Below are 113,662 nucleotides of genomic sequence, written 5' to 3' on the forward strand. Positions count from 1 at the left end.
CTGAGCCCTCTGGTGCACTGAGCCCTCGACGCGCGACGGGCGCGGCTGCCAGGCTGACGGGATGACCTCTCAGCCCTCCGCGCTCCGCCCCTTCGGCCCCTCCGGCGCCCTGGTGACCCGGCTCACCCTCGGCACCTCCTGGAACCCCGATCGCGTCGGCTCGCTCGACACGGTGCCCGCGCTCGAGCGCGTGCTCGACTCCGGCGCCGGCCGCCCCGTCTCGGTGATCGACACCTCCAACGAGTACGCGCTCGGGCACAGCGAGCGGCTGATCGGCGAGGCGCTGCGGGCGCGCGGCGGGGTCCCGGAGGGGATCACCGTCGTCACGAAGCTCGACCGCGACCCGGAGACCGGCAGCTACTCGGCCGAGCGGATGCGCCGCAGCCTCGACGAGAGCCGCGAGCGCCTGGGCATGGACGTGCTGCCGCTGCTCTACCTGCACGACCCGGAGCGCATCTCCTACGACGAGGCCTTCGCCGAGGACGGCCCGGTGCGCGCGCTCGTCGCGATGAAGGAGGCGGGCGCCGCGCTCTCGATCGGCATCTCGGGCGGGCCGGCGCCGATGCTGCGGCACTACGTCGACACCGGGCTCTTCGACGCCGTGATCACGCACAACCGGTTCACGCTGGTCGACCGCTCCTCCGAGGAGCTGATCGACGCCTCCGTCGCGCGCGGCGTCGTCGTGGTCAACGCGGCCGTCTACGGCGGCGGGGCGCTCGCGCGCTGGCCCGAGCCGGTCCGCAGCTACGCGTACGCGCCGGCGCCGCAGGAGATCGTCGACGCGGTCGCCGCGATGGGCGAGGCCTGCGAGCGGGCGGGCGTGCCGCTCGCCGCCGCCGCCCTGCAGTTCTCGACCCGGGACCCGCGCGTGACGACGACGGTGGTCGGCGCGACGAGCGCCGAGCACTACGACGCGTTCGTCGCGGACGACGCGCTCGACATCCCGGACGCGCTGTTCGAGGAGCTGGAGTCGCTCGCGCCGCCGAGCTCGGTCTGGCAGGAGGCGCCCGGGGCGACCTGGCCGCGCTGAGCGACGGCGTGGGGCGTCCCTCGGAGGGCCGCGCCGGGCGTCGGCGGAGCGGCGGCGTCGCGTCAGGGGGACGGCCGCCGCGCGACAGCGGGCATACCCGGGCCGCTCCGTCGGTTGGCCCTGAGATGACCGACGCACCTCGCACCACCACCGACTCCCCCGCCCTCTTCCAGCCGCTGACCCTCCGCTCCCGCACGGCGCGCAACCGCGTCTGGGCCGCGCCGATGTGCCAGTACTCGGTGGAGGCGCAGGACGGCGTGCCGACTCCGTGGCACCTCGTGCACCTCGGCTCGCTCGCGCGCGGCGGGGCGGGCGTCGTGATCGTCGAGGCGACCGGCGTCGTCCCGGAGGGACGGATCAGCCCCTGGGACACCGGCCTCTGGAACGACGCGCAGCAGGCGGCCTGGGCGCCGATCGTCGACTTCGTGCACGGGCAGGGCGCCCTCTCCGGCATCCAGCTCGCGCACGCGGGCCGCAAGGCGTCGACCTACCGCAAGTGGAGCGGGCACGGCTCCGTCCCCGTCGACGAGGGCGGCTGGGAGGCGGTCGCGCCCTCCGCCGTCGCGTTCGAGGGCTACGCGGTGCCGCGGGCGCTCGACGTCGAGGAGCTCCCGGGCCTCGTCGAGGCGTTCCGCGCCTCCGCCCGCCGTGCCGTGGACGCGGGCTTCGACGTGATCGAGCTGCACGCGGCGCACGGCTACCTGCTGCACCAGTTCCTCTCGCCGCTCTCGAACCACCGCGAGGACGCCTACGGCGGATCGCTGGAGAACCGCGCGCGGCTCCTGCTCGAGGTCGTCCGCGCGGTGCGGGCCGAGATCGGCGAGCTGCCGCTGCTGGTGCGCTTCTCCGCCACCGACTGGGCCGAGGGCGGCTGGACGCTCGAGGAGACGATCCGGGTCTCGGAGTGGGCGCGCGACGAGGGCGTCGACCTCTTCGACGTCTCGACCGGAGGGCTCGTGAAGGGGACCGACATCCCGGTGGCGCCGCTCTACCAGGTGCCGTTCGCGCGCGAGGTGGGCCGGGCGACCGGCGCTCCCGTCGGGGCGGTCGGGCTGATCACGACGGCGGAGCAGGCCGAGGGCGTGGTGGCCGGCGGCGACGCGGACGTGGTGCTGCTGGCGCGCGAGCTGCTGCGCGACCCGCACGCTCCGTCGCGGATGGCGCGCGAGCTCGGCGCTCCGCTCGGGCTGGTGCCGCCGCAGTACGCCCGGGCCTGGCGCTGAGACGACGAAGGGCCGGGGGCGTCGCCGCCTCCGGCCCTTCAGCTCGTTCTGCTACTTCTCGTCCGCCTCGCCCTCGGAGTCGCTCGGGGCGTCCTCCTCGGGGTTGAAGTGCGAGTCGCCCGAGACGCCCAGGGCGATCCCGTCCTCGGAGTCGGGGATGGTGCCCTCGGTGCCGAGGCCGCCCTCCTCAGGAGTGCCGGTGTCCGGGGTGCTGTCGTCCGACATCGGGCTCAGGCCTCGACGTCGCCGCGCCAGGCGCCGTCCGGCGAGCCCTTGGACTCGATGTACTCCTTGAAGTTCTTGAGGTCCTTCTTGACCGCGTGGCTGCCGGCGCCGACGAGCGAGCCGACGGTCTCGAGGAAGCCCTCGGGCTCCCAGTCGAGCTGCACGGTGACGCGGGTCTCGGTGTCCGAGAGCTTGTGGAAGGTGACGACGCCGGCGTGGTCGGTCTCGCCGCCGGTGCTGTTCCAGGCGACGCGCTCGTCGGGGTGCTGCTCGGTGATGTTGGCCTCGAACTCGCGCTCGACGGGGCCGACCTTCACCTTCCAGACGGTGAGGACGTCGGTGACCTGCTGGATGGACTCGACCTCGTCGAGGAACTTGGGGAACTCCTCGAACTGCGTCCACTGGTTGTACGCGACGGACACGGGGACGTTGACGTCGACGGTCTCGATGATCTGCGACACGGTAGTGCTCCTTGATGTCTCACTCGGTGTGCGGCAGGCCGCTGCTGCGGTCGCCTCCCTCGACGGTAGAGGCGAGCCGCCTGGGAGTTCACGTGGTTGCGGCTGGACGCAGACGTGGTACAACCCGGGAGCGGGTGGATCTCGATACGCCCTCTGCGAGGGCTACTCGATCAGCATGAGGCGCGGGCCGCTCCGTTCCATGCTGGTCGAGCAGCCGCGGAGCGGCGTATCGAGACCCGCGGGTCAGTCGTCGGTGCCGGCGTAGCGGTAGGCGGTGAACGTCGGGGTGCCGGTCGTCGCGTAGAGGCCGAGGACGCGGCCGGTGAAGGACGTGGCGGTCTCGGCGGTGAAGGAGCGGCCGTCGATGCGGGCGAGGGTGCGGGAGACGCCGCCCGCCTCCGCGCGGAGGACGAGGAAGTCGCTCGTCATCTGGCCGGGGCCGAAGCCGACGCCGCCGTCGCGCTCGGACTCCAGCATCAGCGTCACCGGGCCCTCCGGCAGCTCGGCGGTCCACTCCTGCTCGAAGGAGGGGATCACCGCGCGGGCGGTGACCCGCGTGCCGGAGCCCGTCGACTCCGCCTCGACCGACGCGAAGGTCGTCTCGTCGTAGCGGACGGCGAGCCCGCCGGCGCCGGCCGACACGTCGGCGACGACCGAGGCCTGCATGGTCTGGGTGAGCTGGCGGCGGCCGACGAAGGTGGGCTGCGGGTGGCCCAGGGTGCGCCCCTCCCCCGGCAGCGACAGCCGGCCGTCCGCCACGGTGGCGAGCGCGGTCGGGAGGCGGCGGACGCCGATCCAGCCCGCGTCGAGCGGTCCGGAGAAGTCGACGTCGTCGCGCAGCGGACCGCGCGGCGAGAGCGCGACGGGCTCGGCGACCGGCCAGCCGTCCACCCAGGTCACCCGCGTGACGAAGGTCTCGCGGCCGAGCGCCGAGAAGGCGCGGGTCGCTCCGCGCGGGCGGACGCCGAGCAGCACGATCAGCGTCGAGCCGTCGGGGCCCTCCACCAGGTCGCCGTGGCCGGTGTTCTGCACCGGTCGGGTGGTGCCGCGGGCGGTGAGGAACGGGTTGCCGGGCGCGGTCTCGAACGGGCCGGTCGGCGCGTCGCTCCGGGCGATCGAGACGCCGTGGCCGCGCTCCGTGCCGCCCTCGGCGATGAGGAGGTACCAGACGTCCCGGCCGTCGACCGAGCGCCGGTACAGGTGCGGCGCCTCCGGGAAGCCGCCGCCGGTGCCCGACCACAGCGAGCGCGGCTCCTCCAGGATGCGGCCGGCCGCGAGGTCGACCCGCACCTGCTGGATGCCGAGGTGCGCGCCGGCCTCCTCGCCGCTCAGGATCAGGCCGGAGTAGGTGACGTACGCGGTGCCGTCCTCGTCCCAGGCGAGGTCCGGGTCGATGCCCTGGAGGGGGCCGCCGTCGGCGTCGGTCAGGACGGTGCCGTCGCTCCACTCGCCGGCCGGGTCCGCCGCGGTGAAGACGACGGTGCCGACTCCCGCGGGGACCGAGACGATCACGTGGAAGAGGCCGTCGTGGTGGCGGATGGTCGGCGCCCAGACGCCGAGGCCGGTGGGCACCTCCTCCACACCGATCTGCTCGGCGCGGGTCGCGACGTTGCCGACGCGCTCCCAGGTCTCGAAGTCGGTGCTGCGGTACACGGGGATGCCGGGCAGGTACTCGAACGTCGAGGTGACCAGGTAGTAGACGCCGTCGGCGCGGACGACGCTGGGGTCGGGGTTGAAGCCGGGGATCAGCGGGTTCGGGAACGGGGCGCCGACCCCGCCCTGCGCGACTCCGCCCGGCACGACGCCGCCGCTCATGCGCTCAGCTCCAGCTCGGTTACCAGCGGGACGTCCTCGAGCGAGGTGCCGAGGCGGATCGTGAACGCTCCGGCCTCGTACTCCCACCCGTCGTTCCAGGTGGCGAGCAGTCGCGTCGGGACGGTCACGGCGATCTGCGCGCTCGCGCCCGCCTCCAGCGTCGCGCTCTCGAAGCCGACCAGCCAGCGCACCGGGCGCTCGACGGCGGAGTCGCGGCGCTCGGCGTAGGCCTGAAGCACCACCTTGCCGGCGCGCTCGCCGGTGTTGACGACGTCGACGAGGAGCGCGACGTCCTCGCCGCCGCGCACGGGCTCGGGCGTCGAGACCGAGACGAGCTCGAACGAGGTGTAGCCGAGGCCGTGGCCGAAGACGTAGGCCGGCTCGACCTCGCTGCGCAGCCAGGCCCGGTAGCCGATGTGGATGCCCTCGTCGTAGTGCAGCTCGCCGTCGGTCGGCAGCGTGGACAGGACGGGGACGTCCTCGATCGCGACCGGCCAGGTGGTGGGCAGGCGTCCGCCGGGCTCGACCCGGCCGAGCAGGACGTCGGCGACCGCGTCGCCCATCTCCTGCCCGCCGAAGTAGCCGACCAGCACGGCCGCCACCTCGTCGCGCCACGGCAGCAGCACGGGAGCGCCGGCGTTGACGACCACGACGGTGCGCGGGTTGACCGCGGCCACGGCGCGCACGAGCGCGTCCTGCTGGCCGGGCAGGTCGAGCGAGCTGCGGTCGTAGCCCTCGGACTCGACCGCGGAGTTGGTGCCGACGACCACGAGGGCGACGTCGGCGTCGCGGGCGAGCGCCACCGCCTCCGCGATCAGCTCGTCGGCGGGGGTGGCGTCGGGCTCGAGGCCGTAGGTGAAGCCGAGCGCGCCCTCGAGGTCGCCCTCGGCGTGCACGATGTCGTACTCGATCCGGATGTCGACGGGAGTGCCGGCGGTGAAGGTCAGCGGCGCGGAGACCGACGGCGGGGCGAGCAGCGCGGCACCGAGGTCCGAGCCGACGGCGGCGAGGGTCTCCTCGAGGAAGAGCGCGCCGTCGACGTAGACGCGGGCGGTGCCGGCGACGGCGAAGCCCAGGCGGACGGTCGCGTCGGCGGCGGGGGTGAGGATCGTCGAGAACTCGACGCGGGCCGACGCGGCGATCGGGGCGGTGCCGCCGAACCAGACCAGCGAGGTGGCGCGGCGGTCCTCGACGAACAGCTCCGCGCCGTCCTCGGCGAGGAAGCGGACGCGCTGGCCGGGCTCGCCGGTGACCGGGTTGGTGATCGTCTCGAGGACGAGCGGGGCGACGCCGTCCTGCACCACCGCGCCGAGGGCGTAGTCGACGCGGGCGTGCGGCAGGGCGGCGCGGACGCCGTCGAGCGGAGTGACGACCTTCTCGGGCAGGACCGTCGCGGATCCGCCGCCCTGCGTGCGCGCCTCGCGGGCGTTGTGGCCGATGACGGCGACGGAGGTGAGCGCCGAGGCGTCCCAGGGCAGCTCGCCCTCGTTGCGCAGCAGGACGCTGCCGGCGGCGGCGGCCTCGCGGGCGAAGCCGCGGCCGTCCTCGACGAGGACCGGCTCGGCGACGGCGGGCGCGAAGCCCTCGAGTGCGCCGACGCGGGCCGCGAGGCGGAGGATGCGGCGGACCTTGCGGTCGACGACGGACTCCTCGATCGAGCCGTCGCGGACGGCGGCGACGAGCGCGGCGCCCCACGGGCCGTCGGGGCCGGGCATCACGAGGTCCTGCGCCGCGCGGGCGCTGTCGACGGTGCGGACCGCGGTCCAGTCGCTGATGACGACGCCGTCGAAGCCCCACTCGCTGTTCAGCGGGTTCTCCAGCAGGTCGCTCTCGGTGGCGGTGGTGCCGTTGATCGAGTTGTAGGAGCTCATCACGAGCCAAGCGCGGGTCTCGACGATCGCGCGCTCGAAGGCGAGCAGGTAGAGCTCGCGGAGCGCGCGGTCGCCGACGCGGACGTCGACGGTGAAGCGGTCGGTCTCGGAGTCGTTGGCGATGTAGTGCTTGGGAGTGGCGCCGACGCCGTTCTCCTGCACGCCGGCCACGTAGGCGGCGGCGAGATCGGCGGTGAGCACCGGGTCCTCGCTGAAGCCCTCGAAGTGGCGGCCGCCGAGCGGGGAGCGGTGCAGGTTGATGGTCGGGCCGAGGACGACGTCGACGTCCTTGCGGCGCGCCTCGACCGCGGCGGCGGCGCCGTAGCGGCGGGCGATCGAGCGGTCCCAGGAGGAGGACAGCGCGGTGGCGGAGGGCAGGTTGAGCGAGGGCGAGCGCTCGTCCCAGACCTCGCCGCGGACGCCCGACGGGCCGTCGGAGACGAGCATGCGGCGCAGGCCGATCCTCTCGATCGGCCAGGTGGTCCAGAAGTCGCGGCCGGTGAGCAGCTGCACCTTCTCCTCGAGGTCGAGGCGCCCGATCAGCTCGGTGAGCAGGGCGTCGGCGTCGGGTCCCTCGGCCGGGATGCGGGGAGCAGTGGAGGTGTCGGTCACGGTGACTCTTTCTCTCTCGGGAGGCGACGTCGTCGTCCCTCAAAACCTAGCAGTAGTGGGTTTCTGACGGTGCACCCCGCCCGGCCCCCTCCGCGAGATGCCACTTATGACGCGATCGCGCGGCGTGTCGCGCTCATAAGTGGCATCTCGCGGAGAGGGGAGGGACGCGCGCGCGTCCGGGGGGCGGGCGTCAGGGGTGGGCGGCCACGAAGGCGCGGCGCTCCTCGCGGCGGGTGGCCTGGCGGACCGGGTCGGCGACCGGGGCGGCCAGGAAGAGGCGCTGGGTGTAGGCGTGCTCCGGGCGGGAGGTGACCTGGTCGCCGTCGCCCCACTCCACGATCTCGCCGTGGTACATCACGGCGACGCGGTGCGAGAGGTGCCGCACGACGGCGAGGTCGTGCGAGACGAAGAGGTACGCGACTCCGGTGCGCTCCTGGATCTCGGTGAAGAGGTCGAGGACGCGCGCCTGGGTGGAGAGGTCCAGCGCCGAGACGGGCTCGTCGCAGACGATCAGCCGCGGCTCGAGGGCGAGCGCCCGGGCGATCGCGATCCGCTGGCGCTGACCGCCGGAGAACTCGCGCGGCAGGCGGTCGGCCGCGGACTGCGGCAGCCCGACCTGGTCGAGCAGCTCGCGCACCCGCTGGGAGGCGACCTTGGCGTCGACCTTCCGCACGGTGAGCGGCTCGACCAGGATCTGCTCGATCGTCAGCGACGGGTTGAGCGAGGTGTACGGGTCCTGGAAGACGACCTGGATCTCGGAGGAGAGTCCGCGGCGCTGCCGCCGGTCGAGGTGCGCGATGTCGCGCCCGTTGTAGAGGATCTCGCCGCCGGTGACCGGGGCGAGCCCCAGCACCGCGCGGCCGAGCGTGGTCTTGCCCGAGCCGGACTCGCCGACCAGGCCGACGGTCTCGCCGGGGCGGATGTCGAGCGAGACGCCCTTGAGCGCCTGGAACGGCTTCGCGCGGAAGCCCTTGCCCGGGTACTCGACGACGACGTCCTTGACGTCCAGCAGCAGCTCGGACGGTGCGGCGGGTGCGGCGCTCATCGGCTCGACTCCTTCACGGCGGTGGTGGCGACGAGCGGTCCGCGGGCGGGCCCCTCCTCGAGGATCGCGTCGAACAGGGCGCGGGTGTAGGGGTGACGGGGGTCGGCGAAGATCGAGCGCACGGGCCCGGTCTCGACGATCCGGCCGTCGCGCATGACCGAGACGCGGTCGCACAGGTCGGCGACGACGCCGAAGTTGTGCGTGACGAGGATCATGCCCATGTTCAGCTCCGACTGCAGCTCGCGGAGCAGGTCGAGCACCTCAGCCTGCACCGTGACGTCGAGCGCGGTGGTCGGCTCGTCGGCGATCAGCAGGTCGGGGTCGCAGGAGACGGCGCCGGCGATCAGCACGCGCTGGGCCATGCCGCCGGAGACCTCGTGCGGGTAGGCGTCGAACGTGCGCTGCGGGTTCGGGATGCCGACCCGGGCGAGCAGGCCGAGCGCCCGCTCCTTCGCCGCCGCCTTCGAGAGGCCGAGGCAGATCCGCATCGGCTGCACGAGCTGCGTGCCGATGGTGAAGGAGGGGTCGAGGTTCGACATCGGCTCCTGCGGGATGTATGCGATGCGCTTGCCGCGGAGCTTGGTCATCTCCTTCTCCGACAGGTGCGCGAGGTCCTTGCCGTCGAAGACGATCGAGCCGCCGGTGATCCGGCCGCCCTCGGGCAGCAGGCGCAGCACCGACCAGGCGGTCTGCGTCTTGCCCGAGCCGGACTCGCCGATCAGGCCGTGGATCTCACCGCGGCGGACCGCGAGCGAGACGTCGTGCACGACCGTCTTGACCGAGCCGTCGTTCTGGCCGTAGCCGACCGAGAGGTTCGTGACGCGGAGGATCTCTTCTGAGCTCTTCGCGCCGGCCTCCTCCTCGTGCACGACGGTCTTCGGCGCCGCGGCGTCCTCGTCGAGCATCGTCTGGATGCCGATCGTGGACAGGCTGGTCGGCACCGTCGCGGGCGCCGAGGCCGACTTGCGCTTCTTCGAGCGCTTGGCTCCGGAGGCGCTGCGCTCGAGCTCGTCGCGCATCGCGTTGCCCAGCAGGGTCAGCGCGATGGAGGTGAGCGCGATCGCGAGGCTCGGCCAGAGCATCAGGATCGGGGCGTTGAAGACGTTGGAGAAGCCGTCGTTGAGCATCGAGCCCCAGGTCGGGATCGACAGGTCGCCGAGGCCGAGGAACTCGAGTCCCGCCTGGATGGCGATCGCGATGCCGGCGACCAGCGAGGCCTGGATGATGACGGGAGCGCGGACGACGGTGAGGATGTGCCGGGCGATGATCCGGCCGTTGCTGAGTCCGGAGACCCGGGCCGCGTCGACGAAGAGCTCGCCGCGCACCGCGGTGACGGAGGCGTAGACCAGCCGGTGGAAGGCCGGCGAGAGCAGGACGCCGAAGATGGCCATCGAGAGCCACATCGACGGGCCGATGACGGCGCGGGCCGCCAGCAGGACGACGAAGCCGGGCAGCGCCATCACGAGGCCGGAGGTCCAGGCCGAGACGGAGTCGAACCAGCCGCCGAAGTAGCCGGCCAGCAGTCCGCTGGTGACGCCGATGACGACGGCGACCGCGAGCGCGACCAGGGCGCCGGCGAGGCTGAACTGGGTGCCGAAGAGCAGGCGCGAGAGGACGTCGCGGCCGGCGCTGTCGGCGCCGAGCAGGTGCGCGGCGCCGGGCTCGGCGAGCACGTCCTGCAGCGAGGCGCGGTTGGGGTCGGCCGGGGCGAGCAGCGGCGCGAAGATCCCGGAGAGGACGACGATCGCGAGGAAGACGAGCGAGACGAGCCCGACCGGGTTGTGCAGCAGGCGGCGGAAGAGGTGCGTGCGGGCGGCGCGCTCCTCCACTCCGACCGACGGGGTGCTGGCGGGCAGCGGAGTCGTGGCGGTCATGAGAGTCGCACCTTCGGGTTGAGCCAGCCCTGGAGCAGGTCGATGAGCAGGTTGACGATGACGACGATGATCGCGGTGATCAGCACGAGGCCCATCACCAGCGGGATGTCGCCCTGGGTGGTCGCGGTGACCGCGACCTGGCCGAGGCCGGGGATCGCGAAGATCTGCTCGACGATGACGGCGCCGCCGAGGAGGCCGATGAACTGCACGGCGAGGACGGCGAGCGCGGGGCCGCCGGCGTTCCGCAGCACGTGCTGGAAGACGATCCGGTTGGCGGGCAGGCCGCGCGAGCGCAGGGTCCGCACGTAGTCCTGGCGGAGCGCGTCGATGACGGAGCCGCGGACCTGCTGGGCGACGCCGGCGATGCCGCCGATCGCGAGGGCGATGATCGGCAGGGTGACCGTGGCGATCCAGCCCGAGAACGAGTCGGTGAGGTTGACGTAGCCGGTGGGCTTGAACCAGCGGAGGTTGATCGCGAAGACGGTGACGAGGCCCAGCGCGATCAGGAAGCCGGGGATCGCGAAGCCGAGGATCGACACCAGCTGCACGAGCTTGTCGGCCCAGCCGCGGCGGACCGCGGCCCAGACACCGAGCACGACCGCGACGATCGCGGAGATGATCGTGGCGCCGATGACCAGGGAGAGCGTGACGGTGACGCGGGTGGAGATGGCGGTGGTGACCGCCTGCCCGGTGAACCAGGAGCTGCCGAGGTCGCCGGTGACCGCGTGGCCGAGCCAGCCGAGGTACTGCGACCAGATCGGCTGGTCGAGGCCGAGCTGCGCGGCGCGCTGGGCGACCGCCTCCGGCGTCGCGTTCTGCCCGAGGATGCGGCGGGCGATGTCGCCGCCGCCGAGATAGAGGAGTGCGTAGGCGACGACGGAGATCAGCACCACGAGGATGATCCCCGAGACGACGCGTCGCAGGATGAACCTGGTCATCAGTGGTCCTTCGAACGGAGGAGGGCGCGGGCCTGATCAGCGGATCGGGCGGCGCGAAGAGAGGGAGCGGGCGGGTCGACCGGAGCCGACCCGCCCGCTGATCCGGATCAGGCCGGGGTGATGTTCCAGAGGTACGGGTAGGCGTTGCCCGTCTGGGTCTCGACCTTGGTGTTCGCGTCGGTCACGAAGCTCGACTGCTGGCGGTACCAGGGGGCGAACCAGGCGTTCTCGACCGTGTAGGCGTTGACGGCCTGGACGGCGGCGGCGTAGCCGGACTCGTCCGCGGTGCGGACGGCCTCGATCAGCGTCTCGAGCTCGGGGTCGGCGTTCTTGAAGGGGTTGAAGATCGCGTTGGGGCTGAGCTCGAAGTTGATCAGGGCCCAGTCGGGGTCCTGCTGCAGCGTGAGCCAGGTGGCGGCGTACTTCGGGGCGAGGACGTCGGCGATGAAGTTGTTGCCGGCGTCGGTGTAGGTGACGGTGATGCCGACCTCGGAGAGCTGCTGCTGGATCAGCGTGAAGGTCGAGGAGCCGACGAGCGAGCTCGAGGGCATGTTCAGCTCGAAGCCGTCCGGGTAGCCGGCCTCGGCGAGGAGCTCCTTGGCCTTCTCGGGGTCGTAGGGGTAGTCGTCGTCGAGCGACTCGTCGTAGCCCTCGGAGGAGGTCGGGAAGATCTGCGTGGTCGGGGTGCCGTAGCCCTGGCCGATGGCCTTCAGCAGCGACTCCTTGTCGAACGCGTAGTTGATGGCCTGGCGGACGCGGACGTCCTTCAGAGCCGGCGCGATGGTGCCGTCGCGGTCGAGCAGCAGCAGACCGGTCCAGTTGAGCTCGAAGGCGTTGACGGTGAAGCCCGACGCCTCGATCTCCTTGAGGTCGTTGTTGTCGACCGTGTTCGCCGCGTTGACCTGACCGCCCTTGATCGCGTTCACCAGAGCGGTGGAGTCGCTGTAGACGTTGATGTTCAGGTTGTCGTAGTGGACCGAGTCCTCGTCCCAGTAGCCGTCGCGCTTGGTGAAGGCGTAGGAGGTGCCGATGACGGTCTTCGACGCGTCGAGCTCGTAGGGGCCGGAGCCGACCGGGACGGTCTGGATGTCGGCGGACTCGAAGGCGGAGGGCGCCTCGACGAGGCCGGCGTTCTGGGTCAGGTAGAAGAGGAACGTCGGGTTGGCCTGCTTGAGGGTCACCGTGACGGTCGAGGCGTCGGTCGCGACGGCGTCGGCGAGGTCGGCCATCTTGTTCGTGTCGGGCGAGTTGCCGTCGCGGAAGCGGATCAGGTTCTGCGCGACGGCGTCGGCGTCGAGCGTCGATCCGTCGGAGAAGGTCACACCGTCGCGGATCTTCAGGGTGAGGACCGTGTTGTCCTCGTTGTAGGTCCACTCCGAGGCGAGGCCCTCGGTGATGGTGCCGTCGGGCTCGGCCCGCAGCACGCTGTCGTAGACGGCCTGCATGTACGGCGACTCGTTGGCCCAGTACGAGTCCGCCGCGGCGAACGTCGACAGGGTCTGGATCGCACCCAGCGTGAGCGTCTCGCTCGAGCCGCCGGAGGCGCCTCCGCCGGAGTCGGCCGCGCAGCTGGTCAGGCCGACCATCGTGGTGACGGCGATCGCAGCGGCCGCCAGCCTCTTCCATCGGAACATCTTCGGTCTCCAGGTTCTCCCGGTTCTCCCATGAACCGGTGCCGAGGAAGCTAACACGAAAAACAGATGACCCCTAGGTTTTGGGAAGAAAAACTTCGGCCCGTTAGGTTTTCGTGATTCTCGTGACCGTTCACATCCCGCGAGGCGCTTGGAACTGCACGCTGACGGGGAGCTTTCCGAAAGCCGACTCGGCACCAGGTTTTTGACTCGGAAACCTCTAGCGGCTAGGTTTCTCGCACCGGAGGCTCCGTGCCCCCTCGCAACGATGCGCCTGGAGGCACTTCATGGCACTCCCCACCTCTCCCCCGCGGCGACCGCGCGGGCAGTACGCCAAGACCGCCGCCCGGCGCGCCGAGATCGTGGCCGCGGGCCTGGAGGTCTTCTCCGCGAGCGGCTACCACGCCGCGTCACTGCGCGAGATCGCCGAGAAGGTCGGGCTCAGCCAGGCCGGCGTGCTGCACCACTTCGCCAACAAGTGGGAGCTGCTCTCGGCGGTGCTCACCCTCCGCGACGACCACTCGATCGTCCGGGTACCCAGCGGCGACGCCGTGCCCGGCATCGACACGGTCCGCGCGCTGATCGACCTGGTCGCCTACAACACCGAGATCCCCGGCCTCGTCGAGCTGCAGTGCGTGCTCTCGGCGGAGGCGACCCACGCCGACCACCCGGCGCACGAGTACTTCGCGAACCGCTACCGCTTCATCGTCGACCTGTTCACCGGCGCGTTCGGCGACATGCTGACCCGCGGGCAGCTGGTGCCGGGCGTGGATCCGCGCAGCGCCGCGATCCGCGTCATCGCGACCATGGACGGGCTGCAGGTGCAGTGGCTCCTCCAGCGCGACGCCCTCGACATGCAGGCCGAATTCCGGCGCACCGTGCAGACCCTGACCACCGTGGAGGTGTGACCGTGGGCTTCTCCCGCGAATCGACCCTGGCCGCCGTCCTCGACCACGGGGAGGCGGGCGACGTCGTGCGCCGCTTCGTCCCGGGCGTCGTCAACTCGCCGCTGCTGGTGCAGCTGCGCTCCGCCCCCGTCGGACTCGTCGTGGGGATGGATCCGCTGCTGAAGGCGGACCCCGAGCGCGAGGCCTCGTTCTGGGCGGCGCTCGACGCTGTCGACGACTCCGGAGTCGCGGCGCCGCGGCCGGAGCGGGTGGCCGTGCTGCCGCGCGCGGACTACGAGGGCGAGGACGTCGCTGTCGCGTCGGCCGTTGTGCGACCTGTCGCGGTGGGGACCGTGTGGGCGCCCGCCGAGGTCGTCGTCGACGGGCCGGCGCACGGCAACCCGTTCGTCGACGTCGAGTTCTCGGCGGAGTTCTCGCTCGGCGACGAGACGGTGCGGGCCGGCGGGTTCTACGACGGCGACGGGGTGTACCGGGTGCGGTTCCTGCCTCCTGCCACCGGCGTCTGGAGCGTGACCACCGCGTCCACCGCGCGCTCGCTCGACGGGCTCACCGCCTCCATCACCGTCGAGGCCGCCCTGCCCGGCGCGCACGGGCCGGTGCGGGTCGCCGACACCTTCCACTTCGCGCACGAGGACGGCACCCGGCACCTGCCGCTCGGCACGACCGCGTACGCCTGGACGCACCAGAGCGAGGCGCTGCAGGAGGCGACCCTCGCGACGCTCGCGGACGCGCCGTTCACCAAGGTGCGGCACTGCGTCTTCCCGAAGGCCTACCTGTACAACACGAACGAGCCGGAGCTGTACCCGTTCGAGCGCGACGGCGACGGCTGGGACTTCGACCGCCCGGTGCCCGCGTTCTTCCGCCGGCTGGAGGAGCGGGTCGCGGATCTCGACATGCTCGGCATCCAGGCCGACGTGATCCTCTTCCACGCCTACGACCGCTGGGGCTTCTCGGACATGGGCCGCGCGGCCGACGACCTCGTCACGCGCTACGTGGTCCGGCGCCTGGCCGCCTCGCCGAACGTCTGGTGGTCGCTCGCCAACGAGTACGACCTGCTCTGGTCGAAGAGCGTCGACGACTGGGAGCGCCTCGCCGCGCTCGTCGTCGCCGAGGACCCGGTGGGCCACCTGCTCTCCATCCACAACTGCTTCGGCTTCTACGACTACTCCCGGCCCTGGATCACGCATGCATCCGTGCAGCGGATCGACGTGTACCGGACCGCCGAGAACACCGACGCCTGGCGCGAGCAGTGGGGCAAGCCGGTCGTGATCGACGAGTGCGCCTACGAGGGCGACATCGACCAGGGCTGGGGCAACATCACCGGCGAGGAGATGGTCCGGCGGTTCTGGGAGGGGGCGGTCCGCGGCGGCTACGTCGGCCACGGCGAGACGTACCTCAACGACCGCGAGGAGCTCTGGTGGTCGAAGGGCGGCGAGCTCGTCGGCGACAGTCCGGCGCGCATCGCCTTCCTGCGGCGGATCACCGCCGAGATGCCGGACGGACGGATCGACCCGCTGCCCTCGGACTGGGACGCGCCCTGGGGCGGGGGCGGCGGCGTGCAGCTCGTGTACTTCGGCTTCAACCGGCCGCGGTTCCGGCAGATCGTGCGCGACCCCTCCGACTCCTGGATCGTCGACGTGATCGACACCTGGGGGATGACCGTCTCGCGGGTGCCCGGGGTGTTCTCCGGGTCGTTCCGGGTGGAGCTGCCGGCGCGGCAGTTCATGGCCGTGCGGCTGACGAAGGTCGTGTCGTGAGCGGAGTGCCGCCGCGGGTGCGGGTGATCTCGGACAACGACTACTCCGGCGACCCGGACGGGCTGGTGCAGCTCGCGCAGCACGCGCTGTCGGAGTCGGTCGAGCTGGCGCTCGTCGTCGGCTCGCGGCTGCGGCCGGGCGACCCGTTCGATCCCTCCGACCGGACCGCTGACAACGCGGCGGCGGCGGCGCGCGAGGTGCTCGCGCTCTGCGGGCGCCCGGACGTGCCGGTGGTGGCGGGGGCGAACACTCCTGATGCTCATGTCTCGGACGCGGCGCGCGCGATCGTGGCGGAGGCTCTGCGGGACGACCCGCGGCCGCTGTACCTCTGCGCCGGCGCCGGGCTGACCGAGGTGGCGGCGGCCCTGCGCCTCGAGCCGTCGATCGCCGCCAGGATGACGCTGGTCTGGATCGGCGGACCGGAGCACCCGGGCCTGGCCGTCCCGCCGCCCGGCGCGATGCCGATCGAGTACAACCTGCTGATCGACGTGCCCGCCGCCGCCGAGGTGTTCGCGTCCGCGCTGCCGATCGAGCAGTTCCCGCGCGACGCCTACCGGCAGCCGCTCGCCTCCGTCGCCGAGCTCCGCGTGCGGATGCGCACCGCCGGCGAGCTCGGCCGGCACCTCTTCGACGCCCTCGACGGCGTCTTCCGGATGGGCGCCGCGCACGGCCTCAGCTTCGGCGAGACCTACGCCCTCGGCGACAGCCCGCTCGTCCTCGCGACCGCCCTGCTCTCCGCCTTCGAGCCCGACGCCTCCTCCAGCCGCACGGCGCGCGTCCCCCGCCCCTCGATCACCCCCGACGGCCAGTACGGCCCCCGCGCCGGCACCGGCCCGGACCTGCGCGTCTACACCCACCTCGACACCCGCCTCCTCCTCGAGGACCTCTACGCGAAGCTCGCCCTCCGCGCCGCGGACGCCTGACCGCGGGCGCGCGCTGCCGCCCGCGCAGCCGCGCCCCCACGCTGGTCGAAGTGCCGCGCAGCGGCACCCCCATGCTGGTCGAGTAGCCGCGCAGCGGCACCCCATGCTGGTCGAGTAGCCGCGCAGCGGCGTATCGAGACCCACGCCCGCCAGAACGCCGGCCTCACGCCCCCGCCCGTGCCACGGCGGATCTCGATACGCCCTCTCCGAGGGCTACTCGATCAACAAGAATCGTCGCCGGGCAGACCGAAGGGCGACGCGGGCGCGCTGGTCGAAGTGCCGCGCAGCGGCACCCCCGTGCTGATGGAAGAGCCGCGCAGCGCCACCCCATGCTGGTCGAGTAGCCGCGCAGCGGCGTATCGAGACCGACGTGTCCGAGCACCGGCCGCACGTCTCAGGCTGGATCCGGCGCGCGGTTCGCCACTTTCTGCCGTTCTGACCCCGCGGGATCAGCAGAAAGTGCCGAACGCGACGAGCGGCGCCCGCGATCCGGCGCGAACGGTCCTCCACCGGCGCGGGGGACGACCGTTCGTGACGGGTGGGCGGGGGCAGCGCGGCCTCAGTGCTGCGGGTCGCCGCCGAGCTGGCCGATGGGGGGCAGCGGGCCGCCGTCGTCGGCGCCGGTGCGTCGCCAGCGGGCGACGGCGTTGCCGAGGTGGTAGATCACGAGGGCCGCGGCCGCGCCGAGGACGATGCCGCCGAGCTCGAAGCCGCCGGAGCTGAAGGAGAAGCCGGCGATCGCGATGACGAGGGAGACGGCGGCCGTGTACTGGTTGACCGGGCGGGAGAAGTCGACGCGGTTGTCGATCCAGATCTTGATGCCGATCACGCCGATGAGGCCGTAGAGCGCGGTGGTCGCGCCGCCGAGGACGCCCGCGGGGATCGAGTTGAAGACCGCGCCGACCTTGGGCGAGAGGCTGAGCAGCACGGCGGTGACGCCGGCGACCCAGTACGCGGCGGTCGAGTAGACGCGGGTCGCGGCCATCACGCCGATGTTCTCGCCGTAGGTGGTGGTGCCCGAGCCGCCGAACGCGCCGGAGACGGTGGTGGCGATGCCGTCCGCGATCAGGGCGCGGCCGGTGTGCTGGTTGACCGAGGAGTCGGTCATCGTCGCGACGCCGCGGACGTGGCCGACGTTCTCGGCGATGAGCACGAGCACGACGGGCAGGAACATCGCGATGCCGGACCACGTCGATCCGGACGCGAAGTCGGGGAAGCTGAACGGCGGCAGGCCGACCCAGGCGGCGTCGGCGACGGCGGAGTAGTCGATCTCGTTGCGGATCAGCGCGACGACGTAGCCGATCACGACGCCGACGAAGATCGAGACGCGGCCGAGGAAGCCGCGGAAGAAGACGCTGCCGAGGATGATCGCGGCGAGCGTGACCGTCGCGGTGACCGGCGCCTGCTGGAAGCTCGACCAGGCGGTCGGGGCGAGGTTGAAGCCGATCAGCGCCACGATCGCGCCGGAGACGACCGGGGGCATCAGGCGGTCGATCCAGCCGAGGCCGGCGAACTGCACGACGAAGCCGACGAGCGCGAGCAGCACGCCCACGGCGACGACTCCGGCGAGCGCCGATCCCGTGCCGCCGACCGCCGTCGCCGCGGTGACCGGGGCGATGAAGGCGAAGCTCGAGCCGAGGTAGCTGGGCAGCTTGTTGCGGGTGATCAGGAGGAACAGCAGCGTGCCGACGCCGGAGAAGAGCAGGGTCGTCGCGACGGGGAAGCCGGTGAGCACGGGCACGAGGAAGGTCGCGCCGAACATGGCGACGACGTGCTGGATGCCGATCGCGACGGTCGCGGGCCAGTTGAGCCGCTCGGCGGGGCCGACGACGGCTCCGGGCGCGACGGTGCGGCCGTCGCCGTGCAGGGACCAGATGGGCATGGGGCTCCTCGGCGGGAAGGGGGATGGGGGCGCTTCAGAGTAGCGAGGCGGTGGGGCGGGCGACGGCGGCGGTCCGGCGGACCTTTGGCACGCGGAATCGGCTCCGGCACGCGGGAAGCCGCCGGAACCACGAGCCGGAGCTCGAATCACGAGCCAGAGGTACGCGGGGCGACCGGTGGCGCAGCTCCGGCACGCGGAATCGGCTTCGGCACGCGGGAATCCAGAAGAACCGCGAGCCGAAGCCGGAACCGCGAGCCGGAGGTTCGCGGCGCGGGCGGAGGCGCAGCTCCGGCACGTGGAAACGGCTCCGGCACGCCGGGATCCGGCAGAACGACGTGCCGGAGCCGGAATCGCGAGCCGGAGGTGCTCCGAGCAGGCGGCGCCGGCGCTCCCCGTGACGCAGCCGGGAGCCGGGTCGGCGCGCCGGTGAAAGAACGGCGGGCGTGCCGGACAGGAGGGAGCATGAGGCACATGCCAGCTCCCCTCGCGGGTCCCGACCGCTTCGCCGCGCTCGCCGGCGTGGTCGCCGACCCCGTCCGCCGCTACCTCTGGCGCCGCACCGACGAGGCCACGGCCGACGACGTGCTCGCCGCCACCCTCGCCGTGCTCTGGCGCCGCGTCGCCGACGTGCCGGAGGACGATCCGATCGCCTGGTCGATCGGCGTCGCCCGACTGCAGCTGCAGAACGCGCGCCGGATGCAGCGGCGCCAGGTCCTGCTCACCCACCGGATCGCCGTCGTCGACCCGCCGCAGGAGGTGCGCGACCCGGACGGGCCGTCCGCCACCGACGACGCCGTGCGCTTCGTGCTCTCGCGGCTGCGCGAGTCCGACGCCGAGCTGCTGCGCCTGTGGTCGTGGGAGGAGCTCGACGCCCGCGGGATCGGCGAGGTCCTCGGGATCACGCCGAACGCCGCGTCGATCCGGCTGCACCGCGCCCGCCAGCGCTTCGCGGAGCTCTACGAGAGCCGCGCCGCCCAGGACCCGACGACCTCAGAAGGAGGAGCACGATGACCGCGATCGAGGACTCGGAGCTGCGCCGGCTGGTGCGCTCGACCGACCCGGCGGAGGGGCTCGCCCCGCTCACCCGCGCGCAGCTCGCCGAGCACCGGGACCGGGCGATGGGCGGGCAGGCGACGGGCAGCCAGGGCACCGACCCCCACGACTCCGACCCCGCCGCCGTCCGCCGCCGCCGCTCCCCCTGGCTGATCGTCGGGGTCGGCGCGCTCGCGGTCGGCGCCGCCGCGTCGCTCCTGCTCCCCTTCGCCCTCGGCGTCACGACCGGCGGCTCCGCCTCCGCGCTGCGGCTGCCCGCGACCGGCGGGCCGATGGACATGTGCGCCCCGGTCACCGCCGAGGCGCTCGCTCCGTCGCAGCTCGCCTTCCGCGCCGAGGTCGCCTCGATCGACGACGGCACCGTCACCCTGCGCGTGATCGACCGCTTCGCCGGCGACGTCGGCGACGCGGTGACGGTGACACAGGCGGCGGAGTCCGCCGTCGACGGCGCCCCGATCGTCTTCGAGCGCGGCATCGACTACCTGATCGCCGCCGACGGCGACACGATCCTCACCTGCGGGCTGAGCGCGGCCGACTCCCCCGAGCTGACGAGCCTGTACCGGGAGGCGTTCGCGCAGCGGTAGTCGCCGGCCTCAGGCGGTACGCGGCGGCCTCAGGCGAACAGCCCGAGCACCCACCCGAGCACGAGCGGGCCGAACGCCACGGCGAGCACCCCGAGCCCCAGCACGAAGCCGACGAGGCTCACGCGGGCGCCGCGGAGCGTCTCGTCCGCGCGCAGCCCGTTCCGGGCGCCGAGCGCCAGCACGATCGCCACGACGGCGAGCGCCGAGGCGAGCAGCGGGACGCCGACCAGCAGCGCGCCGAGCACCGCGACGCCCGCGCTCGCGAGCGCCCGGGAGTCGACGGGGCGCGGAGTCGTGCGGGTCTGCTCGGTCATGCTCCGAGCCTCGCACAGGGCGGCGAACCGGGGCGAGCCACCCGCCCGGTCGCACGCGCACCCCCTCGGTGGCAAGGGGCTCTGCAAACGCCAGGAGCGCGGCGGAGGGTGGGAACACCGACGATCCTTCTGGAGGCAATGGTGTACTTCCACGTTCAACGACTCATCAACGACATCGAGCAGGACGAGCCGGATCCGGCCGCCGCGAACGCGCTGCAGGAGGGCCTCGGCGGGCAGTTCGGCGAGATGCGCACGATGATGCAGTACCTCTTCCAGGCGATGAACTTCCGCGGCGCCGACGCGAAGCCGTACCGCGACCTGATCCAGGGCATCGGCACCGAGGAGATCGGCCACGTCGAGCTGATCGGCACGACCATCTCGCGCCTGCTCGACGGCTCGCCGCGCTACCAGGGCAAGCCGACCGACCCGCTGGACACCCCCGGTGCCGGCGGAGCGACCCCGCTGAACATCGCGCTCGACACGGGCAACATCCACCACTACCTGGTCGGAGCGCAGGGCGCACTGCCCGTCGACTCGGTCGGCAATCCGTGGAGCGGCAGCTACGTCTACAACTCGGGCAATCTCGTGCTCGACCTGCTCTACAACCTCATGCTCGAGTCGACCGGGCGGCTGCAGAAGTGCCGCATCTACGAGATGACGCAGAACAAGACCGCGCGCTCGACGGTCGCCTACCTGATCGTCCGCGACCAGGCGCACGAGAACGGCTACGCGAAGGCGCTGGAGACCCTCGGGATCGACTGGAAGAAGACTCTGCCGATCCCGAAGACCAACGCCGAGAAGTTCCCCGAGGTGAAGAAGCTGGTCGACCTCGGCCTGCAGAGCAAGCAGTTCACCTTCGACCTCGAGGGCGCGTCCGAGGCGGGCAAGATCTTCCGCGGAGCCTCCCCCTCGAACGACGGCACCGACCTCTCGGCCAACGAGCAGGCCCCCGAGGGCGTGCCGTCGACGATCGCGCCGGAGCGCTTCGAGGAGTTCTCCCCGGGCCTGGACCCCGAGCTGCTGAAGCTCATCCAGACCACCGCCGAGATGGAGCTGGACGAGATCACCTCGTTCTACGGCCCCACCGCGAAGTAGCACGACCCCTCCGGTCCCGCGCGGTCGCTTCCGCGCGGGACCGGTCCGTTCCCAGGAGACAGGCCGATGCCGACCTTCCGGTTCCTCGAACCCCACCGCGTCGCGGGCGTCCCGCTGCGCGAGCTCGGCGACGGACTCGCGCTGATCGGCGCCGGCGACGTCCTGATCCGCAGCGTCACTCTCGCGCACCGCGAGATCTCCCCCGGCGCGCTCTTCGCCGCGCTGCCCGGCCGGCGCCGCCACGGGGCGGACTTCGCCGACGAGGCCGCCGCGGCCGGAGCGGTCGCCGTCCTCACCGACGAGGCCGGGCTCGCGGCCGCGCGGGCGAGCGGCCTGCCGGTGCTGGTGTCCGCGGATCCCCGGGCCGCCCTCGGCGCGATCGCCGCCCGCGTCTACGGCACCGACCGCGACCGTCCGCAGCTGCTCGGCGTCACCGGCACCAACGGCAAGACCAGCACCGTGCACCTGCTCGACGCGGTGTTGCGCCGGCTCGGCGTGCCCTCCGGCCTCAGCTCGACCGCGGACCGCCGCAGTCGCGACACCGTCGTCGCCAGCCGCCTGACCTCGCCCGAGGCGCCCGAGCTGCACGCGCTCCTCGCCCGGATGCGCGAGGACGGCGTCGAGTCCGCCGCGATCGAGGTCAGCGCGCAGGCGCTCATCCGCTCGCGCGTCGACGGCCTCGTCTTCGACGTCGCCGGCTTCACCAACCTCAGCCACGACCACCTCGACGACTTCGGCGACCTCGGCAGCTACCTCCGGGCGAAGCAGCGGCTCTTCCGCCCCGACCGCAGCCGGCGCGGCGTCGTCGTCGTCGACACTACGGAGGGGCGGACGGTCGCCGCGGAGGCGGAGGTCCCGGTCGTCACCGTCGGCTCCACCACCGAGGCGGACTGGCACGTGGACGTCCTCGCGCTGAGCGCCGACGCGACCCGGTTCCGCCTGACCGCGCCCGACGGCTGGACCCTGACCACCTCCGTCCCGCTGATCGGCCGGCACATGGCCTCGAACGCGGCGCTGGCCCTGGTGATGCTTGTCCAGGCGGGGCACGACCGCGACGCGCTCGCCCGTGCCGTCGCCGGCGGCATCGACGTCGCCGTCCCCGGCCGCACCCTGCTCGTCTCCGGCGAGGCCGGCCCGCGGCTCTACGTCGACTTCTCGCACACCCCCGACTCCGTCGCCCGCACCGTCGACGCCCTTCGCGAGGTCACGCCGGGCCGGGTGCTGGTGATCCTCGGCGCAGACGGCGACCGCGACCCGAGCAAGCGCGCGCCGATGGGCCGCGCCGCCGCCGAGCGCGCCGACCTGCTGATCGTCACCGACCACCACCCGCGCTTCGAGGACCCGGCGCGGATCCGCCGCGCGCTGCTCGACGGCGCCCGCGACGGCCGCTGCGAGGTGCAGGAGATCGCCGAGCCCGCGCAGGCCGTGCGCGCCGCCGTCGGCCGGGCCGGGGCGGACGACTCGATCCTCTGGGTCGGCCCGGGCGACACCGACTACCGCGTGGTGCTGGACCAGGACCTGCCGTACTCGCCGCGCGCCGATGCGGCGCTCGCCTTGGCGGAGGCGGGCTGGGCGGTCTGAGCCGCCGGCTCCCGCGGCCCCGTGCTTGACTGGCCGGGTCGTCGCGACCGGAGGGGGTGCAGGTGTTCTCCTCCCTCCCCGTGCGCAGGGTGCAGAAGCACCCCTCCGCGCTGGAGTCCGTCGTCTGGCCCGCGACCCTGCCGCCGGTGCGCCAGGTGCTCGACGAGGGCTGGGACCTCGGCCCCGTCTCGGTGATCACCGGTGAGAACGGCTCCGGCAAGTCGACGCTGCTCGAGGCGATCGCGCTCTCCTACGGGCTGAACGCCGAGGGCGGCTCGACCGGCGCGATGCACTCGACCCGCGTCTCGGAGTCCGACCTCTCCCAGCAGCTGCAGCTGGTGCGCGGGGCCGGCGCCTCGAAGCGCGGCTTCTTCCTCCGCGCGGAGACGATGCACGGCTTCTTCACCTACCTCGAGGACATCGGCCTCGGCGATGCGGACTACCACGAGCGGTCCCACGGCGAGTCGTTCCTCGACATCGTCGTGAACCGCTCCCGGATCCGCGGGCTGTGGCTGCTCGACGAGCCGGAGTCGGCGCTCTCGGTCTCGGGCTGCCTCGCACTGATCGGCCAGCTGCGGTCGCTGGTGGCAGGCGGCTCGCAGGTGATCCTCTCGACGCACTCGCCGGTGCTGGCGGCGCTGCCGGGCGCGGACCTCTACGAGCTCGGCGAGTGGGGCCTTCGCCGCGCGGAGTACGACGATCTGGACCTCGTGCGCACCTGGCGCGGCTTCCTCGGCGACCCGCAGCGCTACCTCCGGCACCTGGACTGACCGGGGCCGCGCACAACATCAGCTGAGAAGGGTGGGCCTCCTCTGTGAGGGGAGGGACCCCCTTCTCAGCTGATGTCGTGCGCGGCTCACCGGCAGGCCGGCGCCGTCAGGCCGTTGAAGGCGAAGCTCTCGCCGGGATGGGCGGGCCGGATCGACGCGCGCAGGTGCTCGAAGGCGGCCTGCGTCGTCGCGCCCGCTCCGGGCGTCGCCGCGCACTGCAGCGACGACGAGGCGAAGGAGTCGACGACGGGCCCGGAGCCGTCGGCCGCCTCCGCCGCGATCTCGGCGCCGATCGCGTAGCCGCTCCCCCGGCCGGTCAGCGCCGTCATCGTGCCGAGCACGCGCGGCCAGAGGACGGAGTCGCGGAGCGAGCGCGGGGCGGACACCCCCGGCGACCCCGTCAGCTCGACGTTCAGCACCGCGCCGTTCAGGTGCACCGTCGACTGCCGGACCCCCGAGAAGGAGCCGTCGATCTCGCGGGCGAGGCGCACGATCTCGTCGGCCGGGCGCTCCTCCTGCACACGGATCGAGGCGGCGCCGCGCGACTCGGTCGCGGGCTGCTCGATCGTCCAGTCGAGGTCGCCCTCCGTGAGGGCGGAGCGCTGCTCGAGGAGGAGATCGAGCGCGTCGAGTGCGGTCGCCGCACTGGTCGGGGCGAGGACGATCGCGAGGACGGGGTAGCTCTCGACCGTCCGCACCGAGAGGCTCCCGTCGATGCCGCGGCGCAGGGCGTCCCAGGCCTCGACCGGTGCCGTGCGCTCCCGCGGATCCGCGATCGACAGGACGTCGTCGCCGACCCGCAGCACCAGCTCGCTCGAGCGCCGCCCCGCCGGAGCCGCGCCGAGCGCCGCGTCGATCGCCTCGGACGCCGTGGCGGCGACGGCGACGAGGCGCTCCGCCGGGCAGTCCTCCCGGGCGGTGACCTCGACGTCGAAGACCGCCTGCTCTCCGCGCACGAGGAGCGGCGCCGGCCGCCAGTCCGCCCTCGCGCTCTCGACGCAGTCGTCGGCCGACAGCGCCAGCTCGAGTCCCTCCGCCGGCCCCGTGCCCGTCGCGACGACCGCGATCGTCAGAAGTACCGCCGCGCCCGTGAGCGCTCGTCCCCGTCGTCCCACGCCGTTCCCCCGCCTTCGCTTGCTGCCCTGCGATGACGGTGACAGTATCGAACTTCGATAGGAAACGCACGTTCTTCGATATGCTCGCCTCTCGACACGCACCCCTCACGACCCAGGAGCCCCGCATGCCCCGACCCGTCCTCCTCGCGCTCCGCACCCTCCTGCTGGTGCTGCTGCTCGGCTGCGTGCTCGTGCAGCTCGCCGTCGGCCCGGTCGCCCGCGAGGCGCTCGACGGCGGGCCGGTCGACGCGGTGCTCGTCGCCGTCGTGGTCGCCGGGCTGCTCTGCGTCGAGGCCGTGCTGATCGCGGTCTGGCGGCTGCTCAGCCTGGTCCGCGACGACACGCTCTTCGCGGGCGACCACCGCTCCGACCTCTGGGTCGACCTCGCCATCGGCGCCTTCGTCGCCGGCGCGGTGCTGGCCGTCGTCGGCGCCGTCGCCTCGCTCGCCGCGGCACCCGCGCCCCTGCCGGCCCTCGCCTTCGGGCTCGTCGCCGTGGCGAGCGCGACGACCGCGCTGATCGTCGTCGTGATGCGACGCCTCCTGCACCTCGCGGTGGAGCAGCGCAGCGAGCTCGCCGAGGTCGTCTGATGGCGATCGTCCTGCACCTCGACGTCGAGCTCGCCAAGCGCAAGATGTCGGTCACCGATCTGGCCGCCGCGGTCGGCATCACCACCGCGAACATCTCGATCCTCAAGAACGGCCGCGCCAAGGCCGTCCGCTTCTCCACCCTCGACGCGATCTGCGCGGTCCTCGACTGCCAGCCCGGCGACATCCTCAGCCGGGTCCCCGATGAGGAGGGGAGCAGCACCGCGCTCGTCGGTGACGCCTCCCGCTGAGAGCGCTCCCTCGACGCCCCTCGAAGGGGGACACCGGGCGCGCTCGATCGTCTCCGCGCCGAAACAGGCGTGCAACATCCGGCTCCGAGACTGGGGAGGCTCCAAGCCCCCTCCCACTCGATCCGAAGGTTGTCGCTTGTCCACCACCCCCTCGTTCCGGAGGGTCGTCCGACTCTCCGCCGCCACCGCCCTGTGCACCGGACTCGCACTCGGCACCGCCCTCGCCGCCCCCGCGGCGCTCGGCGCGACCACTCCCCCCGTCGACGCGGCCGCCCCCGCGGTCGTCGACCTCAGCATCACCGACGCCCTGGCGCTCCTGCAGTCCGGCGCGACGACGTCCGTCGCCCTGACCCAGCGCTACCTCGACCGCATCGCGGCCTACGACGACCCCTACGGCGACCAGCCCGGACTCGCGGCGGTCATCCTGGCCAACCCGGACGCGCTCGCCACCGCGGCCGAGCTCGACGCCGAGCGCGCGGCCGGCACGATCCGCGGACCGCTGCACGGCATCCCGATCCTGGTGAAGGACAACTACGCCACGTTCGACATGCCCACCACCGCGGGCAGCGCCTCCCTGCACACGTACCAGACGAAGCTCGACTCGACGGCCGTGCAGCGCCTGCGCGACGCCGGCGCGATCATCCTCGCGAAGACCAACATGGCCGAATTCGCCTGGCACGGCACCTACACGCTCAGCTCCGAGCGCGGCCGCACGAACAACCCCTACAACCAGGCGAACAGCGCCAGCGGTTCGAGCGGAGGCACCGGCGCGGCCGTCGCCGCCGGCTACGCCCCCGCGGGCCTCGGCACCGACACCTGCGGCTCGATCGTCGGGCCGAGCGCGCACCAGAGCCTCGTCGGCTACCGGCCGACGATGGGCCTGACCAGCGTCACGGGCATCGTCCCGCTGTCGCCGCGCCAGGACGTCTCGGGACCGATGACGACGACCGTCACCGACGCGGCGCTGCTGATGGAGGTGCTCGCGGGCTACGACCCGACCGACCCGCTGACCGTCATCGCGGATCAGCAGGACAGCTCCGACTACGTCGAGGGGCTCAGCGACACCGCGCTCGAGGGCAAGCGCATCGGCTACGTGCGCTGGGACTACGAGGAGGACCCGGCCCGCCCGGGCCTCGCCGAGACCACCGGGCTCGTCGACCAGGCGGTCCTCGACCTCGCCGCCCAGGGCGCCGAGATCGTGCCGGTGCCGACCTTCACCCGCGAGTTCGTGGCGAACACGCTCGTCAGCGGCGGCTACCTCGACCTGCGCCCCGGCATCGACGCGTTCTTCGCGGACACCGAGGCGACCTGGCCCGAGGGCCTCGCGGGTCTCACGGAGCCGGCCGACGCGCTGACCTTCTCGGACGTCATGGCGGACGGGAAGACCTCGCTGCTGCCCGACGACGTCGCGTTCTTCAACAGCAACGCGGACATCCCGAACCCCGCGTACGACGCGGCGATCGCGGCTCAGGACGCGGGCAAGCTGGCGATGGACCAGTTCTTCATCGACAACGACCTCGACGCCCTGGCGATGCCGACCAGCGCGACGGCGGCGACCCCCGACTGGGCGGGCACGACGTTCTGCGACGTCGGCGCGAACACCGGCGTCCCGACGGTCTCGCTGCCGGCCGGCTTCACCTCGACCGGAACCGCCGCCGGCCTCGAGCTGGCCGCCCCGCGCAGCCAGGACGCGGCACTGCTCGCGATGTCGTACGACTACGAGCAGGCCACGCTGAACCGCGTCGCCCCGGCGTCGACCCCGGAGCTGGCCGCCGCGCCGACCCCGGAGCCGACGGCCTCGCCGACCGCGCCGCCGGTCGAGCCGACGGCGGAGCCCACCGCGGCGCCGACGGCGGAGCCGACCGTGGCGCCCACCGTCGCGCCGACCGCTGAGCCGACCGCGACCGCCGGTCCCGTCGCTCCGGCGCCGACCGCGACGCCGAAGCCCACGGCGAAGCCCGGTGCCGCGCTCGCGCACACCGGCGCCGAGGGCACGACCGGCCTGGCCGCGCTGGCCTTCGCCCTGATCGCCGGCGGCGCAGGTGCACTCGCGCTGACCGCGACGCGCAGGCGCACCGCCCAGAAGTAACCACCGCACGGGAGGCGGGGTCGGCGGAGTTCCGCCGGCCCCGCTTCCGCGTGCCCCGCCGCGAACTTCTGCGGCCCAGTCGGCTCGGGCGCCCGCCCCATGCTGATCGAGTAGCCCGCGCAGCGGGCGTATCGAGATCCGCCACCGCCAGAAGTCGAGTCTGCAGACCCGCCCTGATGACAACGCCGGGTCTCGATACGCCCCTCCGGGGCTACTCGACCAGCATGATCTGCGGGCGTCCCTTCGGCATGCAAGCCGGCTGCGGCCCAGCCGGCTCGCCCGGCGCCGCCCATGCTGATCGAGTAGCCCGCGCAGCGGGCGTATCGAGATCCACCACCGCCGGACGTCGAGTCAGCAGACCCGCCCTCTCAGGCGGCCACCGCGACCGGCTGGATCCGCGCCCGCGGCGCCCAGCCGACGGCGATCGCCGCGACGGCGAGCGAGAGCTGCCCCACCCACGGCAGCACCGCGGACACGACCGACGCATCGCCCCCGCTGGTCGCGAACGAGTCGGCGATGGACATCCCGATGCCGAAGCCCGTGAAGAAGCGGAAGAAGATCGCCGCGCCGACCAACGACAGCATCACGATCACGAGCCGCCGCGGAGTGAGGGCGTCGCCCGCGCGGTGCACGGCGAGCGCCGCCACGAACAGCGCGGGCACCGTCCAGAAGGCCGCCCAGATCGCGGTCGCGACGAGCGTGCCCGTGATCGAGAACCCGTCGCGCTCGGCCAGCAGCCGGTAGATCGTGGCGAGATCGGTGCCCGGCACTTTGGTGAGCGGATTCCAGACCAGCAGGTCGATCCCGCCGACCACGACCACAGCGACGACCAGCGCCGCCCCGCCCAGCGCGATCGGCGCCCGCCGCGCCCGCGACGCGGTCCGGTGCTCCCACGCGATCGGCCGCGTCCCGCCGATCACCGCGACACCGGTCGCCAGCCCCGCGCTCGACACCAGGAAGCCCAGGAGCGGCAGCCACCACGGCGCCCCCGGCACCAGCACGCCGCCCGCCACCATCGCCGGCCCCGCGATCGCCGCGAGCAGCGACACCCGCGCCGTCCTCGTCTCGGCGGCGCGCGCGGCCCCCGCCATGTGCGCGGCGCCGACCAGCCCGACGACGAGCGCCAGCCCGATCAGGACCCGACCCGTCGCCTGCATCACTGTGAGCACCCCCGCGGAGACCCCCTCCGGCACCACTCCTCCGCCGGTCAGGTACCCGCCGATCAGGATCACCGCAGCAGCCGTCAGCAGCCCGAGCCCGCGCCGAGCCAGCCGACGCGGCCGGAGGAACCGCGGCTCCCCCGAGTGCACCGGCAGCCCGCGGTCGAGGGTCGCGCTGAGCACGAGCGCGCCGAGCACGACGTCGCGGCGCCGCAGCCCCGCCTCATCCGCGCCCGCGACGTCGGCCCGCCACTCCTCGAGGTAGCGCTCGCGGGCGAGCGGCGGGAGCAGAAGGGCCAGGAGTCGCAGCAGCAGGTCGATCACGCGCGGGCCTCCGCTCCGGAGAGCCGGACCGGCCGGGCCGCGGCGGCCTCGAACCGCGCGACCGCGGTCGCCGCCGCCTGCGCGCCCTCGCTCGTCAGCTCGTAGAGTCGGCGCCGCGGACCGCTGCGCTCGGTGTCCGCCTCCCACGCCGACGACACCCAGCCGGCCCCCTCGAGCCGCTCCAGGATCGGGTACACACTGCCCGCCGGTCGCCCGGTGCCCTTGATGACGAGCATCCCCCAGGTCGGCCCGGAGGCGTCGAGGAGCGCGCGGAGCACGTCCGCGGTCGCGGCGGTCATGCGGCTGAGCGGAGTCATGCGCCGAGGCTACCTATGTAGAGATAGGACGGTCAACCGCGCTGCTGCGATACTCGCGGCATGACCGCCTACAACCCCGCCGTGTATCCCGAGCCCACTCCCGGCACCGGCCCGCAGTCCCTGAAGACCGGGAACGGCCTCGGCCTCGCCTCGCTGATCATCGGCATCGTCGCGCTCGTCGGCGCCGTCATCCCGATCGTCAACTACGTCTCCGGCTTCGTCGCCTTCGTCGGCCTGGTGCTCGGCGTGATCGCGCTGTTCCTCAAGGGCAGGAAGAAGGGGACGGCCATCGCCGGCGTGATCCTCAACGCCCTGGCGATCGTGCTCGCGATCATCCTGGCGATCGTCTACACCGCCGGCTTCGCGAGCGGCATCTCGAACGCCATCGCGACGGCGCAGGCCTCGGCGACGTCCGGCACTCCCCAGGCCCTGGTGTACGAGGTGACCGGCGCCGGCACGGACACGTCGATCGTCTACTCCACCCTCGACGGCGCGAACTCCGGCGTCGAGCAGGCCGCTGCCCAGCCCCTCCCCTTCACCAAGGAGCTGCAGGTCGACAGCACCGCCTTCCAGGCGTTCTCCGTGACCGCGACGAACGGCGCCGACGACGAGGGCGACATCACCTGCCGCATCACCCTCGACGGCGAGGTCCTCGCCGAGGAGACCGGCACCGGCGCCTTCGCCTCGGCCGTTTGCATCGCGACCCCGCAGTAGCCGTGTCGTTCGAGCCACTTGACCCGCCCTCCGCCGCGGCGGATCTGCGGGGCGACGAGGCGTTCGTCGGGATCGACGCGCACGTCCTCGACTTCTGGCGCTTCGCGATGAGCGATCTGCGGATGAACAACACCCGCGGCTACCTGGCGGAGTTCCTGGTCGCGAGAGCCCTGGGCCTCCAGGACGTCCACCGGGTGGAGTGGGAGGCGTACGACCTGCTCTTCGAGGACATCTCCGTCGAGGTGAAGTCGTCCGCGCTCCTGCAGGCCTGGCCGCAGGAGCGGCACAGCCGGTTGTCGTTCAGCGGGCTGCGCACCGGACCGCGGGGCTCCCGAACTCTGAATGCGGACGTGTACGTGTTCTGCACGCAGACGTCCCTCCGGCATTCGGAGTACGACCCGCTCGACCTCGCGCAGTGGACCTTCCACGTCGTCTCTCGGAAGGCGCTCGACGCTGCCGCCGGCGACTCGATCGGTCTCGCGGGAGTAGAGAGGGTGTCGCACGGCGCGACGCCCTGGGCCGGGCTCGCCGATGCCGTCCGCGAGGCTCACCGAGGATCCCCGGAGCGCTGACCCGGACCCCGTCTTCGGGGCGAGCCGACAGCATCGCCCCGCACCGAGGACCGGCTACGCCCTAGCCTCCGAGCATGGAAGAACTCTTCGCCGCCGTGCTCGGCGCCGTCGTCGGCGCCGGAGCGACCCTCTACGTCGAGTCCCGCCGGCAGTCCTCCGCCGAGAAGAAGGCGGAGTGGAACGCCCTCGACCTGCTGCTGCTCGACCTCGGGCGGCGACGGGTCTTCCTCGTCCCAGGACGGACACTCGTCCCGGGCACCGACACGTCGCCCGGCTCGGACTTCGACCGGATGAAGCGCTCCGTCCTGTCGATGCGGACGCAGATCGCCGAGGTCATGCGGTCGCTGCGCCCGAAGTCCCCTGCCCGCGGACCCGTGCGCGCGATGTACCGCGCGTGCAACAGCTTCCTCGAGTCGGCGGAGCGCTCGCCCGACCGGCACTGGATCGCGGCGGACGACCTGCGCCTCGCACTGGGTGAACAGGCGGAGATCATCGCCGCCTCGTCGAAGGGGAACGTCGAGCTGGTGCTGCCGGGATCCGAGGCGCTCTGAGCGGGCTCGGTGCCGGTCCTTCCGGGCGCTCCGAGCAGAAGTGCTCCCCCGCAGCCAGGACGGGCGGCGCTGTCTGCCAGCATGAAGACCTGCACTCGACGAGGGGGACATCTGTGGGGATCGTGAAGTGGCTTCTGAGCTTGCTGGAGACAGTGCCGACGCCCGAGAAGCCGGCGGGTACGACCGGCGCAAGGGTCCCCGCCTTCGCCGTCATCGACGTCGAGACGACAGGCCTCTCCCCTCGGCAGGACCGCATCCTCGAACTGGCGATCGTCCGCACCGATGCGGCGGGAGTCGTGGTCGACGAGTGGGTCTCCCGCTTCGATCCCGAAGGACCGGTCGGCGCCACTCACATCCACGGCATCCGGGCGTCGGACGTCGCCGGCGCACCGCTCTTCCGCGACCTCGCCCCGACCATCGCCGCCGCACTCGGCGGAGTCACGATCGTCGCGCACAACGCGAAGTTCGACACGGCCTTCCTCCACGAGGAGTTCCAGGCGGCGGGATGGGCGGTTCCCCGACTGTCGACCTTCTGCACCATGGACGGAAGTCACCACTACCTCCCGGACCTTCAGCGCCGACGTCTCGCCGACTGCTGCTGGGGTGCCGGCGTCGAGCTGGTCGACGCCCACTCCGCGCTCGGTGACGCACGCGCCACGGCCGCACTGCTCCGCAGCTACCTCACCGCCGATCGTCGACGCCCGCATCCGACTCTGGCCGCACTTCCGCGCACACCGCTCTGGCCGAGCGCGCCCTCTCGAGCCGCGGTCTCGCGGCGCCGCGACGCCGGAGCACGGCGGAGCGCTCCCGTCCGCATCACGCCGAAGCGCCCGGAGCAGCAGCCCCTCGTGCAGCAGCTGACGAATGTCGGCCTTCTCGAGCTCATCGACGAGGGCGCGCCGGTCGGAACGATCGCCTACCTCGAGCTGCTGCTCGACTGCCTCACAGACGGCGACCTCTCGGTGTCGGAGGCGTCCGCCCTCGATGAGCTGACCCGGACGTTCGGCCTCTCCGCCGCGGACGTCGCCTCCGCCCACGCGGCGTTCCTGCAGGCGCTCGCGCACCGAGCACTCGACGACGGCCGGGTGTCGCAGTCGGAACGGCAGCAGCTTCTGGCCCTCGCCGCCCTGCTGTCCGTCCCGGCGAACTCGGTCAAGACCCTCATCGAGCGCGCGGACGCCGCCCGGATCACCCGGCTGAGCGCCGGGCTCGGGCCCCTCCCCCGCATCTGGGCGCACGGCGCTCCCCTCCATGTCGGCGACCGCGTCGCCTTCACCGGTTGCGACGAGCGTCAGCGCGAGAAGCTGGAACGACGCGCCGAGCAGCTCGGGGTCCGGGTGCTGGGGAACGTCTCCCGCCTGACCGCCGTCCTCGTGGCAGACGGCTCCTTCTCGGGCGGCAAGTACGAGCGTGCCCTCGAGTACGGCACTCGAATCGTCCACCCGGACACCTTCGAGATCCTCCTCAAGCACCTCCAGCCGGCACGCTCGTCCGCCGAGCCGGAGACGCGCGCGACGCCTGCCGCGCCGCGCTCCCGACCTTCCGAAGTGGTCGTCGCTCTGCCGTCCGAGGCACGCTCGACGGCGTCCCCCTCCGAGATCCGCAGCTGGGCGCTGGCGAACGGCCACGACGTCGGCGTTCGCGGGCGGCTTCCGAAGGACGTAATCGCGGCGTTTGAGGTGGCGCGCCCGAGGGCATAGGCCCCACAGGATTCACCATCGACGCGACGGCGGGATTCGAACCCGCGTCAGCGGTGTTGCAGACCGCTCCCTGGCCTCTCGGGCACGCCGCGATGGCGGCGGGAGCCGGTGTTCACGCACCGGATCCCGCGTGCATCCAGGGTGCTGCCCGGACGCTCGCGAGCGAAGTCCACTACCCCCGATGACGGGGTGTTTCGCCGTGTGACCCGGTGAGCTGCACGCTCGCACGTGGACGAGGGCCTAGTCTCCGAGCGTGAGCGAACGGCCCGAAGCGGCGACCAGGACCGGGACATCAGGACGCCCCCGGCGCCGCGCCCTCGTGATCGGCGGCGTACTCGCCGTCCTGATCGCGATCCCCGCCGGGCTCGCGGCGCTCGCGCTCAGCGACTGGGGCGACCCGACGGCCGGCACGGTGCCGCCGGAGGGGGACGGCCGGGTGCTGGTCGCCCGGCTGCTGCCCGCGCTCGACGACGACGCGGCGATCGCCGAACTCGTCCCCGCCGACACCGCGGAGCAGCGGGCGACGATCACGCGGTTCTGCTCAGACCTGGTCGGGACCGATCCGGTCGTGACGATCTACGACGCGATCGTGCCGACGCCGTTCAGCGTCTCCCTGCACACGGTGCCGGAGCCGGGAGTCGTCCCGCACCAGTGCGCGCTCGGGTTCAGCTGGGTGAAGGACGAGGGCTGGCACGTCGGCGCGGAGGCGAGCCGCCTGGACTGACCCCGCGCCGACGCGGAGTGCTACTTGCGGAACATCCGGGCGGTCGTCTCGAAGAGGCCGGCGACCGGGCGCTGCTGCTCGCCCTGCTGGGCGCCGAGGATGATGATGACGGCGGTCAGCACGGGGATCGCCCACTGGGTGACCTTCTGGACGCGGAGCGCGGTGGTCAAATCGTCGGAGTTGCTCGAGGACGCCTCGGTGACGCCCTTCGCGCCCTCGTCGGCGTGCTTGGCCTGGGTCGCGCCGGCGATCGCGGCGGTGACGGAGGCGGCGCCCGCGAGACCGGTGACGATCGTCTTCACGACCGTGTTGGTGCGGCTCTCCTGCTGGTTCGCCAGGCGGGTCTTGTTGGCGAGGATCAGGCCGATGCCGCCGACGCCGTGGGCGGCGATCGCCGCGAGCTGCACGGGGGTCCAGCGGGCCCAGCCGTTCGCGGCGAGGCGCAGGCGCTCGGACGGGTCGGAGGAGGTGGACGCGGCGCCGTTCAGGCCGACGGCGCCCATCAGGGAACCGCCGAACCAGGCGGCGGCGCCGAGGTCGTGGAGGCTGCGGACGAGCGTGTTGCGTGAGGGCATGGAGGCCTCTTCCTGTGCGGGTCGTCTGAGGGTGGCTGGCTCCTGACGGTACGCGCGTGCCCGCGAAACGAACGGGGCTTGACCTCTCGCCCGCGGAGCGCTCGAGTGGAGCGGTACCGACCCGAGGAGCGAGCACGATGAGCGACGACACGACCGACGACGAGAAGCGCGGCATCCGCGACGACTTCCACGACGCCGTGAACATGACGGCGAAGGAGATCGAGGCGTGGCTCGAGAAGGACGAGTCGAAGGAGGTCGGTCAGAAGCCGGCCAGCGGCGGCGAGTCCGTCGGCCACCACAGCGGGCGCCGGATCATCGACATCCTCGGCACCAAGCAGGCCGACCTCAGCGAGGACGACTACGCGCACATGAAGAAGGTCACCGGCTACGTCGCCCGCCACTCGAAGCAGCGCCCCTCCGGCGACGTCACCGAGACGAAGTGGCGCTACTCGCTGATGAACTGGGGCAACGACCCGCTGAAGGGGTGAGCCGGGCCTCGCTGCCGAGGCGTCCCCGAACGGTCGAGACGTCCCTGTACAGCGGGACGCCTCGACGGGAGCGGGACGCCTCGACGACCGACGCGCCTGCGGCGGGGGATCTCGATACGCGCGCTGCGCGCGCTACTCGATCAGCATGATGGGGGCGCCCGCCGAGCATGCTGGTCGAGCAGCCGCCGCAGGCGACACCATGCTGGTCGAGCAGCCGCCGGAGGCGACACCATGCTGGTCGAGCAGCCGCCGGAGGCGGCGTATCGAGACCCACCCCCGTCAGCACCGCCGCCGCAGGCGTCCGCCCAGCGGCCCCGCCGTCAGTCGACCGCGCAGCTCGCGTCGATCGGGCCGATCACGCCGTCGGTCACCGGGACGATGCCGCAGTTCGGGAAGCCCGCGCGTGGCCGGTGCGCGGGGTCGATGGCGCGCAGGAGGCTGCCGAGCACCGTGCCGTGAGTGACGACCAGCACGTCGCCGTGCTCGGCGGCCGGCAGGATCAGCGCGAGCGCCGCCTCCACCCGCTCCCGCACCGAGGCGGCCGTGTCCGCGCGGCCGGAGGGGTCGTGCCGGTGGATCGCGTCGATGACGCTGTCCAGGCCCGCGTCGGTCATCCGCGGCCAGTCCGCCGAGGCCGGCACGTACGAGTAGCCGTGGTCCGCGAACACCGGCTCCCAGAGCGACGCGTTCGGCTGCCCCTCGAAGCCGCCGAAGTGCCATTCCCGCAGCGTCGACGTCGGCACCGGCTCGATCGACGGATGCCCCACGAGCGCCGCCGCGGCCGTGGTCCGCGTCCGGGTGAGGTCGCTCAGGAACGCCGCGACCAGCGGCACCCCGCGCATCCGCTCGCCGAGGGCCGCGATCTGCCGCTCGCCCCGCGCGGTCAGCGGCGAGTCGCACCAGCCCTGCAGCTGGCCGTTGACGTTGAACAGCGTCTGGGCGTGCCGGACGAAGTGGACGGTGCCGCGTGTCATGGTGCTCTCTCCGTAGTGATGGGTGGGACGGGAACGCGCCCTACTCTGGCGCCGCCCGCGCGATGTGCAGCGCCAGGAACGCCACCTCCTCGTTCGGCAGCTCCGCACCGTACTCCGCCCGCACGAACGCGCGGACCCGCTCCGCCGTCGCCACCGCCCGCGGATACCGCGTGCTGAGACTCGTGAAGAGGAAGTCGTCCGAGCTGACCAGCAGCCCGCCCGAGAAGAACCGCTCGGCGAAGTACTGCAGGTGGGCCACGAAGCGCGCCGAGCGCAGGTCCTCGCGGTCCAGCGCCGCCCCGCTCGTGTGCTGGATGATCGCGGTCACCGAGCGGATCAGCTGCACGATCCGCAGCGAGTCGATGCCGACCTTGCCCAGCTCCGCGTTGGCGAGGTGGAAGGCCACGTTCGCCGCCTCGTCGTCCGGCACGTCCACTCCGAGCCGCGAGCGCATCGCCGCGACCGCCCGCTCCCCTACCGCGTACTGCACCGGGTAGACCGAGCGCATCTCCCAGGCCAGCCGGTTGGCGACCGCGAGCCCGCGCCGCTGCCGCTCCACCGCGAAGTGCAGGTGGTCGGTCAGCGCGAGGTACACGTGCGGATCGAGCTTCAGACCCTGCTCCTCCGCATCGGCGACGACCGCTCGGGTCAGCTCGACGAACTCCGGCGGGATCTGCGCCAGCAGCTCGACGAGGTTCCGCTGGTCGGCGTCGTCGAGCGCGACGAACACCTGGTCCACCGCGGACGCCTCGATCACCTCGCCCGCCTTGGCGCCGAAGCCGATCCCCTTGCCGAGCAGCACCCGCTCGGCGCCGCGCTCGTCGACGACGAGCACGACGCTCGAGTTGAGCACCTTCTTGATGGTCTGCATGCGTGTCTCCGTCGACGGCGTCTGCGCGGCCCGGCGGGCGGGTGGTGCGGCGAGGGTCATCCCAGGTCGGCGCCGTTGGACGCGATGACCCGCTGGTACCAGTAGAAGGAGTCCTTCCGGTACCGATTCGTGCTGCCGTGGCCGAGGTCGTCCATGTCGACGTAGACGAACCCGTAGCGCTTCGAGATCTGCGAGCTGGAGGCGCTGATCAGGTCGATCGGCGCCCAGCTCACGTAGCCGAGGAGCTCCACACCCTCGTCCACCGCCTGGATCATCTGCTCGAAGTGCGCGCGGAAGTAGTCGATCCGGTAGGGGTCATGGATGCGGGGATCCTCCCCTTCATTCTGCGGGGCGACCAGCTCGTCCCGCATCCCGAGCCCGTTCTCGACGATGAACAGCGGCTTGCCGTAGCGGTCGTAGAGGTCGATCAGCGAGATCCGCAGGCCGACCGGGTCGATCTGCCAGCCCCACTCGCTCGACTCGAGGAACGGGTTCTTCACGCCGAGCACGGTGTTACCGGGGGTGCGCTCGGCATCCGGGCGCACCGACTCCGTCATCGACATGTAGTAGCTGAACGAGATGAAGTCGACGGGGTGCTCGCGCAGCAGCTCGGCGTCCCCCTCCGCGAACGGGATCTCGACGCCGCGCGCCGCGAGCGCGCGCAGGGCGAGGCGCGGGTAGGCGCCGCCGGCCTGGACGTCGGTGCAGAGGTAGAGCATCCGCTCCTTGGCCTGGGTGGCCGCGACGTCGTCGGGGTGGCAGGTGTTCGGGTAGGTCGTCAGCATCGTGAGCATGCAGCCCATCCGCGCCTCGGGCCAGAGCTCGTGCAGGATGCGGGTGACCGACGCCGACGCGACGAACTGGTGGTGCAGCGCCGTGTAGCAGGCCTGCTCGACACTCCCCTCGACGGTCTCCTCGATGATGCCGCCCGAGGTGAACGGGTGGCGGATGATCCCGTCGATCTCGTTGAACGACAGCCACATGTCGACGAGGTGGCCGAAGCGCTCGAAGCAGGTGCGGGCGAAGCGCTCGAACAGCTCGATCGTCCGGCGCTCGACCCAGGCGTTGTGCTTGAGCGCCAGGGCGAGCGGCGGGTCGTAGTGCGAGAGGGTGACCAGCGGCTCGATGCCCAGGCGCCGCATCTCGGTGAAGAGCGCGAGGTAGTAGGCGACGCCCTCCTCGAGCGGCTCCGCCTCCTCCCCCGTCGGGTAGAGCCGGGTCCAGGCGATCGAGACGCGGAGGGTCGTGAAGCCCATCTCCGCGAAGAGCGCCAGGTCACCGGGGTAGCGGTGGTAGAAGTCGATGCCGCGGCGCTTGGGGTAGTACTCGGTGTCGTCGTCCGCCATCGCCGCGGTGATGCTCGCCACCGTGTTCTGATGGTGGATCGCGTACTCCTTGGGGTCGGCCTTCGGCTTGTAGGAGGCGACGTCACTGACGGCCGGCCCGCGCCCGCCCTCGCGCCATGCGCCCTCGACCTGGTTGGCGGCGAGTGCGCCGCCCCAACGGAATCCCTCAGGCAGCGCCATCGGCGAGCTCCTTCTCTTTCTGGGTGACGGTGATGATCGCATCCCCCGCCGACACGCGGTCAGCGGCCTCGATGAGCACGGTGTACTCGGCCGAGTTGGTGATCAGCACCGGGGTGGTGGTGTCGTAGCCGGCGGCGGTGATGGCCACGAGGTCGGCGGTGAGCAGCAGCTGCCCGGCCTCGACGCGCTCGTCGACGGCGACGTGCACGTCGAAGGGGGCGCCGTCGAGCTGGACGGTGTCGAGTCCGACGTGGATGAGGGCCTCGACCCCGTCGTCGCGGCGCAGGCCGATGGCGTGCTTGGAGCTGAGGACGGCGATGACCGTGCCGGCGAACGGCGAGCGGACGACGCCGTCGGTGGGGCGGATGGCGATGCCCTCGCCGAGGACGCCGGCGGAGAAGACGGGGTCGTTCACCTCGCTGAGCGGGATCACGTCGCCGCTGAGCGGGGCGGTCAGGGCAGTCGCGTCGTCGGCGTCCTTCGCGACCACGTCGCCGAGGGCCTGGACACTGGCGGAGGCGTCGTCGCGCCAGATGATGAAGGAGACGACGAACGAGACGGCGACCGAGATCAGCAGGCCGATGACCGCGTTGAGCAGGTTCCACGGGTTCAGCCCGTCGATGAACATCGAGATGCTCGCGACGCCCGGGCTGACCAGCGCGAACGCGGCGACCTGGGTGGCGCCGATGTAGGCGCCGCCGACGACGCTGCCCGAGATCACGGAGATCAGCGCGCGCTTGTTCTGCAGGGTGACGCCGTAGAGGGCGGGCTCGGTGATGCCGAAGAGGGCGGAGAGTCCGCCGGAGAAGGCGGTCGCGCGCAGCGCCGCACTCTTGGTGCGCAGGGCGATCGCGAGGCTGGAGCCGGCCTCGGCGGCGTTGTGGGCGAGGGAGGAGGCGAGGTAGAAGGTGTCCTTGCCCGCGCTGGCCATCGTCGCGATGGTCGGCGGGATGAAGGCCTTGTGCATGCCGACCGAGATGATCAGCGGCAGCACGCCGGCGAGGAGGGCGACGGCCACCCAGCCGAGCGCACCGTAGAGGCCGATCAGGGCGCCGGTGAGCATCGAGCCGAGCCAGTAGCCGAGCGGTCCGAGCAGGAAGATCGTGGCCGGCGCGACGATGATGAGGCACATCAGCGGCACGTAGAAGGTGCGGATCGGACCCCAGGAGTGCTTCGTGAAGAAGCGCTCGACGACCGAGAGCAGGAGGACCGCGAGGATCGCCGGGAACACCTGCGCGTTGTAGGCGATCACCGGGACCGGGATGCCGAAGAGGGCGACGCCGCCCTCCTGGTTGAGCAGCGTGGTGAAGGCCGGGAAGACGAGCACCCCGACGAGTCCGAGCGCGAGCGGCCGGTTGACGTCGAGCTTCTTGGCGCTCGTGTACGCGACGAGGAGCGGCAGGAAGCCGAACACCGCGTCCGGGATGGCGGACAGCAGCTTGAAGTTGTCACTCGCGGGGTCGAGCCAGCCCACCGCGGAGGCGAGGACGAGGAACGACTTGAAGATGCCGGCGCCGGCGATGGCCGGGATGATCGGCGTGAAGACGCTGACGACGAAGTCCATGACCGTCGCGCCGAGGCGCTTGAGCGACCGCGGCTGCTTCGCCTTCGGGGCCGTGGCCTCGGTGCCGCCGCGCAGCTTCTCGACCGCCGCGTACATCTCGGCGACGCCGTTGCCGACGATGACCTGCGTCTGCGGGCCCATGACGACGCCGATCACGCCGGGCACCGCCTTGAGGGCGTCGACATCGGCCTTCTGGTCGTCCGCGAGCGCGAAGCGCAGGCGAGTCGAGCAGTGCTGCAGCTTCGAGACGTTGCCGGCGCCGCCGACGTGCTCGAGGATCGCCTTCGCGCTGTCCTGGGTACTCATCGGTACTCCTTCGGGTGTGTGGGGGACGCGCGCTTCCCTGCGCTGTGCTGCGTCGCGTTCTTGCTGCTTCCGTCGCTGTCCCCGCACCGTCATCGGCGCGTCAGGAGGCGTCCGGGCACAAAAAAAGGACCCGACGACGCTTCGTACGCGTTTCGTCGGATCCTGCCTGCACGACCAGTCACATGTCCGAGAGCGAACGTAACACGGGGGTGGCGGGGGCGTCAAAGACGGGGCGGAGGCGCGGCTTGCTCAGCGGCCCGGCCTCGAAACCAAGGCTGAGCGCCTGGAGGGCTGCACACTCAGGCGAAGAGCGCCCCTCAGCCTTGGTTGTGAGGGTGCCCCATGATGGAGTCGTGGATGTCCTCGACGTTGTTGCTGCCGTCATCGAGAGCGACGGCCGCATCCTGGCCTGCCGCCGCCGACCGGAGAAGGACGCCGGCGGCAAATGGGAGTTCCCGGGCGGCAAGGTCGAGGCCGGCGAGACCCACGAACAGGCGCTCGCGCGCGAAATCCGCGAGGAGCTCGGCGTCGACATCGAAGTGGGCGAGCTTTTGACGGTCGACGACACCGCAGGCTCTACGCGCGTGATCAGGCTGTCGTGCTTTTGGGCGACGCTCTCCTCGGAGACTCCCACGTCTAGCACCGACCATGACTCGATGCTGTGGGTCACGCGTGCTGACCTCACTCCGCTGGAATGGGCACCCGCCGATCTACCCGCCGTCGCCCTCCTGACGGCTTAGGGATCGACGAGGTCGAAGCCGTCGTCCGTGCGGATCGCGGTGATGATCCCGAGCCTCCCAATCAGTTCGAGGAGATCTGACTCGGGACGACCCGGCAGCAGGATGACGGGAACAGCTGCCCAGCCGAGGCCATTGGCGACGTGGGCGTAATCAAGAACCTGGCCGATTGCAGTGCGCACATAGGCGCGAGCAGTCGACTTCTTGGCCTCGACGATCCAGCCGCTGGACTTCACGTAGAGATCAGGCTCAATCCGGGTGGAGCCGACGGGAAGGGTGAGCCGACTCGGCGGAGTTCCATTCTCCGCCAGCCACTCACCGAAGGCCGCCTGCAGTTCGAATTCCACGCGGGAAACCACCCGCTCCTCGAGCGGGCTCAGGTCCGCACCCGCGATCACAACATCGGACGATTCCGGTGCAGACCACTCGGAGATTTCCGCTGACGCCACCGGACGTCCGCCATAGGCGGGGAGTGTCGAGACGTCGGCGCTAATCGGAACGAGGGTGAAGATGATGCCCTGCCGAAGCGTCCCCTCGGTGTCGGGGATGGTTTCGAAGCGGTAGGTCGGAGTCCCCGTCGTGAAGGCTCCAATGTAGGTCACGCTCGTTCCCTGCACCGTGAAAAGCCGGATCACGCGGTTCTGCACCGCGGCGTTGCGAAGAGCAAGGTTCCCGCGAAGAAAGACCTGATCACCGATCTGGCCCTCGCCCGTGTACGAGTAGGAACCGTCCTCGCGCAGGCCCTCGAAGCGGTCGTAACCGTAGCGGGCACCCTTCCCCGGATCGGTGAAAATGAGGATCTCACCGAGTGATTTCGGCGTGGAGATGCCGCCCTGCTGCTGACCGCCGTACGCAGCATGAACCGATCTCCGACGCACCTGATCGCCGGGAACGAGAGTGAAGCGCGTTCCTGTTGCACGCCGGGAGATTCGGGCACGGACCAGGTCGGCCTGCTCGTCGGTGAGAGCCCATCGGGTGATGTTGGGATCAAGATTTCCGAAGTCTTCTCGGAGAACTGAGCGAATGCGCTTTTGAGAAACTCCCAGCTCGAGGGAAAGATCAGCGGGAGTGAGATCGGGCATAGCCCGAGAGTAGAAACACCGAGGAGAAGAGCTAGCGAGAGACGCTCGTGTCTGCGATTGAGCCTTGCTCTGCTCTTCATTTCGCCATCGAAAGTCATCGTTAATAGACGCGGCCCGGTCGGGTATGCCCGGCCGTAGTCACCGGCAGGGCGCAGAGCAGCACTCACCTTCTGCAGTCAGCGCCCAGCGGTGATCACGATCCCTGAGGCGATCAGAAAAGTCACGACGGTGACCGCCGTGCCGGTCACCGGGATCCACCAGATGCGGCGGGACCTGTCGGGGCGAAGGAGTGCGACGAGCGTCGCGAGCGCGGACAGGCCCACTGCTCCGGGGACGATCCACATCGTCTCGCCAAGGACCGAGACGCCGTCCAGGCGGTTGTTCACGCGGTTCGCATCGAAGGTCAGGTTCTCGATCAGGACGAGGACGAAGAGGATCGCGCCGAGCACGAGCAAGAACACGAGCAGAAGGATCGCGGTGACGCGGTCCTCGCCGGCCGACAGCCGGCGGGCGGGGCGCCTACGGGTAGCCGGCCGGTCGAACGGGTCCGCGTCGTCCCAGTCCGCGTCCGAGTCGAAGGCCATAGTGCCGCTCAGGCTAGCCGAGCACGGCGCGCAGGCTCCGCGGGCGGCACAACCCCGGCGCGCATCAACACCCGACCAGCACCGCCTCCGCCGCCGCCCGGTCCTCCGCCCCGATCGCCAGCCCGTACGCCCCCAGCACCCCCACGAATTGCTCCACGTAGCCGCAGCGCAGCTCGGGGGCCGGCGGCAGCCACTCCCCCGGGCCGGCGTCGCTCTTGGACTGGTTCGTGTCGTCCGAGGCGGCGACGAGGTTCGCCGGGTCGTTCGCGAACAGCAGGCGCTGCTCGTCCGTTCATGCCCACGCGCCGTGGTGCCAGGCCCAGCCGAGGGCGACGACGTGGTCGATCTGCACCAGCCGCGACGTGTCGCTCCCGGAGACGAACGACACCGCGGTGCCGTCGTACGGGTCGACCAGGGTTCCGGAGAGGACTTTGCAGTCGCGGGTGCTGCAGGCTTGCAGTCCGATTGAACAGGGCTCTCGCTAACGAGTGCTGGCGGAGCGGGATCTCGATACGCCCGCTGCGCGGGCTACTCGATCAGCATAATTCTCCCGATAGGCGGGCTGGTCGACCGATGGGGAGTCCGCTTCGCGGGCTTCGATCCGCCGCCCATCCATGGACGAGCCTGCCCGATTCGCGGCGTCTTGGGTCTCTCGCGATGTCGGAGGTCCCTGGTACTCAATGACTCAAGAAGTTCCATCTGTTCTAGCGAAGGAGACATCATGCGAGTGAACGCGTACTACTCCATCAATCCGAACGACCCGGACGTGCACCACGTGCACTCCGACTGCCCATCCGGCCAGCAGATCCCTCCCGCGAACAAGCGTCAGGGGACCAACGGCTATCGACAGTGCCTGACCTGCGCCTCGATGTAGGTCAGGCATCAGCTAGCTGAAGAGAAGCTCGTCCTCGCGACCCGTCGGCTTCAACGACGTATCGCGAGGACGAGCACTCACCGACTACACCCCCGAGTCGCCGTCAGCCGGGACGACGGGCGCCGAGGCCCGCACCGCCCCGTCCCACAGCCGGATCGCCGCGCGCGGCACCGGCCCGACGACGTCCACCCGCCACACCAGATCCACCGGCGACCCCGTCGACGCCTCGAACGGCACCACGTGGATGGGCGCCGACGGGTCGAACCGCAGCCGCTCCTGCAGCCGCGACGGCGCGACGAGGAAGCTCGTCACGCGCTCGTGGTAGCGCTCGCCGACCTGCAGCTCGGTCAGCACCGTGGCGCTCACCGGGGTCATCGGGTCGGCGCGGGTCAGCGAGTCGAGCAGGAAGTCGTCCCACGGGACGTCGAGCTCGACGCCCTCGAAGTCCTCGGGGCGGCGCAGCGCGTTCAGCGGGTTCGTGCCCATCGGGCGGACCCGCGGGCGGGCGATCGCCTCCTCGTCGCGCTGCACGGAGGCGACGATGTCGGCCAGGCGCGGGGCGGCGATCCGGGTGAGCAGCGACTCGTCGTCGAGGGCGCGCAGCAGCATCCGCCGGGTGTGGTTCGACGAGTGCGGGAGGTCCTCGTCCAGCGCCGACAGGCCGAAGCCCTGGCCGGCTCCGTAGTCCGCGGCCATCTCCTGCACGAGCGCCTCGAAGGCCTCGTGCCGCCAGCCGCGGCGGACGAGCTTGGACGTCATCGCGGCGCGCATGCGGGCCACCGCCGCGGTCTCCTCGCCACTGACGGTCGCGAGGCGCACAGCGAACGGCATGGCGCCGCGCTCCACGTCGAAGGTCTCGTGCTGCAGCCAGACGGGCGGCACGTGCCACGGACGGTGCACGGCCTTGGACAGCAGCACCAGCCACTCGACGGCCTGGCGGTGCACCGAGCGCAGGCGTGCGGCCTCCTCGCGGGCGCGGCGGGCACTGCGGCCGTAGTGCGCGAGTCGGGTGCGCTCGAGCTGGATCCGCCGCTCGAAGCGCGACCAGCCGGCGTGGTACCGGACGAGCGAGATCAGCGTGATCAGCACCCCGGCACCGGCCAGGCCGACCAGCACCCACAAGAGCACAGAGGTGATCAGCCCGGGATCGAAGGTGCCCGCGGGCTGCCGCGAGGCGTAGTCGTTGACGAACCAGATGCCGACGCCGACCACGATCGCGAGCGCCAGCACGGTGACCCAGCCGACGAGCAGCGTGCGGTGGAACTCGCGGCGCAGGCCCAGCAGCTCGCCGGGGCGCTGCGGACGGATCGCGTCGATCTCGCCCTTGAGGTACGCGACCTCGTCCTCGGCACGGCGGCGCTCGGCGCCGATCCGGTCGAGGAAGCGCCAGACGAACGAGGAGCTCTGCCGGCCGGCCCACAGGTCGTACTCGCCGAGCGCCTGCAGGCGGCCGGAGCGGCGCGCCTCGGCGTCGTAGGCGGACACGGGCGGCTTCACGGGCTCGGGAGCCTCCTCCGCGGGGACCTCGATCTGCACGACGGCGCGCGGCTCGGCGGCCTCGCCCTCGACGAGCGTCTCCTGCGCGGGCGGCGCGAACGCGGCGGGGTCGGACGGCTGGTCCGACGGCTCCGGAGCGACCGGCGCCTCAGCCGAAGAGACCTCGGGCACCTGCGCAGCAGCAGCCGCCGCCTCCGACGCCGACACCCAGTTCTGTAGCCTCTCCCGCGGATCCGCGAGCGCCAGCGCATACCAGTCCACCCGCTCCGGGAACCCCGGCGGCACGTCGTACCCCGACGACACCCACGGATCGTCCGGCAGCGCGAGCACGTCGCCCACCCGGCCGAAGACCGGCACGGCCCCCTCGACGGGCGCGAAGCCCGCGTCGCGGAGGTCGGCGCTGCCGTCGAGCGCGCCGAAGACCAGCTCGCGCAGGCCCGCCCAGAGCTGCGGCGTGGTGCGGACGTGCGCCATCGCGGCGGGCGCGTCGGCCTCGGCGCGGGCGCGGCCCTCGTCCTCGCGGAGGTGCTCGAGGTCGGCGACCAGGAGCCGGTCGCGGACGTCCAGCACCTCGTCGTAGTCGGCCCCGACCACGGCCGAGCCCTGCGAGGTGTGCAGGGCGCGAGTCACCGAGCGGTTCGCGCTCGAGGTGATCCAGAGCACGGCCCAGCGCGGGATCTGCACGAGCTTCCCGGCCGAGAAGGCGAAGAAGCGGCCGATCTGCGCCCAGAAGCCGATCCGCTCGGGCTCCGGCACGTCGAGCGAGCCGGCGGAGTCGTAGGTGAGCGCGCCGCCGTCCAGGCGCAGCGCGCCGGCGACCATGCTGTCGACGTAGCCGGCGATCTGGCCGTCGTCGATGTAGGCGGTGCCGGGCGGCGGCGGGCTGACGCTGGGGTCGATCAGCAGCGAGTCCGGGCGGGCGGCGTTCTCGAGCACCCCGGCGGCGACGCGGCGGCCGAGCGACTCGGTCAGCACCGCGTTGAGGAACACCCGCGAGATCCAGACGGAGTCGCCGCCGTCGGACTCGCGGCTCATCAGCTCGACGCTGCCGTCGGTGACGCCGTTCCACAGCCCCGCGACGCTCGCCAGGTGGGTGAGCGTGAAGCCGGTGAAGCGCTCGTCGTCGCGGACGAAGGCGTCGCCGGACCACGGGCTCGAGCGGTCCTCGGGCGAGGCGATGACGACGAAGCCGTGCTCGTGCGCCTCCACCCGCTCGCGCAGCTGGAACGCGGTCGGCGCGCAGATCAGCGTGACCCGGCGGAGCTCCGTGGTCTGGTCGGCGAGGGTCGCGGACGGGTTCGGCAGCGGCATCGAGGTGCGGACCCAGCGGCTGACGAGATCGGCGACCGCGTCCTGCGCCTCGTCGGTCTCGCGCTCGGGCAGGGCCGAGCGGAGGGTGACCAGGCGGACGAGGGCGAGCGGCTCCTCCGCGAGCGCCTCGAACAGATCGACGGCGATCGCGACCGACTCGAGGTCGGCGCCCACGCCGAGCACCACGGCCTCGATCTGCGGCGGCGCGTAGGGCGAGGTCTTGACGTGCTCGGGCAGCACCCAGAGGGCCTGGCCGAGCAGGCCGGTCTTCGTCCACTGCGCCGCCAGCTCGAGCAGGGTCTCGCCCTGCGCGCCGCTGGGCAGCAGGACGATCGCCGCCTTGCCGTCGGGCCAGAAGCCGGCGTGCCCGTAGCCGTCCGGGCGGATCTCCGGGGGCACGCTCAGACTCCGGAGTCTCGCGGACCGGTCGAGACGACCGACGACACCAGCCCCAGCAGCGCCTCGCGGAACTGCTCGCGCATCTCCCAGGTGACCGGGTAGTCGTAGACCGAGACCATGTCGTCCTGCTGCACGATGTCGCTGTCGAAGCGGGCGAGCTCGGCGGTGAGGTAGGCCTGCACGGCGGAGCGGCGCGACGCGAGGTCGCCGTCCGCACTGCCGGCGCGGGACGACTCCGGCACCGGAGCACCGGTCGGCAGCGCGCCGGTCTGCAGCCACTCGGCCAGCTCGGTCTCCTCGCCGCGGCTGCCGCCGAGCGAGGTGAGCACGCGGTAGGCGGCGAGCGGCGCCAGCGTCCCGTCGACGTTGCAGAGCGCCATCGCGATGGCGAGCGACTGCAGCACGACGCCGGGGAAGTCGGCGGGCCGGGCGTTGCGCTCGCTCAGCAGCGGGTGCGGGAAGTCCGCCAGCGCGCGGGTCGACGGGTCCCAGACGGAGAGCTTGGGGCCCTTCTCGCCCTGCGAGGCATCGACGGCGAGGCGGCCGAGAGCCTTGGCGACGTACCAGCCGCGGATCATCGACTCGATCGCGCGCGGGTCCGCGGGGATGCTCTCGCCGAGCAGGCGGGCGCGCTTGAACTTCCAGAACGCCTCGCGGCTGTCCTGGGTGTTCGACTGCGCGAGCCAGCCGCGGGCGATCGGCTCCATCACGGAGTCCATCACGATGGGCTCGTAGGGGAAGCCGGACATCGCGAAGACCTCGATGCCGTCGACCTTCTGGTCCTGGAACCACGACTCGCTGGTCGCGTCGTCCCAGACGCCCATCTGGCCGAGCACGCCCTTGGTCACCTCGTACATCTCGGTGCCGGCGCGGAACGGGATCGAGCTGAAGACCAGCGAGGTGTCCTCGTTGATCGCCTTGCCGTGCACCGCGCGCAGCAGCGCCGGATTGAGCTTGACCAGCGGCTCGCTCGCGCCGAGGGCGGCCTGGAGCTGCTCGCGGTAGCGGTCGCGGCGGGCGGCGAAGACGTCGGGCGGCAGCACCTCGGAGTCGAAGAAGCCGAGCAGGTCCTCGCCGATGTAGGCGGCGAACGGGGTGCCGTCGCGCTTCATCCAGGCGCGGGCGCGGCCGACGTAGACCTCGGGGTCGGTCGCGAGCTCGAAGGAGGCGCGCTGGGCCGGGTTGGCGACGGCCGGGTCCGCGGTCACGGTCGGCTTCCAGGTGCGCGGGTTGCCGACGAGCGACCAGGCGCCCGCGTCCGACTCGCTGTCCGGGCTGACGCCGACGAGCTGGTCGGCGAGCACGCGGAGGACGGCGTCCTGGTACTTGGCGTCGCCGTCGACGGAGGCGCGCACCAGCTTCTGGAACTCGGCCGGGTACTTCTCCGGCTCGACGAGCATCCGCTCGTTGGGCGCGGGCGAGTACTTGCGCGGGACGGTCTCGTCGACGCGGCGGGGCCAGAACTCGTAGGCGTTCTCGCGGTCGTCGCTGGTCTTCCTCGAGTGCACGCGCTGCAGCAGCGCGGTGCGGGAGCCGTCGAGGTAGTCGGCGAGCGGGCCGAGGAAGGTCTCGCGCAGCTCGGCGAGCAGCGCCCAGGCGGAGTCGCGCAGCGCCGCCTCGGAGGACCACTCGAGCGCCTGGCCGAGCCGCTGGATCGCGAACTGCACCGCCTCCTGGTCCGGGCGGATCGACTGCTGGTTGGCCGAGGTGCGCAGCTCGTCCGAGACGAGCGAGCTGAGGGTGCCCACCCACTCCTCGTGCTGGCGGGCCTCGACGCGCAGCGCGTCGACGGTGCCCTTGAGGCCGCGCTCGAGGCGGCGGAGCATCGCGGTGACGACGGGCAGCCCGTCCTGGGCGACGTAGCGCGAGACGGTCTCGAGGATGTGACCGGGCATCGTGCGCGTCCACTCGTCGAGGCGGCGCTGGCGCGCCTCGCGGTCGCGCTGCAGCAGCCGCGGGCTGTGCCGGGTGAACTCGTTGACGAGCCGGTCGGTCCAGGTGGTGATGTCGGTGCCGCCCTGGCGGTCGAGCGACTCGGGGCGGGCCAGCTCGTCGTCGGCGCCGCGCTGCAGCTCGGCCTTGATCAGGTCGAGGGTGCTCTGATCGCGCAGCGCGTCGGTGACGTCGTTGTGCTCGGCGGTCTCCTCGTTCAGGCGCAGCTCGCGGAGGAAGCGCTGGTACTCGCTGTCCGCCGACTTCTCGATGTACTCGCGCTCGGTCATCCGCTCGAACTGCGGGTCCTCCTCGGCGTGCGCGAAGAGCATCCGGTCGATCGCGGAGCGGGCGAAGCGCTCGGCGGAGTACTCCAGGAAGCGCTCGCGGCCGAGGGTGACCCGGCCGAAGCCGATCGAGGAGAACGGCGGCGAGTGGTGCGCCGGGCTCATCAGGCCGGAGTTGTCGGGCAGCACGTTGGCGGCCGAGCGGGCCTGCCAGTTGCCGGACGAGTAGGCGATCATGTCGTCCTGCACGCGCTCGTCGATCATCCACGCGGTGAGGCTGGTGGCGACGGCGTCGTAGACGGCGTTCTGGTCCTCGAAGGTGACCTTGCTGTTGCTGCGGCCGACGATGAACGGGTACGCGGCGCCGACGCGGTCCATCGCGGCGCCGTAGGAGGGCGCGACGCCCTTGGTGCGCAGCAGCTCGAGGGTCGCGGGCGAGGGGGTGTCGGTCCAGAAGCCGTTCATCGTCTCGGAGATCGCGGCGAGCGCGTTGCCGGGCATGCCGGCGGTGACCGAGAGCTGATCGAAGACGTCGGGCGCGTAGAGCATGCTGAAGAACTGGTTCGACCACGGGTACTGCTTCGCGGTCGACTTGATGATCTCGATGATGTCGAGGAACTGGCCGGCTCCCGAGCCGCCGGCGACCGACGAGATCACGATGACGATCGGGCTGCCGTCTCCGCCGTCGACGCGGGCACGCAGGCGCTGGCCGAGGGTCTGCAGCTCGGCGAGCGACTCGGCGTCGTTCATCCTGCCGATCGCCAGACGCGCGGCCTGGGCGATCTCCTTGGTGGCGGCGAGCGCGACGGCGCGGCCGACGGCGCGGTACTGGCCGGCGCCCTTGGTCACGTCGACCTTGACCAGGCGCGGGTCGGGCAGCTGGCGCTCGATGTCGTGGCGCATCGCGTTGTTGGTCGCGTGGGCGCTCGTGATCGAGCCGTGCACGATGTCGAAGGTCGCCGCGGTGCTGACCAGGCCGCGGTAGTCCTGCCGGGGCAGGAACGGCGCCTGGTACTCCATGCCGTCCTGGACGGTGGGGGTGTCGAAGTGCAGGAAGCGCCAGGCGGCGGGGATGCCGCCCTCCCAGCCGAGCTGCTGGAGCTTGAGCTCGAGCTGGTACTTGATGCCGCGGAGGGTCTTGCCGCCGGAGCCGCCGACTCCGATCAGGAGGAAGGGTCTGAGCATGAGGTCCTGCTTTCGTCTGGTCGCGCGGTGTTCCTGCGGTAGCGCGGTGTGTCGTGTGTCGTCGTGCGGGCGGTGCCGGGAGTCGGAGCGCCGTCAGCGACTGCGGGGCGGAGGGGTGCGGGGGCCGGCCCGGCCGGGCGGCGGGGGTGGCGGGGTGGAGCCGCCGGGCCGCGGGGGCGGCGGTCCGCCGGGGCGGCCGGGCGCGCCCTGCGTCCGGGGCGGCGGGCCGCCGGGGCGCGGGGGCGAGGAGGGGCGGGGCGGAGTCGCGGTGGGCGTTCCGCTCTGGGCGCTCCGCGGCGGGACGGAGGAGCGGGCCTCGGCGGCCGCGGGCGGGGCGGCGGGCACGGGCTGCTGCGGCTCCCGGCGCTCGGGGCGCTTCGCCGCACGCTCGCGCCGGAGCACGTCGACCGTCTTCCAGGCGGGCTCGCCGGAGTCGCGGAGCAGGTCCTCGAGGCGTCGCTCGTACTGGCCCTCGTCGTCGCGGTCGACGCGGTGGTAGAGCACCGCCGTGGCGCGGACGGGCTCGTCGCCGCGGGGGCGCTCGAGCTCCTGCTCCGAGACCACGATGGCCCAGAAGACGTCGAGCGGGAGGGCGGAGAACTCGACGCCGCCGTTGCCGAGCGGGCGCCCCGCGGAGGTGCCGCGGGTGCCGGTGCGGGAGGCGACGATCTCGCCGCCGGCGGGCGGCCCGACGCGGTAGCTCGGCGCCTTGAGCGGCCACCACGGCACGTGCGCGCGGAGCCGGCCGAGCTCGGGGTCGGGCAGCTCGCGCACGCCCGTCTCGCTGCGGAGGTAGCGGAAGCGCTCGTCGAGGCGGCCGTGGGTCAGCGCGGAGCGGACGCCCTCGGGCGTGATCTCGACGGGGATCGTTCCGCGCTGGAACGAGCCGTTCATCGCGATCTTCGCCTTCGCCCGGTTGAAGAGGTACAGGCCGAGCAGCGGCAGGAGCACGCCGAGCAGCAGGAGGACGAGCGCGACCAGGCCGATCGCCGCGGCGTTGACCGGGAAGGTGGACGGGAAGGACAGCGCGACGGTCTGCGGGGCGCTGCTGCCGCCCGCGGTGCGCACGTCGAGCGGGAGGGTCGCGGCGACCGACGAGTCGGCGGCGACCGGGTTCTCGGCCGAGACGGTCACGGTGCGCGCGGCGCCCTGCGCGACGTCGAGGCAGGCGCCCGGCGCGAGGGCGGTGCCCGACTCGTCGGTGAAGCTCCACTGCCAGGCGTCGGCGCGGTCGGCGTTGTCGCTGGTGACGGTCGGCGCGGCGGAGAGGCAGACCTGGCCGTCGCCGCCCGCGGTCGGCCCCTGGATCGCGAGAGTGCCCTCCGCGCGGCCGTCGGCGCCGGTCAGCTCGCTGAGCACGAGCGGCGAGGCGACGCTCGGGAAGGCGGCGGGCAGCACGGTCGTGATCCGCTGCTGCGTGGTGACCGGGGCGAGCTCGATCGCGTGCTCGGCGGTGGTCAGCGGGTCGAGCGAGGCGGTGACGAGCAGCTCGGAGGCGGTGACGTCGGAGGGCAGCGGGATCGTGATGACGCCGGAGGCCGCGTCGATCGCGGCGCCCGGCAGGTCGGCGGTCGCGCCGTCGGCGGCGCTGGTCGCGGTGAAGTCCGCCTGCCCGAAGACGGAGAGGTCGACCGGCTGGCCGTCCGGGTCCTGGACGCGGGCGGTGAGGGTCGCGGAGAGCGTGCCGTCCTCGCCGCGCTGCACCTGGTTGGCGTCGTCGAAGACGATCCGCAGGTCGCTGAACGCGAAGACCTCGGTGGTGCCGGGCGAGGTCAGCGTCCACTGCCCCTGCAGCTCCGGCCGGTCGACGGTGATCTCGAGCCGCGAGACGCCGGACGACTGCGTGACGGTGACCTCGGGGGCGGTCGCGGAGGCGGAGAGGGTGCCGAGGCCGGAGGAGGCGGGCGCCTGCAGCGTCCAGCCGTCCTTCACCACGGCCTGGATCCGCGCGACACCCGGGTCGATCCAGAAGGAGCCGTTCGCGTCGAGCGCCTCGGACGCGCCGCCGGCGATGCGCGCGCCGAGCTGGAGGAAGACGGAGGCGAGCGCGTCCGGGTCGGAGGCGTCGACGACGGCGCCGCGGACGGAGCCCTCGGGCGCGACGGCCGGCCCGCAGGTCGCGGTGCCGCCGCCATAGGCGCCGCTGCCCTCGACCAGCGGCCACATCACGCGGGCCTCCTCGCGCTGCTCGCCGTCGGCCAGGAGCGTGCCGAGGACGACGACGCCGGCCTGACGGAGCGCCGCGAGCAAGCCGTTGCCCTCGGGCTCGTCGCCGTCGGGGTCGATCCGGACGCCGCAGAGCGCGTTGGTCGCGTCGGCGGTGGCCTGCGCGGAGCCGAGATCGATCTCGCCGTCGGTCAGCCAGATCACCAGCTGGCAGGCGGAGCCGGCGCTCGGCTGGCTCTGCAGCGCGGTCTGCACGCCCTGCAGTCCGGCCAGCCAGTTGGTGCCGCCGCCGGGGGTCTTGTCGCGGATGACGCCGGCGAGCGCCTCCGGGCTCTCCTGCGACCACGGCCGCCAGTCGACGGCCGGCTCGAAGGCGCGGCTGAAGAAGGCGGCGCCCCAGTTGACCGTGAGCGAGTCGCGCAGGCCGCCGAGCTCCTGCAGGCTGCCCGCGAGGATGCCGGCCCGCGCGACGTCCGGGTCGGAGCCGCGGCCGTCGTCGCCGCCGGTGTTGAGGGAGCCGGAGCTGTCGACGAGGTAGTAGACGTTGAGGACGTCGGAGGAGGAGAGGCAGGTGCGCAGGTCCTCGATAGCGCCGCGGCCGATGTCGGTGAGCGAGGCGGTGCTGGCGGCGGTGCCCGTGGTCGCCGCGCGCGCCGGCTGCGCCGCCGCCCCGAGTCCGAGGACGAGCAGGAGCGCGGTGACCGCGATCGCGAGGGCGCGGCGGATCACGTGCCCAGCCACTCGGAGATCGGGACGCTGATGTTGAGGACGTGCCAGGCGCCGAGCACGAGCGCCGCGGCCGACAGCCAGTAGAGGGCGCGGGTGAAGCGGGCGTCGGGCACGAAGCGGCGGGCGTCGCGGAGGGAGTGCGCGCGCTGGGAGGAGAGGTCCCAGCCGGTTGCGAGGAAGACGAGCAGCGGCGTCAGGACGTAGCCGGCGACGCTCAGCCAGACGGCGCTGCCGCGCACCAGCGGGAGCGGCAGACCGAGCACGCGGACGGGCGCGGAGGCGACGGAGGCGGCCACGACGGCCAGCGCGAGGCTCACCACGAGCCCCGCGGCACCCCCTGCGAGAGGCAGGATGCTGGCGGTTCGTCGGGCCGCGGGGGCTCGGTCACGCACGGTCGACACCGCTCCACCCTCCGCTGTCGCAGCTGAACGCTCCCTGTTGGGGGCGGTCCTCCAGTATGCGGACCCCGCCACGAGCCGCCAAACCCCGCAACGGGGCCCGCGGGTCTCGATACGCCGCTCCGCGGCTACTCGACCACCATGGCTTGCCCGCTCATCGAGCAGCGCGTGAAGCGCTCCCTCCATGCTGATCGAGTAGCGCGCCGCGCGCGCGTATCGAGATCCACCCCGCCCGCACCCCCGGCCGCACGCCCCCGCCCGGATGGTTGACTGGCCCCATGGAGATCGTTCTCGGAGTCGTCGGCCTGCTCGGCGGCCTCATCGTCGCGGCTGCCGCCGTGGTCGCCGTCGTCATCGGGCAGCGCCGCGCAAAGCCGGCCTCGCTGGTCGACATCGACGTGCGCCTCTCGCACGCGGGCGACGACTGGTGGCGGGTCACCGCGACGGTCCGCAACCTCGGCCGCACCGACCTCCCGCCGACGACCTTCGTCGCCGACCGCCCGATCTCCTTCGTCCTCGCCGGCTCCTCCTCCGCCGAGTGGTACGGCGCCCCGCCGCAGACCCCCGAGTGGTCGATCGACCCGTCCGGCTCCCTGCTGCTCGCGCCGCTCCTCCTCTCCCGCGGCGTCCCCGTCAGCGCGACGGCCGTCGTCCGCGGCCGGCCGGAGGTGCGCATCGACGCCCCGCTGCGCTACATCCCGGTCCGCGAGAACGTGGTCGAGACGACGGGGGCAACGCCCGCGTGGGGCGAGCCCGCCGCCGCCTCCGCCACCCCTTTTCCCGCGTCCCCCGCCCCGCCCGCTCCGCAGCGCCTCGTCGACGCCCCCCTCGAGCCGCGCCCGGAGCGCGAGAGCGTGCTCCGCGGCGGCTTCGGCATGTGGTCGGCGATGGCGGCGGGAGGGCTCGGCGCCGTCTTCATCGGCGTCGGGATCGCTCTGTCGCTGGCCGGCCTGAACTCGACGCCCCTCGGCTCCTCCGGCGTCGTCCTGATCGGCGCCGGCCTGACCGGCCTCGTCGGCACCCTCGTCATCCGTCTGCTCCGCCGCTGGCTCGAGCCGCCGGCCCTCTGGCGCACCCCGCGGCAGCGCCTGCGCCGCCCCGGCACGATCATCGTGCTCGTCCTCGCCTACGCCGGCCTCGCGCTGTTCTGCCTCGAGTTCCTGGTCGAGGACGTCAGCGGCGACACCACCTGGGTCGCGGGAGTCGCCGTGCTGCTGCTCCTCGCCGCGCTGCTGGGCACGGGCCTCGTCGGCTTCCTCCGCCTGGTCGTGCTGCTCGGCGTGCGGCGCGCCTCGCGGGGCGCGACGGCCTGACCGCCGCCCGCACCGAGCAGGGGTCTAGGCGCGCGGCGGGGCCGTCGACTCGCGGACGACGAGGCTGGTGGCCAGCTCGATGCGGTGCGAGAGGGGCGGGATGCCGTCGTGCATCCGGACGAGGGTCTCGAGGCCCAGACGGCCGAGGTCGTGCATGGGCGTGTGCACGGTCGAGAGCAGCACGGCGGTCGGCAGCGCGGCGAAGGTGTCGTCGTAGCCCATCACGCTCAGGTCCTCGGGGACGCGCAGGCCGGCCGCGATCGCGGCGCGGATCGTCTGCAGGCCGTCGATGTCGTTCGTGGCGACGACGGCCGTCGGCGGATCGTTCAGAGCCAAGAGCTCCGGCACCACGTGCTCGGCGGATCCCATCCCCCGCTCGGAGACGAGGGCCGGGTCCTCCGGCAGGCCGGCCGCGGCGAGCGCCTCTCGGTAGCCGCCGTAGCGGGCACGCAGCCCCGGGTTACCGGCGTCGCCGCCGACGAAGGCGATCCTCCGGTGGCCGAGCGAGACGAGGTGCTCGGTGGACTGCTGCCCGCCCACCCAGTGGTTCGAGCCGACGCTGACCACGGACGGGTCGAGCGGATTCGGTGCGTCGACCGCGACGAGCGGCAGCCCTGCCTCCGCGGCAGCGGCCACGATCTCGGCGTCGATGGCGGTGGTCACAGCGAGGATCCCGAGGTGCCCCTTCGCCGCGACCGAGCGGACGAACGCTGCGTCGAAGCGCAACGTCTCGTCGGCGGAGCCGCTCGGCGCGAGGACGCCGGTCGTGACGTCGACGCGCTCGCTCTGCGCACCTCCGACCACTCCCTCGAGGACGCGCAGCGAGTAGACGCTGAGCAGGGTGTCGAAGACGACGGTGACGCCGCCGCCGACCCGGGGCGCCCGGGTGCTCGGGCTGTAGCCGAGCTCGCGGAGGGACTGCTCGACCCGCGCGCGCGTCGCCGCCGACGCGCCGGGCCGCCCGTTGAGCACCTTCGACGCGGTCGCCTTCGAGACGCCCGCATGCGCCGCGACGACGTCCAGCGTGACGCGCGTGTCCGGCGTGCGGGCCACAGGCCCTCCTCTCAACGGTGCCCCGACCCTACCGAAACCGTTTCCTCCCCGCCCCCTGACCTGGTGCGCGCCCCGTAGCGCGCCGCGAGATGCCACTTATGTACACGACACGCCGTAAGAAGCGTGCACAAGTGGCATCTCGCGGGGGGGAGGGAGGACTCGGGGCGTCATATCGATTCGACCGGCAGGGGCCCCGCTGGTTGGATACCGAGTATGAGTAGGCATGTCGTCGTCGTCGGGGCCGGTCTCTTCGGGGCCGCCACTGCGCTGCACCTCGCGCGCGGAGGCGCCCGGGTCACGCTGGTCGAGTCGGGGGACGCGGCGCGCGGCACCACGGCGGCCGGCGCCGGCTTCGTCGGCCTGTGGGCCGCGGGCTACGCCTGGTACTGGAACGAGTCGGAGCGCGACCTCGAGCAGTACGGCCTCGACTTCTACCGCGCCCTCGCCGTCGATCCCGACCGCGGCGGCGTCGACATCCTCCTCCGCGAGACCGGCAGCGCCTGGCTCGCCGTCACCGAGGAGGGCGTCCGCGACCACCTCGGCCCGCTCGTCGAGCACCCGCTGCGCCCGGAGGGCTCCCGCGAGCTCTCGCCGCAGGAGGCCGCCGAGCTCGTCCCCGGCCTCGACGCGAACGCGGTCACCGGCGGCTTCTTCCAGCCCGACGGCATCCAGATCAGCGCCCCCGACGCCGGGCTCGCCCTGGTCGCCGCGGCCCGCGCGGCCGGAGTCGAGATCGTCGAGCACGCGCCCGTCACCGAGGTCCTCGCGACCGACGGCCGCGCGAGCGGCGTCCGCACCGCCGACGGCCGCACCTTCTCCGGCGACAGCGTCGTGCTCGCCGCGGGCTCCTGGACGAACGAGCTGCTCGCCCCGCTCGGCCGCGGCCTCCCGCTGGCCCGCGTCGTCGCGAGCCGCCTCACCACCGCGCCCTTCGGCCTCCCGCACCTGCCGACGCTGATGCTGCCCGAGCTCGGCGGCCTCTGGGTCCGCGAGCACCTCGGCGGCCTCACCTACGGCAACGGCGTCGGCTACCAGCCGCTCGGCGAGTCCGCCGCCGACCGCCGCCCGCAGCGCACCGACCTGATCGAGGCGATGGACGCGCACCTCGCTCCGCTGATCGCCCGCCTGATCCCCGCCTCCGCCGACGCGCTGCGCGAGACCGAGTGGACGCAGGGCGTCGTCTCCTACACCGCCGACCGCCGCTTCCTGGCCGGCCCCGTCCCCGAGCTGCCCGGGCTGTTCGTCGCCGCGGGCGACAACGAGTCCGGAGTGACGCACGGGCCCGGTCTCGGCCGTCTCGTCGCCGAGCTGGTCCTCCACGGCACCACGACCCTCGGCGACGCCGAGCTCTACGCCCCGGCCCGCTTCGCCGCTCAGCAGTTCCCCGACGAGGCCGCCGTGCGCGCGGCGATGCCGGCCCGGCGCCTGGTCGACGCGGTGACCGCCCGATGACAGGCCGCGACGTCGTCGTCGTCGGCGCGGGCCTCGTCGGCGCCGCCGCCGCGCGCTCCCTCGCCGAGCGCGGCGACCGGGTCCTGCTGTTCGAGCGCTTCGAGCGCGGCCACGACCGCGGCTCCTCGCACGGCGAGACCCGCATCTTCCGCCGCGGCTACGCGGAGGACGACTACCGAGCGCTGACCGGACGGGCGGCCGCCGAGTGGGCGCGGCTCGAGCGGGAGTCGGGCCGGAGCCTCTTCACCGCGACCGGAGCGATCGACCACGGCGACGCCTCCGCGCTGCTCGCGATCGAGGAGGCCTTCGCCCGCGACGGCATCCCCTGCGAGCGCCTCGACGCGGCCGAGGCCTCCGCACGCTGGCCCGGCCTGCGCTTCGAGACCGACGTGCTGCTGCATCCCGAGGGCGGCCGGCTCGACGCGGCCGCCGCGATCGAGGCGCTGCTCGCCTCCGCGGAGTCGCACGGCGTCGTCGTCCGGGCGAGCACCGGCGTCCGGGCGATCGAGGAGCGCGAGGGCGGCGTCCGCGTCGTCACCGACGAGGGTCCGCTGCTCGCCGACGCGGTCGTCGTCGCCGGCGGCTCCTGGACGCCGGGACTCGTCGGCGGGCTGGTCGCCGCGGCCGGCCGCTCCCTCCCTCCGCTGCGAATCACGCAGGAGCAGCCCGCGCACTTCACGACCGATCTGCCGCTCGACGCCTGGCCGAGCTTCGTGCACCACCGCGGCGACGAGCCGACGATCTACGGCCTGGCGACCCCGGGCGTCGGCGTGAAGGTCGGCGAGCACGGCACCGGCCGCGTCGTCGATCCGGACCACCGCGACTTCCGCGCCGAACCCGAGCGGCTCGCCCGGCTCGTCGAGTACGTCGCCGACTGGCTGCCCGGCGTCGACGCGGCGAGCGCCGACCCGATCTCCTGCCTCTACGACATCACGCCGACGGAGGACTTCGTGCTCGACCGCGTCAGCCGCGTCACCCTCGCGACCGGATTCTCCGGCCACGGCTTCAAGTTCGGGCCCGTGCTCGGCGAGCTGCTGGCCGACCTGGTCGACGGCGCCGATGCGCTCGACCGCTTCCGGCTCGCGACTCTCTAGATCTCCACCACTCCCCCGCACCACGGACGAAAGCAGCAGCATGCAGACACTCCGCGCCCTCGGCGCCCTCGCCGCCCTCGGCACCGCCGTCGCCCTCGCCGGCTGCACGGCCCCCGGCAGCTCGAGCGACTCCGCCTCGGGCGAGCGCCTCGTCATCGGCACGACCGACTCGATCGTCTCGCTCGACCCGGCCGGCGCCTGGGACCGCGGCAGCTTCACGCCGCAGAACCAGATCTACCAGCACCTCCTGAGCTACGCGGACGGCTCCACCACGCCGGTCCCCGAGGCCGCCGAGGAGTGCGGCTTCGACGACGCGACGACCTACCGCTGCTCGATCGCGCCCGGCCTGACCTTCTCGAACGGCGACGAGCTGACCGCGTCGGACGTCGTCTTCTCGTTCCAGCGCGTCGTCGACATCGCCGCGGACAACGGCCCCTCGCCGCTGCTCGCGAACATGGAGTCGGTCGCGCAGGACGGCGACGACGTCGTCTTCACCCTCGCGGTGCCGAACGACCAGACCTGGCCCTACGTGCTCTCGAGCATGGCCGGGCCGATCGTGGACGAGGAGGTCTTCCCCGCCGACGCGCTGCTCGACGACGCCGACGTGATCGGCTCCGGGCCGTACTCGGTGCAGAACTACGAGGCCGGCGGGCTGCTGCAGCTCGCGGCGAACGAGTCGACCTCGAGCCCCGCGCCGAAGACCGCCGACGTCGTGCTGCGGCCGTACACCTCGTCGACGAACCTGCGCCTCGACGTGGAGAACGGCGCCGTGGACGTGGCCTACCGCTCGCTCACGGCGACCGACGTCGAGGACCTGCGCGGCAACTCCGACCTGCAGGTCGTCGACGGCCCCGGCGGCTCGGTGCGCTTCCTCACCTTCAACGTGAACACCCAGCCCGGCGGCACGCCCGAGCAGAAGCTCGCGATCCGCCAGGCCGTCGCCTCGCTGGTCGACCGCGACGAGCTGTCGGAGCAGGTCTACCGCGGCACCTACACGCCCGCCTACTCCGTGGTGCTCGACGGGCAGACCGGCGCGACGCAGGCCTTCGCCGACGCGTACGGCACGACCCCCGACGCGGACGCCGCCGCCGCGATCCTCAGCGCCGCCGGCGTCTCGACCCCGGTGACCCTGCCGCTGCAGTACACCTCCGACCACTACGGCCCCGACTCCGACCAGGAGTACGCGCTGATCAAGTCGCAGCTGGAGTCGTCGGGCCTGTTCACCGTCGACCTGCAGTCGACCGAGTGGACCAGCTACGTGAAGCAGCTCTCGCCGGACGCAGGCTACCCGGCCTACCAGCTCGGCTTCTTCCCGGACTACCCGGACCCGGACAACTTCCTCCGCTCGGCCTACTCGACCACCGGTGCCTCCGTCGCGAACGGCTACTCGAACCCGGCCGTCGACGCGCTGATCGACACCGAGGCGACCGCGACCGACCCCGCCGCTCGCGCCACCGCGATCGAGGCCATCCAGGCGCAGACCGCCGCGGACGCCCCGATCGTCCCGCTGCTCCAGGGCCGCGAGACCGTCGTCGCCGCCTCGGGCGTCACCGGCATCGAGGACACCCTCGACGCGACCTACCTCTTCCGCTTCGGAGCCCTCGCGAAGTAGCAGCGGAGCGACCGCTGCATGCTGGTCGAGTGGCCGCGCAGAGGCGTATCGAGACCCACCCTCCGGCAGACGGTGGATCTCGATACGCGCCCTCCGGGCGCTACTCGATCAGCATGGTCCGGCGTCAGCGGTCGACGAGCTCGGCCTCGGACCGGCCGTCGGGGGCGTCCTGGCCGTCGGGCGCTGCGGGCCGCCTCCGGCGATGCTGCGCCGCCGCGACCGCGAGCACCACGAGCAGCCCGAGCGCCGCGGTCATCACCGGCCCTGCCGCCTGGGACAGCGCCGCCCGCCAGACGATCTCGATCGGCGCGGTCAGCGAGTCGCCCTGCCACTGGTTCGGCAGCACGAGGATGATCGCCGGGATCGCGAGCAGCGCGGCCCAGAGGACCAGATCGAGGACGACCGCCCCGATCCACCAGGCGCGACCCGGCGTCATGCGCGCGACCGCCGGACGGCCTGCACGACGACGGCGGCGGCGAGGGAGGTGAAGCCCACGGTCAGCAGCGGTGTGGCGCTGAACTGCAGCAGCAGCCGGACGTACTGCTCGTACTCCAGCCGCTCGTAGACGGTGCTCGTCGTGTAGATGGCGAGCGTCGACCACCACAGCGCGGCCAGCCCGAGCGGGATGAGCACGACGCCGGCGATCGCGAGCGTCAGCGGGACCCGGCGGCCCAGAGGACGCACCGCCGTCGGCGCCTCGGGCTGCGGCGTCTCCGCGACGTCCTGATCCTCGGCGGCCTCGACAGCGGCGGGCTCCGGTACGGAGGAGAGGGCGGCGAGCGGCGACTCCGGCTCGGCCGCCTCCACGCGCGGGCTCGGATCCACGTGCGGCACTCGTGCGCCCGCACGCCGCGGACGCCGGTACGCGTCCTCCTCGCGGCGGCGCACCTCCGGCGCCGGCCCCTGGTACCCGCGCTGATAGGCGGCGTGGAACCGCGGATCCGTTCTGCTGCTGTCGACCATGACCGCCCCCGCCTCGTGCGCTCGGAGTCCCATCCTGTCGCACGGCCGCCTGTGGAGGGGACCGCATCGTCAGGAGGGTCCGCGACCGCCTCCCGCGGGCAGCAGCTCGACGAGCACACCCTCGCCGAGCTCGACGTCCTCCTCCGCGTCACCGTCGACATCCTCGGCGATGGCACCCCGGCCGGCGCGCAGGAGCCCGATCGCGAGGGCCGTCGCTGTCATGGCGAAGGCCGCTGTGCCGAGTGCCGGCGCACCGGGCCAGAGCAGAGTGGACACGATCGCGGCCAGCGGAACCTGGTCGCCCTCGGTGTAGCTCCAGTTGTCGGGTTGCACGGCCGAGACCCAGCAGGCCCCGAGCGCCAGCGCCCAGAGCAGGGCGGTGTAGCCCAGGAGCAGGGGCCACCAGCCACCGCGGCCGCTCATGAGCGTGCCGCCCGCAGCGCGATCGCCGCGCCGATCGAGAGCAGCCCGATGGTGATGGCAGGGCCGGCCAGGTAGTTGGTGATCGCGCCGACGAACTGATCGAACTCGTTCGGCTGGACTCCGATGCTCCCGTAGATCGACGACGTGGCGGACCAGATCAGACCCACTCCGGAGACCAGGAAGAGCACGCCCAGCACAGCGAGCGCGAGCGGGATCCGGCGATCGAGCGCGGACGGCCTTCGCGGCGATGCCGGACCGGACTCCGTCGCGACGTCGTCGATCGGCACCTGCTCGCCGTCCCCCACGACCGCAGCGGAGGTACTCGGCAGCGGCGGGGCGGCCGACGGAAGGACGGGCTCTGGACGCAGCGCGGAACTCGGTCGCCGCACTCGAAGCGGTCGAGCGTCCTCCACGGTCGTCGAGCGGCGCCGGCCCTCGGTCGTATCGCCTCCGCGCGGCCGGCGGAACCGCTCCTCCGCCGGCACCACGGAGGCGCTCGGCGCCCCCTGCCCCTGATACCCCCGCTGATAGGCGGGATGGAACCGCGGATCCGTCCGGGTGCTGTCGGTCATGAAGTCCCCCACTCCGTGCGCGAGCCCCCATCCTGTCGCAGACCCGCGACGAACGGCGAGCGCGGCGCTCAGCGCGCGGAGGCGACGCTCGCGCGGCTCGGCAGGCTCACGCAGCCAGCGCCGACGAGCAGCAGGGCGGTCATCACCGCGGTCAGCGCGCCCCAGCCGCCCGCCTCGACGACGAAGCCGAGCAGCCAGCCGCCGACGCCCGAGCCCAGGTAGAAGGCGATCGTGTAGACGGCGCCGGCGTGGCCGCGGAGGGCGGGGGCCGCTCGCGCGCCGGTCCAGGCCGCGCCGGTGGCGTGCACGGCGAAGAAGCCGGCCGAGAAGAGGACGAGCCCGACGACGACGACCACGATCAGCTCGGAGAGCATCACGAGCAGCCCGACGATCATCGCAGCGACGCCGATCCGCATCACGACCCGCGGGCCCAGGCGCGGCGCCCAGACACCGGCGAGCCGGGAGGTCGCGGTCCCGGCGAGATAGGTGAGGAAGAGCAGCGAGACGAGCGCCGGCGGCAGCGCGAACGGCGCGGCCTCGAGCCGGAACGCCAGGTAGTTGTACACCGCGACGAACACGCCGACGACGAAGAACGTCTGCGCGGCGACCGCGAGCAGGACCGGGTCGCGGAGCACCTGCGCGATCTTCCCGCGCCAGCCGCCCTCGCTCCGCGGCGCCCGCACGACACCGCCGCGGGGAGCGAGCAGGACGAACGCGACGGCCGCGAGGGCGCAGACGATCGTGACGGCGAGCAGCGCGCCCCGCCAGCCGACCACGGCGGCGAGCGGACCGGCGAGAAGCCGTCCGGCGGCTCCGCCCAGCGTCGTCCCGGAGACGTAGGCCGCCGCGGCGGCGGTCGCGCCCGCCCCGCCGACCCGGTCGTGGATCGCCGCCACGGCGAGCGCCGGCACCGCGCCGAGCGCCGCGCCGCTGAGGAAGCGCAGCACGAGCAGCACCTCGAAGGACGGTGCAACGCAGGCGAGCAGGGCGAGCACCACGGAGGAGAGCACCGCGATCCGCATGGACTCCAGCCGTCCGATCCGCTCGGCGATCGACGCCCAGGGCAGCACCATGAGCGCGAGCCCGACGGTCGCCGCCGAGACGGTCAGCGCGGCGTCCGAGGCGGAGATCCCCCACTCGCGGGAGAACTGCGGCAGCACGCCCTGCACGGCGTAGAGCTCGGCGAAGGTCGCGAGCCCGGCGGCGAGGAGGGCGATCGTCAGCCGGCGCTGGGAGACGGGAGGAGCGTCGACGGCGGGGCGGACGCTGGTGCTCATCCTCCGAGGCTAGAACCGCGGCGAACGCATGACCAATGCCTGTCGCGTGCCGACCTATACGCTGCAGACATGGATGAGCCCGCGATCCTCCGGCTGCTGCCGACGCTCGTCGCCGTCGCGCAGACCGGGAGCGTCACCGCCGCGGCCGCCGAGCTCGGCGTGCCGCAGCCCACCGCGAGCCGCTCGCTCGCGCGCCTGTCGGAGCTGGTCGGCGCTCCCCTGGTCCGCCGCGAGGGCCGAGGCGTCGTGCTCACCGAGGCCGGCCGGCGGCTCGCGGACGTCGCGCAGGACGGCCTCGCGCTGATCCGCGCGGGCCTGACCGAGGTGCAGCAGGCCCGCGACCTCGAGGACGGCCGCATCGCGATCGCCTTCCAGACCCTGCTCGGCGAGACCTTCGTGCCCGACGTGATCCGGCGCTTCCGCCGCCGCTGGCCGCGCGTCGGCTTCGGCCTCCGCCACGGCTCGCGCGCGCTGTGCCTGCGGGCGGTCGCCGACGGCGAGTCGGAGCTGGCGATCGTCGCCGACCCGCCGGAGCTGCCGGGCACCACCACGACCACGCTCTACACGGAGCCGCTGCTCGCCGTCGTCGACGACCGGCACCCGCTCGCCTCCCGCCGCTCCGTGACGGTGGCGGAGCTGCGCGGCCTCGACCTGATCATGCTCTCGCCCGGCTACGGCCTGCACGAGTCGGCCCGGCGACTGCTGTCCTTCGAGGGGCACGATCCCGAGCCGGCTTTCGAGGTCGGCGACTACCGTGCGGCGCGCGGACTGGCCGCGGCGGGCCTCGGTCTGACGATCCTGCCGCCGAGCCCGTCGTCGATCGAGGACGGCGTGCGCGAGATCCCGATCGACGACCCGCGGGCCGTCCGCGAGATCGGCGTGCTCGTGCGCGACACCGGGAATCCGGTGGTGCCGGAGTTCGTCGAGGCCCTGCGCGCAGCGGCCGGTGTGCGCGCCCGGGTGCGCTGACGCGCGAGGACTCTTCTGTCAAGCACAGGCACACGCGGCTCCTGTGCAGGATGCTCGGAGAGGATCCACTTCCCCCCCCCTCACCGCGCACCACCAGCAGCCAGGACGGTCCCGGTCATGATCCTTCTCCGCACCCACTCCAACCGCTGGATCGCCCGCGCCCGCCGCACCGGTGTCGTCCACGGCCTGATCACCTTCGCCGACGACCTGCCGCAGCCCGTCTTCCGCACCCTGCGCCTGGACGCCGCGACCGGCGAGCGCGTCCTGCTGCGCGACACCGACACCCTCGAGGTCGCCTTCGCCGTGCTGATCGCAGCGGTCGAGCGCGTACGCCTGGCGGAGGTCGCGGCACCGGTGCGGGACGACGCGGACTCCGAGGCTATGGCCCCTCTGGCGCCGGTCGCGGTCCTCGCCGAGCCGGACTCCTTCGAGCCGGACGAGCCCACCGACCCGCTGGAGGACGCCGTCGCAGCGTGACGCGCGACGCGTTGAGGACCACCCAGCAAACAGTCAGATATAACCTTCTGAACAGAATCGTTCAAACGGTTATATCCTGCCTTCATGACCCGAGTCGACGCTGCGATACCGCTCCAGGAGCTGCTCTCGGACGCAGGAGCAGCAGCGCGCATCCTCAGCCCGCGCGACGTGCAGATCACCCCTCCCTCCGGAGCGCGGATCGATGTGCGCCTCGTCTTCCTGTCCCGTCCTCCCACCGCGCGCGAAATGCGCCAGCAGGTGGGGGCGGCGGCTGCAGGAACGACAATCGGATTCGTGACCCCCCGGATCAACAGCATCAGCCGACGTGTCGCGCTCGCCGATCCTCGAGTGGCGCTCTTCGGCACCACCGATGGAGTCGTCATCCTTCGCGGAGAAGAACTCACCCCGGCAGCGGACGATCGGCAGCCGAACAGCGGGCACCGGCGCGTGTCCTCCGCGCTCTTCGCGCTCCAGCGAGTCCTGACGAGGACGCCCGAACCTCGGTTCCAGGCAGACCTGGCGCGCGAGTGCGGCGTCTCGCAGGTGACCGTCTCGAATCTGCTCGCAGCCGACTCGGGCCTGGCGGAGAAGACCACCCGTGGATGGATCGCGCGCGACCCCCGCTCACTCCTCGAGCGGTTCCTCACGGACTATCCGGGCGCAGGCGGCCTCTCGCAGCTCTGGTACTCGAGCCGGCCGGTGATCGAACAGGCTGAACGCGCTTGGAAGTCGGGCCCGAGGGCACTGCTCTCCGGCGACAGCGCCGCCGACGCGATCGCCCCCTGGAGGATCCCGACGTCCGCCGTCCTCTACGCGGAGAGCAGCCTCCCGCTGGAGTCGTCGGGCTTCGCGGAGACGGATTCCCCTGAGGCCACGCTGCGGGTCGTCGTTCCGGCGGACCGGACTCTCTGGGCGACGGCGACCGCGTGGTATCCGACCGGGAGGACGGTCGACCCGCTCATCGCCGCCTGGGATCTGAAGCGGACCGGTGGTTCCGACGTGGACGAGGCCGTTGATCACCTCCTCGACAAGGAGCTGGCATGGTTCAGATGAGGTCCGTCGTCCTTCCCTCGACGTCCGGAGCCGATGACGCCGCGCTCCACGCCCTGAAGGACGCGTCGCTCGCGATCGCCGACATGGAAGACGCCTGCATCGTCGGCGGGCAGATGGTGGCACTTCTCTCCGGTGCGTACCCGAGTCCGGGATCGATCGTGCGCCGGACCGCCGACGCGGATGCCGCGGTGTCCCCGCTCATCGCCGCCCAGGGGACGCTGCACGACGTGCTGATCGGGCTCGGATACACGCCGGCGGCAGGCAACCACTACACCTCGGGTGCACGGGTGATCGATGTCCTGGTGCCGTCCCTGACGGGAAGGTTCGAGAGCACCGAGCACGGCGGCCGGGGATTCGACAGTGCGCCCGATCTGGATCTGGCACTGCACGGAACGCTCGAACTCGGCGTGACGGCGGTCCTGCTCGACGAGACGCACCTCGCGTTCTCGACTCGGGTCCCCGGCGTCGAGCGAGCGCTGATCATCAAAGCACTCGCCTACGAGTCGCGCCGGGCCCAGAAGGATCTCGTCGACATCTACAACCTGATGGAGATCAGAGATGCGCACCGTGCGGAGGACATCGGCGGGTGGCGGATCGGCGAGGATGCGCAGTCCGGGGCTCGGCGCGATGCGGCACTGGCACTCCGGCGCATCGCCGGATCACCCGGGCTCAAATTGATGCTCCGCGGTTCGCCCGTTCCGAGAGGGCGCTTCGGCACCCTTGTCCGCGACCACATCGCGGAGGTCTGAGGGAGGAGGGCCCGACGCTCGGAAGCGTCGGGCCCTCCTCCCTCAGAGCGTCAGCGTGTGCGCGCCCGAGGCGAGCTCGCGGTCCTCGGCGCCGGCCGTGCGGACGACGGCGGTCGCGCCCTCCGGGACGGTGACGGCCAGCTCGATCGCGTCTCCGCGGCGGTCCCAGCGGACCGAGGCCAGGCCGTGCGGGGTCTCGAGCGTGGACTCCGCCCAGTCGAGGTCGGTGCCGGGCTGCGGTGCGACCAGCAGGCGGGAGTAGCCGGGCTCCAGCGGCGCGAGGCCGCCGACGACGCGGTGCAGCCAGTCGGCGACGGCGCCGAGCGCGTAGTGGTTGAAGCTCGTCATCTCGCCGGGGTTGATGGTGCCGTCGGGCAGCATCGAGTCCCAGCGCTCCCAGACCGTGGTCGCGCCCATCGTCACCGGGTACAGCCAGGACGGGCACTCGCGCTGCAGCAGCAGGCGGTACGCGGCGTCGATGTGGCCGGTCGAGGAGAGCGCGTCGGTGATGAAGGGCGTGCCCGCGAAGCCGGTGGAGATCGTGTAGCCGCTCTCGGCGACCAGCTCGGCGAGGCGGTCGCCGGCCCAGCCGAGCTCGTCGTCGTCGAGCAGGCCGAAGACGATCGCGAGGGAGTAGACGGTGGTGCAGTCGCTGAAGACGCGCTGGTCCGCGACGTACTTCGCGCGGAAGGCCTCGCGCAGCTGCGCCGCCATCTCGGTGAACTCCTGCGCGTCCTCGGTGCGGCCGAGCACGGCGGCGCTCTCGGCGACGATGCGGGCCGTGCGGTAGGCGCAGGCCGTGGCGACGACGCCGGTGTCGGCCTTCGCGTCGGCGGGCTTGTCGGGCGCGGCGTCGGGGTCGAGCCAGTCGCCGAACTGGAAGCCGGTGTCCCAGACCCCCGAGTCGGAGAGCTTCGAGCGCACCCGGCGGGCGTGTGAGGCCATCGACGCGAACGACTCCTCGAGCACGACCGGCTCGCCGTAGGCCTCCCAGACCGCCCACGGCACCCAGGCCGCGGCGTCGCTCCAGAGCGCAGTGGAGTCCATGGGAGGGAAGCTGGTCTCGGCCGCGCGGCGCTTCAGCACGTCCGGCACGACGAACGGGACGGCGCCGTCGTGGTGCGCCTGCTCGAGGGCGAGGTCGCGCAGCCAGTCGCGGAGGAAGTCCTCGGCGTCGGCGAGGTAGACGGCGGTCGAGGCGAAGGCGGCGATGTCGCCGGTCCAGCCGAGGCGCTCGTCGCGCTGCGGGCAGTCGGTCGGCACGTCGAGGAAGTTGCCGACCATGCCGCGGTAGACGTTGTCGTGCAGCTGGTTGACGAGGTCGTCGGAGCTGCGGAAGGTGCCGATCCGGCGCAGGTCGCTGGAGACGACGACCGCGGTGAGGGCGCCGTCGGCGATCTCCGCTCCGGGCCAGCCCTCGACCTCGGCATAGCGGAAGCCGTGGAAGGTGAGGGTCGGCTCGAAGACGTCCGCGCCGCCCGAGAGGGTGAAGCGGTCGGTGGCCTTCGCCTCGCGCAGCGGGCGGACGCCCAGCTCGTCGTCCTCGAGGACCTCGGCGTGGCGCAGTGTGACGACGCTCCCCCCCGGGCCGGTGACCTCGACGCGCAGCCAGCCGACGAGGTTCTCGCCGAAGTCGACGAGGGTGCGGCCGGACGGGCTCGTCCAGATCTTCTGCGGCGCGACCTCGCGCAGACGGCGGACCGGCGGCGCGATGTAGGGCTCGAGCTTCGACAGGTCGACGTCGACCTCGCGGGTGGGCGTCCAGGCGGAGTCGTCGAAGCCGGCGCTCCTCCAGCCCTGCGGCTCGAGGCGGGCGTCGATGTCCTGGCCGTCGTAGATGCTGTCGGCGGTCGTCGATCCGGTCGCGGCGCGCCAGGAGTCGTCGGTCGCGACGACCTGCTCGGCGCCGTCCGCGAAGGTGATCCGCAGCTCGGCGAAGCCGGCGATCTCGGCGCCGTAGGGCTCGGCGCCCTCGCCCCAGGTCAGGCGGCCGCGGTACCAGCCGTCGCCCAGCGCGAGGGCGAGCACCACGGAGTCGCCGGAGATCAGGCTCGTGACGTCGTGCTCGGAGTAGCGCAGGCGCCACTCGTAGCTCGTCCAGCCTGGGGTGAAGAGCTCGTCCGAGACGGGCTCGCCGTCGATCCAGGCCTCGACGATGCCCAGCGCCGAGAGGCGGAGGGTCGCGGAGACGACGTCCCCGTGCCCGGTCTCGAGGGCGGTCTCGCGGCGGAGCAGCGGGGCGGCGTCCAGGGCGGCGGCGGGCGCCGTGAAGCGGGCGGTCCAGTCGGTCATCATCGTCCTTCTGTCAGGAGTGGTCGGGGTGGTCGGGATGGTCGGAGTGGTCGGGGTGTCAGGGGTGGTCGCGGGCGGTCGGCCGGTGGCGCGGGGTGCCCGGCGCGGAGGAGGAGCGGATGCGCAGCACGGGGGTGAGCTGGAAGTGCACCGGCTCGGTCCGGCCCTCGAGGCGCTCGAGCAGGAGGCGCACAGCGCGGTCGCCGAGCTCCTCGCCCGACTGGTCGACGGTCGTCAGCGAGATCCCGGGGTGGCCGGCGACCTCGATGTCGTCGTAGCCGACGATCGCGACGTCGGCCGCGGTGAGCCCGAGCTCGTCGCGCGCCCAGAGCGCGTCGAGGGCGAGCGCGTCGTTGCCCGCGAAGACGGCGGTCGGCCGGTCGGGCGAGCGGAGGAGCTCGAGCGAGCGCTCGTAGGCGTCGAGGCGCTCCGTGCCGAGGTGGACGACCTGCAGCTCGTCCGCGAGACCGGCCGACACCATCCGCTCGCGGTACCGGACGAGGCGCACCGAGTGCGGCGCTGCGGCCACCCGGCTGGTGATGTCGTCGCTGATGGTGAGGTGCGCGATGCGGCGGTGCCCGAGCTCCAGCAGATGATCGAGGACGAGGTCGGTCCCCGCGACGTCGTCGTTGGTGACGGTGTCGTAGCCGGTGGAGTCGTCGTGCCGGCCGAGCATCACGATCGGCGTGCGGGCGGCCAGCCGCTCGAGCCAGGCGGGCTCGACCATCGGCGAGACGGCGATCATCCCGTCGACCTGGCGGTCGAAGAGCGCCTCGATCGCACGGAAGCCCTCGCCGGAGTCGCTCTGCGCGGGAGCGACGATCAGCTGGTAGCGGCTGCCCTCGAGCGCCGCGGAGGCGCCGGTGACGATGCGGTTGAAGAAGGAGTTGCCGAGCGAGGGGACCTCGACGCCGATGGTGAAGCTGGCGCCGCGCATGGCGCGAGCCGCGACGCTGGGCCGGTAGTCGAGCTCCTCGATCGCGGCGGTGACCCGCTCCCGCATCGAGGCGCTGACACCGTAAGCGTTGCGGATGACCTTGGAGACCGCTGCCCGCGAGACGCCGGCGTGCAGCGCGACGTCCTGGATCGTCGCGGGGCCGCTGTGGCCTGTCTCCATCGAGCTCATCATCGCCTCCTCGCGCTGTCGCTGCTGCCGTGCTGCCGTGCTGCCGTGCTGCCGTGCTGCCGTGCTCTGACGGCGCCCCGATCGGGGCCTCCGCGAACGCCACTGTAACGGTTCATTCCCGATCGTGTAGATCGATCCACGAATTTGCCCGATTTCGTTGACACGTTTCACGACACGGACGTAGGTTCTCCCTGCGTCGCCCCGCGGCCCGGCCTTCCGAACGGTCCGGCGAGCAGGACGACAGCCCCCGGGCACCCCCGCAACGAAGAAGTTGTCCCTACATGGAGGTAGTGATGTCGACCCGACAGAACCGGCGAGCAGTGCTCGCCCTCGGCGCAGGAGGAGCGGCACTCGCTCTCGCGCTCACCGGCTGCAGCACCGGAGGAGGAGGAGGCGATTCCGCCGACGGCTCCACGCTGAGCGTGCTCATCGACAACCAGACGGCGACCGTCGAGCTCTGGGACGCGCTGAAGACGAAGTTCGAGGAGGAGAACGACGGCATCACCCTCGACATCGAGACCCGGCCGCAGGGCAGCGAGGGCGACAACCTGGTCAAGACGCGCCTCGCCACCGGCGAGATGAACGACGTCTTCGCCTACAACTCGGGCTCGCTCTTCCAGGCGCTGAACCCCGACCAGAACCTCGCGCCGCTCTCGGACGAGGCGTGGGTCGACTCGCTCGACGAGGGCTTCCGCACCGTGGTCTCGACCGACTCGGACCTCTACGGCGTCCCGCTCGGCCAGGCGATGGGCGGCGCGGTCCTCTACAACAAGGACGTCTACAGCTCGCTCGGCCTGACCGTGCCGAAGACCTGGGACGAGTTCATCGCGAACAGCGAGAAGATCAAGGCCGCCGGCGACGTCGCGCCGATCATCCAGACCTACGGCGACACCTGGACGTCGCAGCTCTTCGTGCTCGGCGACTTCGCCAACGTGCTGGAGCAGGACCCGGAGTGGGCGACCCAGTACACGGCCAACGAGGCCAAGTACGTCGACGAGCCCGCGCTGGCCGGCTTCGAGCACCTGCAGCAGGTCGCCGAGTCGGGACTGGTGAACGAGGACTACGCCTCGGCCACCTACGACGACGGCGTCCGCATGGTCGCGACCGGCGAGGGCGCGCAGTACCCGATGTTGACCTTCGCGGCCGGCCCGCTGATCCAGAACTACCCGGACTCGCTCGACAAGGTCGGCCTCTTCCCGCTGCCCGGCGAGTCGGCCGACTCCAACCCGCTGACCGTCTGGCAGCCCAACGCGGTCTACGTGCCCAAGTCGACCGAGGGCGCGAAGCTCGAGAGCGCCAAGAAGCTGATGGCCTTCCTGGTCACCCCCGAGAGCTGCGACATCCAGAGCGAGATCGCGGCGCCCCAGGGTCCGTTCGTGATCGACGGCTGCACGCTGCCCGACGACGTGCCCGCCCTCGTGTCGGACATGCAGCCCTACTTCGACAGCGGTGACACGGGCCTCGCGCTCGAGTTCCTCTCGCCGATCAAGGGACCGGCGCTCGAGCAGATCACCGTCGCCGTCGGCTCGGGCATCACGCCCGCCGCGGAGGGTGCTCAGCAGTACGACGACGACGTCACGAAGCAGGCCAAGCAGCTCGGCCTCGACGGCTGGTGAGCCGCGGGGGCCGGGAGCGGAGGCAGCCCCTCCGCTCCCGGCCCCTTCCCCCGGGCGCACCGCCCTCCCACCCTCCCCCCGGCCGATCGACGGAGATCTGATGACCGCAACGATGGAGAAGCGCCCGGCCCGGCGCTCCGAACCCTCCCGCTCCCCCGAGCCGCCGAAACGGCGCAAGGCCATGAAGAGCCCGTACCCGACGTGGTTCTACCTCCCGGCCGGCGTCTTCTACGTGGTCCTGTTCCTCGTCCCGACGGTCGCCTCCCTCTACTTCTCCCTCACCCGCTGGACGCTCTTCGACTCGACCTTCATCGGCTTCGAGAACTTCGTCGAGTTCTTCCAGGACCCGGCGCTGACGACCGGCTTCGTCAACACGTTCATCTACGCGGCGATCACCTCGGGCCTGAAGATCGTGCTCGGCATGGCCCTCGGTGTGCTGCTGAGCTCGCAGATCATCGGCCGCGGCTTCCTCCGCAGCGTGGTGTTCTTCCCGGTGCTGGTGTCGACGATCGGCATCGGCATCACCTTCAAGGTGCTGCTCGACCCGTTCGACGGCCTGATCAACCAGGGCCTCGCGACGATCGGCCTCGCCGGCCCGGGCTGGCTCACCGACCCGCAGTGGGCGCTCTTCTCGGTCGCACTCGTCGACGTCTGGAAGGGCGTCGGACTCGCGACGCTCATCTACATCGCCGGCATCGTCGCGATCCCGCAGGACTACTTCGAGGCCGCCCGCGTCGACGGCGCCGGCGCCTGGCACAACTTCCGCCACATCACACTGCCGCTGCTGCGCCCCGCCACCGTGACGGTGATCCTGCTCTCGTTGATCGGCGGACTGCGCTCCTTCGACCTGATCTGGGCGATGACCAAGGGCGGGCCGGGCTTCACCAGCGACGTGGTCGCCTCGGTCACTACAAGCAGTACCAGGCCGGCTTCTACGGACTCTCGACCGCCGGCAACGTCATCCTCTTCCTCGTCGTCGCAGCGCTGATCTTCCCGCTGTCGGCCTGGCTCAACCGGAAGGACAAGGAGCTGTGACTACCACGCCGCTCACGCCCGCCCCGCTCTCGCCGACCCCGCTCCAGGACGACCCGCTGCGCGCGAAGGTGCGCCAGCGCGGTGTCGGCCGCGGCTCCCGGACCTGGCGCTACGGCGGCGGGATCCTCGCGATCGTCCTCGCCGTCCTCGTCTTCATCGTCCCCTTCCTCTTCATCGTGCTCACGGCCGCGAAGACGCAGCAGGAGTCGTCGCTGCTCGGCTTCACCCTGCCGACGCAGTGGGTGTTCCTCGAGAACCTGCAGGAGGTGGTCTCGGCGCGGAACTTCGTGCTGCTGCGGGCCTTCGCGAACAGCGCGATCCTGACGATCGTCTCCGTGACGGTGATGGTGGTCCTGGCCGCGATGGTCGGCTACGTCCTCCAGCGCCGCCGCTCGAAATGGAACCCGCTCGTCAACGGCTTCGTCCTGGCCGGCCTGATCATCCCGCCCGCCGTCGTCCCGACGATCTGGGTCCTGCAGGGCCTCGAGCTCTTCAAGACGCTGCCCGGCCTGATCGCGGTGCACGTCGCGTTCGGCCTCTCCTTCTGCATCCTCCTGTTCCGCGCCTTCGTCTCGACGATCCCCCGCGAGCTGGACGAGGCGGCGACCATCGACGGCGCCGGTCCCTTCCGCCTCTTCTTCACGGTGGTGCTGCCGCTGCTGAAGCCGGTGATCGTGACGGTGATCGTCGTGCAGGCCGTGACCGTGTTCAACGACTTCACCTACGCGCTGTACTTCCTGCCCGGCGACGACAACGCGACAGTGCAGCTGACGCTCTACAACTTCTCCTCGCAGTCGGTGTCGTCCTGGAACCTGCTCTTCATGGACGTGCTGCTCATCACCATCCCGCCGCTGGTGATGTACATCTTCTTCAACCGCCAGATCGTCGCCGGCATGACGTCCGGAGCGGTCAAGGGCTGAGCGGGGCCGGCTTGCCCTCACCTCCGTCCCGCCGCCGCCGGACTCCCTTCGGAACCCCGAGGAGGCGTCGGGCGGCGGTTCTGCGCGCGTTCCGCGCCGCGCCGACGAAGCGCCCTGCTCCAGCGACACTCGCCGCCTCCGATGTCCGCTGGACAGTGACGACCGCCGTCGGCCTCCCTCCCGATGACCTCCCTGCCGCATCCTGCGCCGCCACCTTCCGTGGCGCGAAGTATCGGGCCCGTCTCGACGCGCCGCAGCACCGCCTTCAAGCGAGGGGGCCTCGCCACACTCGAGACCCGCCGATGCCCGCGGTCCTGCGGATTCCGCCGGCACTGCGTCGACGGCGACGACTGCGTGGCGGAGAGATCGACCACTGCGCGGGAGGCCTCGGTCGCCTCGCAGATGCACGAATAACCGGCGGAGCATGATCACGGCCGCACAAGGCGAAACATCCTCGTATTCTTCCTGATCAACCGCGAAGGGCGGGACCGAAGTCTCTTCGCAGGCTCGAAGACCTCGGTCATTCAGTCACGAAGGAGTGCAGCTAATGGTCATGCAGAAGAATCACAGAACGGTCTTCACCGTCGTCATGTCGAGTGTGATCGCGGCAGCGGTCGTCCTCGCCGCAGCGAGTCCAGCGCAGGCGATCCCTAGAGTCGAGAGAACTGAACCATCTCCGGCGGCCGACTTCTCGACCGAGGTCGTTCCCGCGACCACCACTGTGGTGACCGACGCCGGAGCGGTATCCGTGGGCATCACCCTCCCCGGCGCGGTGTCGTCCTCCGCGGTGGTCGACCCGGGCACTCTCCCGGACGGTCTCTTCGACGGAGCAGGCGAGCCGGTGCTGACGACGACCCTCGGTGACGCAGCGATCAGCAGCTATGCGACGGAGAAGGGCACGCAGACGCTGATCCAGGTGGACTCCGCCGATGCGGCCCACGATTACCGCTTCCCCCTCTCGCTTCCCGCCGGCGCCAGCGCGACCGTCGAGCCCGACGGGTCGGTCGCCGTCCTATCGGCCGCGGGTGATCTGCTCGGTGGCTACGAGATCCCCTGGGCCTACGACGCCCTGGGCAGTCCTGTCGGCACGAGTTTCACCCTGGACGGGAACACCCTCGTCCAGACGGTGGAGTTCGACGAGGCGACTGCCTTCCCCGTGATCGCCGACCCGAGCGACGCCTGGGGGTGAGCCGCGTGTGTGGCCGCAGTGGCCGGTGCCGTGGCAGTGAACGCGAACATTGCGAACAAGGTCGCCTCCCTGGTGTCCCGGTTCGGAAACATTCAGAAAGCCTTCGAGGTGATTTATCGCGCATGGAAGACCACCTCCAACGCGGAGAAGCGGCGGCAGGCGATCATCAACGCCGCCGGCGATCTGGTCCTGGAACTGGCCGGGGTGATCTCGATAAAGCAGGCCTGCTTTGACTCCTGAGAAGAGGAACAGTTCGCCGTTCGCTCTCACCATGTTCGCGATCGGCAGCCTGTTCGTCTTCCTCGCCGCCGCCGAGAACCGACCCGCGTGGTGGATCGTTCTCTTCGGGATCATGCTGCTCACGACCGGGTACAGCGCTTTCGTCGAATTCCGTCGGCGTGGGCAGTAGAACCGGAAGAGGGTTCATGTTCTCCGCCGCCGCGGAGTGCAAGCCGAGCTGGTGGATCTTCCTCACCGCCGTAGGCCTCCTCGGGACCGGCGTCGGCGCTTTCGGTCACTTCAGGCGGTGGGGACGCTGAAGACACTGTCACCTCCTTGCTCAAGTAGGCCACGGTTCGAGTGAGACATTCCACCCAGGCCCCACGAGAGCGGGCAGAGCGAGCCGATCTTGACGGCCGCTCTGCCCGCTCTTCGCGTCGGGCCACTCCGCCTGTCGGCGCCACACGGTCGGCGAAGCGAGCATGGCGAAGCGTACGAACTCCGGGGCGGTCAAGGGCTGAGCGGGGCCTCCTCTCCGTCGGCCGGGTGCTCCCCCGGCGGGCGCCGCTCGGTCCAGCGGGCGACGTCCGATGGGGGCTCGGTCGTGGGGAGGTCACGGGGGCCGACGAGTCGGCGCAGCCGGGCAGGTCGACGCGAGCGGGTCAGCGCCGTGCGCCAGCGGACGTCGACCACCGCGCGCTGCAGCGGGTCGATCGGCTGGAGGACGCCGTCGATCCGCTCCTCGATGCGCACGAGCGGCGGGCGGACGAGGTGCAGGCGTCGGCCGGGCTCGCGCTCCGGGTCGGCGCGGCCGGCCCGGGTACGGAGCTGCTGCTCCAGCTGCTCGGGATCGCGGGCCGACCAGGCGCTGACCGCGACCCGGCCGTCGGGCAGGTCGAAGCGCTCGGTGATGCGCAGGGGCAGCTCGTCGTGGGGGTGGGTCATCGTTCGTGCCTTTCCGAGGGAGGGGTGCCGAGCCGGATCAGCGCCGGAGGACGTGGCGTGGGGCCTGCGCCGGGGCGGTGGTCCAGCCCCATCGGGAGGAAAGTACTGCTCGCCTCCACACGGCAGAGGGCCACGGGAGCGAACTGTGGAGAGCTCCGCGATCCGCACCGTTGGGGAGGAGTGGCGTCTCCGGCGCCGGACGGCGACGGCGCGCGGGATCCATGGCACGCTCGTGGAGACCGAAAGGCCGTGATGACCACCGCACCTCCCTCCGCTCCGACTCCCTCTCCCGCTCCGCTCGCCGGCGTCCGCGTGCTCGAGCTGGGCAATTTCATCGCCGCCCCCACCGCGGGCCGCCTGCTCGCCGACTTCGGCGCCGACGTGATCAAGGTCGAGCGCCCCGGCACGGGCGACGAGCTGCGCAAGTGGCGGCTGCACTCCGGATCGACGACGTCGATGCTCTTCCACACCCTCAACCGCAGCAAGCGCTCGGTCGCGCTCGACCTGCGCACGGAGGAGGGCTGCGACGCCGTCCGCGGGCTCGCCGCCGAGTGCGACGTCGTCCTCGAGAACTTCCGTCCGGGCACCCTCGAGCGCTGGGGCATCGGACCGGACGTGCTGAACGAGGCGAACCCCGAGCTGGTCATCGGCCGCATCTCGGCGTTCGGCCAGACCGGTCCGCTCTCCAGCCGGCCGGGCTTCGCGGCGGTCGCCGAGGCGATGGGCGGCTTCCGCGAGCTGGTCGGCGATCCGGACCGCCCGCCCGTCCGCGTCGGCGTCTCGATCGGCGACTCCATCGCCGGCCTCTACGCCGGATACGGGGTGATGATGGCGCTCTTCCAGCGCGAGACCCGCCGCGCCGCCGGACTCGGCCCGGCACCGCTGGTCGAGCGGGTGATCGACGTCGCGCTGAACGAGGCGATGTTCTCGATGATGGAGTCGCTCATCCCCGACTACCAGGCGCACGGCATCGTCCGGGAGCGCGTCGGCGGCCGGATGGAGGGCATCGCGCCGACGAACGCCTACGTCTGCGGCGACGGCTCGAGCATCGTGGTCGCGGCCAACGGCGACGCGATCTTCCAGCGGCTGATGGCCATCATCGACCGCGCCGACCTGGCCGAGGATCCGGACCTGCTCACCAACGACGGCCGCTGGCGCCGCCGCGACGAGCTCGACGCCGCGATCGGCGCCTGGACCGCCACGACGACCTCGGACGCGGCACTCGCGATCCTCGACGAGCGCGGCGTGCCGTCGGGCCCGATCCTCACCGCCGCCGACATCAGCACGAACGAGCAGTACGCGGCCCGCGGCATGATCCAGAAGTTCGACGTCGACACGGGCGCCGGGATCATCGAGGGCGTCGGCTTCCCCGGCATCGTCCCGGTGCTCGGCGACCGCTCGCTCCCCATCCGCACGCTCGCGCCCGCGCTGGGCCACGACACCGAGGAGGTCCTGGAGATGCTCGGACGGAAGCCGATCCACGACGCGGCGGCAGCGGAGGAGACCCGATGACCGGCGCCGACCGCACCGTCCGGCTGCGCGACGTCACCCTCCGCGACGGACTGCAGCTGACCGGCAAGCTCCTCTCGACCGAGCGCAAGGTCGAGCTGGTCCGGGCGCTCCTCGCGGCCGGCGTCCCCGAGCTGGAGATCGGCTCGCTCGCCCGGGGCGATCTCGTGCCGCCGATGGCCAACACGCTCGAGGTCGTCGCGGCGCTGACCGCCGAGGAGCTCGAGCACTGCTGGGTCTGGGTGGCGACCCCGCGCCACATCGAGCGAGCAGCGGCGGCCGGCGCACGCAACTTCCAGTACTGCTTCTCGGCCTCCGACTCCCACAACCGCGCCAACATCGGGCGGAGCACCGAGGCGAGCCTCGACGCGATGCCCGAAGCCGTCGCCCTCGCGCACGCGGTCGGCGGACGCATCCAGCTCTGCATCGCCACGTCCTTCACCTGCCCCTTCGAGGGCCCGGTGCCGGAGGAGCGGGTGCTCGCGATCGCGAACGACCCGCGTGCGGCGGGCGCCGAGGACGTCGTGATCTGCGACACCCTCGGCCAGGCCCACCCCGAGCAGGTGTTCTCGCTCGTCTCCCGGGTCGCCGCCGAGACGCCGCCGCGCGAGATCGTCTTCCACGGTCACGACACCTGGGGAGCCGGCGTCGTCAACGCGCTGAGCGCCGTCCGCGCCGGCGCGACCGTCGTCGACGGGGCGCTCGGCGGTCTGGGCGGCTGCCCGTTCGCTCCCGGCGCGAGCGGCAACACCGCCACCGAGGACCTCGTCTTCGCGATGCGCCCTGACTGGCTCGACACCGAGCGCTTCGCCGAGCTCGTCCGCCAGTCCGAGCGGTTGCTCGCCGACGTCGAGGAGCCGAACCGCTCGAAGGCCCGCCAGGGCGCCCGCTCGAAGGCCGAGGCCTTCCCCTGGGTGGTCGCGGACGCGACGGCCTGAGGCCGAGCCTGCCGGCGGATCCACTTGGAAGAGCTGCCCGCAGCCTTTGCTGGTCGAGTAGCCCCGCAGGGGCGTATCGAGACCCGTCGTCACCGGCAGGGCGGGTCTGCAGACTCAGGTGCTGACGGTGGTGGATCTCGATACGCCCGCTCCGCGGGCTACTCGATCAGCATGGGCAGAGCCGCTCGGCGGGCTGGTCGATCAGCATGGGCGGGCCCGCTGCGGGGTCCTCGATCCATTTGCACGGGCCCGCTCCGCGGGTAACGCGATCGGCATGGTTCGCGGAGCGATCGGCGGCCGAGGGCGCGCCGGTCAGGCCGGGACGGGCTCGCGCGGGACGCGGGGCTTCGCGGCCGAGGTGAGCAGCGAGGCGAGGGCGACCAGCACGAGGACGACGGCCATCGCGCCGCGGAGGCCGAAGTGCTCGCCGAGGAAGCCGAGCAGGGGCGGGCCGACGAGGAAGGCGATGTAGCCGGCGGTCGCGACGGCGGCGACGGCGGAGGTCGGGTCCTCGCTCTCGCCCGCGGCGGAGAGCGTGACCGGGAAGCCGAGGGCCGCGCCCAGGCCCCAGAGGACGACGGCCGCGCCGGCCACGACGGCGTTGTCGGCGAAGACGACGATGCCGATCCCGACCGCCGAGACGAGGGTGCTCGCCAGCAGCACGGTCGCCTTGCCGAAGCGGGCCAGCAGGGGGGTGCCGAGGAAGCGGCCGACGGTCATCGCCGCGGCGAAGGCGGTGAACACCACGGTGCCGACGGTGGCGGAGACGCCGTGGCCGTCGACCATGAGCAGCGGCAGCCAGTCGGTCGCCGACCCCTCGGCCAGCGCCAGGGCGAGCACGATCAGGCCGAGCATCAGCACGCGCGGCTGCTGCCAGACCGGCGTCGAGCGGACCTTCTCGCGGGGAGCGCCGGCGACGGCGCGCTCGACCCGACCGGTCTCGACCGGGATGGAGCGGATGACGGTGAGCAGCAGCGCGAGCGCGACGACCGCGACTCCGACGAGCTGCCAGACCACGGGGAAGTCGATCGCCGTCAGGCCGATGCCCGCGACCGCGCCGGTGACGGTGCCGAGACTGTAGAAGCCGTGCAGCGCGGGCAGCACCGAGCGGCCGGTGAGCGTCTCGAGCGCCGCTCCCTCCACGTTGAGCGCGATCTCGGAGATGCCGATCCCGAAGCCGACGAGGGCGAGGCCCGCCGCGACGCCGAACGGGGTGGAGAGCTCGGCGAAGACGCCGGTCAGCGCGATGCCGGTGACGAAGGAGGCGCCGCCGATCACGACGGTGAAGCGCACCCCCTGCCGGCGGACGACGGCGGCGGAGGACAGGACTCCGCTCATCGAGCCGACCGAGAGGCCGAGCAGGACGAGCCCCATCTCGGCGGTCGACGCGGCGAGCAGGTCGCGGACCGCCGGGGTCCGCACGACCCAGGAGGCCATCCCGATGCCGAAGACGAGCATGAAGGCCGAGATGGCCAGGCGGCGCTTCGCGGCGGAGACGGGGCGGGACGGCATGACTACGACCGTATCGCCCGGGGGTGGACGGCAGACGCCGCAGTACGACTAGGGCGGCCGTCAAGCTCCTCCGCCGGCACGCGGGCCGCGGCTAGCGTCGAGAAGAGCCGGTGCCGCGGAACGACGGCGCCCCGCCCGCTCGACGACCCCGGAGGACCCCATGCCCGACCAGTACACCTTCACCAACCCCGCCACGCAGTACCCGAACGTCACGCCGCCGGTGCAGCAGCAGCCCGAGCCCGGCCTCCAGTCGCGGATGACCCCGGTCCCGGACCTCGGCGAGGACAGCTACCGCGGCACCGGCCGCCTGACCGGGCGGCGCGCGCTGATCACGGGCGCCGACTCCGGCATCGGCGCGGCGGTCGCGATCGCCTTCGCCCGCGAGGGCGCGGACATCGCGCTCGCCTACCTCCCCGACGAGGAGGAGGACGCGCAGCACGTCGTCGAGCTGATCCGCGCGGCCGGCCGCACCGCCGTGACGATCCCGGGCGACCTGACCGACGCGCAGTACTGCCGGGACCTCGTGGCGAAGGCCGTCGAGGGGCTCGGCGGCCTCGACACGGTCGTCAACGTCGCCGGCAAGCAGGTCTGGCAGGACGACGTCCTCGAGCTCAGCGACGAGCAGTTCGAGACGACGTTCGCGATCAACGTCTTCGCGCCGTTCCGCATCATCAAGGCGGCGCTCCCGCACCTCCCCGCGGGCTCGACGATCATCAACACGGCCTCCGCGGAGGCGCACTCCCCCGCGCCGGACCGGCTCGACTACGCCATGACGAAGGGCGCGATCAACAACCTGTCGAAGGGGCTCGCGCAGCAGCTCGCGGCGAAGGGCATCCGGGTGAACGTCGTCGCGCCGGGTCCGACCTGGTCGGTGCTGCAGGTGACCGCGGGCGTCGACCCCGAGAGCCTGCCCGAGTTCGGCTCGAGCGAGGCGCCGATGGGCCGCGCGGCGCAGCCGGCCGAGCAGGCGCCCGCCTACGTCTTCCTCGCCTCGGCGGAGTCGAGCTACGTGGTCGGCGAGACGCTGAACGTCAACGGCGGAATGGTCTCGCCGTAGCCGATGCCGCCGGGCCGGCGCCCGCCCTCTACCGTGGAGGCATGAGGATGAGGCGCCGGCTCCTGCCCGTGGTCGCGGGCGCGCTGCTCGTCGTGATCGGGATCGTCGTCGCGGCGACCACTCCGCGCGAGGTGTCGTTCGGCTGGTTCGCGTACGCCCCGCTCTCGGAGACGATGTTCTCGCCCGGGACGATGGTCGTCACTCCCGGTCTGGCGACCGCCGCCGCGCTGATCGTGCTCGGCCTGCTGGTGCTGGCGTTCTGCGCGGGCGGGGCTGTCGCCCGCCGGCACCCGCAGACCGCGAGTGGAGCATCGGGACAGGGCTCCTGACGCCTCGGTCCGCGCGCCTGCGCTGTGACGCGGTGACGACGCGGCGCGAGTCGGCGACGGACCTCGGGCCGGCGAAACGCAGTCCGGCTCGCTGAATCGGGAGGATTCCACGAGCCGAAGGTGATTCCGCGAGCCGGAGCTGGGCATCGGCGGTGGCGCTCGTGACGTTCGGCACGTGGATCCGGGTCCGGCTCGTGGGATCGGCCGGTTCTCACGAGCCGAGGCTGTTCCTGCGAGCCGAGGCCGATGCGGGTGGACCTCCGGCACGTGGAACGAGGCTCGGCTCGCCGGATCGAGTCGATTCCACGAGCCGGAGATGACTCCACGAGCCGGAGCAGATCCCACGAGCCGCCGCTGAGCAGGAACATCTCACGCGAACGGACCCGAACCGGGCCCTGCGCCCGGAGCGGAGCCCGATCCCCGTCCACTCGCTCGCGGCTCCGACTGCGAGTGGACGGGAAACGGGCCCCGCGTGGGTGTCAGGGCCCGTTCCGCGTCCGGTCGCGGAGCCGCCCCGGGAACCGGCGCGCCGCTAGGGTGAGCGCACCCGCCGCCGCTGCGATCCCCGCGCGACCGGGACACCGAGAGGCGGCCGCCGTGGTCCCCGACATCAACCCGTGGGCGGTCGGACTCGCCACCCTGTCGACGATGCTCGTCGGCTCGATCTGGTACACCCCGAAGGTCTTCGGCACGCTCTGGATGCGGCTGGCCGGCATCAGCCGGGAGCAGATGAGCAGCCGCAGCGCGGTCGTCCCGATCCTGGTCACCGTCGTGGTCAGCCTCGTCACCGCGCTCGTCCTGGCCGGCTGCGTCGACATCGCGCACGCCTTCTACGGCGGCAGCTGGTTCGCGAACTCGGTGATCACCGGGCTGTTCCTCTTCGTCGGCTTCACCGCCGCGCGGATGATCACCCACGACGCCTTCGAGGGCCGCCCGGCGAAGCTGACGATCCTGAACATCACGCACGAGCTCGTCACGATCCTCGTGATGGCGGTGATCATCGGCCTGCTGCCGGCCTGACGCCGGCCCCGCCCCGGCGCCCCGGTCAGCCCTCCGGCAGCTCCGCGAACGTGCGCTTGGCGCCGTTGTACCAGCCCATCGACTGCACGGGGTGGCGCCAGCGGTTCTTCATCTCGTTGCGCGCCTCGTCGTGCGTCGCATCGCCGGCCTTCACCGCGTCGCGCAGGTGCCGGTCCTGCAGCGTGATGACGACGTCGGCCGTGTCGCCGCGGTGCTCGAGATCGCAGGGTCCGCCGAGCTGGCGGCAGGTCATGGTCTTCATCGGGTGCTCCTTCTGTCGGGCCCCGGGTGGGCCTCTCTCCTGGTCGACGGCCGGGCGGCCGCCGATGTGACACGACACGCCGGGGCGAGGTCAGCCCGCGTCGACCACGGCGCCCTCGCGCCGGCGGATCGACGCCAGCACGGCCGGGTCCGCCCGGAAGACGACGGCGGTGACCCGCCCGTCCTCGACCGTGAAGTCGAACGCGACCTGCGGGGCACCCCGGTGGAACCAGGCGGCGCCCGGCCGCCCGTCGACGATCGCGGCGAGCGCCGCATGAGCACTGCCGTCGAAGAAGGCGGCCACGGCCTCGCGACCGTCGATCCGCTCCGGGGTCCCCGCGGCGAGCGCGTCCGCGTCCGCGCGGATGCTCGCGCCCGGCGCCAGCAGCTGCAGCAGTCGCACCAGGTCGCCGCCGCGCGCCGCCGCCATGAAGGCGTCGACCACCTGCCAGTCCGCGACCGGCCCGTCCGCGGGTCCGGCCGCGGTCTTGGCGCGCGCCCGGGAGGCGAGCTTGCGGGCCGAGGCCGCGCTGCGCCCGAGGATCTCGCCGATCGTCGCGAAGTCGACGCCGAAGCTGTCCGCGAGCACGAACGCGACGCGCTCGTTGGGCGTCAGGGTCTCGACGACGACGTGCAGGGCCTGGCCGACGGCCTCGGCGCGCTCGAGGCCGGCACTCCCCGTCCCCACGCCTTCCACGCCCGTGCCGGTCTCGACGAGCTCGGCGGGCTCCGGGATGCGCGCGCGCAGCCGGTCGAGGCAGAGCCGGGTCGTGACCGTCGTCAGCCAGGCCGGCAGGTTGTCGATCGCGGCCGTCGTGCCGTGCAGTCGCAGCCACGCCGACTGCACCGCGTCCTCGGCCTCGTGGTGGTCGTCGAGCAGCCGCGAGGCGAGCCGGGTGAGCCGGCCGCGCTCCGCCTCGAAGGCGACGGCCTGCTCGTCGACGGAGTGGGACACGCGTCCTCCTGACCGGACCTGCGGCGGCCGCAGCTCGCGCCCGGGCCGCCGGTCCGGAGAGGACCGCGCGGTGAGGGACGCCCCCAGTGTCGCGGCCGACCGCCGCCGCGACAAGAGCGACGGCGGCCGGCCCCCGTGTCAGCGGTCGGCGCGCGCGTCCTCCGGAGCCTCCGACCGCACCTCGGCGGCCGGCGCCGCGAGGCTCTCGCGGTGCAGGCGCTCCGCCTCCTCGCCGCCGACGGCCTCGCCGCGGGCGACCATGCCGGACTGGTCCGACAGCGGGATCTGCTTGAGCAGCAGCGCGAGGACGAAGGCGATCGCGATGAACGGCAGCAGGTACCAGAACACAGGCGCCAGCGACTCGGCGTAGGCGCGGACGACGCCGTCGCGGACCTCGTCCGGCAGGGCGCTCAGCGCCTGCGGGTCGAGGGTCGCGGTGGCCGCTCCGACGTCGGCGACGCCCGCGTCCGTGAAGACGCCGGTCAGCTTCTCGGCGAGGGAGTTGGTGAAGATCGTGCCGAACACGGCCACGCCGAGCGAGGCGCCCACCTCGCGGAAGTAGTTGTTCGTGCTGGTCGCCGTGCCGATCATCTCGGGGGCGACGGCGTTCTGCACGACGAGGACGATGACCTGCATGATCAGGCCGAGCCCCGCGCCGAAGAAGAAGAGGTAGACGCAGATCAGCGGGATCGGGGTCTCGGCGGTCAGCGTCGTCATCGCCGCCATCGCGAGGCCGGTGAGCAGGGCGCCGACGATCGGGAACGCCTTGTAGCGGCCGGTGCGCGAGATCGCGATGCCCGAGTAGATCGACGTGCCCATCAGGCCCGCCATCATCGGCAGCATCAGCAGGCCCGACGCGGCGGCGGAGGTGCCGGACGCCATCTGCAGGAAGGTCGGCACGAAGGCGATGGCCGAGAACATGCCGAGGCCGAGCGTGAGGCCGATCGCCGTCGCGTTCACGAAGATCGGGTTGCGGAAGAGGCTGAGCGGGATGATCGGGTCTTCGGCGCGCGACTCCACCCATATGAAGCCGGCGACCGCGGCGATCAGCCCGGCGCCGAACGCCCAGGTCTCGAGGGCGCCCCAGCCGTGCGCGGCGTCGCCGCCGAAGTCGGTGAAGAAGATCAGGCAGGTGGTGGCGATCGAGAGCAGCAGCACGCCCGGGATGTCGATCCGCTTGGTCGCGCGCTTGCTCGGCAGCGTCAGCGCGAACCAGGCGATGGCGAAGGCCGCGATGCCGACCGGGATGTTGATGTAGAACGCCCACTGCCAGGTGAGGTGGTCGACGAAGAGGCCGCCGAGCAGCGGGCCGGCGACGGCGGAGAGGCCGAAGACGGCGCCGAGCGGGCCCATGTACTTGCCGCGCTCGTTGGCGGGCACGATGTCGGCGATGATCGCCTGCGACAGGATCATCAGCCCGCCGCCGCCGAGGCCCTGGAGCGCGCGGAAGACGACGAACGACCAGAAGTCGCCGGCCAGCGCGCAGCCGACCGAGGCGAGGGTGAACAGCGCGATGGCGATCAGGAAGAGCGTGCGGCGGCCGAGGACGTCGCCGAACTTGCCGTAGATCGGCATCACGATCGTGGTCGCGAGCAGGTAGGCGGTGGTGATCCAGGCCTGGTGCTCGACGCCGCCGAGCTGGCCGACGATGGTCGGCATCGCGGTCGAGACGATGGTCTGGTCGAGGCTGGAGAGGAGCATGCCGGCGATCAGCGCGGAGAAGATGATCCAGATCCGGCGCTGCGTGAGCAGGAGCGGTGAGGCGGTGGCGGGGGCGGTCATGGTGTCCTCGGGGTCGGGTGGGGCGAGAGGGAGCTGGTCGGCGCGGCGGGGGCCGGGTCAGCCCAGGAGCAGGCGCGTCACGGCCGCGATGCGGTCCTGGGCGAGGCGCTCGAGCGGCACGGAGCCGTCGGAGTCGAGGTAGGCGCCGACGGCGCTGCGGACGACGGTGCCGGCCGTCTGCACGGCGAGCAGCACGGACGGGTCGGCGGGGTCGAGGCCCTCGCGCCGCGCGACGAGGTCGGCGACGAGCAGGTCGCGCTGGGTGCCGACGTCGAGCAGGGCCTGCAGGAGCTTCGGCTCGCGATCGGCGACGGCGACGAACTCGCGGACGCTGTCGGCGTTCAGGCCGATCGCGGCGAAGTGCACCGCGCCGAGGGCGACGAGGGCCTCGAGCAGCGAGACGCCCGGGCGGCGGGTCAGGAAGTCCGCGACGCTGTCGTCGTCGAGGCCCTCCTCGGGCCGGCCGACGATCGCGTACTCCTTGCTCGGGAAGTAGTTGAAGAAGGTGCGGCGCGAGATGCCGACCTCCTCGCAGAGCTCCTCGACGGTGAAGCCCGAGAAGCCGTGGCGGATGGTCAGCTCGCGGGCGGTGCGGGCAAGCTCGCTTCGCCGCTCGGCCGCGCGCTGGTCGCGCCGGGTCGCGGTCGCATCTGCTTGCATACTGTGCATCATTGCACCATCGGGGTCAGGGTGCAACGCTACCGGTGTCGCGCAGCCGTGACCCCCGTCCGGGTGACTAACGGCCCTCAGCGGCGACCGGGGGCGCACCGTTCGATACCGTCATCGCGGAGGCGAGACACCGTCTCCGCACGCAGACTCGGGGGGACGATGTCGCAGCAGACCAGCCAGGACCCGGCGATCGGCGCCGACGCACCGCTCGGGGCGACCGACGACCGGGACCGCCGCGCCGCCGTGATCGAGGCGCTGGGCCTGATGGGCTCCGGCCCCGAGGAGCGCTTCGACCGGATCACCCGGATGGCGCAGGAGCTCTTCCAGGTGCCGGTGGCGGAGATCCACATCCTCGACGAGACGACGCTCTTCACGAAGTCGCCGCAGCCCGAGGGGCCGGTGTCCTACCCGCGCGCGGGGACGTTCTGCGACGCGACGCTCGCCCAGCGGAGCACGCTCGTCGTCCCCGACCTCGGCGCCGACGGAGCCTGGGCGCAGCACGTGCACGTCTCCGGACCGCCGCACGTGCAGTTCTACGCCGGCCGCCCGCTCACGGTGGACGACGGCCTGCAGCTCGGGACGCTCTGCCTGCTCGACTTCGTCCCCCGCGCGCTCAGCCCGGAGGAGGAGCTGCTCTTCGAGGAGTTCGGCCAGTGGGTCGAGCGCGAGCTGCGCGACACCGCGGAGTGGGACCGCGCCGCCGACGTGCAGGCCCGCCTCTCCCCCACCGCGTTCCGCCACCCCGCCGGCTACGACCTGGCCGGCGCCTCGCTGCCCAAGTGGCAGATCTGCGGTGACTTCTACACCTGGACCGCGACCGAGGCGGTCGTCGACCTGACTCTCGTCGACGTGATGGGCAAGGGCACCGGCGCCGCGATCCTCGCCGCCGGCATCCGCGCCGCGTTCCGCGCCCGGGCCGGCGGCGCTCCGGACGCGGTGGTCGCCGCGGTCAGCGAGCAGCTGCAGCCGGACTTCTCCGCCACCGAGACCTTCGCGACGCTCTTCCACGGCCGGCTCGACACCGCGACCGGTCGGGTCGACTTCGTGGACGCGGGCCACGGGCTCACCGTCCTGCTCCGCGCCGACGGGACCTTCCACCGCCTCGCCGCGCTCGGCCTCCCCCTCGGCATCGCGGAGGACGGCGGCTGGGTCACCCAGACCGTCGATCTCGCCGTCGGCGACTCCCTGGTCTCCTTCACCGACGGGGTGCTCGACCTCTTCGACGGAACCCTGCAGTCGCTCGTCCTCGCGGCCGACCTCGTCCGCACCTCCGAGGGCGCCATCGGCTTCCTCACCGCCCTGACCGCGCTCGCCGGCTCCGGCCGCGCGCTCGACGACATCACCGCGCTCCTCGTGACGCGGACCCACGACACCCCGCGCCCCGCCGCGGACACCGACCAGGAGCAGGCATGACCTTCAGCACCGAGACGATCGCTCCCGGCGTCGCCGTGATCACGGCGGCGGGCCGGCTCAATCTCGCCGCGGCGCGGGATCTGCGGACGGAGGTGCGCGGCGCTCTCGACGAGGGCAGCAGCCGCATCGTGGTCGAGCTGAGCGAGGTCACCTTCATGGACTCGTCCGGGCTCGGTGCGCTCGTCGCCTGCCTCAAGAGCGCCCGCCAGGCGGGGGGCGACCTCCGGATCGCCGCCCCGAGCGAGCAGGTCACCATGGTGCTCGAGCTCTCCAACCTCGACCGCGTGCTCGTCGGCTACGCCTCGGCCGGCGACGCGTACCGTGACTGAGCGCACCCTCGCCTTCCGGACGCCGCCCGACGACATCGAGCTCGTGCACGACCTGCTCGACTCGCTCTTCGGCGAGCGCGCCGACGTCGGTGCCCGCGACCGGATGGAGTTCGAGACGGCGCTCGTCGAGCTCGTCTCCAACGTGATCCAGCACGCCGTCTCGACCACCGCGGTCCTCTGCCGCCTCGTCGTCACCGTCGACGACGAGGCGCTCCGGGCCGAGCTGGTCGACACCGCGGACCCGCCCGGCGTCGACACCGGCCCGCGGGAGATGCCGGACGCGTTCGCCGAGTCGGGTCGCGGGATCGCCCTCATCCAGGCACTGGTGACCGACTTCGACTACGAGCGCACCTCGAGCCGCAACCTCTGGTCGATCCGCAAGGACCGCGCCCTGCGGGCCTGACGCGCGGGGTCGCTCGCGCTCAGCCGATCGTGTGCGCCGTGATGACCGCCGCGGCGCGCGCGAGGTCCTCGACGACCTCCTCCTCGCCCAGGCGCGGGGACGCCCGCAGCACCTCGACGCTGACCGCGCCGTAGCGCTCGTCGACCGCTGCGAGCAGCGCGGTGCCGGAGTCGGTCAGCCGGAGCAGGACGCTGCGCCGGTCCTGCGGGTTCGAGACGCGGTCGAGGTGGCCGGCCTTGGCCAGCCGGTCGAGCAGCGCGGTCACCGCTCCGGTCGTCAGCGACAGCTCGAGCCCCAGCCACTTGGGCGTGAGCCCGGGCGACTCGGCGAGCGCCTCCAGCGCGCTCAGCTCCGAGATCCCGATCCCGGCGTCGAGGGCGACCGCGGCGCGCAGGTGGCGCTGCGCCGTCTCGAGCTGCCGCAGCGCCTGCCGGAGGGCCGCGCCGGCGGGCTGCGCGCCGCCGTCGGCGGGGGGCGTGTTCTCGGGATCCATGCGGCCTTCTCGGGTGTCGGAGCGGGGTGGGAGCGGATATCGGAGCGGCGAATGTCGCCGTCGAGATGGCTGTCCCCACAACAGGGGGTAATGGAACGATTGCAAAGTATCTTTGCCATCAAGTAACTTACTCGACAAGCCAGAAAACACCCCACAGCGAACTGCACGGCAGTTCACCTTCTACCCGATCAGGAGTCCTGTCATGTCGAACCACACCGCAAAGCGCAAGCGCGTCCGTTTCGCCCCCCTCGTCCTCGCCACCAGCGTCGCCGCCGCCGCGCTGCTGTCGGTCTCGATGTCCGGAACCCTCTCCGGCTTCGTCGCCAGCATCACCAACACCAACAACACCGCCGCCTCCGGCTCGCTCGTCATGGAGGAGAAGTCGACCGGCACCACGCCCGTCACCTGCCTCAGCACCGACGGCGGCTCGGTCAGCACCAACACCGCGACCTGCTCGACCATCAACAAGTTCGGCGGCTCGACCACCATGGTCCCCGGCCAGACCGTCAGCACCGCGATCACCATCAAGAACGCCGGCACCGTCTCGGCCAACACCTTCACGCTGACCCCGGGCGCCACCTGCGCCCAGTCGGTCAACACCGCCGCCGGCTCCTCGGGCACCGCGACCGACTTCTGCTCCAAGCTGAACGTCGTCATCACCTCCGGCAGCACCACCGTCTACAGCGGCACCGCCGCCGCGCTCGCCGGCACCGCCGCCAAGTCGCTCTCCGCCGCCCCCGTCACCGCCGGCACCAGCACCCCCTTCACCATCGCCGTCACGCTCGACTCCTCGGCCGGCAACACCTACCAGGGCCTGTCAGCCTCGCTCCCCCTCACCTGGACCTTCGCCAGCTGATCGAGCCTCCCCGGCTCACGCCGAGCGAGGCACGCGCCCGGCTCACGCCGACCGGCATGCGGATCGCGAACCCCGCCCGATCCATGCTGATCGAGTAGCCCGCGAAGCGGGCGTATCGAGATCCACCACCGAAGACCGCTTCCCCCGAAGCACCCGCCCCACTCCAGAAACACCCCGAGAAACGCCCCCGCAACACCCGACACCCGCACCCCGGGGGCCGCCGCCCAGGCGGCCCCCACCCCGCCGAGGAGGTGGACCCGTGACCACGCTGCAGACCCGCCCCGCCCCCGCGCTCCCCGGATCCACCGCCGTCCCCACCGGCACCGCCTCCCCCCTCACCCCCGCCGCCCCCGTCTCCACCCCCGAGCCCCGCTCCCCCCGCTCCCGCCTGCGCACCGTCGCGACCTGGACCGTCACCGCCCTCGTCGCCGCCCTGGTCGTCACCGCCTTCCTCTTCCACGCCTCCGGCGGACGCTGGTTCATCGTCCAGACGCCGTCGATGGGCACCGCCGCTCCCGTCGGCACCCTGGTCCTCACCTCCCCGACGCCCCTCGAGGACATCCGGGTCGGCGACGTCGTCAGCTTCCACCCCACCACCACCCCCGACGAGACCTACACCCACCGCGTGGTCGACCTCGCCGACGACGGCACCCTGGTCACCCGCGGCGACATCAACGGCGCGACCGACCCGTGGGCGACCGGCGCCGAGCAGCTGATCGGCAAGGTCGTCGTCGCGCTCCCCGGCGCCGGCTGGCTCGCGAAGGGCCTGCCGATGCTCCTCGCCGGCACCGTCCTCGTCCTGCTGCTCACCCGCCTGCTCTCCTCCCCCACCCACCGCGCCGCGATGCGGGTGCTGGGGATCTCGCTCGTCGCCTCCTTCACGGTCTTCGTCCTCCGCCCGTTCGTCGGCATCGTCGTCCTCGAGGCGACCGTGGAGAACGGGCAGACGGACGCCTCGCTCGTCTCGGTCGGCATGCTCCCGATCCGCGTGACGGCCGTCGGCGGCACCCACGCCGACCTCGTCTCCGGCCAGGTCGGCAGCATCCAGGTGCCGGCCAACGGCGAGGACTTCTACAACGTGTCCTCGGCGCTGCACCTGCCGCTCTGGGGCTGGATCCTCTTCGGCGCGGTCTGCGCCACCCCCGTGCTCTGGACGATGCTGGTCGGACTCCCCTCCGAGGCCGAGCCGCGCGGCGAGCACGGCCGCCGGGCCCGCGCCGCCGAGACCGAGACCACGCCCGCCGAGACCGCCGAGACCGCCGAGACAGAGTCGGCCGCCCGATGAGCCGCCACCGCCGCACCCGCTCCGGCCTCCTGGCCCGCCTCCGCTCCGCAGCACCGCGCACCCCGCGCACCACCCTCGCCGCGCTGCTCGTCGCCGCCCTCTCGGCCGTGCTGTTCCTCGCCCCCGCCACCTCCGGCGCCTACGTCGCCTCCATCCGCAACTCGAACAACACGGTCGGCAGCGCGGCGGCCTTCTTCACCTGCGACTCGGCGCTCGCCGCCGACAGGGGCGACGCACTGTTCTCCTACACGCTCGCGCAGGCCACCGGAGCGACGACCGCCGTCGACACCGACTCCGGCGCCTACCCCGGCACCTACCGTCCGGCGATGACCAGCTCCGCGACCACCCCGAAGGCCTGCCCGCGCGACGCCGGCGGCTCCTGGCTGCTGAACGGGACGAACGGCTACCTCAGCACGCCGCTGCAGCTGGCCAACCCGACCACCTTCAGCACGGAGATCTGGTTCAAGACCACCGTCGCGGGCGGCAAGCTCTTCAGCTTCAACAGCAGCCGCGACACCGCCGGCAGTCAGTACGACCGGCACACCTACATCGGCGCGGACGGCCGCCTCGTCTTCGGCATCTACAACAACGGCGTCCAGTCGATCACCAGCCCGAACCCGGTCAACGACGGAGCCTGGCACCACGTCGTCTCCACCCTCTCGCCGACCGCCGGGACGAGCCTCTGGCTCGACGGCGTGAAGGTCGCCGGCAACACCGCCTTCCGCAGCGCGGAGAACACCACCGGCTACTGGAAGATCGGCTACGACACCCTCGGCGGCTCCTGGACGAACGTCGGCCCCGCCTCCTTCTCCGGCAGCCTGCGCTACGCCGCCGTCTACTCGACCGCGCTCACCGCGACCCAGATCCAGAACCACTACAACGCCGGTCGCTGAGTCCCTGCTCCGCACCCGCACCGCTCCGCCCTGCACCGCCTCGCCCGCTCCCCTCCGCACCCGAACGGATCCCGCCATGACCAGCACCCCCGCGCCCGGACTCTCCCGCCGCTCGCTCACCACCACCGCCCTCTGGACCGTCCCCGTCGTCGCCATCGCCACGGGCGCGCCCCTCGCCGCCGCGTCGACCACCCCCTGCACGAGCGTCACGCAGTTCGCCGCGACGAACGCGAGCGGCAACCCCGCCGTCCTCGGCGCGACCTCCGCGTCCGGCCGCACCTCGACGATCCGCATCACCTCGACCCTCGCCGCCGGCACGACCGACCTCTCCGGCGGCACGCGCTACAACATGAGCCAGAACGGCTCGGGCTGGGCCGGGAACGCTCCCGGCGGCGTCCCCTCCGAGTACTCCTTCGCCGGCTTCGGTCCGGCGGGAGCGCTCGTGCTCAATCAGCGTCGCGAGGGCGACCTCGCCGTCCTGCCCACCCCCGGAGCCGACGCGCAGACCCTGACCTTCGAGTTCCGCGACGCCGACGGCGCGCTCTTCGACCCGGTCGACTTCCAGCTGACGATCTTCGACATCACCTCGAACACCGACGCGAACTCGTGGGTGCCGACCTACTGGGACGCCGTCGGCTTCAGCACCGAGCCGACCTCGATCGCCACGTCCGGCTCGCTCCCCGGCGCCGGCGCCGGCACCCTCGCCGACCCCTTCCGCCGCGCCACCGGGAACGAGTACACGACGGCGGGCGTCACCCGCTCCGACACCTTCCACTTCGGCGTCTTCCCCTCGGGCAGCACCCTGACCTACACCCAGCACGACGGCCGTCAGGGCTGGCACTTCGTCTCGCTCACCGACCTCCGGTTCGGCGCCGACGACTGCTGAAGTCGTCCCGGACGCGTCGCCTGCGACGCTCCACTTCCGAGGCCCACGCGAGAGCGTGGGCTTTCGGCGTCTCCCCGCCGCGCTGCCAGGATGAGGGCATGCGCGCTCTCGTCCTCGACTCCGTCCGCGGCGAGCCTAAGGTCCGCGACGTCCCGACACCGGTCGCCCCGGCTGACGGCGTCGTCGTGCGGGTGCTGGCCACCGGGCTCTGCCGGAGCGACTGGCACGCCTGGGCCGGGCACGACGACATCGCCTTCCCGCATGTCCCGGGGCACGAGCTCGCCGGAGTGATCGCCGAGGTCGGGCCCGAGGTCCGGAACTGGGCGGTCGGCGACCGGGTGACCGTGCCCTTCGTCTGCGGCTGCGGCCGCTGCGAGTGGTGCCTGCAGGGCGACGCCCAGGTCTGCCCGGACCAGGAGCAGCCCGGCTTCACGCACTGGGGCTCGTTCGCCGAGTCCGTCGCGCTGCACGCGGCCGACACCAATCTCGTCGCGATCCCGGAGGGCGTCGACTTCGCGACCGCCGCGAGCCTCGGCTGCCGCTTCGCCACGGCCTACCGCGCGCTGGTCGGGCGGGCCCGGGTGCAGGCCGGCGAGTGGGTGACCGTGGTCGGAGCGGGCGGCGTCGGCCTCAGCGCCGTGATGGTCGCGCACGCGCTCGGCGCCCGCGTCATCGCGGTCGACCGGAACGCCGCGGCCCTCGAGGTCGCCGCGAGCGTCGGAGCCGAGCACGTCCTCCTCGCCGACGGCCGCGATCTGCCGGCCGCCGTGCACGCGCTCACCGGCGGCGGGAGTCACGTCGCCGTCGACGCCGTCGGCAGCGAGCAGACCTGCGCCGACGCGCTGCTCAGCCTGCGCCGCCGCGGCCGGCACGTGCAGATCGGCCTGCTGCCGCCGGTCGAGGGCCACCCGCGCGTGCCGATGGCGCGCGTGATCGCCTGGGAGCTCGACGTCCTCGGCAGCCACGGGATGGCGGCGCGCGACTACCCGGGGATGCTCCGGCTGATCGAGCAGGGCGTCCTCGCCCCGCAGCGCCTGATCGAGCGCACCATCGGACTCGAGGAGGCGGCCGAGCTGCTCCCCGTCTTCGACCGCTCGAACCCGGCGGGCATGACGATCATCGACCCCACTGGTCACCGGTAACCGCTTTCCGATACGCTGGCCGGATCATGCAGAGCAGACGAGACGACCGCAGCCGCCCGCTCTCCGGAGTCCGACCGTGATCCCCCGGATCGGGCTCGTCGGCATCGGCGGCTACGGCGCCTCGCACCTCGGCGCCGTCCTCGCGGCGCACCGCGACGGCCGCGTCCGGCTCGTCGGCGTCGCCGACCCCCGGCCGCCGGTCGAGGGGCTGCTCCCCGACGGCGTCGCGCACCACCCCGACGCGACCGGCCTCTTCGCCGCCGGCGGCACCGACGTCGTCATCATCAGCACCCCGATCCACACCCACGCCGCGATCGCCCTCGCGGCGATGGACCACGGCAACGACGTCCTGCTGGAGAAGCCGCCGGCCGCCTCGCTCGCCGAGTTCACCGCCATCACGGGGCGCGCCGCGGCGACCGGCTCGCTCGTGCAGGTCGGCTTCCAGAGCCTCGGCTCCTCCGCGATCCCGGCGATCCGCGCGGCCGTGGCCGACGGCGAGATCGGCGACGTCCTGCGCTACGGCGCCTCCGGGGTCTGGGTCCGCGACGACCGCTACTGGTCGCGCTCCCCCTGGGCCGGCCGCCGCACGCTCGACGGCGCGGTCGTCGCCGACGGCGTCCTGACCAACCCCTTCTCGCACGCGACCGCCACCGCCCTCGCGATCGCCGGCGCCGACCGGCTCGAGGACGTCGTCGACGTGCGGCTGGACCTGCGCCGCGCGAACGACATCGAGGCGGACGACACCTCGGTCGCCGTGCTGACCCTGGCCGACGGCCTGCGGGTCACGACCGCGGTCACACTCTGCGCCGAGCGGCCGGAGGAGCCCTCCGTCGAGATCGTCGGCACCCGCGGGACGCTCCGCTTCTACTACACGCTCGACGTGGTGCAGCTCGTGCGCGAAGGCCTGCCGCCGCGCACGCTGCAGTACGACCGGATCACGCCGTTCGAGGGGCTGCTCGCCGCCCGAGAGCTGGGCACGCCGCTGCACGCCGGGATCGAGCGCACCGGCGGCTTCCTCCGCCTGCTCGAGGCAGTGATGGCGGCTTCGTCGCCGCGCGCGCTGCCCGCGGACGCCTGGCGCGAGGTGCAGGACATCGAGGGGCGCCACCGCGTGGTCGACGGCGTCGAGCACGCACTGCAGGAGGCGCTGCGCCGCGAGACGACGTTCGACGCGCTGGATCTGCCGTGGAGCTGAGCGCGTCGCTCCTCTAGAGGGCTCCTCGAGAAGAAGGAGCCCGGTCCGCCGCTCACCCTCCAGCGACGGCGGACCGGGAGTTCAGGGGTGCGCCTCTCAGAGGTGCGGCGACACCGTCTCGGCGAAGGCCGCGACGACGCGCTCGGCCACGTCGGGGTACGCCGTGTCCCAGACCTCCTGGTGGAAGATCTCGACCTCGACGTCGCCGGCGTAGCCCGCCTCGACGACCGCGCGGGTGAGCGATTCGAAGTCGATGACACCCTCGCCCGGGTAGCGGCGGGCGAGCAGCACGTCGGCCGGCAGCGGGGTCGCCCAGTCGCAGACCTGGTAGCTCGCGATCCGGCCCTCCGCTCCGGCGCGGGCGATCTGCGCGAGGACCTGCGGGTCCCACCAGATGTGGAAGGTGTCGACGACCACGCCGACCGCGGCCGCGTCGAACGGCGCGGCGAGGTCGAGGGCCTGACCGAGCGTCGAGACGACAGCGCGGTCGGAGGCGTACATCGGGTGCAGCGGCTCGATCGCCAGCTGCACGCCCGCCGCCGCGGCGTCGTCGGCCAGCTCCGCCAGAGCCTCCTGCACGCGGGCCCGGGCGCCGATCACATCGCGCGAGCCGGCCGGCAGCCCGCCGGCGACGAGCACGAGCGCGGGGGCACCGAGCGCGGCGGTCTCCTCGATCGCGCGGCGGTTCTCGTCGATCGCCGCCCGCCGCTCCGGCCCCTCGGGCGCGGTGAAGAAGCCGCCGCGGCAGAGGGAGGAGACGCGCAGGCCGGAGTCGGCGACGAGGCGCACGGCCTCCGCCAGCCCGACCTCGGCGACCGGCTCGCGCCAGAGGCCGATCGCGGACATCCCCGCCGCGACCGTGGTGTCGAGCGCCTCGGCGAGCGAGGCGTGCTTGATCGTGGCCTGATTGAGCGACAGGCGCGGGTCGGCGCTCATGCGGGCACCGCCTCGACCAGGTGCAGCCCCTCGACGGAGCGGGTCACGTCGACCCCGTTCAGCGCGAGCAGTCCGGTCCAGCGGTCGGCCGCGAGCTCCGGCCGCTCCAGCGCACCGGACGCGTTCGCGAGCCGGACGATCTCGGACAGGTGCGGCAGCGAGCGCGCGGAGTGCAGCCCGCCCACCATCGAGAAGGCCGGCTGGTGGCCGTTCAGCCAGGAGAGGAACGCGACTCCGGTCTTGTAGTACTGCGTCGGCGCGGCGAAGGCCTGACGCGAGAGCGCCTCGGTCGGGCCCAGCACGCGGCGGTACTCGGCGGTGTCGCCGGCGTCCAGCGCCTGGATCGCGGCGGAGGCGCTCGGCGCCAGCGCGGCGAAGGCGCCGAGCAGCGCGTCCGACCAGCGCGGCGTGCCGTCGGCGTCGGGGGCGCCCTCGATCAGGCCGACGTAGTTGAAGTCGTCGCCGGTGAAGAGGGTCGCACCCTCGGGCAGCCGCGAGCGCAGCGCGATCTCCGCGTCCGCGTCCAGGAGCGACATCTTGATGCCGCGCACCGAGTCGAGGTTGTCCTCGATGATCCGCTGCACGACCGGGAAGGCGTCGACCGGGTCGGCCGCGCCGAAGTAGCCCTCGAGCACGCCGTCGAAGGCGGTGCCGAGCCAGTGCAGGACGACCGGCTTCGTGGCGCGGGCGAGCACGGCGGCGTAGACGCGCTCGTAGTCGGCGGCGGTCTCCGCGGCGCGGGCGAGGTGCCGGCTGGCCATCAGCACGACCTCCGCCCCCGCGTCCTCGGCGAAGGCGAGCTGCTCGACGTAGGCGTCGATGACGGTGTCCAGCGGGACGACGTCGTCGGTGAGCTGGTCGGTGTTGATCCCGACCACGAGTGCCCCGCCGACCGTCGCGGCCTCGGCGGCGCTGCGGCGGATCAGCTCCTGGGTCGCGCTCCAGTCCAGGCCCATGTTGCGCTGCGCGGTGTCCATCGCGTCGGCGACGCCCAGGCCCCAGGACCAGACGTGGTGGCGGAAGCCGAGCGTGGCGTCCCAGTCGATCTGAGCCGGGTGGCCGGGGCGGTTCTCGCCGTGCACGAGCGGCACGACGTGCGCGGCGGCGTAGGCGGTGCGCGAGCGCAGCGGCGCGGTGGGCCTCGCGTGCGCGGGCGCCGGGAGCAGCTCGATGGAGCGGGTCGCGCCGTCGGCGCCGAGGAGGGTCAGCCCGCTCACTGGACGGCGCCCGCCTGCACGAGCACCTCGGCGTCGGCGGCGGCGTCGAGCGCGGCGACGTCGATCCGGCGGCCCTCGCGGGAGGACTCCAGGCCCAGCTCGGCGAGCCGCACGCCGCGCGCACCGGCGAAGAAGTCGTACTCGTGCGGAGCGTCCTCGACCACGTGGCGGATGAACTGCTCCCACTGGGTCTTGAAGCCGTTCTCGAACACGTCGTTGACGGGCAGCTCCTGCCAGTCCTCGGCGTAGTCGTGCGTCTCGGGCAGGTCCGGGTTCCAGGTGGGCTTGGGGGTCGCGACGCGCGGCTGGATCTTGGCGCCGAACAGGCCGACCACGGCCGAGCCGAGCGTGCCGTCGACCTGGAACTCGACGAGCTCCTTGCGGTCGACCCGCACGGCCCAGGAGGAGTTGAGCTGCGCGGTGATGCCGCCGGCGAGATCGAAGATCGCGTAGGCCGCGTCGTCGGCCGTCGCGGTGTAGGGCGCGCCGTTCTCGTCGACCCGGGTCTCGATGTGGGTGGTCGCCTTGGCGTAGACGCCCTCGATCGGTCCGAAGAGGTTCTCGAGCACGTAGTTCCAGTGCGGGAACATGTCGACGATGATGCCGCCGCCGTCCTCGCTGCGGTAGTTCCAGCTCGGACGCTGGGCGGCCTGCCAGTCGCCCTCGAAGACCCAGTAGCCGAACTCGCCGCGGACGCTGAGGATGCGGCCGAAGAAGCCGGAGTCGATGAGGCGCTTGAGCTTCTGGAGGCCCGGCAGGTAGAGCTTGTCGTGCACGACGCCGTTCTTGATGCCGGCCTCCTTGGCCAGCTCGGCGATCTCGAGCGCCTCGGCGTAGGACTCCGCCGTGGGCTTCTCGGTGTAGATGTGCTTGCCGGCGGCGATCGCCTTCTTGATCGCGGGGACGCGCGCCTTCGTCACGAGGAAGTCGGCGTAGACCTGCCACTTCGGGTCGGCGAGCGCGGCGTCGAGGTCGGTGGTCCAGTTCGTCAGGCCGTGCTTGCCGGCGAGCTCGGCGAGCTTCGCCTCGGAGCGCCCGACCAGCAGCGGCTCGACCTGCACGCGGGTGCCGTCGGAGAGCAGCACGCCGCCCTGCTCGCGGATCGCCAGGATCGATCGGACGAGGTGCTGGCGGTAGCCCATCCGGCCGGAGGCGCCGTTCAGGATGATCCCGAGGGTGGGGGTGGTCGACTCTGACACGGTGCGCCTTTCGAGGAGTGGGAAGCGTTTTCCTGATGGTAGCCGCGGAGCGGCCCGGCGGGCAAGCGCTTTCCCATTTAGCGGAGGAACGGTGGTGGCCGGGTCTCGATACGCCCTTCGGGCTACTCGACCAGCAAGGGACGGCCCACGTCGACGCGTTCGCCGCGCACTCCATGCTGATCGAGTAGCCCGCGCAGCGGGCGTATCGAGATCCACCCCCGTCAGAACAGGCGTCTGCAGACCTGCCCTTCGGGGGACGGCGGGTCTCGATACGCCCCTGCAGGGCTACTCGACCAGCACGGCGCGCGCTACGCGGGCGGCGCGGCTCGCGGCGGGGTGCTCGCGCGCAGGACGACGCGGGTGGGCAGCTCGACGGAGGCGCCGTCGGCCTCGTCGCCGAGGGCCGCGGCGACGGCGCGCTCGCCGAGCGCGGCCAGCGGCACCGCGACCGTGGTCAGCCCCGGGTGCACGTCCTCCGCGATGGGCGCGTCGTCGAAGCCCGCGACGCCCATGCCCGCGCCGGGCTCCACTCCGGCCGCGCGCATCGCGGAGGCGACGCCGACCGCCATCAGGTCGGTCACCGCGAAGACCAGGTCGATGTCGGCGGAGCGCCCGGCCAGCAGCGCGGCCGCCGCGTCGAACGCGCCGTCCCGGGTGAGCGGCGCCTCGACGATCAGATCCGGATCGACGCTCACACCGGCCGCGGACAGCCCCTCGAGGAACCCCGCGACCCGGTCGGACGACGTCAGCACCGCCTCCGGACCGCGCACGATCGCGCAGCGCCGGTAGCCGGCCTCGGCGAGCGCCGCCGCGAGCGCACGCGCTCCGGCGCGGTTGTCCACCTGCACCGAGGGGAACGGCAGCCCGCCCTGGCTGATCATGGCGACTCGCCCGCCGGACGCCTCGTAGGCCTGCAGCTCGGCGATCAGCGCGTCGCGGTGCCGGTCGGCGGCGAAGCGGCTGCCGGCCAGGACGATCGCCCGCGGCCGGCCGCCGCGCAGCGAGCGGACCAGGCCGAGCTCCTTGTCCGGGTCGCGGTCGGTGACGGCGATCCGGACGTCCAGCCGCGACGCGTCGGCCGCGCCGATCACTCCGGAGGCGATGCCCGAGAAGTAGGGGTCGGTGATGTCGCTGACGAGCAGCGCGATCGTCGAGGTGGTCCCGCGCGCGACGGCCTGCGCCGCCGGGTTCGCGGAGTAGCCCAGCTCGGCCGCGGCCGCCTCGACCCGCTCGCGGTACTCGCCCTGCACCTTGCGCGCGCTGCCGTTGAGCACCCGCGAGGCGGTGGCCAGGGACACCCCCGCCGCCCGGGCGACGTCGTGCAGCGTCGCGGCGGCGGTCGTTCGTCGTGCTGCCACGGTGCTCCTCGGGGTCCGGCGGCGGCTTCCCGCGCGCTCGCCAGTGTACGGAGGAGCCGGGATCGGGCGGGAGCGGGTGCCCTCGACGGGCGGTCGTGCTCAGCTCGCGTCGAGCGGCGACACCCCGGTCAGCTCGACGGCGCGGTCCCAGAGCCGGCGCGCCGTGTCCCGGTCGCGGGCGGCGCGGTTCGGGTTCACCTGGCGCGGCGCCCCGCGGACCTCGCCCAGGCCGCCCGGTCCGTAGTAGGCGCCGGAGCGCGCGTCGGGCGAGGTCGCCGCGAGCAGCGTCGGCAGCGCGCCGTCGTCACCGCTCTGCCCGACCGTGCGCATCAGGGCGCCCATGATCACGCCCTGCCCGTCACCGGTGTGCGTGTGCAGCTCCGTCACCGACATCCCCGGGTGCGCGGCCATCGAGCCGACGCTCGAGCCGGCCCGGCGGAGGCGCCGGTGCAGCTCGAATGCGAAGACCAGGTCGGCCAGCTTGGACTGTCCGTAGGCCGGCCACGGGCTGTAGCGGCGGCGCTCCCAGTTCAGGTCGTCGAAGTCGAGCGTGCCGAAGCGGTGGGCGAGGCTCGAGAGCGACACCACGCGGTCCGCGATCCGCGGCAGCAGCAGCCCGGTCAGCGCGAACGGCCCGAGGAAGTTCGTGCCGAACTGCAGCTCGAAGCCGTCGGCGGTGCGCCCCTCCGGGACCGCCATGATGCCGGCGTTGTTGACCAGCACGTCGATCGGCCCGGTCGCCTCGGCGAACTCGCGCACCGAGGCGAGGTCGGCGAGGTCGAGCCGCCGGACGACGACGTCGCCGCCCATCCGCTCCGCAGCCCGCTCGCCCTTCTCGACGGTCCGGCAGGCGAGGACCACGCGGGCGCCGTGCTCGGCGAGCGCCCGCGCGGTCGCCTCCCCCAGTCCGCTGTTCGCGCCGGTGACGACGAACGTCCTGCCGGTCTGGTCGGGGATGTCTGCGGCGCTCCAGGAGGTCATCCGCCCACCCTAGATTCCGGGCGTGCACGCCACCTGGACGCCGGTCAGTCCTCGGTCCAGCGGTACCAGTGCGCCACGACGACCGGGCCGAGCTCGAGAAGAGGAGAAGCGTCCCGCCGCCGGCGCTCCTCGGCGCTCCCGGTCAGGCCGATCCGCGCGTCGGGCGACATCGGCAGGATCTCCAGGACGACGTCCCCGGAGCCCGCGTTCAACTCGTCCAGGTCGAGCACCCACGGCCCACCGTCCCAGAACTGATCGGCGACGACCACGCCGCCGACGAGGATCCGGGCGACGTCGCCGGCCCAGTGGATCTCGAGCTCGCGGCGCTGCGCCGCCGGATCGGTCTCCGGCAGCTCGAGCCGGTGCGCGGCCGCGGCGGCGAAGTCGGCGTCCCGGGGTGCGGAGGCCCGCCCCGCGGACTCCCCGTAGGACACCGGCACGGCGTCGCTCGCGCGGAGCAGGGGCGCCTCGACCGCCTCCGTCTCCGGCCGCATCGACGCCGCCGATCCGGCGACCGGGACGAAGCGCTGCCCTTCCGGGTCGTAGGCGCGCGGCAGGCGGCTCCCCGCGCGGACGTCCCCCGCGATCCGCCTCGCTCCGTCGAGCCAGACCGGGTCCTCCGAGAGGACGAGGCGGCGCTCCCCCGTGCCGGCGTCGGCGAGCACCGACGCCTCCTCGCCCGCCTCCGCGGACAGGACCAGCACCGAGCACGCTCCGCCGTCGCCCTGCGCCCGCACCAGCACCGGCTCGTCGACGTCGAGGCGGAGGAGCGCGCCGTCCCGCCGCTCCCCGTCCACCTCCAGCCGCGTGCCCTCGGCGAAGGCGAGCTCGGCGACGACGCCCGCGGCCGCCACCAGGACCAGCGTCGGCTCCGCCCCGTCGAGGAGCGTCAGCGGCGTCGCGGTCGCCCAGTCCAGCCGGACCCCGCCGACCATCAGACGCACCGGCCAGACCGCCAGCGTCCCGGCCGGCACCGGCGTGCTCACCGAGGGGAACCGCACGACCTCGTCGTCGAGACCCACCTCGAGCACCACGCCCGGGTGCTCCGGCAGCGGCTCGTGCGGCTGGTGCCAGGTGACGAACACGAAGCCGCTCGCCCCGTCGCTCCGCAGCGCCCAGCGGAGTGTCTCGGTGTCCTGCTGGCTCGACGGCAGCTCGTCCGGGAGCGTCGACGGCATCTGCGCGAGCCGCTCGCCGAAGGCCTCGAGGAAGGCGTGCTGGCGCCGCAGCAGCGCGAGGGTCGGCGACGGCCGGCCGCTCGCTCCGATAGGCGCGCGGAAGTCGTAGTCGAACCGCGGCAGGTCGTTCGGGTAGCCGGTCGCCTGCGACTCCTGCAGCCCGTCGGCGACGGCGCTCCTCGGGTTCATGCCGCCGGCGTACATGTAGTAGCCCTGCCAGGCCGAGCCGTTGCCGATCTTGGTGTGCGCGACCGCCGCGATGTCGAGCGGCTGCACGGCCGGGCGCCGGTGGTAGGCGGTGGCCATGCCGCCGCCGAGCTCGCAGGTCGCCGGCGGGTAGTCGAGCGAGGGGGCGCGGGGCGTCACCGCGTCCGTCGTCGCGCCGCGGACGTCGGCGCCGATGCCCGGGTCGTCCCACTGGTGACTGAAGAAGAAGTGGTCGCGGAACGTCGAGTCCCACGGCGAGTCCGACTCGACCCAGAAGCCGTCCGCGTAGCCGCCGAACAGCGGCAGCACCTCGTCCAGCGGGAGATCGGCTCCGCCCCAGCCCGTCGACGTCCAGATCGGCGCCGTCAGCCCCGCCTCCCGGGCGAGGCTCTTGAGGGTCCGGATGTGCTCGGGCTGGTCGTAGATCTCGTTCTCGATCTGGATCGCCACCACGTTGCTGCCCGGTCCGCACCGCGACGCCAGCTGCCCGCCGAGCGCGCCGAACCACTCCCGGACGAGCGCGAGGTACCCCGGGTCGTCCGTCCGGTGCTCCACCTCGGCGGCCTGCACCCAGTCCGGGAAGCCGCCGTTGCGGACCTCGCCGTGGCACCACGGCCCCACCCGCAGCACGACGTCCAGGCCGATCTCCGCGCACAGGTCGACGAACGCGCCGACGTCGAGGTCCCCGTCGAAGCGGCGCTCCCCGCGCACCTCCTCGTGGTGGATCCAGATCACGTAGAACGCCACGACCGTCACGCCGCTCGCGCGCATCAGCCGCAGCCGCTCCTCCCACCGCGCCCGCGGCACACGGCTGTAGTGCAGCTCACCGGAGACCGGGACGAAGGGCCGGCCGTCGCGCAGCACCGAGCGGCTGGTCAGCCGCCAGCGGTCGTGGCGGTCGATCGCGGTGCTCATCGCGGGCTCCCGCGCGGGCGCGGCCCACGGGAGGTGCCGCACGGTGGCGGTGCTGACGGTGTCCTGGCGTGCGGTCATCGAGATGCTCCTTCGGATCCGGTCGGTGACGACCCGGACCACGCTAGCGACGGCTCCGGGCCGCCGGTGTCGAGTGCTGCAGCGCGCCCGCGAGTCGGGCGTCGCCGCAGGAGTGCGTCAGCGCCTCGGGGCCGAGCGCGTCAGTGCGTCGTGCGCGCCGGGCGCTCAGGCCGACTCGCGCACGATCAGCTCGGTCGGCAGCGTGATCGCCGCGGGCCGCTCGCCGTCGATCGTCTGCAGCAGCAGGCGCACCATCTCGGCGCTGATCCGGGTGAACGGCTGCCGCATCGTGGTCAGCTGCGGGGTCGTCGAGACGGCGACGGACGAGTCGTCGAACCCGCCGACCGCCACGTCCTCCGGCACGCGCCGCCCCGAGCGGAGCAGGACCTCGATCGCGCCCGCGGCCATCCGGTCGTTGGCGGCGAAGACCGCGTCGATGTCGGGGTTCTCCCGCAGCAGGAGCTCCATCGCGGCGGCCCCGCTCTCGCGGCCGTAGTCGCCGTGCTGCACCAGGGCCTCGTCGAACGCGTCGCCGAGCTCGTCGCGGTAGCCGGCGAGGCGGGTGATGCCGCCCGGGGTGTCCGCGGGCCCCGCGATCGTCGCGATCCGGCGGCGGCCGAGGCCTCGGAGGTACGCGACCATCTCGCGGGCGCCCTCGTCGTCGTCCGCGGCGACGTAGCCCATCCGCTTCTCGTAGCCGATCGGGATGCCGCAGGCGATGGCCGGGACCTTCGAGCTCTGGATGTCGGCGAGCAGCTTCGCGCCGGCGTGCGCCGAGACGAGGAGGACCCCGTCGACGTGGCCCGCCTCGATGTAGTTCAGCGCGCGCTTCTGCTCGGCCGTGGTGCCCGCGAGGATCAGCACGAGCGAGACGTCGTGCTCGGCGAGGGCCGCTGCGGCGCCCTTCAGCAGGATCGAGAAGTTCGGATCCTCGAAGAGCGACCCCGCGTCCTCCGTGAGCAGGAACGCGACGGAGTCGGTCCGGTTGCGCGAGAGGCTGCGCGCGTGCGGATTGACCCGGTAACCCGTCTTCTTGATCGCGGACTCGACGGCGGCATGGGCGTCGGGGCTGACCCACTTGCCGCCGTTCAGGACCCGGGAGACCGTTCCGCGGGACACTCCGGCGGCGACGGCGACGTCCTCGATGGTCGGTCGGGAGCGGCCGGCAGTGGTGGACACGTCGTCAGCCTAGGGTGCGGCGCGCACTGCGGACGCGTTTCCCGACGAGCCTCACTTCACGGCTCCGGCGGCGAGGTCGACGCGCCAGAAGCGCTGCAGCACCAGGAAGATCAGGATCAGCGGGATCACCGAGAGCAGCGCACCCGTGATGACGAGCGTGTAGAGCGCCGGAGCGGACGCGCCCTGGTTGAGCAGGCCGTTCAGTCCGACCGTGATCGGGAAGAGCGAGTCGTCGCCGAGCATGATGTACGGGAGCATGAAGTTGTTCCAGATCGCGACGAACTGGAAGAGGAAGATCGTCACCAGTCCGGGCAGCAGCATCGGCGTCGCGATGCGGGCGAAGATGCGCATCTCCCCCGCCCCCTCGGTCCGGGCGGCCTCGATCACGTCGGTCGGCACGGCCGCGGCGGCGTAGATCCGCGCGAGGTAGATGCCGTAGGGACTGATGATCTGCGGCAGCAGCACGCCCCAGAAGGTGTTGGTCAGGCCGACGTTGGCGAGCAGGAAGTACTGCGGGATCGCCAGGATCACGCCGGGGACGAGGACGCCCATCAGCAGGACGTTGAAGACGGCCTTCTTGCCCGGGAACTCGAACTTCGCGAGCACGTAGCCCGAGATCGCGCTGACCCAGGTGGAGGCGATCGCGCCGATGCCGGCGTAGAGCGCGGTGTTGAGCATCCAGCGCCAGAACAGCCCGTCGCGGTACTGGGTGAGGGCGACGATGTTGTCGAAGAGGTGCGTGCTGGGCGCGAGCGTGAAGGTGGAGAAGAGCTCGCCGCCGTCCTTCGTGGACGCCATGACGACCCAGAGCACCGGGAAGAGGCAGTAGATCGCGCCGACCAGAAGGACGGCGGTGGCGATCGCGCTCGGTCGGCCGGCGAAGCGGTCGGAGGTGCGCGGGGCCTTGGCGGCGGAGCCGGTGGCGATGCCGGTCGTGGTGGGCCGGTCGAGGGTGGTGGACACGGGTCAGTCCTCCTGTCCGAAGGCTCGCTTCTGCACGACCCGGAGGAAGAGGAAGGAGACGATGAAGGTGGCGAGCGCGATCACGACGGACGTCGCGGCGGCGGAGTAGATGTCGTCGCGAGTGAACGCGTCGCGGTAGACGAGCATCAGCGGCGACCAGGAAGTGGAGAGGCTGTTCGAGAGCGGCCGCAGCGTCGTGGGCTCCGCGAAGACCTGCAGGGTCGCGACCATCGAGAACAGCGCGGTCATCACCAGCGCCGGCGCCACGATCGGGATCTTGATCCGCAGCGCGATCTGGATCTCGCTGGCCCCGTCGATCCGCGCGGCCTCGTAGATGTCGCTCGAGACCGCCTTGAGCGAGGTGTAGATGACGATCATGTTGAAGCCGACGCCGCCCCAGAGGGCGATGTTGGCGATGCCGAAGATCACCGCGCCCGAGGTGAGCACCCGGGGCGCGTCCCAGCCGAGCTGCTCGAACACGTAGTAGAACGGCGACACCGCCGGCAGGTAGAGGAAGCCCCAGAGCAGCGACGAGATGACGGCCGGGACCGCGTACGGCAGGAAGATCGCGATCCGCGAGAACGACACCGCGCGGGTCCGCTTGGAGTCCAGCAGCAGCGCGAACAGCAGCGCCAGGCCGAGCATGCACGGGATGAGGATGAGGCCGTAGAGCAGCACGCGGCCGACGCTCGCGGCGAACTCCGGGTCGCTCAGCGAGCCGAGGTAGTTCTCGAACCCGGCGAAGACCTGCTTCTGCGCGCCCGATCCGAGGCCGAGGCCGACAACCTGCTTCTTCTGGAAGCTGAGGAAGAGCGTGTAGAAGATCGGGGCCGCCATGAACGCGACGAACAGCACGATGCCGGGGGCGAGCATCGCGTAGGGGGTGAGCACCCGGCTGCGGAAGTCGCCCTTCCGGCGACGCGGCGCAGCGGGAGCGGCGCCCGCGCGGGTGGGGTGTGTGACGGCCATACCGATTCCTTAGGAAGGAGTGAGGGGAGGGGGATGCGGGAGGCGATCCTGCGATCGCCTCCCGCACGGAGCGGAGGGCTACTCGACGGAGAAGCCGCTCTTGACCAGGTCTTCGGTCGTGATCTCCTGCATCGCCGCGACGGCGTCGACGAAGGCCGACTCGGTGCGGGCCTCGGCGGCCTTCGCGAACTCGTCGTTGTAGGCGCTGAACGCGACGTTGACGTTCGGGCCGTAGGTGAACGGCGCGACGGAGTCGGAGGCCGCGGCCGCGATCTCGTAGAAGTCGCTCTGCTCACTGAAGAACTCGGGCGAGGTGGTCAGCGCGCCCTTCGCGACCTCGGTGGCGGCCGGGTAGACGCCGGAGATGTCGGCGAGGGCGGCGACGGCGGTCGGGTCGGTGTTCAGCCAGGTGGCGAACTCGACGGCGGCCGCGGTGTTCTCGGTCTGGCTGGTCACCGCGGTGGTCGAGCCGCCCCAGTTGCCGGAGGAGGGGTTCGCCGCGTCCCACTGCGGGAGCGGAGCGGCGGTCCACTTGCCGGCCGTATCGGGCGCGTTGCCGCCGAGCACGCCGGGCGCCCAGACGGAGCTGAGCCAGCCGACCTGCGAGCCGTCGTTCAGGCCCGCGTTCCACTCCGGCGTGTACATCGGCTTGTTGTCGATCGCGCCGGACTCGACGAGTCCGCCCCAGTAGGCGGCGACCTGCTCGGTCGGCCCGGCGTCGATGTCGACGCCCCAGCTCTGGTCGTCGACCGACCACCAGGAGGCGCCGGCCTGCTGCGCGAGACCGGCGAACCAGCCCGCGTCGTTCGCGGAGAACGTGCCGAGGTACTTCGTCGGGTCGGCGGCGTGCACGGCCTCGGCGAGGGCGGCGTACTCGTCCCAGGTGGTGGGGATCGAGAGGCCGAGGCTCTCGAGGATGTCGGCGCGGTAGTACGCCATCATCGGGCCGGAGTCCTGCGGGATCGCGTAGACCGCGTCGCCGCCGAGGGTCACGGCCGACCAGGTGCCGGCGGAGAAGTCGTCCTCGAGGTCCGCCGCTCCCTCGCCCGAGATGTCGGCGAGGGCGTCGGAGGCGACGAGGGTGGGGATCTTCTGGTACTCGGCCTGGATCAGGTCGGGCGCGCCGCTGCCGGCCTTGATCGCCGTGAGCAGCTTGGTGATGGCGGGGTCGCCGCCGTCCTGCTTGTTGACGGTCACCTGGATGTCGGGGTTGTCCTGGTTCCAGAGGTCGACGACCTGCTCGAGGTTGGGCGCCCAGGCCCAGTAGCTGAGCTCGACGGGGCCGGAGCCCGCTGTGTCGGAGCCAGACCCGGCGGTGCAGCCGGTGAGAAGCAGAGCGGCGGTAGCGGCGGTGGCGATGCCGACCGACCGGATGCTGCGAAGCGAAGAGCGCATTCGTCCTCCTTGATGAAGCGAGAGCTGTGGGAGCAGTGGGAGCGGCAGACCGCGCCGGCCTCGCTGGACGGGAGGGACGACGGTGTGCCTGTGAGCGGTTACAGTCACTCACACGATACGGCGGGCTGTCAATGCGAGATCACTGCGGCTTGTCGCCGTGCAACACTGGGACCGCACACAGTCGAAGGAGATAGCACGCATGACGATCGAGCTCGGTGCCGACGCGGCCCCCACCCGTTTCCGCGTCCCGGACCCGGCGGGACTCCCGCTCCCCCGCGCACCCTGGATCCCCGGCCGGGCCGAGCTGCGCTACGGCGGCGACTACAACCCCGAGCAGTGGCCGCGCGAGGTCTGGGCCGAGGACGTCGCGCTGATGCGCGAGGCCGGCATCAACCTGGTCAGCGTCGGCATCTTCTCCTGGGCGCTGCTCGAGCCGCGCGAGGGCGAGTACGACTTCGGCTTCCTCGACGAGCTGCTCGATCTGCTGCACGCCGCCGGGATCGACGTCGACCTCGCCACGCCGACCACCGTCCCGCCCGCCTGGTTCTGGAAGAAGCACCCGGCCGCCCGCCCCGTCACCCGCGAGGGACTGACGCTGGGCTGGGGCTCGCGCGGCATGGTCAGCCCGAGCTCGCCGGAGTACCGCGCCGCCGCCGTGGCGATCACCGAGCGGCTGGCCGAGCGCTACGCCTCGCACCCGGCCCTCGTGCTCTGGCACGTGCACAACGAGTACGGCGCCCCGATCAGCGAGGACTACTCCGACTACTCGGTCGCCGCCTTCCGCATCTGGCTGCAGGCGAAGTACGGCACGCTCGACGCACTGAACGACGCCTGGGGCACGCTCTTCTGGGGCCAGCTCTACGGCGAGTGGGACGAGATCGACGCGCCGCGCGTCTCGGCGACCGTGGTGAACCAGACCCAGCGCCTCGACTTCGCGCGCTTCACCTCCGACGCGCTGCTGGCGTGCTTCACCGCCGAGCGCGACGCGATCAAGCGCTGCTCGGACAAGCCGGTCACCACGAACTTCATGGCGACGAACTGCCCGTCGATCGACTACTGGAAGTGGAGCCGCGAGGTCGACCTGGTCGCGAACGACCACTACCTGGTCGCCGAGCGCCGCGACAACCACGTGCTGCTGGCGATGGACGCCGACCTGACGCGCTCCCTCGCGGGCGGCCGGCCGTGGATCCTGATGGAGCACTCCACCTCGAGCGTCAACTGGCAGCCGCGCAACATCGCCAAGCGGCCGGGCGAGCTCGCCCGCAACGCCGCGAGCCACCTCGCCCGCGGGGCGGACGCGATCCTGTTCTTCCAGTTCCGCGCGTCCCGCTACGGCGCCGAGAAGTTCCACTCGGCGATGCTGCCGCACGCCGGCGCGGGCACCCGCGTCTGGCGGGAGGTCGTCGAGTTCGGCGACGACCTCGGCGGGCTCTCCGCCGTGCTCGGCTCGGTCGTCCGCGCCCGGGTCGCCGTGCTGTGGGACATCGAGTCGTTCTGGGCGCACGACCTGGAGTGGCGGCCCTCGGTCGAGCTCGATCACCGCGAGCGGATCGTCGCGTTCTACACGGCGCTCTGGAACCGCGGCGTCACGGTCGACTTCGCCCACCCGCACGACGACCTCAGCGGCTACGACCTCGTGCTCGCACCCTCGCTCTACCTGGCGGACCGGACCGCGTCGCGGAACCTCACCGAGTACGTCCGGAGCGGCGGCTGCTTCGTCGCCTCCTACTTCTCCGGCGTGGTCGACGAGAACGACGCCGTCTACGAGGGCGGCTCCCCCGGCGCCCTGCGCGAGGTGCTCGGGCTCTCGATCCCCGAGTTCCTGCCACTGCACGAGGACGAGGTGGTCACCCTCGACAGCGGGGCCACCGGCTCCGGCTGGAGCGACGACATCGTGCTCGAGGGCGCGGAGGCCGTCGCGAGCTACACCTCCGGCCCCGCCGAGGGCCGCCCGGCGATCACCCGCCACTCCCTCGGCGGCGGATCCGCCTGGTACGTCTCGACGCGCCTGGTCGGCGAGGACCTCGCCGCGCTCACCGACGCCGTGCTCGCCGACGCGGGCGTGGTCGTCCCCGAGGCGGTGCCCGCGGGCCTCGAGGTCGTCGTCCGGCACGGTGAGGACGCCGACTTCACCTTCCTGATCAACCACGCCGAGACGGACGCCGAGGTGCCCGCCCCGGGCAGCGCCGAGCTCGTCGCCGGCGAGCCGGTCGGCGCGACGGTCGTCGTGCCCGCGCGCGCGGTGCGGGTGGTGCGGCGCGACCGCTGACGTCCCCCGCACCCGCGCACGCGGAAGGGCCGGCCTCCGTCGAACGACGGGGACCGGCCCTTCCGCGTGGGATCCGGCGCCCGGCCTCAGCAGGCCTTCGCGGCGTACCCGGGGGTGAGCGCGGCGGCGGCACGGTGCCCGTCGACGCTCCCGGTCGCGGACACCGACGCGGTGCCCTCCGGGATCTGGACGGCGCGGGTCGTGAACGCGTGGCTCGCGTTCCGTCCCGGCGCGACCGCCGGGAAGGTCTTCGTGCCGTAGGCGGACGCGATCGTGACGGCGATCGGGACCGCGTTGTCGTTCGTCGCCTGCACGGTCAGCACGACCTTGCCCGCGATGCACCGCGTCGAGACGGCGGTGGGCACGGAGAGCACGACCGTCAGCTCGTCGAGGCGGGTGCGGATCAGGGCCGTCGCCGCATCCGCGTCCTGCTGGGTCGACCGGCTGCCGGCGAGCACGACGGCGCCGATCGCCGTCGCGTCGTCGAGCGCCCGGAGCGACTCCGCGGTGAACGCGCCGCGGTCGATCGCCGCCGCGTCGCTCCGCGCGGACTCGAGGGCCGCGGTGCTCACCGTGCTCGCGGGAGCATCGGCGGTGAGCCGGACGTCGTCGAGCACGCCCCAGGCGCCGGCGGTGAGCTGGAAGCGCGCGGTGATCCGCACGGTGCCGTCCGCGCCGACGACGACGGGGACCGAGGCCTGCTGGAACGCGCCGTAGCCCGAGAGCAGCAGTGGCGCACTCGTCGTGCCGCTCGCCGTCTCCGCGCTGAGGGTGCGGGTGTCCGTGGCGGGGCTGCCGGTGCCCTGCGTCGTGGCGCGGAGGGTGTAGCTCCCGGCCGCGAGACCCGTGACCGTCTGGCTGACGGTCGTCGTGTAGGACTTGTCCGACCAGAAGGTGACCGCCGCGGCTCCGTCGGCCGCGTCACCGGTCACGGTGCGGGCGGCCGGTGCCTGGAGGGTCCACGCGCTCATGTCCGGGCTCTCGAAGCTCGGGTTCGCGACGAGGTTCCGCGCGTTCACGGAGACCGTCGCCGAGACGTCGAGTCCCGCGGTCGTCCGGCCCGGGATCGTGTAGACGCCCGGTCCGCGGATCCAGGTCACCGCGTCGCTCCAGGTGACCGGCTGCTGCTCCGTGCTGCCGTCGTTGAAGTCGACGGCCACCGTCGCCGGCAGCACGACCGGCTGCCCGTCCTCGACGGCCAGCTCGGTTGTGGCCACGGCGGAGACGGCACGCGGGGCGACCGCCCCGGTGCGGACGTAGCGGAAGGTGTTGAGCGAGTCGAGCGGAGTGCCGTCGGCCGCGAAGAGGGCCTGGTTGTCCCAGGCCGAGCCGCCGAATTCGGTGCCGACGTGCACCGGGTCGTAGCCGCTCGCGGCGCTGCTCGCCCAGCCCGAGCCGTCGCGCTCCCAGAGCGCCCGGTTCGCCTCGAGCGCGGAGGGCGGGCCGACCGGCAGCCACGCGGGCTCCCAGTAGAAGACGCCGATCCCCGCGGGGCCGACCTCGTGCACGGCTGCCACGACGTCGCGCAGGGCGGTCGCCTGGCCCTGGACGCTCGTCGGGTACTCGTCGGTCGCGGTGCTCGGGTTGATCACGTTCGGGTAGCCGTCCGCGTCGTCGAGCGTGTGCGCCCACGAGGTCTCGGCGACCATGACCTTCTTGCCGTAGGTGCTCGCGATGGAGCCGAGCACGCTCGTCAGGTTGCCGGTCGAGCCGTGCCAGTACGGGTAGTAGGAGCTGGCGAAGACGTCGTAGTCGACGTCGTACCGGTCGAGCCCGGCCGCGATGCCGGCGTAGCGGCCCGCCGTCTCGGGGTTGGTGAAGTGCAGCGCGACCAGTGCGTCCGGCAGGACCTCGCGGACCGCGGCGCTGCCGGCCGAGAACAGCGCGGCGAGCGGAGCGTCCATCGCAGTCGCGGCGCGGGCGTACCCCGCCATGCCGTTGTTCGTCTCGTTGCCGACCTGGACCATGTCCACGTCGACGCCGGCGGCCACGAAGCTCCGCAGCGCCTCGGCCGTGAAGTCGTGGATCGCGGTGGCGGTCGCTGCGGGCGTCAGCCCGGCCCAGGCCTTCGGCGCCAGCTGGCGTCCGGGGTCGGCCCAGAAGTCGGAGTAGTGGAAGTCGACCAGCAGGCCGAGCCCCGCGGCCGTGGCGCGCTCGCCGATCTCGACGGCGCGCTCCACGTCGACGGTGCCGCCGCCGTAGCCGCGGCCCTCGGCGTCGTACGGGTCGTTCCAGACGCGGACGCGGACGGTGGTCACGCCCGACTCCGCGAGGACGTCGAACAGGTCGGCCGGGTCGCCCGCGGCGTCGCGGAAGACGACGCCGCTGTCCTCGAGCGCGAGGACCGTCGAGACGTCTGCGCCGGCGATGAAGTCGTCCGGCAGTCCGTCGACCCGGTCGACGAAGACGGAGGCGTCGACGGGACCGGTCCCGTCCGCCGCGGAGGCCGCCGGGGCGAGCGAGCCCGTGGCGAGCCCTGCCGCCAGCGCCACGGCGAGTGTGCGGATGATCGTGCTTCGTCGCATGATCGCGTCCTTTCCTGTCGTTCCCGACGGGTCTATTCGAAGAGGGAGAGGGTGAGGACGGCGGAGTAGCCGCCCGGGGCGACGGTCGCCGGAGTGGTGAGCAGCAGATCGGCGTCCGCCGTCCACGAGCCCTCCGCCGCGATCGCCTCGGAGTCGATGGCGAGCGCCAGCAGCTCCTGGTCGACGAGGCCGACCGCGTCGTCCCCGCCCTCGAGGGCGGTGTCGACCTTCTCGCCCTCCGCCACTCCGCCGCTCTCGCCGCCGTCGACGAGGCGCGGGGTCCAGCCGAGGTTCTCCGCCCCGATAGCGGGCTGCCCGTCCTCGCCGGTGAAGCCGCTCGCGCTGCCGAGCACGTACCAGCCCGCGCCGTCGGGGATCTCCTCCGCTGTCCTGGTGTCGGTCACCGTCACGGTGGGCAGGCGTCCGGAGAAGCGCCGCACCGCGGCGGTCGAGTCCTCCTCGGTCAGCTGCGTCAAGGCGGCCGCGATCGTCATCGCCAGCACGCCGGGCTGCGTCGGCTCGGCGATCTCCACGCCGATGTCGACCGAGCTCTCGCCGTACTCCTCCGCCGACGCGGCGGCACCGGCGCCCACCAGCATCGCCGCGCTCAGCGCGGCGGCGCCCAGCCCGATCGCGCGGGTCCTGATCGTTCTCCTGTGTGTCATCCGTCTCACCTTCGAGATGTCGCGCGCCGCGGAAGCCTGATACCGCTCCCAGTCCGGCGCTGGACCACCCACGCTAGGCGACCAGGCCACCTCGGACAACCTGGGGACCCCTCTCCCGCCCAATTGTGCGAAAGCCGGTCGCGCGACTGCGTCACACCCCGCCCGACCAGCCCACTCCGACTCGAACTTGAGCGAGCGATCACCGTGAGCGCTCCCAGCCTGTCGACCGCATGCCTGCCCACGTGGATCTCGATACGCCCGCTCCGCGGCCTACTCGATCACCATGCTCGAGCCCACCCGCGCATGCATGCTGGTCGAGCAGCCGCGCAGCGGCGTATCGAGACCCACGCGTTCCTGCCGGCCGCGCAGCGGCGTCTCGAGACCCGCCCCCTAGCGCCGCGCCCGCGTCGACGCCCGCGCGACCAGCTCCGGCAGGAACACCGTCTGCCGCGGGATCAGCTCCGGGTCCGCCGCCTCCTCGAGCAGCACGCGCAGCGCCGTCCGCCCGATCACCGAGCTCGGCTGCCGCATCGAGGACAGCGGCACGGCGGCGGCCGCGGCGAAGGAGATGTCGTCGAAGCCGATCAGCGCGATCTCGTCCGGCACCAGCATCCGCCCGTCCACGGCGAGCGCCTGCAGCAGCCCGAGCGCGACCAGGTCGTTGGCCGCGAAGAGCGCATCGGGGCGGTCGCGCCGCGGCCGGGCCAGGATCCGCATCCCGGCGGCGACCCCCTGCGCGACGGTCAGCGCCGTGGTCGCCACCACCTCGAGATCGACCGACGCATCGCTGTTCTCCACCGCGACCCGAGCGCCCGCCAGCCGGTCGGTGACCTGGCGGATCTCGAACGGCCCGCCCACGAAGGCGAGCCGGCGCCGCCCGGTCTCGATCAGGTGCTCGGCCGCCATCCGCCCGCCGGCCACGCTGTCGACCGAGACCGAGCTGTAGCGGCCGTCCCCGCTGAAGCGGTCGACCAGCACGACCGGCACCCCGCGCCCGCGCAGCTTCTCCAGCCGCTGCGAGATGTCGCCGTACGGCGCGATCAGCACGCCGCGCACCTGCTGCTCCTCGAACAGGTCCAGGTACTGCCGCTCGCGCGACGGGTCCTCGTCGGTGTTGCCATAGAGCACGGCGATCTGGTGGCGCGACGCCTCGTCCTCCGCGCCGCGGACC

General features: G+C 72.5%; 102 protein-coding genes and 1 tRNA gene (1 of these 103 cut by a window edge). 50 read left to right on the forward strand and 53 right to left on the reverse strand.

Annotated elements, in window-relative coordinates; all coding sequences use genetic code 11:
* The first annotated feature begins 61 nt into the window (after positions 1-61).
* Both MT350_RS12300 and MT350_RS12305 read left to right on the forward strand, forming a co-directional pair.
* Positions 62-1,030 (forward strand): aldo/keto reductase, encoded by a 969-nt coding sequence (locus MT350_RS12300; protein ID WP_243598248.1) that lies wholly within the window; start codon positions 62-64, stop codon positions 1,028-1,030.
* A gap of 125 nt (positions 1,031-1,155) precedes the next feature.
* On the forward strand, positions 1,156-2,253 hold the full coding sequence (locus MT350_RS12305; RefSeq protein WP_243616005.1) for an NADH:flavin oxidoreductase/NADH oxidase: 1,098 nt from the start codon (positions 1,156-1,158) through the stop codon (positions 2,251-2,253).
* A 51-nt stretch (positions 2,254-2,304) separates the two neighbouring features.
* Here MT350_RS12305 and MT350_RS12310 read toward each other — a convergent pair whose 3' ends face one another.
* The 8 genes from MT350_RS12310 to MT350_RS12345 form a co-directional block, all read right to left on the reverse strand.
* Positions 2,305-2,478: a hypothetical protein gene (locus MT350_RS12310; RefSeq protein WP_167306092.1), complete on the reverse strand. Its 174-nt coding sequence runs from the start codon at positions 2,476-2,478 to the stop codon at positions 2,305-2,307.
* Positions 2,479-2,483: 5 nt separating this feature from the next.
* Entirely contained in the window at positions 2,484-2,939 is a 456-nt protein-coding gene (locus MT350_RS12315) for an SRPBCC family protein (protein ID WP_123446671.1), read from the reverse strand.
* Positions 2,940-3,182: 243 nt separating this feature from the next.
* Positions 3,183-4,754, reverse strand: coding sequence for a glycoside hydrolase family 43 protein (locus tag MT350_RS12320; RefSeq protein ID WP_243616006.1), 1,572 nt, complete (start codon positions 4,752-4,754; stop codon positions 3,183-3,185).
* Entirely contained in the window at positions 4,751-7,237 is a 2,487-nt protein-coding gene (locus MT350_RS12325; RefSeq protein ID WP_374206641.1) for a glycoside hydrolase family 3 protein, read from the reverse strand. Before MT350_RS12325 ends, MT350_RS12320 begins: the two co-directional genes overlap by 4 nt.
* 190 nt (positions 7,238-7,427) lie before the next feature.
* The gene (locus MT350_RS12330; protein WP_127887476.1) at positions 7,428-8,282 is read right to left on the reverse strand and encodes an ABC transporter ATP-binding protein; all 855 of its coding nucleotides are present in this window, start codon (positions 8,280-8,282) and stop codon (positions 7,428-7,430) included.
* Positions 8,279-10,156: a dipeptide/oligopeptide/nickel ABC transporter permease/ATP-binding protein gene (locus tag MT350_RS12335; RefSeq protein WP_132437470.1), complete on the reverse strand. Its 1,878-nt coding sequence runs from the start codon at positions 10,154-10,156 to the stop codon at positions 8,279-8,281. Before MT350_RS12335 ends, MT350_RS12330 begins: the two co-directional genes overlap by 4 nt.
* A complete protein-coding gene (locus MT350_RS12340) occupies positions 10,153-11,094 on the reverse strand; it encodes an ABC transporter permease (RefSeq protein ID WP_123736712.1) in 942 nt (313 codons plus the stop codon). Before MT350_RS12340 ends, MT350_RS12335 begins: the two co-directional genes overlap by 4 nt.
* A gap of 107 nt (positions 11,095-11,201) precedes the next feature.
* Positions 11,202-12,728 carry an ABC transporter substrate-binding protein gene (locus tag MT350_RS12345; RefSeq protein WP_243598245.1) on the reverse strand — a complete coding sequence of 509 codons (1,527 nt, stop codon included), beginning with the start codon at positions 12,726-12,728 and terminating at the stop codon, positions 11,202-11,204.
* A gap of 284 nt (positions 12,729-13,012) precedes the next feature.
* Here MT350_RS12345 and MT350_RS12350 point away from each other — a divergent pair, with 284 nt between their 5' ends.
* The 3 genes from MT350_RS12350 to MT350_RS12360 are packed head-to-tail and all read left to right on the forward strand — an operon-like array spanning position 13,013 to position 16,313.
* Positions 13,013-13,633 (forward strand): TetR/AcrR family transcriptional regulator, encoded by a 621-nt coding sequence (locus MT350_RS12350; RefSeq protein ID WP_123705422.1) that lies wholly within the window; start codon positions 13,013-13,015, stop codon positions 13,631-13,633.
* The gene (locus MT350_RS12355) at positions 13,630-15,390 is read left to right on the forward strand and encodes a DUF5605 domain-containing protein (RefSeq protein WP_243616007.1); all 1,761 of its coding nucleotides are present in this window, start codon (positions 13,630-13,632) and stop codon (positions 15,388-15,390) included. The genes MT350_RS12350 and MT350_RS12355 overlap by 4 nt, the downstream gene beginning before the upstream one ends.
* Entirely contained in the window at positions 15,387-16,313 is a 927-nt protein-coding gene (locus MT350_RS12360) for a nucleoside hydrolase (protein ID WP_243616008.1), read from the forward strand. Before MT350_RS12355 ends, MT350_RS12360 begins: the two co-directional genes overlap by 4 nt.
* 559 nt (positions 16,314-16,872) lie before the next feature.
* Here MT350_RS12360 and MT350_RS12365 read toward each other — a convergent pair.
* Positions 16,873-18,195 (reverse strand): uracil-xanthine permease family protein, encoded by a 1,323-nt coding sequence (locus tag MT350_RS12365; protein WP_123736709.1) that lies wholly within the window; start codon positions 18,193-18,195, stop codon positions 16,873-16,875.
* A 471-nt stretch (positions 18,196-18,666) separates the two neighbouring features.
* Between MT350_RS12365 and MT350_RS12370 the strand changes: the two genes are divergently transcribed.
* Positions 18,667-19,206, forward strand: coding sequence for an RNA polymerase sigma factor (locus MT350_RS12370; RefSeq protein WP_123446682.1), 540 nt, complete (start codon positions 18,667-18,669; stop codon positions 19,204-19,206).
* Positions 19,203-19,832 (forward strand): hypothetical protein, encoded by a 630-nt coding sequence (locus MT350_RS12375; RefSeq protein ID WP_243616009.1) that lies wholly within the window; start codon positions 19,203-19,205, stop codon positions 19,830-19,832. The genes MT350_RS12370 and MT350_RS12375 overlap by 4 nt, the downstream gene beginning before the upstream one ends.
* 29 nt (positions 19,833-19,861) lie before the next feature.
* On the opposite strand, the gene MT350_RS12380 is transcribed toward MT350_RS12375, so the two are convergent.
* On the reverse strand, positions 19,862-20,146 hold the full coding sequence (locus MT350_RS12380) for a hypothetical protein (RefSeq protein ID WP_243616010.1): 285 nt from the start codon (positions 20,144-20,146) through the stop codon (positions 19,862-19,864).
* A gap of 141 nt (positions 20,147-20,287) precedes the next feature.
* Between MT350_RS12380 and MT350_RS12385 the strand changes: the two genes are divergently transcribed.
* The 3 genes from MT350_RS12385 (at position 20,288) to MT350_RS12395 (ending at position 23,592) form a co-directional block, all read left to right on the forward strand.
* Entirely contained in the window at positions 20,288-21,241 is a 954-nt protein-coding gene (locus tag MT350_RS12385; protein WP_123736813.1) for a manganese catalase family protein, read from the forward strand.
* Positions 21,242-21,307: 66 nt separating this feature from the next.
* Positions 21,308-22,822, forward strand: a complete 1,515-nt coding sequence (locus MT350_RS12390; RefSeq protein WP_243616011.1) for a Mur ligase family protein — start codon at positions 21,308-21,310, stop codon at positions 22,820-22,822.
* Between the two features lie 56 nt (positions 22,823-22,878).
* Entirely contained in the window at positions 22,879-23,592 is a 714-nt protein-coding gene (locus MT350_RS12395; protein ID WP_243616012.1) for an AAA family ATPase, read from the forward strand.
* A gap of 86 nt (positions 23,593-23,678) precedes the next feature.
* Here the strand turns inward: MT350_RS12395 and MT350_RS12400 are convergent, their stop codons facing one another.
* Positions 23,679-24,707 carry a hypothetical protein gene (locus tag MT350_RS12400; protein WP_243616013.1) on the reverse strand — a complete coding sequence of 343 codons (1,029 nt, stop codon included), beginning with the start codon at positions 24,705-24,707 and terminating at the stop codon, positions 23,679-23,681.
* Positions 24,708-24,832: 125 nt separating this feature from the next.
* On the opposite strand from MT350_RS12400, the gene MT350_RS12405 reads away from it, so the two are divergent.
* From MT350_RS12405 to MT350_RS12415, 3 genes are all read left to right on the forward strand, one after another.
* Positions 24,833-25,297, forward strand: coding sequence for a DUF2975 domain-containing protein (locus MT350_RS12405; RefSeq protein ID WP_243616014.1), 465 nt, complete (start codon positions 24,833-24,835; stop codon positions 25,295-25,297).
* Complete coding sequence (locus MT350_RS12410; RefSeq protein ID WP_173251434.1) at positions 25,297-25,545, forward strand: helix-turn-helix transcriptional regulator; 249 nt, start codon at positions 25,297-25,299, stop codon at positions 25,543-25,545. Before MT350_RS12405 ends, MT350_RS12410 begins: the two co-directional genes overlap by 1 nt.
* Before the next feature lie 136 nt (positions 25,546-25,681).
* Positions 25,682-27,634 carry an amidase gene (locus MT350_RS12415; protein WP_279396415.1) on the forward strand — a complete coding sequence of 651 codons (1,953 nt, stop codon included), beginning with the start codon at positions 25,682-25,684 and terminating at the stop codon, positions 27,632-27,634.
* Positions 27,635-28,002: 368 nt separating this feature from the next.
* On the opposite strand, the gene MT350_RS12420 is transcribed toward MT350_RS12415, so the two are convergent.
* Both MT350_RS12420 and MT350_RS12425 read right to left on the reverse strand, forming a co-directional pair.
* Positions 28,003-29,118, reverse strand: a complete 1,116-nt coding sequence (locus MT350_RS12420; RefSeq protein WP_243616015.1) for a hypothetical protein — start codon at positions 29,116-29,118, stop codon at positions 28,003-28,005.
* Positions 29,115-29,435 carry a PadR family transcriptional regulator gene (locus tag MT350_RS12425; RefSeq protein ID WP_123446692.1) on the reverse strand — a complete coding sequence of 107 codons (321 nt, stop codon included), beginning with the start codon at positions 29,433-29,435 and terminating at the stop codon, positions 29,115-29,117. Before MT350_RS12425 ends, MT350_RS12420 begins: the two co-directional genes overlap by 4 nt.
* 60 nt (positions 29,436-29,495) lie before the next feature.
* On the opposite strand from MT350_RS12425, the gene MT350_RS12430 reads away from it, so the two are divergent.
* From MT350_RS12430 to MT350_RS12445, 4 genes are all read left to right on the forward strand, one after another.
* Entirely contained in the window at positions 29,496-30,149 is a 654-nt protein-coding gene (locus MT350_RS12430) for an MmpS family transport accessory protein (protein WP_243616016.1), read from the forward strand.
* A 2-nt stretch (positions 30,150-30,151) separates the two neighbouring features.
* The gene (locus MT350_RS12435; protein ID WP_243616017.1) at positions 30,152-30,721 is read left to right on the forward strand and encodes a hypothetical protein; all 570 of its coding nucleotides are present in this window, start codon (positions 30,152-30,154) and stop codon (positions 30,719-30,721) included.
* A 74-nt stretch (positions 30,722-30,795) separates the two neighbouring features.
* Complete coding sequence (locus MT350_RS12440; protein ID WP_243581236.1) at positions 30,796-31,272, forward strand: hypothetical protein; 477 nt, start codon at positions 30,796-30,798, stop codon at positions 31,270-31,272.
* Between the two features lie 140 nt (positions 31,273-31,412).
* The gene (locus MT350_RS12445) at positions 31,413-32,972 is read left to right on the forward strand and encodes a histone-like nucleoid-structuring protein Lsr2 (protein ID WP_243616018.1); all 1,560 of its coding nucleotides are present in this window, start codon (positions 31,413-31,415) and stop codon (positions 32,970-32,972) included.
* A gap of 21 nt (positions 32,973-32,993) precedes the next feature.
* On the opposite strand, the gene MT350_RS12450 is transcribed toward MT350_RS12445, so the two are convergent.
* Positions 32,994-33,064 (reverse strand) — tRNA-Cys (locus tag MT350_RS12450).
* Between the two features lie 161 nt (positions 33,065-33,225).
* Here MT350_RS12450 and MT350_RS12455 point away from each other — a divergent pair.
* Positions 33,226-33,696, forward strand: coding sequence for a hypothetical protein (locus MT350_RS12455; RefSeq protein ID WP_243616019.1), 471 nt, complete (start codon positions 33,226-33,228; stop codon positions 33,694-33,696).
* Positions 33,697-33,716: 20 nt separating this feature from the next.
* On the opposite strand, the gene MT350_RS12460 is transcribed toward MT350_RS12455, so the two are convergent.
* Positions 33,717-34,271, reverse strand: a complete 555-nt coding sequence (locus tag MT350_RS12460) for a hypothetical protein (RefSeq protein ID WP_243616020.1) — start codon at positions 34,269-34,271, stop codon at positions 33,717-33,719.
* 137 nt (positions 34,272-34,408) lie between these two features.
* Here MT350_RS12460 and MT350_RS12465 point away from each other — a divergent pair, with 137 nt between their 5' ends.
* On the forward strand, positions 34,409-34,759 hold the full coding sequence (locus MT350_RS12465) for a DUF3140 domain-containing protein (RefSeq protein ID WP_243616021.1): 351 nt from the start codon (positions 34,409-34,411) through the stop codon (positions 34,757-34,759).
* Between the two features lie 320 nt (positions 34,760-35,079).
* Here the strand turns inward: MT350_RS12465 and MT350_RS12470 are convergent, their stop codons facing one another.
* The 4 genes from MT350_RS12470 to MT350_RS12485 are packed head-to-tail and all read right to left on the reverse strand — an operon-like array spanning position 35,080 to position 40,000.
* Entirely contained in the window at positions 35,080-35,733 is a 654-nt protein-coding gene (locus tag MT350_RS12470) for a histidine phosphatase family protein (RefSeq protein ID WP_243616022.1), read from the reverse strand.
* Positions 35,734-35,773: 40 nt separating this feature from the next.
* Entirely contained in the window at positions 35,774-36,604 is an 831-nt protein-coding gene (locus tag MT350_RS12475) for a PRD domain-containing protein (protein ID WP_132437919.1), read from the reverse strand.
* A 56-nt stretch (positions 36,605-36,660) separates the two neighbouring features.
* On the reverse strand, positions 36,661-38,130 hold the full coding sequence (locus MT350_RS12480; RefSeq protein ID WP_243616023.1) for a glycoside hydrolase family 1 protein: 1,470 nt from the start codon (positions 38,128-38,130) through the stop codon (positions 36,661-36,663).
* Entirely contained in the window at positions 38,117-40,000 is a 1,884-nt protein-coding gene (locus MT350_RS12485; protein ID WP_243616024.1) for a beta-glucoside-specific PTS transporter subunit IIABC, read from the reverse strand. Before MT350_RS12485 ends, MT350_RS12480 begins: the two co-directional genes overlap by 14 nt.
* A 353-nt stretch (positions 40,001-40,353) precedes the next feature.
* Between MT350_RS12485 and MT350_RS12490 the strand changes: the two genes are divergently transcribed.
* The gene (locus MT350_RS12490; protein WP_243616025.1) at positions 40,354-40,740 is read left to right on the forward strand and encodes a (deoxy)nucleoside triphosphate pyrophosphohydrolase; all 387 of its coding nucleotides are present in this window, start codon (positions 40,354-40,356) and stop codon (positions 40,738-40,740) included.
* Here the strand turns inward: MT350_RS12490 and MT350_RS12495 are convergent.
* Together MT350_RS12495 and MT350_RS12500 are read right to left on the reverse strand one after the other, a co-directional pair.
* Complete coding sequence (locus MT350_RS12495; protein WP_243616026.1) at positions 40,737-41,819, reverse strand: YDG/SRA domain-containing protein; 1,083 nt, start codon at positions 41,817-41,819, stop codon at positions 40,737-40,739. The genes MT350_RS12490 and MT350_RS12495 overlap by 4 nt on opposite strands.
* A 176-nt stretch (positions 41,820-41,995) precedes the next feature.
* Positions 41,996-42,403, reverse strand: coding sequence for a hypothetical protein (locus MT350_RS12500; RefSeq protein ID WP_243616027.1), 408 nt, complete (start codon positions 42,401-42,403; stop codon positions 41,996-41,998).
* Positions 42,404-43,124: 721 nt separating this feature from the next.
* Between MT350_RS12500 and MT350_RS12505 the strand changes: the two genes are divergently transcribed.
* Positions 43,125-43,277: a hypothetical protein gene (locus MT350_RS12505; protein WP_185020195.1), complete on the forward strand. Its 153-nt coding sequence runs from the start codon at positions 43,125-43,127 to the stop codon at positions 43,275-43,277.
* A gap of 84 nt (positions 43,278-43,361) precedes the next feature.
* Here MT350_RS12505 and MT350_RS12510 read toward each other — a convergent pair whose 3' ends face one another.
* The 4 genes from MT350_RS12510 to MT350_RS12525 all read right to left on the reverse strand — a co-directional run bounded on the left by MT350_RS12510 (position 43,362) and on the right by MT350_RS12525 (position 53,100).
* On the reverse strand, positions 43,362-46,484 hold the full coding sequence (locus MT350_RS12510) for a hypothetical protein (protein WP_243616028.1): 3,123 nt from the start codon (positions 46,482-46,484) through the stop codon (positions 43,362-43,364).
* A 2-nt stretch (positions 46,485-46,486) separates the two neighbouring features.
* Positions 46,487-49,888: a tubulin-like doman-containing protein gene (locus MT350_RS12515; RefSeq protein WP_243616029.1), complete on the reverse strand. Its 3,402-nt coding sequence runs from the start codon at positions 49,886-49,888 to the stop codon at positions 46,487-46,489.
* 93 nt (positions 49,889-49,981) lie between these two features.
* The gene (locus MT350_RS12520; RefSeq protein WP_243616030.1) at positions 49,982-52,783 is read right to left on the reverse strand and encodes a hypothetical protein; all 2,802 of its coding nucleotides are present in this window, start codon (positions 52,781-52,783) and stop codon (positions 49,982-49,984) included.
* Entirely contained in the window at positions 52,780-53,100 is a 321-nt protein-coding gene (locus MT350_RS12525; RefSeq protein WP_243598210.1) for a hypothetical protein, read from the reverse strand. Before MT350_RS12525 ends, MT350_RS12520 begins: the two co-directional genes overlap by 4 nt.
* A gap of 359 nt (positions 53,101-53,459) precedes the next feature.
* Here MT350_RS12525 and MT350_RS12530 point away from each other — a divergent pair, with 359 nt between their 5' ends.
* Positions 53,460-54,494 (forward strand): hypothetical protein, encoded by a 1,035-nt coding sequence (locus tag MT350_RS12530; RefSeq protein WP_243598209.1) that lies wholly within the window; start codon positions 53,460-53,462, stop codon positions 54,492-54,494.
* Positions 54,495-54,518: 24 nt separating this feature from the next.
* Here the strand turns inward: MT350_RS12530 and MT350_RS12535 are convergent, their stop codons facing one another.
* Positions 54,519-55,547, reverse strand: coding sequence for a LacI family DNA-binding transcriptional regulator (locus MT350_RS12535; protein WP_243598208.1), 1,029 nt, complete (start codon positions 55,545-55,547; stop codon positions 54,519-54,521).
* Between the two features lie 213 nt (positions 55,548-55,760).
* Between MT350_RS12535 and MT350_RS12540 the strand changes: the two genes are divergently transcribed.
* The 3 genes from MT350_RS12540 to MT350_RS12550 are packed head-to-tail and all read left to right on the forward strand — an operon-like array spanning position 55,761 to position 59,705.
* Positions 55,761-56,999, forward strand: coding sequence for an FAD-binding oxidoreductase (locus tag MT350_RS12540; protein WP_243598207.1), 1,239 nt, complete (start codon positions 55,761-55,763; stop codon positions 56,997-56,999).
* On the forward strand, positions 56,996-58,093 hold the full coding sequence (locus tag MT350_RS12545; protein ID WP_243598206.1) for an FAD-dependent oxidoreductase: 1,098 nt from the start codon (positions 56,996-56,998) through the stop codon (positions 58,091-58,093). The genes MT350_RS12540 and MT350_RS12545 overlap by 4 nt, the downstream gene beginning before the upstream one ends.
* 40 nt (positions 58,094-58,133) lie before the next feature.
* Positions 58,134-59,705 (forward strand): ABC transporter substrate-binding protein, encoded by a 1,572-nt coding sequence (locus MT350_RS12550; RefSeq protein ID WP_243616031.1) that lies wholly within the window; start codon positions 58,134-58,136, stop codon positions 59,703-59,705.
* 124 nt (positions 59,706-59,829) lie between these two features.
* Here the strand turns inward: MT350_RS12550 and MT350_RS12555 are convergent, their stop codons facing one another.
* The 5 genes from MT350_RS12555 to MT350_RS12575 form a co-directional block, all read right to left on the reverse strand.
* A complete protein-coding gene (locus MT350_RS12555) occupies positions 59,830-60,141 on the reverse strand; it encodes a hypothetical protein (protein WP_243598204.1) in 312 nt (103 codons plus the stop codon).
* On the reverse strand, positions 60,138-60,668 hold the full coding sequence (locus MT350_RS12560) for a hypothetical protein (protein ID WP_243598203.1): 531 nt from the start codon (positions 60,666-60,668) through the stop codon (positions 60,138-60,140). Before MT350_RS12560 ends, MT350_RS12555 begins: the two co-directional genes overlap by 4 nt.
* A 69-nt stretch (positions 60,669-60,737) precedes the next feature.
* Entirely contained in the window at positions 60,738-61,091 is a 354-nt protein-coding gene (locus MT350_RS12565; RefSeq protein WP_243598202.1) for a hypothetical protein, read from the reverse strand.
* Entirely contained in the window at positions 61,088-61,396 is a 309-nt protein-coding gene (locus MT350_RS12570) for a hypothetical protein (protein ID WP_243581211.1), read from the reverse strand. The genes MT350_RS12565 and MT350_RS12570 overlap by 4 nt, the downstream gene beginning before the upstream one ends.
* A 335-nt stretch (positions 61,397-61,731) precedes the next feature.
* On the reverse strand, positions 61,732-62,940 hold the full coding sequence (locus MT350_RS12575) for an MFS transporter (RefSeq protein ID WP_243598201.1): 1,209 nt from the start codon (positions 62,938-62,940) through the stop codon (positions 61,732-61,734).
* A 69-nt stretch (positions 62,941-63,009) separates the two neighbouring features.
* Between MT350_RS12575 and MT350_RS12580 the strand changes: the two genes are divergently transcribed.
* The 4 genes from MT350_RS12580 (at position 63,010) to MT350_RS12595 (ending at position 66,188) form a co-directional block, all read left to right on the forward strand.
* Positions 63,010-63,909 carry a LysR family transcriptional regulator gene (locus MT350_RS12580; protein WP_243598200.1) on the forward strand — a complete coding sequence of 300 codons (900 nt, stop codon included), beginning with the start codon at positions 63,010-63,012 and terminating at the stop codon, positions 63,907-63,909.
* Between the two features lie 117 nt (positions 63,910-64,026).
* The gene (locus MT350_RS12585) at positions 64,027-64,386 is read left to right on the forward strand and encodes a hypothetical protein (protein WP_243598199.1); all 360 of its coding nucleotides are present in this window, start codon (positions 64,027-64,029) and stop codon (positions 64,384-64,386) included.
* A gap of 84 nt (positions 64,387-64,470) precedes the next feature.
* A complete protein-coding gene (locus MT350_RS12590; protein WP_243616032.1) occupies positions 64,471-65,439 on the forward strand; it encodes a hypothetical protein in 969 nt (322 codons plus the stop codon).
* Positions 65,427-66,188: a hypothetical protein gene (locus tag MT350_RS12595; protein ID WP_243616033.1), complete on the forward strand. Its 762-nt coding sequence runs from the start codon at positions 65,427-65,429 to the stop codon at positions 66,186-66,188. The genes MT350_RS12590 and MT350_RS12595 overlap by 13 nt, the downstream gene beginning before the upstream one ends.
* Positions 66,189-66,230: 42 nt before the next feature.
* Here the strand turns inward: MT350_RS12595 and MT350_RS12600 are convergent, their stop codons facing one another.
* Together MT350_RS12600 and MT350_RS12605 are read right to left on the reverse strand one after the other, a co-directional pair.
* Complete coding sequence (locus MT350_RS12600) at positions 66,231-68,480, reverse strand: alpha-L-rhamnosidase (protein ID WP_243598196.1); 2,250 nt, start codon at positions 68,478-68,480, stop codon at positions 66,231-66,233.
* Between the two features lie 58 nt (positions 68,481-68,538).
* Positions 68,539-69,606, reverse strand: coding sequence for a LacI family DNA-binding transcriptional regulator (locus tag MT350_RS12605; RefSeq protein WP_243598195.1), 1,068 nt, complete (start codon positions 69,604-69,606; stop codon positions 68,539-68,541).
* A gap of 293 nt (positions 69,607-69,899) precedes the next feature.
* Here MT350_RS12605 and MT350_RS12610 point away from each other — a divergent pair, with 293 nt between their 5' ends.
* The 6 genes from MT350_RS12610 to MT350_RS12635 all read left to right on the forward strand — a co-directional run bounded on the left by MT350_RS12610 (position 69,900) and on the right by MT350_RS12635 (position 74,775).
* Complete coding sequence (locus tag MT350_RS12610) at positions 69,900-71,222, forward strand: ABC transporter substrate-binding protein (RefSeq protein ID WP_243598194.1); 1,323 nt, start codon at positions 69,900-69,902, stop codon at positions 71,220-71,222.
* A 100-nt stretch (positions 71,223-71,322) separates the two neighbouring features.
* The gene (locus MT350_RS12615; RefSeq protein WP_308197476.1) at positions 71,323-72,210 is read left to right on the forward strand and encodes a sugar ABC transporter permease; all 888 of its coding nucleotides are present in this window, start codon (positions 71,323-71,325) and stop codon (positions 72,208-72,210) included.
* Positions 72,211-72,379: 169 nt separating this feature from the next.
* Positions 72,380-73,177 (forward strand): carbohydrate ABC transporter permease, encoded by a 798-nt coding sequence (locus MT350_RS12620; RefSeq protein ID WP_372487890.1) that lies wholly within the window; start codon positions 72,380-72,382, stop codon positions 73,175-73,177.
* 547 nt (positions 73,178-73,724) lie between these two features.
* Positions 73,725-74,366, forward strand: coding sequence for a hypothetical protein (locus MT350_RS12625; protein ID WP_243598193.1), 642 nt, complete (start codon positions 73,725-73,727; stop codon positions 74,364-74,366).
* 9 nt (positions 74,367-74,375) lie between these two features.
* The gene (locus tag MT350_RS12630; protein WP_243598192.1) at positions 74,376-74,606 is read left to right on the forward strand and encodes a hypothetical protein; all 231 of its coding nucleotides are present in this window, start codon (positions 74,376-74,378) and stop codon (positions 74,604-74,606) included.
* 31 nt (positions 74,607-74,637) lie between these two features.
* Positions 74,638-74,775, forward strand: a complete 138-nt coding sequence (locus tag MT350_RS12635; RefSeq protein WP_243598191.1) for a hypothetical protein — start codon at positions 74,638-74,640, stop codon at positions 74,773-74,775.
* A gap of 320 nt (positions 74,776-75,095) precedes the next feature.
* Here MT350_RS12635 and MT350_RS12640 read toward each other — a convergent pair whose 3' ends face one another.
* Positions 75,096-75,530 (reverse strand): hypothetical protein, encoded by a 435-nt coding sequence (locus tag MT350_RS12640; protein ID WP_243598190.1) that lies wholly within the window; start codon positions 75,528-75,530, stop codon positions 75,096-75,098.
* Between the two features lie 252 nt (positions 75,531-75,782).
* Here MT350_RS12640 and MT350_RS12645 point away from each other — a divergent pair, with 252 nt between their 5' ends.
* Positions 75,783-77,042 (forward strand): CaiB/BaiF CoA-transferase family protein, encoded by a 1,260-nt coding sequence (locus tag MT350_RS12645; protein WP_243598189.1) that lies wholly within the window; start codon positions 75,783-75,785, stop codon positions 77,040-77,042.
* Positions 77,039-77,977 (forward strand): hydroxymethylglutaryl-CoA lyase, encoded by a 939-nt coding sequence (locus tag MT350_RS12650; protein ID WP_243598188.1) that lies wholly within the window; start codon positions 77,039-77,041, stop codon positions 77,975-77,977. Before MT350_RS12645 ends, MT350_RS12650 begins: the two co-directional genes overlap by 4 nt.
* Positions 77,978-78,289: 312 nt before the next feature.
* Here the strand turns inward: MT350_RS12650 and MT350_RS12655 are convergent, their stop codons facing one another.
* The gene (locus tag MT350_RS12655) at positions 78,290-79,489 is read right to left on the reverse strand and encodes an MFS transporter (RefSeq protein WP_243598187.1); all 1,200 of its coding nucleotides are present in this window, start codon (positions 79,487-79,489) and stop codon (positions 78,290-78,292) included.
* A gap of 160 nt (positions 79,490-79,649) precedes the next feature.
* On the opposite strand from MT350_RS12655, the gene MT350_RS12660 reads away from it, so the two are divergent.
* From MT350_RS12660 to MT350_RS12670, 3 genes are all read left to right on the forward strand, one after another.
* Positions 79,650-80,546: an SDR family oxidoreductase gene (locus tag MT350_RS12660; protein ID WP_243616034.1), complete on the forward strand. Its 897-nt coding sequence runs from the start codon at positions 79,650-79,652 to the stop codon at positions 80,544-80,546.
* Between the two features lie 41 nt (positions 80,547-80,587).
* A complete protein-coding gene (locus MT350_RS12665) occupies positions 80,588-80,875 on the forward strand; it encodes a hypothetical protein (protein WP_243598185.1) in 288 nt (95 codons plus the stop codon).
* 597 nt (positions 80,876-81,472) lie between these two features.
* Positions 81,473-81,895 (forward strand): DUF1761 domain-containing protein, encoded by a 423-nt coding sequence (locus tag MT350_RS12670; RefSeq protein ID WP_123732730.1) that lies wholly within the window; start codon positions 81,473-81,475, stop codon positions 81,893-81,895.
* A 25-nt stretch (positions 81,896-81,920) separates the two neighbouring features.
* On the opposite strand, the gene MT350_RS12675 is transcribed toward MT350_RS12670, so the two are convergent.
* From MT350_RS12675 to MT350_RS12690, 4 genes are all read right to left on the reverse strand, one after another.
* Positions 81,921-82,157 carry a hypothetical protein gene (locus tag MT350_RS12675; RefSeq protein ID WP_123736654.1) on the reverse strand — a complete coding sequence of 79 codons (237 nt, stop codon included), beginning with the start codon at positions 82,155-82,157 and terminating at the stop codon, positions 81,921-81,923.
* Positions 82,158-82,247: 90 nt separating this feature from the next.
* On the reverse strand, positions 82,248-83,111 hold the full coding sequence (locus MT350_RS12680; RefSeq protein WP_243616035.1) for a sigma factor: 864 nt from the start codon (positions 83,109-83,111) through the stop codon (positions 82,248-82,250).
* A gap of 138 nt (positions 83,112-83,249) precedes the next feature.
* On the reverse strand, positions 83,250-84,893 hold the full coding sequence (locus MT350_RS12685; protein ID WP_243598183.1) for an MDR family MFS transporter: 1,644 nt from the start codon (positions 84,891-84,893) through the stop codon (positions 83,250-83,252).
* A gap of 57 nt (positions 84,894-84,950) precedes the next feature.
* Positions 84,951-85,553: a TetR/AcrR family transcriptional regulator gene (locus tag MT350_RS12690; RefSeq protein WP_243616036.1), complete on the reverse strand. Its 603-nt coding sequence runs from the start codon at positions 85,551-85,553 to the stop codon at positions 84,951-84,953.
* Between the two features lie 168 nt (positions 85,554-85,721).
* Here MT350_RS12690 and MT350_RS12695 point away from each other — a divergent pair, with 168 nt between their 5' ends.
* From MT350_RS12695 to MT350_RS12705, 3 genes are read left to right on the forward strand one after another with little or no spacing between them, the layout of a single operon-like run.
* Positions 85,722-86,975 carry a PP2C family protein-serine/threonine phosphatase gene (locus MT350_RS12695; RefSeq protein WP_243616037.1) on the forward strand — a complete coding sequence of 418 codons (1,254 nt, stop codon included), beginning with the start codon at positions 85,722-85,724 and terminating at the stop codon, positions 86,973-86,975.
* Positions 86,972-87,304 carry an STAS domain-containing protein gene (locus MT350_RS12700; protein WP_243581192.1) on the forward strand — a complete coding sequence of 111 codons (333 nt, stop codon included), beginning with the start codon at positions 86,972-86,974 and terminating at the stop codon, positions 87,302-87,304. Before MT350_RS12695 ends, MT350_RS12700 begins: the two co-directional genes overlap by 4 nt.
* Positions 87,297-87,707, forward strand: coding sequence for an ATP-binding protein (locus MT350_RS12705; RefSeq protein ID WP_243616038.1), 411 nt, complete (start codon positions 87,297-87,299; stop codon positions 87,705-87,707). Before MT350_RS12700 ends, MT350_RS12705 begins: the two co-directional genes overlap by 8 nt.
* 19 nt (positions 87,708-87,726) lie before the next feature.
* On the opposite strand, the gene MT350_RS12710 is transcribed toward MT350_RS12705, so the two are convergent.
* Positions 87,727-88,200, reverse strand: coding sequence for a MarR family winged helix-turn-helix transcriptional regulator (locus MT350_RS12710; RefSeq protein ID WP_243616039.1), 474 nt, complete (start codon positions 88,198-88,200; stop codon positions 87,727-87,729).
* A 202-nt stretch (positions 88,201-88,402) separates the two neighbouring features.
* Between MT350_RS12710 and MT350_RS12715 the strand changes: the two genes are divergently transcribed.
* The 6 genes from MT350_RS12715 to MT350_RS12740 all read left to right on the forward strand — a co-directional run bounded on the left by MT350_RS12715 (position 88,403) and on the right by MT350_RS12740 (position 94,457).
* Positions 88,403-89,056: a hypothetical protein gene (locus tag MT350_RS12715; protein WP_123736647.1), complete on the forward strand. Its 654-nt coding sequence runs from the start codon at positions 88,403-88,405 to the stop codon at positions 89,054-89,056.
* Positions 89,057-89,315: 259 nt separating this feature from the next.
* Positions 89,316-90,341: a signal peptidase I gene (locus tag MT350_RS12720; RefSeq protein ID WP_308197477.1), complete on the forward strand. Its 1,026-nt coding sequence runs from the start codon at positions 89,316-89,318 to the stop codon at positions 90,339-90,341.
* Positions 90,338-91,234, forward strand: coding sequence for a LamG domain-containing protein (locus MT350_RS12725; RefSeq protein WP_123736646.1), 897 nt, complete (start codon positions 90,338-90,340; stop codon positions 91,232-91,234). The genes MT350_RS12720 and MT350_RS12725 overlap by 4 nt, the downstream gene beginning before the upstream one ends.
* Positions 91,235-91,310: 76 nt before the next feature.
* A complete protein-coding gene (locus MT350_RS12730; RefSeq protein ID WP_243616040.1) occupies positions 91,311-92,120 on the forward strand; it encodes a hypothetical protein in 810 nt (269 codons plus the stop codon).
* Between the two features lie 98 nt (positions 92,121-92,218).
* Positions 92,219-93,262, forward strand: coding sequence for a zinc-dependent alcohol dehydrogenase family protein (locus MT350_RS12735; RefSeq protein ID WP_243616041.1), 1,044 nt, complete (start codon positions 92,219-92,221; stop codon positions 93,260-93,262).
* Positions 93,263-93,338: 76 nt separating this feature from the next.
* Positions 93,339-94,457: a Gfo/Idh/MocA family protein gene (locus MT350_RS12740; RefSeq protein WP_243616042.1), complete on the forward strand. Its 1,119-nt coding sequence runs from the start codon at positions 93,339-93,341 to the stop codon at positions 94,455-94,457.
* Between the two features lie 96 nt (positions 94,458-94,553).
* On the opposite strand, the gene MT350_RS12745 is transcribed toward MT350_RS12740, so the two are convergent.
* From MT350_RS12745 to MT350_RS12790, 10 genes are all read right to left on the reverse strand, one after another.
* The gene (locus MT350_RS12745) at positions 94,554-95,393 is read right to left on the reverse strand and encodes a sugar phosphate isomerase/epimerase (RefSeq protein ID WP_243616043.1); all 840 of its coding nucleotides are present in this window, start codon (positions 95,391-95,393) and stop codon (positions 94,554-94,556) included.
* Positions 95,390-96,610: a DUF993 family protein gene (locus MT350_RS12750; RefSeq protein WP_243616044.1), complete on the reverse strand. Its 1,221-nt coding sequence runs from the start codon at positions 96,608-96,610 to the stop codon at positions 95,390-95,392. Before MT350_RS12750 ends, MT350_RS12745 begins: the two co-directional genes overlap by 4 nt.
* On the reverse strand, positions 96,607-97,752 hold the full coding sequence (locus tag MT350_RS12755) for a Gfo/Idh/MocA family protein (RefSeq protein ID WP_123447046.1): 1,146 nt from the start codon (positions 97,750-97,752) through the stop codon (positions 96,607-96,609). Before MT350_RS12755 ends, MT350_RS12750 begins: the two co-directional genes overlap by 4 nt.
* A 365-nt stretch (positions 97,753-98,117) precedes the next feature.
* Entirely contained in the window at positions 98,118-99,167 is a 1,050-nt protein-coding gene (locus MT350_RS12760) for a LacI family DNA-binding transcriptional regulator (protein ID WP_243616045.1), read from the reverse strand.
* A gap of 99 nt (positions 99,168-99,266) precedes the next feature.
* A complete protein-coding gene (locus MT350_RS12765) occupies positions 99,267-100,148 on the reverse strand; it encodes an oxidoreductase (RefSeq protein WP_243616046.1) in 882 nt (293 codons plus the stop codon).
* Between the two features lie 44 nt (positions 100,149-100,192).
* On the reverse strand, positions 100,193-102,526 hold the full coding sequence (locus MT350_RS12770) for a beta-galactosidase (RefSeq protein ID WP_243616047.1): 2,334 nt from the start codon (positions 102,524-102,526) through the stop codon (positions 100,193-100,195).
* A gap of 165 nt (positions 102,527-102,691) precedes the next feature.
* On the reverse strand, positions 102,692-103,705 hold the full coding sequence (locus tag MT350_RS12775) for a LacI family DNA-binding transcriptional regulator (protein WP_243616048.1): 1,014 nt from the start codon (positions 103,703-103,705) through the stop codon (positions 102,692-102,694).
* A 51-nt stretch (positions 103,706-103,756) separates the two neighbouring features.
* Positions 103,757-104,668, reverse strand: coding sequence for a carbohydrate ABC transporter permease (locus MT350_RS12780; protein WP_374206643.1), 912 nt, complete (start codon positions 104,666-104,668; stop codon positions 103,757-103,759).
* Positions 104,669-104,671: 3 nt separating this feature from the next.
* Positions 104,672-105,637 (reverse strand): carbohydrate ABC transporter permease, encoded by a 966-nt coding sequence (locus MT350_RS12785; RefSeq protein WP_243616049.1) that lies wholly within the window; start codon positions 105,635-105,637, stop codon positions 104,672-104,674.
* 78 nt (positions 105,638-105,715) lie between these two features.
* Positions 105,716-107,032, reverse strand: a complete 1,317-nt coding sequence (locus MT350_RS12790) for an ABC transporter substrate-binding protein (RefSeq protein ID WP_243616050.1) — start codon at positions 107,030-107,032, stop codon at positions 105,716-105,718.
* Between the two features lie 199 nt (positions 107,033-107,231).
* Here MT350_RS12790 and MT350_RS12795 point away from each other — a divergent pair, with 199 nt between their 5' ends.
* On the forward strand, positions 107,232-109,301 hold the full coding sequence (locus MT350_RS12795) for a beta-galactosidase (protein WP_243616051.1): 2,070 nt from the start codon (positions 107,232-107,234) through the stop codon (positions 109,299-109,301).
* An 86-nt stretch (positions 109,302-109,387) separates the two neighbouring features.
* Here the strand turns inward: MT350_RS12795 and MT350_RS12800 are convergent, their stop codons facing one another.
* From MT350_RS12800 to MT350_RS12810, 3 genes are all read right to left on the reverse strand, one after another.
* Entirely contained in the window at positions 109,388-111,826 is a 2,439-nt protein-coding gene (locus MT350_RS12800; protein WP_243616052.1) for a glycosyl hydrolase 53 family protein, read from the reverse strand.
* Between the two features lie 32 nt (positions 111,827-111,858).
* Entirely contained in the window at positions 111,859-112,491 is a 633-nt protein-coding gene (locus MT350_RS12805) for a hypothetical protein (RefSeq protein WP_243616053.1), read from the reverse strand.
* Positions 112,492-112,881: 390 nt separating this feature from the next.
* Positions 112,882-113,662, reverse strand: partial view of a LacI family DNA-binding transcriptional regulator gene (locus MT350_RS12810; RefSeq protein ID WP_243598171.1) — the 3' portion only. The gene runs 236 nt beyond the window's last position; 781 of the gene's 1,017 nt are visible here — the last part of the coding sequence; its start codon lies beyond the right edge, outside the window; the stop codon is at positions 112,882-112,884.

Source organism: Rathayibacter sp. VKM Ac-2928 (genome assembly GCF_022815545.1).
Classification (GTDB): Bacteria; Actinomycetota; Actinomycetes; order Actinomycetales; family Microbacteriaceae; genus Rathayibacter; species Rathayibacter festucae.

What these genes read in the sequence shown, in the direction of transcription:
- MT350_RS12690 (WP_243616036.1), bottom strand. Translation starts at nt 85,553, where the DNA reads ATGCAAGCAGATGCGACCGCGACCCGGCGCGACCAGCGCGCGGCCGAG.
- MT350_RS12545 (WP_243598206.1), top strand. Translation starts at nt 56,996, where the DNA reads ATGACAGGCCGCGACGTCGTCGTCGTCGGCGCGGGCCTCGTCGGCGCC.
- MT350_RS12405 (WP_243616014.1), top strand. Translation starts at nt 24,833, where the DNA reads ATGCCCCGACCCGTCCTCCTCGCGCTCCGCACCCTCCTGCTGGTGCTG.
- MT350_RS12600 (WP_243598196.1), bottom strand. Translation starts at nt 68,480, where the DNA reads ATGACCGACTGGACCGCCCGCTTCACGGCGCCCGCCGCCGCCCTGGAC.
- MT350_RS12640 (WP_243598190.1), bottom strand. Translation starts at nt 75,530, where the DNA reads ATGACCCACCCCCACGACGAGCTGCCCCTGCGCATCACCGAGCGCTTC.
- MT350_RS12795 (WP_243616051.1), top strand. Translation starts at nt 107,232, where the DNA reads ATGACGATCGAGCTCGGTGCCGACGCGGCCCCCACCCGTTTCCGCGTC.
- MT350_RS12465 (WP_243616021.1), top strand. Translation starts at nt 34,409, where the DNA reads ATGAGCGACGACACGACCGACGACGAGAAGCGCGGCATCCGCGACGAC.
- MT350_RS12730 (WP_243616040.1), top strand. Translation starts at nt 91,311, where the DNA reads ATGACCAGCACCCCCGCGCCCGGACTCTCCCGCCGCTCGCTCACCACC.
- MT350_RS12610 (WP_243598194.1), top strand. Translation starts at nt 69,900, where the DNA reads ATGTCGACCCGACAGAACCGGCGAGCAGTGCTCGCCCTCGGCGCAGGA.
- MT350_RS12700 (WP_243581192.1), top strand. Translation starts at nt 86,972, where the DNA reads ATGACCTTCAGCACCGAGACGATCGCTCCCGGCGTCGCCGTGATCACG.
- MT350_RS12685 (WP_243598183.1), bottom strand. Translation starts at nt 84,893, where the DNA reads ATGACCGCCCCCGCCACCGCCTCACCGCTCCTGCTCACGCAGCGCCGG.
- MT350_RS12565 (WP_243598202.1), bottom strand. Translation starts at nt 61,091, where the DNA reads ATGAGCGGCCGCGGTGGCTGGTGGCCCCTGCTCCTGGGCTACACCGCC.
- MT350_RS12785 (WP_243616049.1), bottom strand. Translation starts at nt 105,637, where the DNA reads ATGGCCGTCACACACCCCACCCGCGCGGGCGCCGCTCCCGCTGCGCCG.
- MT350_RS12550 (WP_243616031.1), top strand. Translation starts at nt 58,134, where the DNA reads ATGCAGACACTCCGCGCCCTCGGCGCCCTCGCCGCCCTCGGCACCGCC.
- MT350_RS12340 (WP_123736712.1), bottom strand. Translation starts at nt 11,094, where the DNA reads ATGACCAGGTTCATCCTGCGACGCGTCGTCTCGGGGATCATCCTCGTG.
- MT350_RS12375 (WP_243616009.1), top strand. Translation starts at nt 19,203, where the DNA reads ATGACCGCGATCGAGGACTCGGAGCTGCGCCGGCTGGTGCGCTCGACC.
- MT350_RS12475 (WP_132437919.1), bottom strand. Translation starts at nt 36,604, where the DNA reads ATGCAGACCATCAAGAAGGTGCTCAACTCGAGCGTCGTGCTCGTCGTC.
- MT350_RS12725 (WP_123736646.1), top strand. Translation starts at nt 90,338, where the DNA reads ATGAGCCGCCACCGCCGCACCCGCTCCGGCCTCCTGGCCCGCCTCCGC.
- MT350_RS12660 (WP_243616034.1), top strand. Translation starts at nt 79,650, where the DNA reads ATGCCCGACCAGTACACCTTCACCAACCCCGCCACGCAGTACCCGAAC.
- MT350_RS12560 (WP_243598203.1), bottom strand. Translation starts at nt 60,668, where the DNA reads ATGGTCGACAGCAGCAGAACGGATCCGCGGTTCCACGCCGCCTATCAG.
- MT350_RS12635 (WP_243598191.1), top strand. Translation starts at nt 74,638, where the DNA reads ATGTTCGCGATCGGCAGCCTGTTCGTCTTCCTCGCCGCCGCCGAGAAC.
- MT350_RS12410 (WP_173251434.1), top strand. Translation starts at nt 25,297, where the DNA reads ATGGCGATCGTCCTGCACCTCGACGTCGAGCTCGCCAAGCGCAAGATG.
- MT350_RS12790 (WP_243616050.1), bottom strand. Translation starts at nt 107,032, where the DNA reads ATGCGCTCTTCGCTTCGCAGCATCCGGTCGGTCGGCATCGCCACCGCC.
- MT350_RS12650 (WP_243598188.1), top strand. Translation starts at nt 77,039, where the DNA reads ATGACCGGCGCCGACCGCACCGTCCGGCTGCGCGACGTCACCCTCCGC.
- MT350_RS12300 (WP_243598248.1), top strand. Translation starts at nt 62, where the DNA reads ATGACCTCTCAGCCCTCCGCGCTCCGCCCCTTCGGCCCCTCCGGCGCC.
- MT350_RS12675 (WP_123736654.1), bottom strand. Translation starts at nt 82,157, where the DNA reads ATGAAGACCATGACCTGCCGCCAGCTCGGCGGACCCTGCGATCTCGAG.
- MT350_RS12530 (WP_243598209.1), top strand. Translation starts at nt 53,460, where the DNA reads ATGGAGATCGTTCTCGGAGTCGTCGGCCTGCTCGGCGGCCTCATCGTC.
- MT350_RS12615 (WP_308197476.1), top strand. Translation starts at nt 71,323, where the DNA reads ATGACCGCAACGATGGAGAAGCGCCCGGCCCGGCGCTCCGAACCCTCC.
- MT350_RS12365 (WP_123736709.1), bottom strand. Translation starts at nt 18,195, where the DNA reads ATGCCCATCTGGTCCCTGCACGGCGACGGCCGCACCGTCGCGCCCGGA.
- MT350_RS12390 (WP_243616011.1), top strand. Translation starts at nt 21,308, where the DNA reads ATGCCGACCTTCCGGTTCCTCGAACCCCACCGCGTCGCGGGCGTCCCG.
- MT350_RS12425 (WP_123446692.1), bottom strand. Translation starts at nt 29,435, where the DNA reads ATGACTCCGCTCAGCCGCATGACCGCCGCGACCGCGGACGTGCTCCGC.
- MT350_RS12655 (WP_243598187.1), bottom strand. Translation starts at nt 79,489, where the DNA reads ATGCCGTCCCGCCCCGTCTCCGCCGCGAAGCGCCGCCTGGCCATCTCG.
- MT350_RS12800 (WP_243616052.1), bottom strand. Translation starts at nt 111,826, where the DNA reads ATGCGACGAAGCACGATCATCCGCACACTCGCCGTGGCGCTGGCGGCA.
- MT350_RS12575 (WP_243598201.1), bottom strand. Translation starts at nt 62,940, where the DNA reads ATGAGCACCAGCGTCCGCCCCGCCGTCGACGCTCCTCCCGTCTCCCAG.
- MT350_RS12515 (WP_243616029.1), bottom strand. Translation starts at nt 49,888, where the DNA reads ATGCTCAGACCCTTCCTCCTGATCGGAGTCGGCGGCTCCGGCGGCAAG.
- MT350_RS12765 (WP_243616046.1), bottom strand. Translation starts at nt 100,148, where the DNA reads ATGACCTCCTGGAGCGCCGCAGACATCCCCGACCAGACCGGCAGGACG.
- MT350_RS12625 (WP_243598193.1), top strand. Translation starts at nt 73,725, where the DNA reads ATGGTCATGCAGAAGAATCACAGAACGGTCTTCACCGTCGTCATGTCG.
- MT350_RS12500 (WP_243616027.1), bottom strand. Translation starts at nt 42,403, where the DNA reads ATGGCCTTCGACTCGGACGCGGACTGGGACGACGCGGACCCGTTCGAC.
- MT350_RS12440 (WP_243581236.1), top strand. Translation starts at nt 30,796, where the DNA reads ATGGAAGAACTCTTCGCCGCCGTGCTCGGCGCCGTCGTCGGCGCCGGA.
- MT350_RS12370 (WP_123446682.1), top strand. Translation starts at nt 18,667, where the DNA reads ATGCCAGCTCCCCTCGCGGGTCCCGACCGCTTCGCCGCGCTCGCCGGC.
- MT350_RS12335 (WP_132437470.1), bottom strand. Translation starts at nt 10,156, where the DNA reads ATGACCGCCACGACTCCGCTGCCCGCCAGCACCCCGTCGGTCGGAGTG.
- MT350_RS12330 (WP_127887476.1), bottom strand. Translation starts at nt 8,282, where the DNA reads ATGAGCGCCGCACCCGCCGCACCGTCCGAGCTGCTGCTGGACGTCAAG.
- MT350_RS12305 (WP_243616005.1), top strand. Translation starts at nt 1,156, where the DNA reads ATGACCGACGCACCTCGCACCACCACCGACTCCCCCGCCCTCTTCCAG.
- MT350_RS12755 (WP_123447046.1), bottom strand. Translation starts at nt 97,752, where the DNA reads ATGGGCTACCGCCAGCACCTCGTCCGATCGATCCTGGCGATCCGCGAG.
- MT350_RS12590 (WP_243616032.1), top strand. Translation starts at nt 64,471, where the DNA reads ATGACCCGAGTCGACGCTGCGATACCGCTCCAGGAGCTGCTCTCGGAC.
- MT350_RS12745 (WP_243616043.1), bottom strand. Translation starts at nt 95,393, where the DNA reads ATGAGCGCCGACCCGCGCCTGTCGCTCAATCAGGCCACGATCAAGCAC.
- MT350_RS12595 (WP_243616033.1), top strand. Translation starts at nt 65,427, where the DNA reads ATGGTTCAGATGAGGTCCGTCGTCCTTCCCTCGACGTCCGGAGCCGAT.
- MT350_RS12605 (WP_243598195.1), bottom strand. Translation starts at nt 69,606, where the DNA reads ATGAGCTCGATGGAGACAGGCCACAGCGGCCCCGCGACGATCCAGGAC.
- MT350_RS12430 (WP_243616016.1), top strand. Translation starts at nt 29,496, where the DNA reads ATGACCGCCTACAACCCCGCCGTGTATCCCGAGCCCACTCCCGGCACC.
- MT350_RS12580 (WP_243598200.1), top strand. Translation starts at nt 63,010, where the DNA reads ATGGATGAGCCCGCGATCCTCCGGCTGCTGCCGACGCTCGTCGCCGTC.
- MT350_RS12645 (WP_243598189.1), top strand. Translation starts at nt 75,783, where the DNA reads ATGACCACCGCACCTCCCTCCGCTCCGACTCCCTCTCCCGCTCCGCTC.
- MT350_RS12770 (WP_243616047.1), bottom strand. Translation starts at nt 102,526, where the DNA reads ATGACCGCACGCCAGGACACCGTCAGCACCGCCACCGTGCGGCACCTC.
- MT350_RS12480 (WP_243616023.1), bottom strand. Translation starts at nt 38,130, where the DNA reads ATGGCGCTGCCTGAGGGATTCCGTTGGGGCGGCGCACTCGCCGCCAAC.
- MT350_RS12350 (WP_123705422.1), top strand. Translation starts at nt 13,013, where the DNA reads ATGGCACTCCCCACCTCTCCCCCGCGGCGACCGCGCGGGCAGTACGCC.
- MT350_RS12345 (WP_243598245.1), bottom strand. Translation starts at nt 12,728, where the DNA reads ATGTTCCGATGGAAGAGGCTGGCGGCCGCTGCGATCGCCGTCACCACG.
- MT350_RS12805 (WP_243616053.1), bottom strand. Translation starts at nt 112,491, where the DNA reads ATGACACACAGGAGAACGATCAGGACCCGCGCGATCGGGCTGGGCGCC.
- MT350_RS12320 (WP_243616006.1), bottom strand. Translation starts at nt 4,754, where the DNA reads ATGAGCGGCGGCGTCGTGCCGGGCGGAGTCGCGCAGGGCGGGGTCGGC.
- MT350_RS12710 (WP_243616039.1), bottom strand. Translation starts at nt 88,200, where the DNA reads ATGGATCCCGAGAACACGCCCCCCGCCGACGGCGGCGCGCAGCCCGCC.
- MT350_RS12505 (WP_185020195.1), top strand. Translation starts at nt 43,125, where the DNA reads ATGCGAGTGAACGCGTACTACTCCATCAATCCGAACGACCCGGACGTG.
- MT350_RS12695 (WP_243616037.1), top strand. Translation starts at nt 85,722, where the DNA reads ATGTCGCAGCAGACCAGCCAGGACCCGGCGATCGGCGCCGACGCACCG.
- MT350_RS12715 (WP_123736647.1), top strand. Translation starts at nt 88,403, where the DNA reads ATGTCGAACCACACCGCAAAGCGCAAGCGCGTCCGTTTCGCCCCCCTC.
- MT350_RS12540 (WP_243598207.1), top strand. Translation starts at nt 55,761, where the DNA reads ATGAGTAGGCATGTCGTCGTCGTCGGGGCCGGTCTCTTCGGGGCCGCC.
- MT350_RS12460 (WP_243616020.1), bottom strand. Translation starts at nt 34,271, where the DNA reads ATGCCCTCACGCAACACGCTCGTCCGCAGCCTCCACGACCTCGGCGCC.
- MT350_RS12585 (WP_243598199.1), top strand. Translation starts at nt 64,027, where the DNA reads ATGATCCTTCTCCGCACCCACTCCAACCGCTGGATCGCCCGCGCCCGC.
- MT350_RS12735 (WP_243616041.1), top strand. Translation starts at nt 92,219, where the DNA reads ATGCGCGCTCTCGTCCTCGACTCCGTCCGCGGCGAGCCTAAGGTCCGC.
- MT350_RS12665 (WP_243598185.1), top strand. Translation starts at nt 80,588, where the DNA reads ATGAGGATGAGGCGCCGGCTCCTGCCCGTGGTCGCGGGCGCGCTGCTC.
- MT350_RS12310 (WP_167306092.1), bottom strand. Translation starts at nt 2,478, where the DNA reads ATGTCGGACGACAGCACCCCGGACACCGGCACTCCTGAGGAGGGCGGC.
- MT350_RS12470 (WP_243616022.1), bottom strand. Translation starts at nt 35,733, where the DNA reads ATGACACGCGGCACCGTCCACTTCGTCCGGCACGCCCAGACGCTGTTC.
- MT350_RS12380 (WP_243616010.1), bottom strand. Translation starts at nt 20,146, where the DNA reads ATGACCGAGCAGACCCGCACGACTCCGCGCCCCGTCGACTCCCGGGCG.
- MT350_RS12495 (WP_243616026.1), bottom strand. Translation starts at nt 41,819, where the DNA reads ATGCCCGATCTCACTCCCGCTGATCTTTCCCTCGAGCTGGGAGTTTCT.
- MT350_RS12555 (WP_243598204.1), bottom strand. Translation starts at nt 60,141, where the DNA reads ATGACGCCGGGTCGCGCCTGGTGGATCGGGGCGGTCGTCCTCGATCTG.
- MT350_RS12485 (WP_243616024.1), bottom strand. Translation starts at nt 40,000, where the DNA reads ATGAGTACCCAGGACAGCGCGAAGGCGATCCTCGAGCACGTCGGCGGC.